Source organism: Streptomyces sp. CS113, from assembly GCF_002188365.1.
Classification (GTDB): domain Bacteria; phylum Actinomycetota; class Actinomycetes; order Streptomycetales; family Streptomycetaceae; genus Streptomyces; species Streptomyces tendae.
In genome coordinates this window covers 57,672-173,014 of the sequence record NZ_KZ195574.1, presented here as the reverse complement: position 1 = coordinate 173,014, position 115,343 = coordinate 57,672, and the positions used below count along the sequence as shown (strand labels likewise).

85 protein-coding genes and 5 pseudogenes (1 of these 90 only partly in view) are annotated in these 115,343 nt (G+C 70.0%); 52 read left to right on the top strand and 38 right to left on the bottom strand.

The features are described 5' to 3' along the window. Nucleotides 1–163: 163 nt before the first annotated feature. The 3 genes from B9W62_RS00540 (at nucleotide 164) to B9W62_RS00530 (ending at nucleotide 2,570) form a co-directional block, all read left to right on the top strand. Nucleotides 164–790, top strand: coding sequence for a sigma factor-like helix-turn-helix DNA-binding protein (locus B9W62_RS00540; RefSeq protein ID WP_306426445.1), 627 nt, complete (start codon nucleotides 164–166; stop codon nucleotides 788–790). 140 nt (nucleotides 791–930) lie between these two features. Next, the gene (locus B9W62_RS00535) at nucleotides 931–1,881 is read left to right on the top strand and encodes a Dyp-type peroxidase (RefSeq protein WP_087804080.1); all 951 of its coding nucleotides are present in this window, start codon (nucleotides 931–933) and stop codon (nucleotides 1,879–1,881) included. Nucleotides 1,882–2,075: 194 nt separating this feature from the next. Further along, nucleotides 2,076–2,570 carry a hypothetical protein gene (locus tag B9W62_RS00530; protein WP_087804078.1) on the top strand — a complete coding sequence of 165 codons (495 nt, stop codon included), beginning with the start codon at nucleotides 2,076–2,078 and terminating at the stop codon, nucleotides 2,568–2,570. Nucleotides 2,571–2,647: 77 nt separating this feature from the next. Here B9W62_RS00530 and B9W62_RS00525 read toward each other — a convergent pair whose 3' ends face one another. Beyond that, a complete protein-coding gene (locus B9W62_RS00525) occupies nucleotides 2,648–3,499 on the bottom strand; it encodes a fumarylacetoacetate hydrolase family protein (protein WP_087804076.1) in 852 nt (283 codons plus the stop codon). A gap of 516 nt (nucleotides 3,500–4,015) precedes the next feature. Here B9W62_RS00525 and B9W62_RS00520 point away from each other — a divergent pair. Genes B9W62_RS00520 through B9W62_RS00505 form a run of 4 tightly spaced genes read left to right on the top strand, consistent with a single transcriptional unit; the run spans nucleotide 4,016 to nucleotide 8,898 of the window. Beyond that, complete coding sequence (locus B9W62_RS00520) at nucleotides 4,016–4,378, top strand: WXG100 family type VII secretion target (RefSeq protein ID WP_087804074.1); 363 nt, start codon at nucleotides 4,016–4,018, stop codon at nucleotides 4,376–4,378. Nucleotides 4,379–4,433: 55 nt separating this feature from the next. Continuing rightward, nucleotides 4,434–4,760: a WXG100 family type VII secretion target gene (locus B9W62_RS00515; RefSeq protein ID WP_087804072.1), complete on the top strand. Its 327-nt coding sequence runs from the start codon at nucleotides 4,434–4,436 to the stop codon at nucleotides 4,758–4,760. A gap of 51 nt (nucleotides 4,761–4,811) precedes the next feature. Continuing rightward, nucleotides 4,812–6,170 (top strand): type VII secretion integral membrane protein EccD, encoded by a 1,359-nt coding sequence (eccD, locus tag B9W62_RS00510; RefSeq protein WP_087804070.1) that lies wholly within the window; start codon nucleotides 4,812–4,814, stop codon nucleotides 6,168–6,170. Nucleotides 6,171–6,198: 28 nt separating this feature from the next. Further along, nucleotides 6,199–8,898, top strand: coding sequence for a right-handed parallel beta-helix repeat-containing protein (locus tag B9W62_RS00505; RefSeq protein ID WP_087804068.1), 2,700 nt, complete (start codon nucleotides 6,199–6,201; stop codon nucleotides 8,896–8,898). A gap of 59 nt (nucleotides 8,899–8,957) precedes the next feature. On the opposite strand, the gene B9W62_RS00500 is transcribed toward B9W62_RS00505, so the two are convergent. After that, the gene (locus B9W62_RS00500) at nucleotides 8,958–9,581 is read right to left on the bottom strand and encodes a hypothetical protein (protein ID WP_087804066.1); all 624 of its coding nucleotides are present in this window, start codon (nucleotides 9,579–9,581) and stop codon (nucleotides 8,958–8,960) included. A gap of 180 nt (nucleotides 9,582–9,761) precedes the next feature. On the opposite strand from B9W62_RS00500, the gene B9W62_RS00495 reads away from it, so the two are divergent. The 4 genes from B9W62_RS00495 (at nucleotide 9,762) to B9W62_RS00480 (ending at nucleotide 33,903) form a co-directional block, all read left to right on the top strand. Continuing rightward, nucleotides 9,762–10,124: a WXG100 family type VII secretion target gene (locus B9W62_RS00495; protein WP_087804064.1), complete on the top strand. Its 363-nt coding sequence runs from the start codon at nucleotides 9,762–9,764 to the stop codon at nucleotides 10,122–10,124. Between the two features lie 2 nt (nucleotides 10,125–10,126). Next, nucleotides 10,127–10,555, top strand: a complete 429-nt coding sequence (locus tag B9W62_RS00490) for a hypothetical protein (protein WP_087804062.1) — start codon at nucleotides 10,127–10,129, stop codon at nucleotides 10,553–10,555. Then, the gene (gene eccCa, locus B9W62_RS00485) at nucleotides 10,556–14,617 is read left to right on the top strand and encodes a type VII secretion protein EccCa (RefSeq protein WP_087804060.1); all 4,062 of its coding nucleotides are present in this window, start codon (nucleotides 10,556–10,558) and stop codon (nucleotides 14,615–14,617) included. A 104-nt stretch (nucleotides 14,618–14,721) separates the two neighbouring features. Then, entirely contained in the window at nucleotides 14,722–33,903 is a 19,182-nt protein-coding gene (locus B9W62_RS00480) for a hypothetical protein (protein WP_087804058.1), read from the top strand. A gap of 103 nt (nucleotides 33,904–34,006) precedes the next feature. Here the strand turns inward: B9W62_RS00480 and B9W62_RS00475 are convergent, their stop codons facing one another. Both B9W62_RS00475 and B9W62_RS00470 read right to left on the bottom strand, forming a co-directional pair. Then, a complete protein-coding gene (locus B9W62_RS00475; RefSeq protein ID WP_179235283.1) occupies nucleotides 34,007–34,342 on the bottom strand; it encodes a YbaB/EbfC family nucleoid-associated protein in 336 nt (111 codons plus the stop codon). A gap of 59 nt (nucleotides 34,343–34,401) precedes the next feature. Then, complete coding sequence (locus tag B9W62_RS00470; protein ID WP_087804054.1) at nucleotides 34,402–35,346, bottom strand: RICIN domain-containing protein; 945 nt, start codon at nucleotides 35,344–35,346, stop codon at nucleotides 34,402–34,404. Nucleotides 35,347–35,912: 566 nt separating this feature from the next. Here B9W62_RS00470 and B9W62_RS00465 point away from each other — a divergent pair. Both B9W62_RS00465 and B9W62_RS00460 read left to right on the top strand, forming a co-directional pair. Further along, complete coding sequence (locus B9W62_RS00465; protein ID WP_087804052.1) at nucleotides 35,913–37,718, top strand: NHL domain-containing thioredoxin family protein; 1,806 nt, start codon at nucleotides 35,913–35,915, stop codon at nucleotides 37,716–37,718. 174 nt (nucleotides 37,719–37,892) lie between these two features. Beyond that, nucleotides 37,893–38,444 carry an EF-hand domain-containing protein gene (locus tag B9W62_RS00460; RefSeq protein ID WP_087811665.1) on the top strand — a complete coding sequence of 184 codons (552 nt, stop codon included), beginning with the start codon at nucleotides 37,893–37,895 and terminating at the stop codon, nucleotides 38,442–38,444. A gap of 59 nt (nucleotides 38,445–38,503) precedes the next feature. On the opposite strand, the gene B9W62_RS00455 is transcribed toward B9W62_RS00460, so the two are convergent. The 4 genes from B9W62_RS00455 to B9W62_RS00440 all read right to left on the bottom strand — a co-directional run bounded on the left by B9W62_RS00455 (nucleotide 38,504) and on the right by B9W62_RS00440 (nucleotide 41,621). Continuing rightward, nucleotides 38,504–39,331 (bottom strand): MerR family transcriptional regulator, encoded by an 828-nt coding sequence (locus B9W62_RS00455; protein WP_087804050.1) that lies wholly within the window; start codon nucleotides 39,329–39,331, stop codon nucleotides 38,504–38,506. A 45-nt stretch (nucleotides 39,332–39,376) separates the two neighbouring features. Beyond that, entirely contained in the window at nucleotides 39,377–39,697 is a 321-nt protein-coding gene (locus tag B9W62_RS00450; RefSeq protein ID WP_087804049.1) for a nuclear transport factor 2 family protein, read from the bottom strand. Nucleotides 39,698–39,727: 30 nt separating this feature from the next. After that, a complete protein-coding gene (locus B9W62_RS00445) occupies nucleotides 39,728–40,501 on the bottom strand; it encodes an SDR family oxidoreductase (protein ID WP_087804047.1) in 774 nt (257 codons plus the stop codon). A 103-nt stretch (nucleotides 40,502–40,604) separates the two neighbouring features. Continuing rightward, nucleotides 40,605–41,621 carry a serine hydrolase gene (locus tag B9W62_RS00440; protein ID WP_087811664.1) on the bottom strand — a complete coding sequence of 339 codons (1,017 nt, stop codon included), beginning with the start codon at nucleotides 41,619–41,621 and terminating at the stop codon, nucleotides 40,605–40,607. 223 nt (nucleotides 41,622–41,844) lie between these two features. On the opposite strand from B9W62_RS00440, the gene B9W62_RS00435 reads away from it, so the two are divergent. Continuing rightward, nucleotides 41,845–42,657 (top strand): PTS sugar transporter subunit IIA, encoded by an 813-nt coding sequence (locus B9W62_RS00435; protein WP_087804045.1) that lies wholly within the window; start codon nucleotides 41,845–41,847, stop codon nucleotides 42,655–42,657. Between the two features lie 16 nt (nucleotides 42,658–42,673). Further along, the gene (locus B9W62_RS00430) at nucleotides 42,674–44,224 is read left to right on the top strand and encodes a PTS ascorbate transporter subunit IIC (protein WP_087804043.1); all 1,551 of its coding nucleotides are present in this window, start codon (nucleotides 42,674–42,676) and stop codon (nucleotides 44,222–44,224) included. A gap of 258 nt (nucleotides 44,225–44,482) precedes the next feature. Here B9W62_RS00430 and B9W62_RS00425 read toward each other — a convergent pair whose 3' ends face one another. Continuing rightward, entirely contained in the window at nucleotides 44,483–45,202 is a 720-nt protein-coding gene (locus B9W62_RS00425; RefSeq protein ID WP_087804041.1) for an alpha/beta fold hydrolase, read from the bottom strand. A gap of 290 nt (nucleotides 45,203–45,492) precedes the next feature. Between B9W62_RS00425 and B9W62_RS00420 the strand changes: the two genes are divergently transcribed. Further along, nucleotides 45,493–45,798, top strand: a complete 306-nt coding sequence (locus B9W62_RS00420; protein ID WP_087804039.1) for a hypothetical protein — start codon at nucleotides 45,493–45,495, stop codon at nucleotides 45,796–45,798. A gap of 452 nt (nucleotides 45,799–46,250) precedes the next feature. Here B9W62_RS00420 and B9W62_RS00415 read toward each other — a convergent pair whose 3' ends face one another. Next, nucleotides 46,251–47,198 (bottom strand): alpha/beta fold hydrolase, encoded by a 948-nt coding sequence (locus tag B9W62_RS00415; protein ID WP_087804037.1) that lies wholly within the window; start codon nucleotides 47,196–47,198, stop codon nucleotides 46,251–46,253. A gap of 332 nt (nucleotides 47,199–47,530) precedes the next feature. On the opposite strand from B9W62_RS00415, the gene B9W62_RS00410 reads away from it, so the two are divergent. The 3 genes from B9W62_RS00410 to B9W62_RS00400 all read left to right on the top strand — a co-directional run bounded on the left by B9W62_RS00410 (nucleotide 47,531) and on the right by B9W62_RS00400 (nucleotide 51,871). After that, the gene (locus tag B9W62_RS00410; protein ID WP_143665448.1) at nucleotides 47,531–48,319 is read left to right on the top strand and encodes a sigma-70 family RNA polymerase sigma factor; all 789 of its coding nucleotides are present in this window, start codon (nucleotides 47,531–47,533) and stop codon (nucleotides 48,317–48,319) included. A 121-nt stretch (nucleotides 48,320–48,440) separates the two neighbouring features. Next, nucleotides 48,441–51,173, top strand: a complete 2,733-nt coding sequence (locus tag B9W62_RS00405; RefSeq protein ID WP_373433657.1) for a helix-turn-helix transcriptional regulator — start codon at nucleotides 48,441–48,443, stop codon at nucleotides 51,171–51,173. 317 nt (nucleotides 51,174–51,490) lie between these two features. Then, nucleotides 51,491–51,871 carry an SDR family oxidoreductase gene (locus B9W62_RS00400; protein WP_087804034.1) on the top strand — a complete coding sequence of 127 codons (381 nt, stop codon included), beginning with the start codon at nucleotides 51,491–51,493 and terminating at the stop codon, nucleotides 51,869–51,871. A gap of 104 nt (nucleotides 51,872–51,975) precedes the next feature. Here the strand turns inward: B9W62_RS00400 and B9W62_RS00395 are convergent, their stop codons facing one another. Further along, nucleotides 51,976–54,747 carry an ATP-binding protein gene (locus B9W62_RS00395; protein WP_087804032.1) on the bottom strand — a complete coding sequence of 924 codons (2,772 nt, stop codon included), beginning with the start codon at nucleotides 54,745–54,747 and terminating at the stop codon, nucleotides 51,976–51,978. Nucleotides 54,748–55,034: 287 nt separating this feature from the next. On the opposite strand from B9W62_RS00395, the gene B9W62_RS00390 reads away from it, so the two are divergent. Then, nucleotides 55,035–55,880, top strand: a complete 846-nt coding sequence (locus tag B9W62_RS00390) for an endonuclease/exonuclease/phosphatase family protein (RefSeq protein ID WP_087804030.1) — start codon at nucleotides 55,035–55,037, stop codon at nucleotides 55,878–55,880. Nucleotides 55,881–56,033: 153 nt separating this feature from the next. On the opposite strand, the gene B9W62_RS00385 is transcribed toward B9W62_RS00390, so the two are convergent. Both B9W62_RS00385 and B9W62_RS39425 read right to left on the bottom strand, forming a co-directional pair. After that, nucleotides 56,034–56,948, bottom strand: a complete 915-nt coding sequence (locus B9W62_RS00385) for an MBL fold metallo-hydrolase (RefSeq protein WP_087804028.1) — start codon at nucleotides 56,946–56,948, stop codon at nucleotides 56,034–56,036. A gap of 261 nt (nucleotides 56,949–57,209) precedes the next feature. Next, nucleotides 57,210–57,347: a hypothetical protein gene (locus B9W62_RS39425; protein ID WP_107424175.1), complete on the bottom strand. Its 138-nt coding sequence runs from the start codon at nucleotides 57,345–57,347 to the stop codon at nucleotides 57,210–57,212. 55 nt (nucleotides 57,348–57,402) lie between these two features. Here B9W62_RS39425 and B9W62_RS00380 point away from each other — a divergent pair, with 55 nt between their 5' ends. After that, nucleotides 57,403–58,473: a protein kinase family protein gene (locus B9W62_RS00380; RefSeq protein WP_087804026.1), complete on the top strand. Its 1,071-nt coding sequence runs from the start codon at nucleotides 57,403–57,405 to the stop codon at nucleotides 58,471–58,473. A gap of 104 nt (nucleotides 58,474–58,577) precedes the next feature. On the opposite strand, the gene B9W62_RS00375 is transcribed toward B9W62_RS00380, so the two are convergent. The 5 genes from B9W62_RS00375 to B9W62_RS00355 form a co-directional block, all read right to left on the bottom strand. Next, on the bottom strand, nucleotides 58,578–59,231 hold the full coding sequence (locus tag B9W62_RS00375) for a transposase (RefSeq protein ID WP_179235282.1): 654 nt from the start codon (nucleotides 59,229–59,231) through the stop codon (nucleotides 58,578–58,580). Nucleotides 59,232–59,324: 93 nt separating this feature from the next. Next, entirely contained in the window at nucleotides 59,325–60,077 is a 753-nt protein-coding gene (locus B9W62_RS40550) for an AraC family transcriptional regulator (protein WP_087811662.1), read from the bottom strand. A gap of 1 nt (nucleotide 60,078) precedes the next feature. Next, on the bottom strand, nucleotides 60,079–60,294 hold the full coding sequence (locus tag B9W62_RS40545; RefSeq protein ID WP_306426443.1) for an alpha-hydroxy-acid oxidizing protein: 216 nt from the start codon (nucleotides 60,292–60,294) through the stop codon (nucleotides 60,079–60,081). A gap of 237 nt (nucleotides 60,295–60,531) precedes the next feature. Continuing rightward, nucleotides 60,532–61,785 carry an NAD(P)/FAD-dependent oxidoreductase gene (locus B9W62_RS00360; RefSeq protein WP_087804023.1) on the bottom strand — a complete coding sequence of 418 codons (1,254 nt, stop codon included), beginning with the start codon at nucleotides 61,783–61,785 and terminating at the stop codon, nucleotides 60,532–60,534. 143 nt (nucleotides 61,786–61,928) lie between these two features. Beyond that, nucleotides 61,929–62,720, bottom strand: a complete 792-nt coding sequence (locus B9W62_RS00355; RefSeq protein WP_256976135.1) for a metal-dependent transcriptional regulator — start codon at nucleotides 62,718–62,720, stop codon at nucleotides 61,929–61,931. A 721-nt stretch (nucleotides 62,721–63,441) separates the two neighbouring features. Here B9W62_RS00355 and B9W62_RS00350 point away from each other — a divergent pair. The 12 genes from B9W62_RS00350 to B9W62_RS00295 all read left to right on the top strand — a co-directional run bounded on the left by B9W62_RS00350 (nucleotide 63,442) and on the right by B9W62_RS00295 (nucleotide 75,738). Further along, nucleotides 63,442–64,872 carry a catalase gene (locus B9W62_RS00350; protein ID WP_087811660.1) on the top strand — a complete coding sequence of 477 codons (1,431 nt, stop codon included), beginning with the start codon at nucleotides 63,442–63,444 and terminating at the stop codon, nucleotides 64,870–64,872. 91 nt (nucleotides 64,873–64,963) lie between these two features. Further along, on the top strand, nucleotides 64,964–66,391 hold the full coding sequence (gene sufB / locus B9W62_RS00345; protein WP_087804022.1) for a Fe-S cluster assembly protein SufB: 1,428 nt from the start codon (nucleotides 64,964–64,966) through the stop codon (nucleotides 66,389–66,391). Next, the gene (locus B9W62_RS00340) at nucleotides 66,388–67,563 is read left to right on the top strand and encodes a SufB/SufD family protein (protein WP_087804020.1); all 1,176 of its coding nucleotides are present in this window, start codon (nucleotides 66,388–66,390) and stop codon (nucleotides 67,561–67,563) included. Before sufB ends, B9W62_RS00340 begins: the two co-directional genes overlap by 4 nt. Further along, complete coding sequence (sufC, locus tag B9W62_RS00335) at nucleotides 67,560–68,333, top strand: Fe-S cluster assembly ATPase SufC (RefSeq protein WP_087804018.1); 774 nt, start codon at nucleotides 67,560–67,562, stop codon at nucleotides 68,331–68,333. The genes B9W62_RS00340 and sufC overlap by 4 nt, the downstream gene beginning before the upstream one ends. Continuing rightward, nucleotides 68,330–69,523 carry a 1-deoxy-D-xylulose-5-phosphate reductoisomerase gene (gene dxr / locus B9W62_RS00330; RefSeq protein ID WP_087804016.1) on the top strand — a complete coding sequence of 398 codons (1,194 nt, stop codon included), beginning with the start codon at nucleotides 68,330–68,332 and terminating at the stop codon, nucleotides 69,521–69,523. The genes sufC and dxr overlap by 4 nt, the downstream gene beginning before the upstream one ends. Before the next feature lie 130 nt (nucleotides 69,524–69,653). Further along, nucleotides 69,654–70,868, top strand: coding sequence for an NAD(P)/FAD-dependent oxidoreductase (locus B9W62_RS00325; RefSeq protein WP_087804014.1), 1,215 nt, complete (start codon nucleotides 69,654–69,656; stop codon nucleotides 70,866–70,868). Next, nucleotides 70,865–71,791 carry an RNA polymerase sigma-70 factor gene (locus tag B9W62_RS00320; protein ID WP_087804012.1) on the top strand — a complete coding sequence of 309 codons (927 nt, stop codon included), beginning with the start codon at nucleotides 70,865–70,867 and terminating at the stop codon, nucleotides 71,789–71,791. The genes B9W62_RS00325 and B9W62_RS00320 overlap by 4 nt, the downstream gene beginning before the upstream one ends. Before the next feature lie 7 nt (nucleotides 71,792–71,798). Next, a complete protein-coding gene (locus tag B9W62_RS00315; protein ID WP_087804010.1) occupies nucleotides 71,799–71,999 on the top strand; it encodes a hypothetical protein in 201 nt (66 codons plus the stop codon). Nucleotides 72,000–72,287: 288 nt separating this feature from the next. Beyond that, a complete protein-coding gene (locus tag B9W62_RS00310; protein ID WP_087804008.1) occupies nucleotides 72,288–72,749 on the top strand; it encodes an SRPBCC family protein in 462 nt (153 codons plus the stop codon). 570 nt (nucleotides 72,750–73,319) lie between these two features. After that, nucleotides 73,320–74,123 carry an alpha/beta fold hydrolase gene (locus tag B9W62_RS00305; protein WP_087804006.1) on the top strand — a complete coding sequence of 268 codons (804 nt, stop codon included), beginning with the start codon at nucleotides 73,320–73,322 and terminating at the stop codon, nucleotides 74,121–74,123. Next, entirely contained in the window at nucleotides 74,123–75,409 is a 1,287-nt protein-coding gene (locus tag B9W62_RS00300; protein ID WP_087804004.1) for a PP2C family protein-serine/threonine phosphatase, read from the top strand. The genes B9W62_RS00305 and B9W62_RS00300 overlap by 1 nt, the downstream gene beginning before the upstream one ends. Next, complete coding sequence (locus tag B9W62_RS00295; protein ID WP_087804002.1) at nucleotides 75,406–75,738, top strand: STAS domain-containing protein; 333 nt, start codon at nucleotides 75,406–75,408, stop codon at nucleotides 75,736–75,738. The genes B9W62_RS00300 and B9W62_RS00295 overlap by 4 nt, the downstream gene beginning before the upstream one ends. A 43-nt stretch (nucleotides 75,739–75,781) precedes the next feature. On the opposite strand, the gene B9W62_RS00290 is transcribed toward B9W62_RS00295, so the two are convergent. The 4 genes from B9W62_RS00290 to B9W62_RS00280 form a co-directional block, all read right to left on the bottom strand. Further along, complete coding sequence (locus tag B9W62_RS00290; RefSeq protein ID WP_256976134.1) at nucleotides 75,782–76,156, bottom strand: helix-turn-helix transcriptional regulator; 375 nt, start codon at nucleotides 76,154–76,156, stop codon at nucleotides 75,782–75,784. 75 nt (nucleotides 76,157–76,231) lie between these two features. After that, a complete protein-coding gene (locus tag B9W62_RS39900) occupies nucleotides 76,232–76,426 on the bottom strand; it encodes a hypothetical protein (protein ID WP_143665447.1) in 195 nt (64 codons plus the stop codon). A gap of 56 nt (nucleotides 76,427–76,482) precedes the next feature. Next, entirely contained in the window at nucleotides 76,483–77,037 is a 555-nt protein-coding gene (locus tag B9W62_RS00285; RefSeq protein ID WP_087804000.1) for a DUF6328 family protein, read from the bottom strand. A 93-nt stretch (nucleotides 77,038–77,130) separates the two neighbouring features. After that, nucleotides 77,131–77,496 carry a helix-turn-helix transcriptional regulator gene (locus B9W62_RS00280; protein WP_179235281.1) on the bottom strand — a complete coding sequence of 122 codons (366 nt, stop codon included), beginning with the start codon at nucleotides 77,494–77,496 and terminating at the stop codon, nucleotides 77,131–77,133. Nucleotides 77,497–77,597: 101 nt separating this feature from the next. On the opposite strand from B9W62_RS00280, the gene B9W62_RS00275 reads away from it, so the two are divergent. From B9W62_RS00275 to B9W62_RS40540, 3 genes and pseudogenes are all read left to right on the top strand, one after another. After that, nucleotides 77,598–77,981, top strand: a complete 384-nt coding sequence (locus tag B9W62_RS00275; protein WP_087803996.1) for an STAS domain-containing protein — start codon at nucleotides 77,598–77,600, stop codon at nucleotides 77,979–77,981. A 178-nt stretch (nucleotides 77,982–78,159) separates the two neighbouring features. Further along, nucleotides 78,160–78,402 (top strand): DUF5133 domain-containing protein, encoded by a 243-nt coding sequence (locus tag B9W62_RS00270; protein ID WP_087803994.1) that lies wholly within the window; start codon nucleotides 78,160–78,162, stop codon nucleotides 78,400–78,402. A 40-nt stretch (nucleotides 78,403–78,442) separates the two neighbouring features. Next, a pseudogene (locus B9W62_RS40540) lies at nucleotides 78,443–78,595 on the top strand (IS5/IS1182 family transposase); the annotation flags it as partial. A 710-nt stretch (nucleotides 78,596–79,305) separates the two neighbouring features. On the opposite strand, the gene B9W62_RS00260 reads toward B9W62_RS40540, so the two are convergent. Both B9W62_RS00260 and B9W62_RS00255 read right to left on the bottom strand, forming a co-directional pair. After that, complete coding sequence (locus tag B9W62_RS00260) at nucleotides 79,306–80,556, bottom strand: cytochrome P450 family protein (protein WP_087803992.1); 1,251 nt, start codon at nucleotides 80,554–80,556, stop codon at nucleotides 79,306–79,308. A 470-nt stretch (nucleotides 80,557–81,026) separates the two neighbouring features. After that, nucleotides 81,027–81,656 carry a cysteine hydrolase family protein gene (locus B9W62_RS00255; RefSeq protein ID WP_087803990.1) on the bottom strand — a complete coding sequence of 210 codons (630 nt, stop codon included), beginning with the start codon at nucleotides 81,654–81,656 and terminating at the stop codon, nucleotides 81,027–81,029. 408 nt (nucleotides 81,657–82,064) lie between these two features. Between B9W62_RS00255 and B9W62_RS00250 the strand changes: the two genes are divergently transcribed. From B9W62_RS00250 to B9W62_RS00240, 3 genes are all read left to right on the top strand, one after another. After that, nucleotides 82,065–83,165 (top strand): hypothetical protein, encoded by a 1,101-nt coding sequence (locus B9W62_RS00250; protein ID WP_087803988.1) that lies wholly within the window; start codon nucleotides 82,065–82,067, stop codon nucleotides 83,163–83,165. A gap of 220 nt (nucleotides 83,166–83,385) precedes the next feature. Beyond that, nucleotides 83,386–84,246 carry a DUF3592 domain-containing protein gene (locus tag B9W62_RS00245; RefSeq protein ID WP_087803986.1) on the top strand — a complete coding sequence of 287 codons (861 nt, stop codon included), beginning with the start codon at nucleotides 83,386–83,388 and terminating at the stop codon, nucleotides 84,244–84,246. Between the two features lie 406 nt (nucleotides 84,247–84,652). Next, nucleotides 84,653–85,390: an SDR family NAD(P)-dependent oxidoreductase gene (locus B9W62_RS00240; RefSeq protein ID WP_087803984.1), complete on the top strand. Its 738-nt coding sequence runs from the start codon at nucleotides 84,653–84,655 to the stop codon at nucleotides 85,388–85,390. Nucleotides 85,391–86,136: 746 nt separating this feature from the next. Here B9W62_RS00240 and B9W62_RS00235 read toward each other — a convergent pair. Beyond that, on the bottom strand, nucleotides 86,137–88,062 hold the full coding sequence (locus B9W62_RS00235) for an N-acetylmuramoyl-L-alanine amidase (protein WP_087803983.1): 1,926 nt from the start codon (nucleotides 88,060–88,062) through the stop codon (nucleotides 86,137–86,139). Between the two features lie 595 nt (nucleotides 88,063–88,657). Here B9W62_RS00235 and B9W62_RS00230 point away from each other — a divergent pair. Then, the gene (locus B9W62_RS00230; protein ID WP_087803981.1) at nucleotides 88,658–89,590 is read left to right on the top strand and encodes an SDR family oxidoreductase; all 933 of its coding nucleotides are present in this window, start codon (nucleotides 88,658–88,660) and stop codon (nucleotides 89,588–89,590) included. 251 nt (nucleotides 89,591–89,841) lie between these two features. Then, a pseudogene (locus B9W62_RS40535) lies at nucleotides 89,842–90,103 on the top strand (nuclear transport factor 2 family protein); the annotation flags it as partial. A 257-nt stretch (nucleotides 90,104–90,360) separates the two neighbouring features. Here the strand turns inward: B9W62_RS40535 and B9W62_RS00220 are convergent. Continuing rightward, on the bottom strand, nucleotides 90,361–90,942 hold the full coding sequence (locus tag B9W62_RS00220) for a TetR/AcrR family transcriptional regulator (RefSeq protein WP_087803979.1): 582 nt from the start codon (nucleotides 90,940–90,942) through the stop codon (nucleotides 90,361–90,363). A gap of 129 nt (nucleotides 90,943–91,071) precedes the next feature. On the opposite strand from B9W62_RS00220, the gene B9W62_RS00215 reads away from it, so the two are divergent. The 3 genes and pseudogenes from B9W62_RS00215 to B9W62_RS39415 form a co-directional block, all read left to right on the top strand. Continuing rightward, nucleotides 91,072–92,541 carry a DHA2 family efflux MFS transporter permease subunit gene (locus B9W62_RS00215; RefSeq protein WP_087803977.1) on the top strand — a complete coding sequence of 490 codons (1,470 nt, stop codon included), beginning with the start codon at nucleotides 91,072–91,074 and terminating at the stop codon, nucleotides 92,539–92,541. 46 nt (nucleotides 92,542–92,587) lie between these two features. Further along, nucleotides 92,588–93,241: a CatB-related O-acetyltransferase gene (locus B9W62_RS00210; protein ID WP_087803975.1), complete on the top strand. Its 654-nt coding sequence runs from the start codon at nucleotides 92,588–92,590 to the stop codon at nucleotides 93,239–93,241. A gap of 241 nt (nucleotides 93,242–93,482) precedes the next feature. After that, a pseudogene (locus B9W62_RS39415) lies at nucleotides 93,483–93,605 on the top strand (LacI family transcriptional regulator); the annotation flags it as partial. A gap of 11 nt (nucleotides 93,606–93,616) precedes the next feature. Here the strand turns inward: B9W62_RS39415 and B9W62_RS00200 are convergent. After that, nucleotides 93,617–94,465, bottom strand: coding sequence for a LysR family transcriptional regulator (locus B9W62_RS00200; RefSeq protein ID WP_087803972.1), 849 nt, complete (start codon nucleotides 94,463–94,465; stop codon nucleotides 93,617–93,619). A gap of 38 nt (nucleotides 94,466–94,503) precedes the next feature. On the opposite strand from B9W62_RS00200, the gene B9W62_RS00195 reads away from it, so the two are divergent. Continuing rightward, nucleotides 94,504–95,352, top strand: coding sequence for an NADPH-dependent F420 reductase (locus tag B9W62_RS00195; RefSeq protein ID WP_256976131.1), 849 nt, complete (start codon nucleotides 94,504–94,506; stop codon nucleotides 95,350–95,352). A gap of 91 nt (nucleotides 95,353–95,443) precedes the next feature. On the opposite strand, the gene B9W62_RS00190 is transcribed toward B9W62_RS00195, so the two are convergent. Continuing rightward, nucleotides 95,444–96,043 carry a TetR/AcrR family transcriptional regulator gene (locus tag B9W62_RS00190; RefSeq protein WP_087803971.1) on the bottom strand — a complete coding sequence of 200 codons (600 nt, stop codon included), beginning with the start codon at nucleotides 96,041–96,043 and terminating at the stop codon, nucleotides 95,444–95,446. Between the two features lie 90 nt (nucleotides 96,044–96,133). Between B9W62_RS00190 and B9W62_RS00185 the strand changes: the two genes are divergently transcribed. Further along, nucleotides 96,134–97,069, top strand: coding sequence for a zinc-binding dehydrogenase (locus tag B9W62_RS00185; protein WP_087803970.1), 936 nt, complete (start codon nucleotides 96,134–96,136; stop codon nucleotides 97,067–97,069). On the opposite strand, the gene B9W62_RS00180 is transcribed toward B9W62_RS00185, so the two are convergent. After that, the gene (locus B9W62_RS00180; protein WP_087803969.1) at nucleotides 97,059–97,589 is read right to left on the bottom strand and encodes a DinB family protein; all 531 of its coding nucleotides are present in this window, start codon (nucleotides 97,587–97,589) and stop codon (nucleotides 97,059–97,061) included. The two genes, B9W62_RS00185 and B9W62_RS00180, sit on opposite strands and share 11 nt — an antisense overlap. 45 nt (nucleotides 97,590–97,634) lie before the next feature. Further along, complete coding sequence (locus tag B9W62_RS00175) at nucleotides 97,635–98,603, bottom strand: AraC-like ligand-binding domain-containing protein (RefSeq protein ID WP_087803967.1); 969 nt, start codon at nucleotides 98,601–98,603, stop codon at nucleotides 97,635–97,637. A 271-nt stretch (nucleotides 98,604–98,874) separates the two neighbouring features. Between B9W62_RS00175 and B9W62_RS00170 the strand changes: the two genes are divergently transcribed. Continuing rightward, the gene (locus B9W62_RS00170; RefSeq protein ID WP_087803965.1) at nucleotides 98,875–99,381 is read left to right on the top strand and encodes a peptidoglycan-binding domain-containing protein; all 507 of its coding nucleotides are present in this window, start codon (nucleotides 98,875–98,877) and stop codon (nucleotides 99,379–99,381) included. Between the two features lie 92 nt (nucleotides 99,382–99,473). Here the strand turns inward: B9W62_RS00170 and B9W62_RS00165 are convergent, their stop codons facing one another. Beyond that, nucleotides 99,474–101,348: a Na+/H+ antiporter NhaA gene (locus B9W62_RS00165; protein ID WP_256976130.1), complete on the bottom strand. Its 1,875-nt coding sequence runs from the start codon at nucleotides 101,346–101,348 to the stop codon at nucleotides 99,474–99,476. A gap of 605 nt (nucleotides 101,349–101,953) precedes the next feature. Here B9W62_RS00165 and B9W62_RS00160 point away from each other — a divergent pair. Next, a complete protein-coding gene (locus B9W62_RS00160) occupies nucleotides 101,954–102,622 on the top strand; it encodes a peptidase E (RefSeq protein WP_087803962.1) in 669 nt (222 codons plus the stop codon). A 196-nt stretch (nucleotides 102,623–102,818) separates the two neighbouring features. On the opposite strand, the pseudogene B9W62_RS00155 reads toward B9W62_RS00160, so the two are convergent. After that, nucleotides 102,819–102,926: pseudogene (locus B9W62_RS00155) on the bottom strand (ATP/GTP-binding protein); the annotation flags it as partial. A 467-nt stretch (nucleotides 102,927–103,393) separates the two neighbouring features. Here B9W62_RS00155 and B9W62_RS00145 point away from each other — a divergent pair. Both B9W62_RS00145 and B9W62_RS00140 read left to right on the top strand, forming a co-directional pair. Next, complete coding sequence (locus B9W62_RS00145) at nucleotides 103,394–104,365, top strand: phosphotransferase family protein (protein ID WP_087803960.1); 972 nt, start codon at nucleotides 103,394–103,396, stop codon at nucleotides 104,363–104,365. 226 nt (nucleotides 104,366–104,591) lie between these two features. Next, nucleotides 104,592–105,005, top strand: a pseudogene (locus B9W62_RS00140) (leucine zipper domain-containing protein); the annotation flags it as partial. A gap of 1,446 nt (nucleotides 105,006–106,451) precedes the next feature. Here the strand turns inward: B9W62_RS00140 and B9W62_RS00135 are convergent. From B9W62_RS00135 to ccrA, 6 genes are all read right to left on the bottom strand, one after another. Further along, entirely contained in the window at nucleotides 106,452–107,069 is a 618-nt protein-coding gene (locus tag B9W62_RS00135) for an LmbU family transcriptional regulator (protein ID WP_256976129.1), read from the bottom strand. Nucleotides 107,070–107,601: 532 nt separating this feature from the next. Continuing rightward, nucleotides 107,602–110,310: a non-ribosomal peptide synthetase gene (locus B9W62_RS00130; RefSeq protein ID WP_256976128.1), complete on the bottom strand. Its 2,709-nt coding sequence runs from the start codon at nucleotides 110,308–110,310 to the stop codon at nucleotides 107,602–107,604. Then, the gene (locus B9W62_RS00125) at nucleotides 110,307–111,131 is read right to left on the bottom strand and encodes an SDR family oxidoreductase (RefSeq protein WP_087803958.1); all 825 of its coding nucleotides are present in this window, start codon (nucleotides 111,129–111,131) and stop codon (nucleotides 110,307–110,309) included. The genes B9W62_RS00130 and B9W62_RS00125 overlap by 4 nt, the downstream gene beginning before the upstream one ends. Before the next feature lie 79 nt (nucleotides 111,132–111,210). Beyond that, nucleotides 111,211–111,972, bottom strand: a complete 762-nt coding sequence (locus B9W62_RS00120) for an ABC transporter permease (protein WP_087803956.1) — start codon at nucleotides 111,970–111,972, stop codon at nucleotides 111,211–111,213. Further along, nucleotides 111,969–112,790 (bottom strand): ABC transporter ATP-binding protein, encoded by an 822-nt coding sequence (locus tag B9W62_RS00115; RefSeq protein ID WP_087803954.1) that lies wholly within the window; start codon nucleotides 112,788–112,790, stop codon nucleotides 111,969–111,971. Before B9W62_RS00115 ends, B9W62_RS00120 begins: the two co-directional genes overlap by 4 nt. Before the next feature lie 127 nt (nucleotides 112,791–112,917). Next, nucleotides 112,918–114,300: a crotonyl-CoA carboxylase/reductase gene (ccrA, locus tag B9W62_RS00110; RefSeq protein ID WP_087803952.1), complete on the bottom strand. Its 1,383-nt coding sequence runs from the start codon at nucleotides 114,298–114,300 to the stop codon at nucleotides 112,918–112,920. A gap of 489 nt (nucleotides 114,301–114,789) precedes the next feature. Here ccrA and B9W62_RS00105 point away from each other — a divergent pair, with 489 nt between their 5' ends. Together B9W62_RS00105 and B9W62_RS00100 are read left to right on the top strand one after the other, a co-directional pair. Beyond that, complete coding sequence (locus tag B9W62_RS00105; RefSeq protein ID WP_087803951.1) at nucleotides 114,790–115,008, top strand: MbtH family protein; 219 nt, start codon at nucleotides 114,790–114,792, stop codon at nucleotides 115,006–115,008. A gap of 143 nt (nucleotides 115,009–115,151) precedes the next feature. Further along, nucleotides 115,152–115,343: the 5' portion of an LmbU family transcriptional regulator gene (locus tag B9W62_RS00100; protein ID WP_256976125.1), read on the top strand. The gene runs 447 nt beyond the window's last position; only the first 192 of its 639 coding nucleotides appear in the window; it begins with the start codon at nucleotides 115,152–115,154; its stop codon lies beyond the right edge, outside the window.

Sequence of the window (115,343 nt, the reverse complement as noted above, 5' to 3'; positions counted from 1 at the left end):
CTCAGTGGTCCCGATCGCCTCCGGCAGCGGCGTAGGTTCGTTCCATGAAGTACCACGACGTCTGAACGAGGCCCCTGTTCGGCCACTCGTCTCGGGAAGGAAACGTGGAGTGATGGGCGCCAAGAGGGTTGGGGAACACAACGGTGGGGACGGGCGGGGACGTGTGCAGCCCTCGGTGTCAGACCGTGAGCCACCCACCGGACCACCCGGGCGGACGGAGGACGTCTTCGCCCGCCAAGGGCCACGACTGTTCAGTATCGCGTACGGCATGCTCGGCAGCGCCACGCAGGCGGAGGACGTCGTGCGGGACGTCCGGCTGCGCTGGCAGGCCACCGACCATGCGGTGGTGGCTGATCCACAGGCGTACCTGACCACGGCCACGACCCGGTTGTCGATCCACGCCGCGCACGCCGCCAGGATGCGGCGCGCGTCGTACATCGGCCCCTGGCTGCCCGAGCCCCTGGACACCGGCGACGGGGGCGGGACCGGCGCCGCGGGCACGGAGCCGGTCGAGTTCGACCTGCTGCTCATGCTCGAGCAGCTGGACCTCGCGGAACGGGCGGCCTTCGTGCTGCGGGAGACACTGTCCTCCCCCTACCCCGAGATCGCCGCCGTCCTCGGCGTCGACGAGGCCCAGGCCCGGCACCTGGTGCACCGAGCGCGACGGCACCTCGCCACGGATCTTGCCACGGACCGCGTCACGGACCGCGTCACGGACCGGCAAGGCCGCGAGGACACCGCCGGTCGGTCACGCCGGGGCGACGGGGCCGAGGACTACGAGGCCGCCTGACCGGGCCGGCGCTCACCGGCCCGGGTGCCGTCGGGGACCCGTGCGCACGGCATGGGGTACGTGATGCCCGGCATCACCCACCCACACTGATGTGACATGGTGTGTGGAGGTACGAGTCGGTTGTGGGAGGATGTTCGTTCATGGGCGGAGAAGTCGAGGAGCCGGAGCCGCAGATGGTTCTGTCCCCGCTGACCAGTGCGGCGATCTTCCTCGTCGTCACGATCGACGGCGGCGGGGAGGACACCGTCCGGGACCTGCTGTCGGATGTCGCCTCGCTGGAACGAGCCGTCGGGTTCCGCGCGCAGCCCGACGGCAGGCTGAGCTGCGTCACCGGCATCGGTTCCGCGGCCTGGGACCGTCTGTTCTCAGGGGCGCGTCCGGCCGGGCTGCATCCCTTCCGGGAGCTGGACGGCCCGGTGCACCGGGCGGTCGCCACCCCGGGTGACCTGCTCTTCCACATCCGGGCCTCACGGCTGGACCTGTGCTTCGCACTCGCCACCGAGATCATGGGCCGGCTGCGCGGAGCGGTCACCCCTCAGGACGAGGTGCACGGTTTCAAGTACTTCGACGAGCGCGACATGCTCGGTTTCGTCGACGGCACGGAGAACCCGACGGGAGCCGCCGCGCGCAGGGCCGTCCTCGTGGGTGACGAGGATCCGGCCTTCGCGGGCGGGAGCTACGTCGTCGTGCAGAAGTACCTGCACGACATCGACGCGTGGGAAGGGCTCTCCGTCGAGGCCCAGGAGCGGGTGATCGGCCGCCGCAAGATGACCGACGTGGAGCTGTCCGACGACGTCAAGCCGGCCGACTCGCACGTCGCCCTGACCAGTGTCACCGGTCCGGACGGCAGCGATCTGGAGATCCTGCGGGACAACATGCCCTTCGGGTCGGTGGGCCGCGAGGAGTTCGGCACGTACTTCATCGGCTACGCCCGCACCCCCGAGGTGACGGAGACGATGCTGGAGCGGATGTTCCTGGGCACCGCGTCGGCACCGCACGACCGCATCCTGGACTTCTCCACCCCCGTCACCGGCTCGCTGTTCTTCACACCGGCGGCGGACTTCCTGGAGGACCTTCCCGCTCGGCCCTGAGCACCGAGCACCCCGACCCGCGGCCCACCCTCACGGGCCCCTCACGGGAGCACCCTCACGCCGGCGGCAGTACGGGGGTGGCGGCTTCTGGTAGAACCGGGCCGTGGTTCCTCGGAGCCGGCCCAAAGACTGCCTCGTCCGAACCGCGGCCCGACCGCTGCCGCGCTTCACCCCGTCTCGCCCTGGAGCCCGCCTTGTCCTTACGAACGACCCGCACCCGACCTGTATCGCTCCTCCTGGCGACCCTGCTCGTGACCTCGGCCCTCACCGGCTGCACGCTGACGGACCTCGCCCAGGACTGCGAGGGGACCGACGCCCGGGTCGAGGAGCTGGCGGCGCTCCGCATCCTCGACTCCCGGCCCGACGAGGCCACCGTCGCCCGGGGCTTCGAGGAGGTCGACGCCGGCTGCTGGTCCGACAGCGGCGAGGTCGCGGTGTACGCCGAGCGGACCTACGCCTTCCCCGGCACACGGGCCGACGTGGCGGCGCATTACCGGACAGCGGCGCGACAGGACGGATGGAGCCCAGACCCCGATGCCGCGCCCGACGACCTGAGCTTCGTCAAGAAGACCATGAACGTGCGGATCGTCTTCCTCACCGCCGAACGGCTCGCGGAAGAGGGCCATGGCAGCCGCCCCGACCTCAGCGCCGGTGCCGGTTACTCGATCCACGTCGACTCGTACGCCTGACGGAGCCGAGGCGGGCTGCTGGACATCCGCGTCGAAGAGGGGGCTGCCGTCGGCGATCCCCGGTAGCTCCGGCGCGGTCAGACGGAGCGGAGCGTCTGGCGCTGCCGCCCCAGTCCTTCGATCTCGATCTCCATCAGGTCGCCGGCCTTGAGGTAGGGGTAGCGGCCGGACAGGGCGACGCCCTGCGGGGTGCCGGTGTTGATGATGTCTCCGGGGTCCAGGACCATGTACTGGCTGAGGTCGTGGACGAGTTGGGCGACGGAGAAGATCATGTCCGCGGTGCTGGAGTCCTGTCGCGGCTCGCCGTTGACGTAGGAGCGCAGTCGCAGGTTCTGGGCGTCGGGGACTTCGTCGGCCGGGACGAGGTAGGGGCCGAGTGGGTTGAAGGTGGCGCAGGACTTGCCCTTGGACCACTGACCGCCGGAGTGCTCGAGCTGGAAGTCGCGTTCGGAGACGTCGTTGGAGACGGCGTAGCCGGCCACGTGGGCCAGGGCGTGCTCGGGGGAGTCCAGGTAGCGTGCCGTGCGGCCGATGACGACGGCGAGTTCGACCTCCCAGTCGGTCTTGGTGGAGTTGCGGGGGATCTCCACATTGTCGTGCGGGCCGATCACGGTGTTCGGGGGCTTGAGGAAGATGATCGGGCGGGTGGGCGGCTCGCTGCCGGACTCCGCCGCGTGGGCCGCGTAGTTCTGCCCGATGCAGACGACTGCTCCGGGCCGGGCGACGGGCGGCCCGAAGCGCAGCCCCTCGGCCTCCAGTACGGGCAGGGCGTCCTCGGCCAGGGCCTGGCGGGTGCGGGCGATGCCGTCGGCGGCGAGGAAGGCGCCGTCGATGTCGGGGGTGAGGGGGGAGAGGTCCCGGGTGGTGCCCCGGTCGTCGATGACGGCGGGGCGTTCCCGCCCGGGGTCTCCGAGCCGTACGAGTTTCATGTGCCGCATTCCTTGGTCGAGGGCCGGGTCGGGGAGTGGCCGCCGGTCGCGTCCGTCGCCGACCGGGCATGGAGGGGCGTGGGCGGGCGCGCCGTCGCTTCGGTGCTTGCCGGTTCAGTATCGGTGTACGGCACCACTTCTTGTCAATGGACTACCTGTATTGTCAACCCATTGACAATCATGGAGTGGGGTGAAGCGGCCTCACCCGGCCCGGCTGCGTCGATGTACGTGCCTGGCGCGTCCCCAGTTGCCCGACGGTCCCCTCGCCCATTGTCCGAAGGGTGTGTCCGTGTGTGACAGTGAGCCAAGCCAGTGTGAACTTGGCGATCCGCTGTCAGGCATGCCGTTGTTTTCCCCTAACATTGGTACCCCGATGGGTCGTTCGTGTGCCGGTCGGGTGGATTCCGCCTGTCCGACGGACAGTTCCGCCGACGGCTGTCGGTTCCGCGACCTCTCCCACTTGCCCGGCGCGCCGAGCGCCGGGCCATCGAATCGAGTTCAGGAAGGCGGGGCGTCATGGCGACACCCGACGGCGGGCAGGGCGGTTTCAGAGGCTCGGACGGTGTCCTGTACAAAACGACACCTGAGGATCTGAAGGCCAAGGCCCTGGACATCCGCACGACCGAACAGATCGTGCAGGCAGAACTCGACGCCCTCAAAAGCTACGTCGTCGCGATGGAGGCGAACTGGCAGGGCGTCGCCTCGAACACCTTCCAAGAACTGATGAGGGAGTGGGACGGGTACGCGGCACAGCTCCAGAACGCACTGCTCGCCATCGCGGGCGGCCTGGACTCCAGCGCCGACAACTACCTCGGCTCCGAGCACTCGAACCTGGCGAACCTCAACAACGTGTCACTTCCGAAGGCCAACCTGTCCTGATCCCGGCCTGCGTCCGCTCATCCGCTCGCTGCTCACACCCTCCGAAGGAATCGCGATGCCCGATATCGAAAGCGTGCCGATCTATGTCGGCCAGGGCCTGGAGACCGCCGGCCAGGACATCAACGCCGCGGCCCAGCACATCATGGGCGAGCTGCACGCCTTGAAGAGCCGGATCCAGTCGCTGATCGACACGTGGAACGCCCAGTCGGCGACCGACTACCAACTGCGCATGCACGAGTGGGACATGGCCGCCGTGGGTCTCTTCGGCAGCGAGGAGGACGACGGCGTGCTCGGCGAAATCGCCCGTGTCATGCGGGTGAACTGGGGCAACTACGTCGGTGCCGAGGAGGCCAACATCAGGACCTGGAACTCGGTGCACTGACCCCGCCGCCCCGCGACAGGCCCCGGCTACGTGTGACAAGGAAGACACCCAGTGGAGAATGAACGCTGTCATGTGACCGTGGTCGGAGCACGGCGGCGGGTCGATCTCGCGGTGCCCGCGGACGCGGCCATCGCCGAATACGCCCCTGCCCTGCTCACGCTCGTGGGGCAGGTGGAGCTGGACGAGACGTTCCCCCCGGTGTGGTCGCTGGCCCTGCCCGGCGCCCCGCCCCTCGCGCCCGAAGCCTCGCTGCGGGCGGCAGGCGTCGCGGACGGCGCCACGCTCTACCTCCGGGACGTGGCCGCGAGCGAGTTCGACGAGCCCGTGGTCACCGACCTGGAGGAGTCCGTCGAGAAGACCCGCGACGGTGTCACCGCCTGGGGCCGACGGGCCCGCGCCTACACCACACTGGTCCTGGCCGTCCTGGGCCTCGTCGCGGCCTTCGTGGTACTGGCGTGGTCGGGTTCCGCGGACTCCTACCGCCCCGGCACCGGGGTCGGCGCGATGGTCGTGGCCTTCGCCCTGACCCTGCTGGCCTGGCACTCCACCCGCCAGGGCTGGTCGCTGTCACTGGGCCTGAGGCTGATCATGGCGTGCGCGGCCGTCCCCCTGCTCGCCACGTCCGCGGCCTGCCTGCCGGTGGCGAACGCGAGCATCCCCGGCCTGCTCCTGGCCCTGAGCGTGGGTGCCCTGGTCGGGGCCCTGGCCGGGCTGCTGGCGATCCGGCACGTCACGACGCTGATGGCCGCGGCGATCACCGGTATCACCCTGGTGCTGACCGCCGCCCTCACCCTCGGTCGTACCTCGCTGCTGGAGTCGGCGGCCGCGGTGTCCGTCACCACCATGGGCGTACTCGCCGCCGCACCCAAGGCGGCCGGGCACTTCGCGGTGCTGGCTGGCTCGCGGGCGGACGGCACCGACCCCTACGCCGACGAGGCGGACGTCCTGCGGCTGGTGAAGCGGGGGCAGCGCGTGCTCATCGGCACGAACGTCCTCGGCTCGGCCGTCGCGGCCGCGTGCCTGGTGGTCCTGGGTGCGGCGGACGACGCCTTCGCGGTCGCGCTCACCGCCTGCCTCGGACTCGCGCTGATCCTGCGGGCGGGGCGGCTGACGATGGCGCCCGCCGTCGTCCCGATGGTGGCCGCCGGGACGCTCGGCCTGGCCGTGGCACTGGTCCGGGCTCCGGGCAACTTCGGCGCACCGGCGTGGTCCGGGCCCGTCGCCCTGCTGGCCGCGGCCGTGCCGGCGCTGGCGTTCGGCCTCGGCCGCGCCTTCCGCGCCGACTCCGACGACGAGCGGCCCACCTGGATCGACACACTCGCCGGGTTCTTCCTGCTGGCCTCCGTACCGGTCGCGGTCGGCGTCTTCGGCGTCTACACCTCGCTGATGCAGTCGGGGCAGACGCCGTGAGGGGCCCCGAGGACGGAGCGGTACGGCGGTGAAACGCAACGCCCTCAGGGTGGCGGACCGGGGCTGGGGCACACATCGCACCGTCACGGCCGCCGTTCGCGCGGCCGACGAGGGCGCGGTCATCCACGTCCAGCCCGGGGACTACCGCGAATCGGTGGTGCTGGACCGCGACATCACCCTGATCGCCGAGAAGGGCCCGGGGACGGTGCGCGTCGTCGCCGCCCACGGACCCGCGATCACGGTGCGGGGCGGCACCTGCGAACTGCGTGACCTGACGGCCGAGGGCACAGCCGGCCGCGAGCCCGCCGTGCTCGTTCGCGGCGGCCGGGCCGTCCTCGACCACTGCGCCGTCTCCGGCGGGCGCGTCGAGATCGGCCGCGGTACCGCCGAACTGCGCACCTGCACCGTCGAGAACGCCGAGGGCTCGGGTGTCCTCGTCACCGGCACGGCCCAAGTCGTCGTGGAGGACTGCGTGATCCGCTCCACGGCGGGGCACGGCCTGACACTCACCGATGCCGCCCGCGCGGAGGTACGGCACACCACGGTCGAACGCGCCACCGGCTGCGGCATCGTGCTGACCGGCGAGTCGCAGGGCACCTTCGACGCCTGCACCGTCCGCCATGTCGGCGACGCCGGTCTGCTGGCTCAGCCCCGCTCGCGCCCGCTCCTGCGGGACTGCCGGCTGCACGACATCGGCACGCAAGGCGTACGCTCCGCCGACGGCGCCAGCGCCGCGGCCGTCACCCCCGCGGCCGAGGAGGGGGAGCACGCCGCGGCGGCCGAGCGCGGGGCGCCCCGCACCAGGCTGGAGACGTGCGAGATCTTCCGCACCGGCGGCGAGGGCGTCCTGGCGGGCGACGCGGCCCGGCTCCGGATGGACGACTGCCAGATACGGGAGACCGGCGGCGCCGGCGTCATCGCCGCGGGCACCGGACACGTCGAGATGGAACGCGTCCGCGTCGTCGACGTACCCGGCACCGGTCTGGCCGTTCTGGAAGACGCGGAACTGCGGGTGCGCGGCGGCACGGTGGCCCGGACCGGGGCCAACGGCCTGCACGCCACGGACCGGTGCACCGTACGCCTCACCGAGTGCGAGATCGCCACCACGGCCTACACGGCACTGCACGTCGCCGGCAGCGTCCGCGCCGAACTGCGCTCCTGCACCGTCCGGGACAGCGCCCAGCACGCCGTGCACGTCGAGGGGGCGGCCGACTTCACCGCCGAGGACACCCGTATCGAACGGGCCCGGATGGCGGGCGTGGACGTCAAGGACGCCGACGCCGTACTGCGCGGGCTCGTCGTCGCCGACACGGAGACCGGCATCCGGCTGGACAGCCGGCACCGGCCGCTGCTGGCCGACTGCGAGGTGCTGCGGCCCGCCAGGACCGGCGTCGAGATCGCGGCGGGCACCAGCGCCCTGCTGGTGGGCGGCCGGATCGAGGGATCGGGGTCGGCCGGCGTCTTCCTCGACGAACGCAGTGAGGCCTGGATCGAGGACCTCACCGTCTCGGACTCCCAGGGCAGTGGCCTGGTGATCTGGGCCGGAGCCCGGCCCCGGGTCCGCTCGGTCACGATCGCGGGCACCACCAAGAACGGTGTGTACGCGGGCGATGGATCCGGGGGCCTGCTGGAGGACTGCACGATCTCCGCCACCGGCTATCCGGCGGTGTACGTGGGATCCAAGGCGTCCCCCCTCCTGCGCCGCTGCCTGGTGCGGGACACGGACGAGGACCTGTCCCAGGCCGACGACGCGGCGGCCCGGTTCGAGCAGTGCCGCACCAGCGGTGTCACGGCCTCCACCCTGCCCACGGCGGACGCGGGAGCCGCCGCCGGACCGCTCCACGCGGCGGGCACCGCGGGCGCACCGGCGACCGGCCCCGGCACGGCGGTCGCCGTCCGGGAGGGAACGGGCGAGGACCGGCTGCCCGAGCTGCTGGCCGAACTGGGCGACCTGGTGGGCCTGGAGAGCGTCAAGCGCGAGGTGGAGTCCATGGCCAAGCTGATGCAGCTGGTCAAACGGCGTCAGGAGGCGGGTCTACAGCCGCCGCCGCTCAGCCGCCACCTGGTCTTCGCGGGCAACCCGGGCACGGGGAAGACAACCGTGGCGCGACTCTACGGCCGGCTGCTGGCCGCTCTCGGACTGCTCACCGACGGGCACCTGGTGGAGGCCGACCGCGGCGCGCTGGTGGGGGAGTACGTCGGCCACACCGCGCCCCGCACCACCGCCGTCTTCAAGCGGGCGCTGGGCGGCGTGCTCTTCATCGACGAGGCCTACTCCCTGGTGCCGGCCGGGCAGAGCACGGACTTCGGACAGGAAGCGATCTCCACCCTGGTGAAGCTGATGGAGGACCATCGCGACGACGTGGTGGTGATCGCGGCCGGATACCCGCAGGACATGGAACGCCTCATCGACTCCAACCCGGGCCTGGCCTCGCGCTTCACCCGGACCCTGCGCTTCGACGACTACTCGTCGCAGGACCTCGTGCGGATCGTTGAGCACCAGGCGGCCCGGCACGAGTACCGGATCGGTGACGACACGGCCGCGGCGCTGCTGGACCACTTCGGCTCGATCGCCCGGACCGAGCGCTTCGGCAACGGACGCACCGCCCGCCAGGTCTTCCAGCAGATGACCGAACAGCACGCCATGCGGGTGGCCGACCTGTCCGACCCGGACGCCGACGACCTCACGGTGCTGCTGCCGGTCGACGTCCCCGCGGCGGTGTCCTGATGGCGGGCCCCGGCGTGTCCGCCCGGCACACCGGTGCCGGGCGGCACACGGTGTGCTGCTCAGCTCGTCACGGGACCCGGGGGCTCCGGGAAGTGCGAGGCGCGGTCGAGACGGGAGTAGGACTGGCCCGAGCTGTTGATGAGCGCGATGTAGTTGCCCAGCAGCGCGAGGGCGTTGGCCTGCAAGGACAGTGCCTTCTGCATGGCCGGGTTGATGTGGGCGGCGAACTCCTCACCGATCTCGGCGATGATGCGCGCGTCGTTGTCGTCGGTCTCCTGCACCGTCGGGCTCCAGCCGGTGCCCCCGGGCGTCGTGGGGCCGTACGAACCCGAGGAGATGGCGGGCTTCGGCTTGGCCAGCGCCCAGAACTGCGAGTGCACGGCGGTGTCGACCCTGGCCCGCAGGGTCTCGTAGTTGCCGACCGCGTTGCGCCCCTGGGCCAGCAGGGTGGTCTCGGTCGCCCGGACGGTGGTCGCGTCGAACATGATCGGGCCGCTGTCGGCCACTTCGGTCGCCGATTCGCCGCCCGACCCGCCGCTCGGGTCCTGGTTGAAGCTGGGCGGGGTCTCCCAGCCCACCGACATGCCGGGGACGAGGTGACCGAACTCCTTCCCCTTGTCGGGGTCTTCGACGGCTCCGCCGCCCTCGCCGCCCGGGGCGGGCTGATTCTGGGGATTGGGCATTCTCTGCTCCCGTGTGAGCGTCCGCCGGCGACGGACGGCCGGCGTTCCGGTCGGACGACGCCGACTCTCGCAATGTTGTCACACCGAGTTCCGGCGGTGAAAGCGCCGGGCCCCATGTCCGGGAGGCCGTCCGGCTTCCGTGTGCCGCGGACCGCGGTCGAGGATCAAGGAGTGTCACTCATGTCAACACCGGCCGGAAACAACGGCGGTTCGGGCGGCGGGGGTTCGAGCGGCCACGGCGGCGGCATGTCTCCGCAGGAGTTCCGGGTCGCACTCGGCGAACTCCGGCGGGCGATCGGCGCGGTGCGCGGCGAGAGCGAGCACATCGCGGGACTGATCGGCCAGGTGGAGGCCCGCTTCCAGGCGGCCCAGACCCACTGGCAGAGCCCCGCGGCCTCGACCGCCGAGGTGATGACCAGTTGGTTCGCCAGGGCCTCGCACGATCTGGAGGAACTGTTGCGCGAGATGGCGCACCGCATGCAGACCGCCTACGACAACTACGCCTCCGCCGAGCAGGCCAACACCACCAACTCCGGAGGCTGACGATGCCCGAGAACGCGAACTACGACGCCGTCACGATAAAGATCGATCCGCCGGCCCTCGGCACGGAGGGCACCACACTCGTGTCGCTCGCCGGCGAGATCGGTGAGTCGATCATGCGTGTCAACAACATCGCCGCCGGGCTGAGACTCGGCTGGGTCGCCCCGAGCGCCACGGAGGCCCAGGAATTCGGCGACCGGTGGACGCGCGTGATGACGGAGATGTTCGGCCAGGAGGGCGGCCGACTCGGCGTCCTTCCCGCCATCGCCGGAGGAATACTCGGCGCCGCCGTCGGCTTCAGCCATCTGGAGAACGAACTGTGGTGGGCCTTCACCAACTTCTCCAACGAGATGGCTGTCCCCACCGGCGACGGCGGCGGGCCCTCGGACCACCTCGGACCCGAATTCCCCTTCACCCAGGACTTCCCGAACTAAATGACCAGGACAAGCTTCCACCGCCCGGCCAGGACGTTCCCGCCCTCGGTCCCGGAGCAGCAGGTCTCGCTGGCGGCGCCTCCGCAGAAGGCCGCGCAGAACCAGGCGCAGACCTGGCTCTACATGCTGCTTCCGCTGCTCAGCAGCATCAGCATGGCCGCCTACATGGTCACGTTCGGGCGACCCTGGATGATCATGCTGGGCATCGGTTTCGTCGTCGTCTCCATCGGTGTGACGGTCGTCGTCAGGACCCAGACCAAGAACGCCGGCCGACGCACCCAGCACCGGCAGCGCGACCGGTACGTCGAGTACCTCGGGGACATCCGCAACCAGGCCCGCGAGTCGGCGGCGGCGCAGCGCGCGGTCAGCGCCTTCGTCCACCCGAGCCCGCAGCGCCTGTGGGCGATCGCCACCACCGGCCCGCGGCGGGTGTGGGAACGCAGGCCCGCCGACGCCGACTTCATGAAGCTCCGGCTCGGCATCGGCCGAGGCGCCCCCGCGATGCGCATCACACTCAGCCGGCACAGCGACCCCACGACGGAACACGACCAGGACGCCCGCCGCCGGGCCGAGAAGCTGTCCCGCGACTTCGAGACCGTCGGACTCCAGCCCGCCTGGGTCGACCTCGCGGGCACCGGCGTCCTGAGCCTGCTCGGCCCCGGGGAGCGCACCGCCGAGCTGACCGGATCGCTGCTGCTGCAACTCGCCGTGCTGCACGCCCCCGACGACGTGCAGATCGCGGCCCTTGTCCAGGACGAGGACCGCTCCTGGGCCTGGGCGAAGTGGCTGCCGCACGCCCGCCGGCCCGGCCGGGGCGACTCGGCGCCCATGATCGCGCTGACCATGGACGGCCTCGCCGACATCCTCCAGTCCCACGTCGACCGGGTACGTGAAGAGCGCGCCGAGCGCGCCGGCTCGCTCGGGATACGCCGCGAGGCCAGGACCGTACGGCATCTGGTGGTCGTCCTCGACGGCTTCCGGCCCGACGCGGACTGGGCCGGGCTGCCCCTGGTGTCCGACCTGCTGGCGGAGGCCGGCCCGGACAGCGGCCTGCACGTGGTGTGCGTGGTCGCCAAGGAGAGCGAGGAGCCCAGCCGGGTCGACGCCCGCGCCCGGGTGGACGCCGAGGGCGCTCTCACCCTGGAGACACGCCACCCCGCGCTGGTCCAGACCGCCCAGGACGCGGTCGCCGACGTCTGCCCGCCGCCGCTCGGCGAGCAGACGGCCCGCGCGCTGGCCCCGCTGCGGCTGTCCGGCGAACACGAACAGGTTCTCGCGCGTACCGTCGCCCTGCCCGAGATGCTGGGCGTGTCGGATCTCGGCGCGTTCGACCCCACCGCGCTGTGGCGCGAGCCCGACGACGAGGCGCTGCTGCGGCTGCCGATCGGCTTCACCGGCGACGGCTCCCCACTGGTGCTGGACCTCAAGGAGTCCGCGCAGGGCGGCATCGGCCCGCACGGCCTGGTCGTCGGCGCCACCGGCTCCGGCAAGAGCGAACTGCTGCGCACCCTGGTGACGGGCCTGACCATGACCCACGCGCCGGAACACCTGAGCTTCGTCCTGGTCGACTTCAAGGGCGGCGCCACCTTCGCCGGCGTGACCGAACTCCCGCACGTGGCAGGCCTGATCACCAACCTCGCCGACGACCTGGCCATGGTCGACCGGGTCCGCACCGCCCTCCAGGGCGAGCAGCAGCGGCGCCAGCGGATGCTGCGGGCGGCCGGCAACGTGGACTCGGTGCGCGAGTACCAGATCCTCCGGGCGAACGGCGGCACCGACGAGGACGGCAGGCCGCTGGAGCCGATGCCGTACCTGATGATCGTCGTCGACGAGTTCGGTGAACTCCTCACCCAGCGCCCCGACTTCATCGAACTGTTCGTGCAGATCGGACGGGTCGGCCGAAGTCTCGGCATGCACCTGCTGCTGGCCACCCAGCGGCTGGACGAGGGAAGGCTGCGCGGGCTGGAGTCACATCTGTCGTACCGCGTGTGCCTGCGCACCTTCAGCGCCCAGGAGAGCCGGGCCGTGATCGGGACCACCGACGCCTACCGGCTGCCCTCCATCCCGGGCTCCGCCTACCTCAAGGTCGACGAGTCCGTCTACGAACGCTTCCGCGTCGCCCACATATCAGGTGCGTACGAGGAGGCCGACGAACACGTGACGCAGACCGGACCGCCGGCGGTGCCCGTCCCCTTCGGGCTGCGTACCGCCGAGGACGCCCAGGAGGAGGACGGCGAGGAGACCGAGCCCTCGGCCTCCCTGCCCCACACGCTGCCCGGCCGGCGCACCGAGATGCAGGTCGTCGTCGAGCAGGTGAAGGCGCACGGCAGCCCCGTGCACCAGGTGTGGCTGCCGCCCCTGCCCCCGGTGATCGAACTCGAATCGGTACTCGCGCCGCTGGAGACCGACGACGAGCGGGGACACCACTCCCTGCTGTGGCCCCAGGGCGGCGGACTCACCTTCCCGGTCGGCGTCGTGGACCTCCCCGCCCGCCAGGAACAGCGTGCCCTGCTCCTCGACCTGTCCGGCCAGCAGGGGCACCTCATCCTGGTGGGCGCGCCCCAGTCCGGCAAGAGCACCCTGCTGCGCTCCCTCATGCTCAGCGCCATGCTCACCCATACCCCGGACGAACTCCAGTTCACGGGTATCGACTTCGGCGGTGGCAGCCTCATCGGCCTGGAGGACGCACCGCACGTGTCGGGCATCACCACCCGGCACGACGAGGCGCGCACCCGGCGCGCCCTCGCGGTGGTGCGCCGGCTGGTCGACGAACGGGAACGGCTCTTCCAGCAACTGCGCGTCGACTCCGCGGCGGACTTCCGCCGGCTCCGCGACGAGAAGGCCCTGCCGCCCGGGGTCAACGCCGCCGACATCGTCCTCGTCGTGGACAACTGGAGCGCGCTGCGCGCCACCGTGGAGGAGGCCGAGGCGATCGTCCCCGACATCGCCGTACGCGGCCTCAACGTGGGCGTGCACCTGGTCCTCACCGCCAACCGCTGGGCGGAACTGCGGGCCAACCTGCGCGACACCATCACCGGACGCCTCGAGCTGCGGCTGGCCGAGCCCGCGGAGTCGGAGATCTCCCGGCCGCTGGCCAAGCAGGTGCGCGCCTTCGTCCCGGGGCGCGGACTCGCGGCACCGGGCAGCTTCTTCCAGGCGGCGCTGCCCCGCCTGGACGGCGCCGCGACCGTCGACAATCTGACCAAGGCACAGGAGACCGCGGTCGCGGATCTCACCCGGGCCTGGAAGGGGGCCGTGGCCCCACCGCTGCGTGTGCTGGCCGACGTGGTGACGCCGAAGGATCTGGCGCAGGCCGTGGAAGCCCTCCCCGGAGGTGTCGAGGCACTGCCCGCGGGCGCCGTGCCGATCGGCATCGGGGAACTCGACCTGGCCCCGGCGGTCATCGACCTGGAAACGGACGGACCTCACTTCCTGGTCTACGGCGACTCCGGATCGGGCAAGACGTCGTTCCTCCGGTCCTGGATGCGGCAGACGGCCGCCCGCCGGTCGCCCTGGGACGTGCGGTTCGTCGTCGTCGACTACCGGCGCCGACTGCTGGGCGCCGTTCCCGACGACTACATGGGCGCGGTCGCCGGCGACCCGGACACCGCCACCGCGTACCTCGGGCAGGTCGTGGAGAAGCTGAAGGAGCGCATGCCGCCCCCCGGCATCACCCCGCGCGAGCTCAAGGAACGCGACTGGTGGGCCGGGCCCGAGCTGTACCTGGTCGTGGACGACTACGACCTCGTCGCCCCCGCCGGGGCGGGCGGACGCGGGCCGCTGGCCGCCATCGGCGACTACGTGACCCAGGCCGCCGAGATCGGCTTCCACGTGGTGCTGGCCCGCCGCAGCGGCGGGCTGTCCCGCTCCCTCTCCGACCCGGTCGGCGGACGCATCCGTGAACTGGGAGCCGACGGGCTGCTGCTGTCGGGCGACCCCCGCGAGGGATCGGTTCTGCACGACCAGCGGGCCCGGCGCCTCCCACCAGGCCGCGGCCTCCTCGTCTCCCGCCGCACCGGCGCCTCGCTGCTGCAGACCGTCTACGACCCGGCCGACGACTAGCCGGTGCGCGGGCCGACGGCTCCGCGCACCACCGAGACCGACACGCGAACCTCTTGACCGGACCGCGGTTCCCCCGCCCCGGCCCCCGCTTGTGAGGACACACCATGCCAGTCCACTACGACGACGCGCACATCCGAGAACTCGGCCAACTGTGGATCTCCACCGGCGAGATGCTGCAGGAAGCCGTCGGGGTCATGGACGGCGCCGTGAGTTCCATGGCCGGAGGCTGGACGGGCAAGGCGGGCCATGCCGCGGAACTCGTCTGGAACGGCGTCGCCGACCACAACATCCGGCACGCCCTGCTGGAGGCGGGCACCGTGGCGGTCGAGATCGGTCAGGCGATCATCAACTACGCCGACGAGTTGCAGAAGGCCATCGACGAGATCAACCGCGCGGCTCTCATCGGCGCGCTGACCACGATCTTCGGCATGGTCCTCGGCGTCGCCTCCTTCGGCATCGGCGCCGTCCTGGCCCGGCTGACCTCGCTCGTGGGCCAACTGGTGCAGAGCATCGCCTCCAGCATCTCCCGGATCGCGGCCGCGGCCGCGAACGTCGGACGGGCGGCGGCGTTCACCGCGGACTCGGTGCTCAACGCCGGTGTGACCCTCGGCACCGACCTGTTCGCTGGATGGCTGGGCGCCAAGGCGGGGCACGGGCCCATGCACATCGACTGGGAGTCCGAGGGCGTCAACATGGGCCTGGGCGTGTGGAGCGGCTGGGGGATGGGGGGAGTCGACATCCTCAAGGGCCCGAACACCGCCGCGGGCGGCAGGGGCCTGCCGAACGTCGCCACCCCCGGTCCCGCCCCCAGCCCCAGCAAGGCGTCCAGCCTCTCCGTGCCGCACGCGGGCAACAACATCCCGAACGTCGGGCTGCCGCACGTGGGAGACCTCGCCCCCTTCCCGAACTCGGTCGTCCAGACCAACCACGCACCGCCCACCGGAGCCGGCGTCACCAACCCCGTGACCGCCGCGCCCCGACCCAACGCCGGGGCCCCGGGCAACGCCACCCCGCTGCCGGGCGCCGTGCGCCCCGGGCAGGAGCGGCCGGGTACTCAGGCACCCGGCACAGTCCGGCCGGACTCCCCGGTGCCCCACCCCCTCCCGACCTCCGCGGCGGGCCAGACCGCGGGCGGAGGGCAGCCGCCCCACACCGTCCGGCCCGGTCAGGTCCAACCCGAGGGGACGTCCCCGGCGGTGTCGGGTCCTGCGGCGCCGGTCACCCCGCGGCCGGGCGAGATCCGTACCGGCGGGAGCACACCCGCCGCCACGCCACCGAACACGCCCATACCCTCTCGGCCGGGCAACCAGATCCCCCACACCGCAGGCAACGACCTCGCCACCGGCAACGGCACACCGCCCGCCGCCGTACGCGGCGGTCCCTCCACTCCCCGGACACCGCACGCCTTCCTGGACGGTCCGCGCAGCGCCGGCCTCCCGGACGCCCCGGCGGTCCCACCGAGCCCGCACGGCGGAGCCGGAGCGGTGCGCGAGACCGCCCCCGCCGGCCCCGGCGGCGTGCCGCGCACGAACAGTCCCCAGGGCGAACAGAACACCCCCACCGCGACGTCGCACGCCCCGGGCCCGGGAGAGACGACCCCGCGCAACACCGTCACCTCGCACGCGGGCAACCCCCGGGCCCCCCTCACCGAGGGTGCCGGTGCCGCGGGCGCCGGACGGGCCACGGCGCCGACCCCGCACGGCACGCCCGCCGAGGGAGCCCGCGGCACCCAGCCCCCCGCCCGCGGCTCCGGCACGCCCGAACCCACCCCCGTACGCCCGGGCACGCCCGAGACCCCGGCGGCCGCCCACCACGAAGCGGGATCGGGCACCACGGCCCACGACGGACCCCAGGGAGCCCCGCACCGCGGCGCGCGTCCCGTCGAGCCCGGCCGCGAGACCGCCGCCGTACCCGCCCGCCCCGACCGTGCCGCGCAGGACACGCGCGGCCCCCAGAGCCCGCACATCCCCGCCCCCGACGGCGGCGCGACGCCCGAGCAGCGGTGGCACACCTACCGGCAGGAGCAGAACGAGCGAACCCTGCCCGTCGTCGAGGCCGAGGCCCGGCTGGAGTTCCGCGGGGAAGAACTCACCGCCTCGTGGAACAGGGCGTACGACACGTTCGCCGAGAACAACGTGTTCGGCGGCACGCGTATCGCCCGGGACGGGCACCAGATGCGCAACGCCCACTGGCAGTGGCGCCACGACATCACCCAGCAGTTCCGGGCCGAGGCCGAGAGCACGGGACGCGTCTCCGCCGAGGCGTTCGACCGCATCGTCCACGACGCCAAGGCGAGCGCCCACAAGTACGTCGTACGCGCCGACCAGAAGGAGAGGTTCGCCGCCGTCGTCAAGGAACGGATCGACGCCTACAAGGCGAACCGGTTCGGTGACGGGGAGCTGCTGCCGGACTTTCAGCACGCGCCCACGAGATCCGTCTTCGACAAGGACCTCAACCGGTTCGTCAAGGACGACACCAAGCTGTACGGCCACCCCGACGACGGCACCGCCACGCCCGCCGACCCCTTCCGTGACCGGTCGCACGACTACAACGTGCTGGAGCAGTACTACCTGGCCAAGCAGGCCCAGCTCGACGGGATCCTCGACCGGTACCTCCAGCACGGGGACACCGGCGGGGGGCTGCCCGCCCGCACCGGCCGCCAGATCGACGCCCTCGTGGAGGGGGTGTCCGACGACCTCGGGGCCCTCGCGTCCCGGGAGCGTGACATCCGCACCGCGACCGGCGAGCAGTTCGACGACGTCGTCCGGTGGAACTCGCGGGGCCGCGACGCGCTGTCCGAGGACTTCGTGGCCAAGGTGCGCCAGGACTTCGAGTACGACCTGCGCACCGACCACGACCTCGTCTTCCGCCACGGCGACGGAGACGGGCCCCGCGCGCTGTGGGACCTGAGGACGAGCCGGGCGATCGACGAACTCCCCGCCCGTATCGCCAAGGAGCACTTCGTCCGGGGCCGGGTGGCCGAGGAGACCGCCTTCGCGCAGAACCACCTGTCCCAGTCGGGCGAGGACTTCCTCGGCCGCTTCGGCGAGGGCGGCCGCGAGCGCGTGGTCGCCGAGTACCTCGACGCCGTACGGGCCACCGCCCAGCGGCACTTCGACCAGCGGCTGGACAGCCCGACGCAGGCCGGGGAGACCGCTGCGGAGTGGTCCGGCGCCCGCGACGGCCTGCGTAGGTCGCTGCCCGACCGCATCCGGCACGAGGGCGACCTCCAGGCCGTCGTCGGCGAGGCCGCCCACGCCTTCCACGAGATCGCGGGTCACCCCGGCAGCACCGAGGCCCTCGCCTTGCACGAGGACACCCTCAGCAGACTCGGCAACGACTTCCGCACCGAGCGCGTCACCCGGTACGACGAACTGTTCGCCCCCGAGGGGCACCGGACCTCGGCCTGGCTGTCGCACGAGTCGCGCGGCGAGGACGGCTTCCAGGCCCGCCTCGACGACCTGCGCGACGGTGACTTCGTGCCCGAACTGCCGAGCTGGTCCTACCCGGCCTTCCGGGACTGGCGCGCGGACCCGGCCCCACCCGCCGAAGGCCACCCGGCCGCCCGCCCGGGCACCCCGGACCGGCCCGTCTCCGGGGACGGCCACGCCGCCCCCGGGCACCGGACACCCACCCCCGCACACGACGCGGCCGCCGGCGCACCGGCTCCCTCGCGGACGGACTCAGCCGCGCACACCCAGGAGTCCGCACAGCCACAGCCACAGCCGCAGACACAGGCATCCGCAGCCGCACCCGTACGCACGCAGGTCACCCTGGACCGGGACGCGGCCGGCGCACCGGGGACCACGGCCCGCACAGCCGAGGCGAGCGCCCACACGCCGGAGCGACAGCACCGGGCCCAGCAGACCGCGCAGGCACTTGGCCAGGACGACGCACAGATGCTCGACCTCCCCGCCGAGGTGAGCCGCATCGTCCGGCGGTCCTCGGAGTTCACCGGCACCCGGGCCCAGGCGGAGCACGCCCACCGGCGCCTGCTGGAGCAGCGTCCCGACGTCGCGAAGCTCCCGGCGACGACGCAGGCGACGCTGGTCGCCGACGAGATGCTGCGCTCCCAGGAGCAGATGCGGAAGGCCGCGAGCCGAACGCTGCTGCGGTACACGGACCGCTATCCCGACAACCAGCGGATCCACCAGGTGCACCAGGAACTGTCCGAGCAGTTCGGCACCGAGTTCCAGGACCTCGCGCCCGCCCAGCGGGCGGACCTCGTCGTCGCACGGACGCTGGACGAGAACTTCGGCAGGCCGACGGCCGCCCCCCGCCCCCCGGTCCCGTCCGTCGACCCGGCCCAGCAGGCCGAGCTGGCGGAGACCGTCCGGGGCATCCTCGCGGAGCGCGGCATCGAGGGCATCCCCGCCGCCCGGCTCGACCGGGCCCACCAGGACCTGCTGAACGTCGGCATCCTCACCCCGCGGTCGGCACTCGCCGAACGCGCCGCGGTCGTCGCGGACTTCGTGACCGAGAGCGAGCGTCTGACCGAAGCGGTCAACGACGAGCTGGGTGCGAGGGCCGGCCGGCCCGTGTCCTACGAGGAGGTCGGAGACGCGGCGTGGCACCTGGCGTCGGAGACCGGCGAGGCGTTCACGTCCCTGCCGGTCTCCGCGCAGGTGGAGGCCATCGCCGACCACATGGCGGGGGCGGCCCGGCAGGACCGGCACGAGAGCACGGCAGTGCGCACGGCGGACAAGGGCAAAGCCGTGGACCGCGGCCGGGTCTCCGGCGTGCAGGAGCGCACCGAGGGTCCAAAGGACGGCTTCGACCAGGAACGGGCCCTTCGCGAGCTGAAGACGCGGGACCCTCTGCTGCGCGACCTGACCCCGGGCGAACTGCGCGACGCCTTCCGCATCCAGGAGCACACCGATCCCGCCGTCGCCGGCACGGAGCGGACCACCCGTCTGCACCATCTGGGCCGGATCGGCCGCGAGCTGCACCTGCACGGTGCCGAAGCCGCCTGGGACCTGGCCGGAAGGCTGTCCGAACACGGCGACCGAACGGGCCTGTTCGGCGGCAGTCCCGAGCGGGCGGCGGCCTCGGCCGCCGGGCGGTCCGCAGACCCGTCGGGCGCGACGCAGACCGCTGCGCAGACGCACTTCGCACATCCGGAGGCGCACCTGAGCGCCGACCCCAAGTCGTTCCTCGCCACGCACGTGCTGTCCCTGGACATGAAGACCGGTCTCGAGACCCATGCCCCGGGTCTGGGACCGAAGGACCTGGACGACTTCGTCAACGCCCTGTCGATCCTGCCGGGTCACGCGGGGCACCTGTCCGAGCACCGCTTCGTACTGTCGCGGCGGGGCGTGGACACCGCGGGCAAGGCGGTGTTCGCGCTGGCCCCGGCGGTCGAGTGGTACGTCGGGCACTACGGCGCCGGCCGCTTCTCCTTCCACGAGGACACGGTCCTGCCCGCCCCGAGATCCGAGGGCGAGTACGTGAACGCCGTCTTCGTGCCCTACCTGACGCGCGGCTCGGAGGACTACGCGGACAACGTCGGTCACGCGGACGTGCTGGCACACCCCGGACTGTCGGACCCCCGCCTGGTGCTGACGCCGACGATGAACGGCTGCGCCTACGCCGTCACGCCCTCGGCGCGCGAGGGCCGGATCACGGTGTGGCACTACCAGTCGCCGGACACCAAGATGCCGGCCCCGGTGGTGTTCCGCAGGGAGCAGCGGCCGACGGACTGGTACGGCGCGGGCGAGTACTTCGGCGGCGTCGCGGAAGGGCAGCTCTTCGAGGTCGCCAACATGATGGCGTACGGCAGGGACGGCTGGGAGTTCGTCAGCCAGGAGACCCACACGGGGGCGACGGACACCACGACGACCCTGGCCCGCGTCCGCAGCCGCGCGGTGCACACCGAACCGGGCCACGAGCTGACGTACACGAAGACCGCCTACCAGAGCCTGGTCCACAGCGAACTGCACGACTGGGACCTGCCGCAGGCGCTGCGCAACATCGAGGGCGTGCGGCCCGAGGGCCCGGACACCGGGTTGCTGCGCGCACTGCACGACCGCATCGCCGCGCACATCCAGGGCGAGATCGACCGGCTCGGTACGCCCACGACGTTCGACGAACTGCGCGGCCTCGCGGACACGTTCTCGAGCGGGCGGGCCGCGCTGAGGACCGAGCTGGAGGAGCAGGTCGCGCGTGCCGCCGCCGAGGCCGCCTCGTGGGCCACCACGGAGAGGGCCAAGGCGGCGGTCACGACGCGGCGCGACCACGCCGAGCGAATGGTCGACCAGTTCGTCAACCGGCCCGGCCAGGACTGGATCGAACAGTTGCGCGGCGAGGCGGCCCCGGAGAACCCGCGGACGACGGCCGCGTCGTACCGGCGCAAGGCGCGCACAGAGCTGAACAGCGTCCTGTCCACCGTGAACATCGAGATCAACCGCGCCCTGGGTGCAAAGCCGAAGGGCACGGTGGCGAAGGCCGTCTCCCACGTCGCGGCCTCGGTACGCGGGCAGATCGAGCGCGAGATCGACCGGTTGGGCCGCGCGCAGGACTTCACCGTCCTGCGGAGTCTGGCCGACCGGTTCGCCGGGGAACGCCACGACCTGTCCGTCACCGGGGAGGCGGAGTACTTCGCCAGGACTCGCCTGGAGAAGGACCGCAAACAGGTCGACAGGTTCCTCCCGATGGTCCGGAGCATCCTCGACGCTCTGATCACCCCCCGGCTGGAGGACTGGATCACAGGCTTGCGTGAGGAGACCGCTGCCGTGACCGGCGCCAGCGCCTGGCAACGGCTGTCGCACGCCGAGCAGACGGAACTGGGCGGGCAGGTCCAGAACCGGCTGCCCCGGGGCGCCAGGGAGGACGCGCTCTTCGACCTCAGGGTCCGCGACGCCTACGACGCACTGGACGACGCCGTACGCAACGGGCCGCCGGCCGACCGGGCGGACCGGATCGCCGACACCCTCTACGGAGGGCCCCGCAACCCCGACGTGGACGATCTCTTCGTCCAGTCCGTCAACGACCTGCTCACCGGCATGGGCAGGGAAAGGGTGTCGGCCTGGCGGGTGCACCAGACCCACCGGAGCCTGGCCATCACGCGAGGAACGGCCTTCTCGCGGGGCAACAGCGTCTTCCGCGCGGAAGCCGTGGCCACCCGTCTCGCGGGGCTGTCCCACACCGCTCGGCCGGGAGGGGCACGCGACGACTTCGAGCAGCGGCCCCCGCGGACCCGGGCGGACGACACCACGGTCGTCGGCACGGGCAAGGGGAAGGGCAAGGACGTCGCAGGGGACCAGGTGGACGAAGCCCCGGAGTTCGTCCAGGGTTCGGCGAGTTCTGGCCGCGTACTGGATCCCGACCGGGAACGGGTGACCCTCGATCAGGCCCTGCTGGAGGCCTACGAGGACGAGCCCCTGCTGCACGGACTGCCGCTGGACGCGACGCGCGAGGCCTTCCGCATCGGGCAGTCCGAGGGATTCTGGGTCCCCGGCATGCGGCAGCGGGAGCGGCTTCGTGAGCTGGCCGACATCGGCTGGGAGTTGCACCGCAACGGTCCCGAGGCCGCCCGGGAACTGACCGCCCGGCTGGCCCAGGACAGCCGCCGGGGCGGCGACAGGGACGGGCGGGCCCCGGCATCGCGGCAGTCCCCGCAGGCCGTCGGCCCGACGGGCACCGACGATTTCCATGTCCCGGTCACCGTGTGGAGGTACGACCGTACGGCCTTGCCGCACACCCACACCGGGCAGCAGGGCGGTGGTCTGTGGCGGGACGTCCGCAATCCGTCCCGTACCGCCACCTCGGATCAACTGGGGCTCGGGCCCGGCCACCGGGAGCACGGCGACCAGTTCGACGAGGTGACGGACCGCGCCTACGGCAGCGGAAACGTCAAGATCTCGACGCTCGGCGAGATCGCGACGCCCGACCGCTGGGTCAACACGGTGCGCCGGGTGCTGCCCGACGCCAAGCGGCGGGTCGAACTGGCCCTGCGCGAGCTGCGCGCCGCTGACGGCGCTCCCCAGGGGGCGCTGCTCGACGCGCTGACGAACAGCTTCCCGCTGTTCCAGCGGACGACACCGCAGGAGGCCGTCCCCTTCCTCGCCCACCTCACCGAGGTGCTGGAGCGCGTGGTCGCCGGACTCGACTCCGGCACGGCGGCCGTCACCCTGGTGGGCAGGACCTCGTACCACCTGGCGGCGGCACTGGCGGAGAAGGCCGGTGCGGTGGGCTGGGTCGATCCCATCGCCCGGGACGTGGCCGGCCGTCTCCTGGACCCCCACCGGATGAAACGCGACGAGATCGCACCGGTCTTCGCACGCAAGGGCCCCATTCACCTCACCAAGGCGAACGACAAGGACTGGGACCTGGCGTGGACCCTCGTCCACGAGGCCACGCACCGGTACGCCGGAACGGACGACTACCAGTACAGCAGCTACGAGATGGAGCGGGTCGAGGACGCTCTGGGCACCCCCAGGCTGGAGAACCGGCAGGCCCGCGACCCGATGACCTACACCGGGGCGGACGAGTCGGTCCTCCCGGCGAAGCAGCACAACTGGTACGCCATGGGCAGACGTTCGCTGATGAACGCCGACTCCTTCGCGCAGTTCGTCATGACCCTCACCGGGGAGCGGCACGCCGGACTCGGCCGGTGGTACGCCGGACCCGGCGTCTCCCGCGTGCTGGTTCTGGACGCGGACCTGACCCAGCGGGTCAACCGGAGGCTGACGAGGCTCGGGCACGAACCCGTCGACGCCGAGCGGGCGATCGAGGCCTATCGGGAGCTGGGATCGGTCGGGGACGCCTTCGCGCACCTGGACCTCCGGGCGCGGGTGGAGAGGACCGCGCGGCACATCGCGGGACTGGGGAGCGACCTCAGGCCAGGGGGCGCCAGGACGGACGGGCACGGCGCGGCGGCAGGGCAGGAGGCGCCCGCCCACCCGCCCGAGCGGGCGGTGTCGATCCTGCCGACCACCGAGGGCATCCCCGGCCGCCCCCTGCACCACGGCACCGCCACCGACGTCACCGCCCCGGCCGGAGCCCCGGAACGCCTGCTCGGCTCCGCCCGGCTGGAGACCGTCCCCGAGGCGGAGGAAACCGAGGGGGCCGTCCCCGAGACCCCCACCGCCACGACCCGGCCCGCGACGATCGGCGTGGACCTGGAAGAACGCCGGCCGCCGCGACTCGACCGCGAACTGCCGCCCGCGCCGACGACCACGGGCCCGGTGAAGTTCAGTGACGGCACCCGGCTGCCCGTGCAGATGGCCGAGGGCGTCGGCACCCGGCTGACCGAACTGCCGCCGGACGTCGTACGCCGCTCCTTCGCCTTCGGCCAGAGCAACCCCCGCCTGCGCGGCATCGACCAGGTCGTGGGCGAGCTGGGCCGGGAACTGGCGACGCGGGAGAGCACCCGTCCCGTGCTGCCCAAGGGACAGAAGCAGGGCACTCCCGTCCTGCTGGAACAGGTGAGCCGCGCCCTGCGCGACGACACACGGGGATTTTTCGGCGACGGCAGGACGTTCGGCTACCGGACGGCCAACGGCAGCACCCGCGTCCTGCGGGTCACCGCCCGGCCCTACGGCACCTGGGAACGGTTCACCTTCGGCTACGCGAACCCGGTCAAGAACGACGTCATGCGCCGCTCGACCACGACCGGTGGACAGGTCAAGGCCAACGGCACCTCCTTCGGTCTGTCCCCGAGTGCGCCCCTCGGCCCTCTCAAGTCGTTCCTTTCACCGTGGGCCCGGCTGCACGCGCAGGTCAACTTCGGCAAGCAGGTGAAGTACAACCAGCAGCGTCAGGTGATCAACCAGACCGAGTCCCGCGCCACCGACGCCTCGCACCTCCATGTCGACGACGTCTGGTACGAGTTCTCGGTCCACGACCGGCGCGGCCGGCCCGTCGACCTGACCGGAAAGGCGATCACCGACGGCGACACGGCCCGGCAGGCGGCCGGGTTCGGCTTCGCCGTGCGCGACGGCCTCACGGTGCGCATCCCCGACTCGATGACCGACGGCGCCCCGCCCGCGGGGCAACTGCCGGAACGCATGACCATGACGGGCGACGCCCGCTACCGGCTGGTGAGCACCGAGGACTTCGGTCCCGTCGGCCACATCCACGACTGGGTGGTCGAGCAGGCCGGTGTGGGCCCAGGCACCGTGGCCGCGGAGCGTATCGGCGAGTTCTTCTCCACCGGCGGCTTCCACGCGATGTCCCGCGCGCTGAACTCCGGCCCCGTGTTCACCCCGCCGCTCCTCGGCGGCACGCACGGCGCCGACCCGCTCGGCGTGTTCTCCGTGCGGGTCGAGTCCGGCGAAGCGGTCCTGATCAGCGAGACGAAGGCAGCGGAGCTGCGCGACATCACACAGAGCACCTCGCGCAACGAACGGCAGGTCGGCAAGGCGCGGGCCGTCGACGTCGGCGCCGTGCTCGGTCCCGCCTTCCAGCTGTTCGAGTTGGACGGCGGGGCGCTCAACCTGCGGGCGCAGGCGGGACTGACCGCCCGCTACGCCACCGTGCGCAACCGCGGCACCGTCTCGGGCGGGACGGCCGCCCTGAAGATCGCCGGGCAGGCCAAGACCACCGACACCGGCCTGTACCTGGTGCACAAGAAGATCACGGTGACCGCCCCGCCGAACAAGCAGGCCGCGCCGCTCAGGTCCGGGCCGGGCGAGGGGGGCCGTCCCGGCAGGCTGCGCAAGCACTCGCCCCAGAACTGGAGCGAGGAACCGGCCACCCGCGTCTTCGACACGTACGCCATCGAGCGGATCACCCGCACCGAGGCCCGCCGGCTGGCGGGGCTGGACAAGAGGCCCGAACGTACGACGCCGGAACCACGGGCGCCGCGCTATCTGACGGAGAACGATCCGACGACGCTCGGCATGAGCCGGGTCGAGGAGTTCACGTTCACCGACGGAACCGTCAGCAAGGTCGTCGACGGGAGAACGGTGACGTTCCCCGAACGCTTCGCCGACGCCGTGCTCAAAGAGGTCGGCAGGGCCTATCCGGACCTGGTCGCCCCCCTGCGCGAGCTGAACCCGGACAACCCCCGCTGGCGCGGCGCCGACCACTTCACGACGGTGCTGAACAACACCCTGGAGATCTACAACCAGCTCGCCCACCACAGCCTGGCGACGAACGTCGAGACGATGCTGACCACCGGGCTCCGCATCGACCTGGTGGAGTCGGCCACGCTCTCCCGCGGCCACCGCTACGTATGGATCGACGCCAAGCTGACCGGACGGCGCTACGAGGGGGACCAGCAGGACCTGCGAGTGCGCTTCAGCGCCCCCGGCACCGAGGTGGTCGGCGGTCAGCGCAGCGGCGCCCGCGGCGGCCAGGTGGGGGTGGAGGGCATGCTCTCGCTGGGCGACACCACCCCCAGCGACGTGGGCGGAGTGCTCCAGACGGGCACCCTCTCGGCCGGTGTCCGCGCAGGTGGCCGCTCCGACTCCGAGAGCGGCTACGGCATGTCCGCGGCCAACGAGCAGATGTCGTACAACACCGGCGGCTCCCACCTCTACAGCTACGACCTGCGCCTCGACGCCAAGCGCGGTGGATATTCCCGTCCCCGCCGGTGGATGCGGGGCCTAGTGCTCCTGAACGTGCTGGGCACCCAGCCGTTCGTGCTCGGCGAGTCGGAGAGTCCCCTGTTCACCCCCCGGCCGGGCACGCAGGAGTCGGCGGGTCTGGGCCGGGTGCTGCTGAGCGTGCCGGTCGAGCACACTCCGGCCGTCACGCCGGCCACCACAGCACGGACCGAATCCGGCCCGGGGACGCAGAACGTCCCCGAGACGGTGCCGGAGATGACCCGGCAGGAGGCCCTCGACCTGGCGTTGGGGACGGGCAAGGCGTTGCAGGACGCGGCCGGCCGGGAGGCCTCCGTGCTGGCATCGCATCCGCACCAGACGGTCTCCGTCACGTCCGGGCCCGAGATGACGCGGGCACTGGAGGCGACGCTCGACAAGGCCACCGGGCGTTCCTGGACGGCCGGCCGCAAGGGCGCCCCGGTCCACGACGCGGCGATCCAGCTCACCGACAGCAAGACGCTGCGGGCCAACCACGACCAGGCCGCCACCCCCATGGGCTGGCGGGCACCGGAGCTGTGGGCGGCGGCCCCGTATCTGAACCGTGCGACGTGGCTCGCTCACCGTACGACCGTCCTGCCGGGCCTGACCGCACTGACCCGGGCGGAGACGATCAACTCCGACTCCGTCGTCGGCGGCACCCTTCAGGCGTCCGGCCGCAGCGCCCGCACCAGCACCCTGTTCTTCGGCGGCCAGCTGGGCTTCCGCAGGGCCCACGACGCGGGAACGGGCGTGACCGGCAACTACGGTCTGGTCCTCAGCCCCTACCGGCGGGACCTGTCCACGTCGGTCACGGTGCAGCGCTCCGCGGTGTCCGAGGTCACCCGCAGGGACGGCGGCCGCCACGCCCTGGTGGCCGCCTCGCTCCTGCACGAGTTCGCGGTCGCCTCCGACCGGCTGGGCACCTGGGCGCTCAGCGTTCCCCACCTGCCGGCATCCCTGGCCTCGGCCGCGGGGAGCAGGGTCGTGGTCCCCGACGGCCTCCTGGTCCATGTCCCCGAGAAGAACGCCCACCGGCTCGGAGCCCTCAAGGACGCCTTCGGCGAAGTACCCCTCTACAAGCAGCGTTCGTGGTCGCCGTTCCCTTGGCTGCGCGGGGCATTCGGCGGCTGGCCGGTCAACCCGCTCAACACGGCGGCGGCGCTGAAGCGGTTCGAGGAGCAACTGGCGCCGCTCGGGCTCACCACACAGGACCGGGAGCAACTGCGCCGGCTCGTCTCCGGACGCGTGATGCGGGCCATGGGCAAGGAGATGAGCGGCGGTACCGGTGCCTCCGTGCCCGCCCGCATCGGCCGCTGGGGGGCGGAGTGGGCCGAGACCTGGGTCGGCCACCGCCAGGTGCGGTTGCGGGCCCGGCTCGTCCCTCTGCCCGCCACCCGCGAGGACTTCGGCGGCCTCGGCCACAGTGTGGAGCTGGAAGAGGCCCGCCACGCTGTGGAGTCCGTCCAGCGCGCCGAGGGGCGCAGCACGGGCCGGATGATCGGCATGGCCGTGAGCGAGGGCGCCCGCACCGGCGACACCTCGGTCCCCATGGCGGGGCCCTCGTACACCCAGACCGGCTCCTCGACGCAGACTCGCGCGCAGACGCGGAGCGAAGGCACCGTCGACATCTCGACGGTCGCGATCTCGCAGGCCCACGGCGAGTACGCCACGCAGTACGAGCTGAGGCTCGACCTGGAGATCACGGACTCCGAAGCCGCCACCCCTCGACCGGCCCGACGCGGCGGCGCGGAGCGGGCACTGGAGGCGGCGGACGACTGGTGGCGGGCGTGGGTGGGACGGCGCAGGCACCGCATCTCCGTCCAGCAGAACGTCGGACGGCTCATCGAGCACCTGCCGATGAGCCTGATGCGCCCCGATCCGCAGCTCACCGAGGAGGACGGCGCCGCAGCGGCGACGGCCGACCGTCCCGATCCGCTGGCGCCGCCGGAGCTGGACGAGCAGGTGCCACCCCACCGGGCCGAGCTGCCGAGGGCGTTCGGCGCCGGCGGCTGGCACGACGTCGCGCACCCGGGCAGCGACTCGCGGACCAGTCCGTTCGAGATGCCCGAACAAGGCTTCTCCGTACGCGGCATCGTCGGACTGGAGGGGCTTCACGCCGCCAACACGCTGGCGCTGGGCGCCGCCTACGACGCCTCCCTGCCGGTACCCGAACACGGCCCGGTCGGCCCCGACCTGCTGGCGCGGGCAGGGAACACGCCCCTGACCCGGGCCGGGTCCGGACCGGCCCAGAGCCTGGAGGACGGCACGTCCAACGGTGCGCTGGCCGCGTTCTACGGGCACACGCTGACGCCGGACGGCTACCAGGTCGCCGGGCTCACCGACCGCGGCTTCTGGGGCGGCGCGGACGGCAGCCTCACCCTGTACTCCAAGCCGTTCCTGTCCGGGGCGCGGCTGCTGACCGTCACGGACGGCGCGAAGTTCGAGCACGCCCACCGCAGCACGCACGGCGCGGGAGCGTCCGCCGACCGGGCGGGCGCGGCCGAGCACGTCCTGCACGCCGGTCCGACGACCACCTCCCCGGCGCTCGGCACCAACCAGATGGGCAGCGGTTCGGGGGCGCAGGGGCTCGACTCGGCGACCTCGGGCCAGACCGGCGAACAGCTCGCGTCCGTGAACACCAAGCCGGACAAGGCCCGGACGTTCCTGTTCGCCATCCCCACCACGTGGATGTCCGTCGCCCATGTGCGGCACCACGTCAAGGACAGCACCCCGGCCCGATTCGTCCGCAGTGCCTTCGGCAACCCGCAGCGGCTGCCGCAGGCCGTGGAGACCGAGGTCAAGGTGCTTGCCTGGGTGCGCGAGGACGTCGCCCGGCAACTCGGCCTGATCGACGACACGCTCTTCCCGGCCGAGGTGTCCGCCTCCTGGGACGCGGTGGCCGACGCGGAGAAGGCCTGGATCACCGCCGACGAGAACTACTGGGAGCTGCGCCGCGGCGACGGCTTCGAGTCCGAGAAGGCACTGGCCGCAGCCGAACGCACGGTGTCCGAACTCAACGGCGGCGAGCCGCTGCCCGCTCTGTCCGTCGAGGACGCCCGCGCGGCCCTCGACGTCGCGGAACGGGAGGACGCGTTCGCCGAACCCGCCCACGACGGCTGGGCCGAGGTGCGCGACGGGCGGATCGGGCTGGCCCGGGCGCAGCTGGACAGGGCGGTGGCGCAGCGGCGGCTCAACGAGGTCACGAAGGACCTGGACGCCCTGCGGGCCCACGCCGACGCTGTCGCCGGCAGCTACGCCAAGGTACGCGAGGCCACCGACCGTCTGACGAACTGGCACCAGCTCAACGCCACCCCGCAGGGGCGCGTCCAGCTCCAGGACACCCCGGCACCGCCCCGGGCGGTCTTCACAAGACACGCGGCCCCGGAACCGGCGAGCCGCAAGCCCCCGGCAGCGGTGCCGCAGGCCCCGGACACGCAGTCCCCGCAGGTGCGGGCGCCGGAGAAGGCCCCGTCCTCGGCGGCGACCGGCGAACAGGAGGGCGAGACGCGGCCCGCGTACTCCGACGCGCCCTGGCAGCGCGGGCAGGACGACGAAGGGGCGCTCCAGGAACGGCACTTCGACGCCGCGTCCGATCATCGCGGTCTCACGGCCACCGGGCCCGACGGCCGACGCGTGTTCTTCGACCTGCACCGGCCCGAGGGCGACGGCAACGGGTTCTACGCGGCAGTCCTCGCGGCCAGAGGAAGCCGGACCGGCGACCCCGCGCGCCTGGCCGCGCAGGTGGCCCGCGGTCCGCACATCCCGGACGGACTCGGCCTCGACCCGCGGGCCGTCTTCCACACCAGGGAGGTGGCCGCCGCACTGGACCGGGCCTTTGGGGACGAGCCGGGCCTGCGGGAGCGGATCCGTGAGCGGATGTCGGCCGACGGCGGACGACTGCCACGGGCGCTGCGCTCGCGGCTGACCCCGCAGGAGATCCGGGGACTGGTCCGCCGGAACCTGCTCACGGCGCGGAACTGGGACGCGGAGACGGCGGCCGCGGCCGCGGGGGCGACCGCGCGGACCCTGGCCGTCGACCTGACCGTCGTCGAAGAGAACGGCACCCACACGTCGTATCCCGGAGCCGTCGACGACACCGCCGGCCCCCTCCCCGAGGTGACCGTCTACCGAAGGGGCGACGCCTACCTCGCGGCAGTGCCGCGCACCGCCCCGGCCGCCGTCACGGAGGCCACGGCCGCACGGCGGGCGCTCCGGCAGGCGCGCCTCGCGCGGGCCGCCGCCGTACGCGACACGCTCGCCCGCAGCGCACCGGCCGAACGGCTCGACGCCATGGCGGAGTTCGCCACGGCGGCGCAGGGTCTGGCCGAGGCGTTCACTCGCAAGGCCGCCTTCCAGGAGCGGATCGACGGCGCCGGCTCGTCGGCGGACACGCGCTCCGCCGCCGCGCACGCACAGGTGCTGGACAGCGCTCTGTCCCGGTTCGACGCGGCTGAGCGCCGCATGGCGGAGATCGGGCTGGGAGACCTTTCCGGCCGGGACGACCCCCTGCTCCCGGCAGAACTGAGCGAGCTGCCGGCGCCGCGGTTCCTGGCCCTCATGGAGCGGGCCGGGCAGCTGCTGGGGTCGCCGGCCGTGGTGGTCGGTGCCGAGCGGGAGGTGCGGGAGGCGGCGGACATGTACCGCGCGGCGACCATTGCCGTCGCCGCCGGGCTGCTGCGGGGCGACGAGTCCTCGGCCCGCGCCCTCGCGGAGGACCTCTCCGAACAGCTGGGCACCAGTCGCGAGAGACTTCCCGGCGGTGCGGTCGTCGTCGGCGGCCACGACTTGACCGTGGAGTTCTGGGAGACGGCGCGAGACCTGGAGGAGGGCCTCGAACGGGACCTGGAGCAGCTCCGTGCCCGGCTCGACCGGCGGATCCAGGAGGCGAACGCCCCGAAGAAGGCGCGATCCATCCGAAGCCGGGTCTCGGGCTGGTTCGGCAAGCGCTCCCGCCCCGTGGGGCCGGTCCTCGACGAGGCCGAGGAGATCGAGGAGATCCGCGACGAGATTGCCACGCTCCCCGCGGACGTGCTGCGCGAGCAGCGCAAGCACCTCGCCGACGTCATCAGGCACATCGAGCGACGCCTGGAGAACGAGTACCGCCAACAGCTGTTCGACGAGCGGGAATGGCAGCAGTTCCGGGCCGACCGGGACCGGATCGGCAGGAGGCTGACGCGCCTGATCGTGGAGCCCACCGGGCACCGGGGCCACCATGATCTGCTGGACAGGAAGGTCGGCAGGCACCCGGACTTCGGTGCGAAGCGGCAGGACATCAAGGTCGACACCTACGCCGACCTGATCCGTGGGGTGATGGGGTGGATCGAGGCGAAGCCCAACCGCCACGCGGAGAAGGAACTCGCCCTGCGGGTGCAGTCCGAGGGGCGGGTCGAACCCCTCCTGGACGTATTGCTGACCCGCATCCACACGCACGTCCGTGGACTTCCCGACGGCCCGCGGATGCTCGCCGAGATGGAAGCGGGCGTCTCGCACGCCGACGGCACGCCACTGGGCGCCTACCTCAGGTACTTCAACAGGCGGAACCTGCCGCAGGAGCTGGCGCACCTGGCGACGACGGTGGGGGACCGCGGTGGCATGGCGGGCGTTCTGCGCGACCCCGCGACGTTCGGCTTCCGCGACAAGATGATGGTCCTGCACGACCTCATGGAGTACTTCAAGGCCAGTTCCCACTACCCGAAGACGTACGGCAGCGGCCTGCTGCCCGAGGACACCCTGCATGACCAGCAGGCCACGATCCTCGTCGACGCGGCCGGTCGACGCACCCATTCCTCGGCGCACCGCGCGCAGAACGTCCTGCGGGACGGCACGTGGCATCCCTCGACGCGGGACGAGCACGCTCCGTCCACGCTCCTGGCGCGCGAGCTGCGCATTCCGGTGTGGGCGGGCCAGTCCAACACCGCCATGCGGATGTTCAAGCTGGCCCGATGGGCGGGGGCGTCCCGGCACGAGATCGCCGCGGAGGCGTGGGGCATCTTCGCCTTCTGGCGCCTGCACTACGACCACCGGGAGACTCTGGCCTATCACACGCTCCACGAGACGATGGACGTCGCCTCGAACTTCGAGGTTCCCTACTCGCTGACCGACCGTGCGGCCGGGCTCGCCGACGTGAGCGTCGAGGCGGCCCTGACGGAGATGGAGACCAAGGCCGCGGAACTGGGGTTGCTGGCCACACAGGTGGGCAGGGCCCTCCGCATCCTCTTTGGCCGAGAGGTGTCGCAGCGGGTCGAGGAAGCGCTGGACGAAGTGGATCCCGCCATACGGACCATGTCCACCAGCGCCGCGGCGATCGAGCGGGGCGTGCGCACGCTGCGGCCGCGCGCGGCCGAGCGGCTGACCGGGCCCGATATCAGGACCTTGACGGAGCTGCTGGACCACGAACGCAAGGGTCTCGCCGCACTCGGAACCGTCGCGCAGCACGCCCCGGTCGTCACCGCCGCCCTGCAAGGCGGTTCTCGTGAGCACGGCCTGGATCCGCGGGTCGAGGGCTGGGAGACCGGGCGTGGCATCACGCTCATGGCGCCGCGATTCGGGCTGCTGGAGCGGGAGCAGGAGCAGCTGCTCACCGGGCCCGCGCCACGCGGCGGCAAGGCGGCGGAGGAGTTCCGTTCCTTCAGCCGTCAGTATCCGTACGCCTCACGGTCGTACCAGTACGAAGTGGGCACCGCGGGCACGCTGGTGCTGCCGGACGGTTCCGTACTCACCGGTGACTGGACGCGGTTCGGAGACGACTTCCTGCACGAGCAGGGGTTCGTGCTGCGGGGCGACCACGGCTGGATCGGCCGGATCCTGAACTGGGACGAACTGCGGGCCGTGCTGCCGGCCGACCCGGCTCGGTACAGCCTGACGGCAGACGCTTCGCGAATGTATCTCGCCCCCGTCGGGCAGATGGGCCGCGTGGTCGTCCTTCCGTTGGCCGAGGAACACACCGCGACCGACATACCGGTGGCTGAGGAGGGGACCGAACTCGCCGAGGCACCGGCACTCACCCCGGTAGCGGCGCTCACCCCGGCAGCGGCGCTCACCGAGGAGGCGGAGAGCGGCGATCGGGCCGATCTCCTCGACCCGGAGCGGTTCCGTCGGCAGACCACGGATCCGGCGGCGTCCGGCCTGCGGACGCTGTCGCGGGTGGCGGATCTCGACCGGTTGCTGACCGAGTACGGGCGGATCGACGCCGACGACCACGCGCTTCGCGCGCAGGTACTCGATCGGCTGGCGGACCGGGCCCGCGCCTACGCGACCACCACGAAGGACGAGACGCGCCGCCGGGTCGTCGGCCGACTCGCCGAGCAGGCGGAGTCCCGGGCCACCCGGCACCGGCGGCAGGCCGAACAGGCGTCCCTCGACCCCATGGGCACGGCGTCCACCGGACCGCTCGGCTACCGCCGGCGCATCGCGCTGGCCAAACGGACGTGGCAGGAGCCGGTGACCGAGGAGGTGGCACGACTGGAACGACTGCTGCTGGAGGCGGGCCCCGGCGCCCGCTCGCTCGTCCTGGGCGCGGTCCCCGGCGACCAGGTGTGGGCGATGAACATCATGGGCGAGATCCGCTGGTTGGAGCAGTCCACGGCTCGGGTGACCCGGGCGCCGCAGACCGCTCAGGGCGTCGTCACGTCGATCGACCTCGATCCGCAGGCGCGGGTGATCAAGCCGGATCCGCGGCTGCTGGCCGCCGAGGCAGGCGGCGGAGCGGCCCGCTTCTGCGAACTGGTGCTGGGCGGCAACCTGAAACACGTCGTCTGAGGAAGGGCCCCTGGCGCGAAAACGCCGGGGCCGCCCGGACCGTGGGAGGTCCAGGGCGGCCCCGGCGACGTGATGTCGCGCTGCCGTGCGAGGTCGCGGCCGATCAGCCGGGGAAGTTCCCGAGCTGGGAGTCGAGTGACTTCAGCAGCGGCACGAAGTGCTCCTCGTGCCGCACCGCCAGCGCCCGCTGGGCCTCCCGCACGGCGGCAAGGACCAGGTCGGCCAGGCCCTGGGCGTTGTCCGGGGCGGCCACGGCCGGGGTGATCCGCAGGTCGGTGAGTACGCCGTTGCTGTCGACCGTGGCCTTGACCGCGCCACCCCCTGCCGTGCCCTGCACGGTCAGCGCGCTGAACTCCTCCTGGGCACGGGCCAGGTCCTGCTGGAGCCGCCGGGTGTGGTCGAGGAGCTGCTGAAGGCCGGGGCCGCCGTCGAGGTTCACGTCTGGGTTCCGATCGTGTGAAGGCAGGGTAGGGGGCTGGGCGCCGGCCCGACGCCGGGTCAGCGCTTGCTCCACTTCTGGTTGTCGGTGCCGTAGCAGGTCCAGAGCTGGAGTTTCGTGCCGTTGGCCGTGTGCTTGTCGGTGATGTCCACGCACTTGCCGATCGCGGTGTTCACCAGGTCGTGGGCCTTGTTCACCTTGAACTTCTGGGCCCAGCCGCCGTTGCACCGGGCGAGCTGGACAGGGGTGCCGCTGCCGTCGGAGGCACCCGCCAGGTCCATGCAGAGGCCGTACATCCGCGCCGTGCCGTCGGAACGAAAGTCGATCTTCTGCGAGGAGCTGCCGTCGCAGTCCCAGATCTGCAGGCGGGTGCCGTCCTTGGCGGCCGGCGCGGAGATGCAGCGACCGCTGTCGTGGCTGTAGACGGAGACGCCCGGTGCCACGTCCGACTGATCCCTCCGGGGGCTGTCCTGCGAAGTCGTGTCGGTCGAATCCCCCGAGGACGAACCACCGTCGGAGCCGCCCGAGGCCGCGCCCGATCCGGAGGAGGGACCGGTGCCGGACGGGGCCGACGGCGGGGCCGCGGCTTTCGGCGAGTCCGCGACGGGGCCACCGGTGCCACCGGATCCCTTCGTGACCGGCAGGCCGTAGGAGCCGCCGCCGCCCGAACCGCCGGCGCCGGGCGCGGCAGCCCTGCCACCGTCCGACGCGCCCGGCGTGGACGCGGTGTTGTGCGGTGCGGGAGTCGAGGCGGCCGGTGAGACGACGTCGGACGCGGTGGTCGTCTTCTTGTCGGCCGAGTCGGACGGGAGGTTGGCGACGGCGAAGACGACCAGGACCGCTACCGCGGTGAGGGCGCCGGCGGCGACCAGCCACTTCCACGGCCGGGGGCGGGGGTTGGTGCCTTGTGAGGATTTCGTCGTGCGCCGGACGAACGCATCGGCGAAGCGCGAGGAGGCCCCGTCCAGGAGCGAGGGGTCCTGCGGCTTGGGCTGGGGAGGCACTCAGTCTCCTGTGAACTCGGAAACCACGGAGCGGTCTTGGAAAGATGATGAGCCGACTGTCGCAGCGTAGCTTAGCGTTCGAGAGCCGTGTGACGCACACGGTGTGAAGCTGTCTTCAGCCCCTGCGTGATCGTGCGATCACAACAGTGTTCACTCGGTGCGGTGCCGTGAGCGGGGGTCCCGTCGGTCCGTCCGACCGCAGCGGAAATGCGCCCGAGGGCGACTCCCCGTGGCCCTCACCGTCCCCCCGCCGCGCTCTAGCGCAGCTCGTTGCGGAGGCCGTCCGTCTCCGCGTCGGGCACCCCGCGCGGGGCGGGCACCCGCGGACGCCGACCCGCCGCCTTCGGCACCTTCCGCAGCGCCCGCTGCATCAGGGAGTGGGCCGGCAGGACGCGGCGATGCCGGCCGGCAGAGCCGGCAGCACCGGATAGGCGAGGTGCACTAGGGAGCCGTACTGCTCCACCGGCACGGCTTCCGTCCGCTGGACCCGGGGGCCGGACGCGCCGACCGTGCTGCGGTACCCGACTGAGTGCCGTCGGGGGCGGGCGGTGTGATTGGCTCGAACCATGGTGAAGCACGCACGGGTCCGCGCCCCCGAGCTGGTGGGCAGGGGCGGCTGGATCAACACCGGGGACCGGGAGCTGAGTCTCGCGGCGCTGCGCGGACGGATCGTAATCCTCGACTTCTGGACGTTCTGCTGCGTCAACTGCCTGCACGCCCTGGACGAACTGCGCGAGCTGGAGGAGAGGCACAGGGACACCGTGGTGATCGTGGGTGTGCACTCGCCCAAGTTCACGCACGAGGCCGAACACCGCGCCGTCCTGGACGCCGTCGAGCGCTACGGCGTGGAGCATCCCGTCCTGGACGACCCGGAGCGGGTCACATGGAGGCAGTACGCCGTACGGGCCTGGCCCACCCTCGCCGTGATCGACCCCGAGGGTTACATCGTCGCCCAGTACGCGGGCGAGGGACACGCGCACGCCATCCAGCGGCTGGTCGAGGAACTGGAGGCCCAGCACGCGGCCAAGGGCACCCTGCGGCGCGGCGACGCCCCGTACGTGACGCCGGAACGGGAGCCGACGACCCTGCGCTTCCCCGGCAAGGCGGTGCCACTGACCGCCGGCACCTTCCTGGTCAGCGACACCACCCGGCACCAGCTGGTGGAGCTCGCCGAGGACGGGGAGAGCCCCGTGCGGCGGATCGGCAGCGGGCGACGGGGCTTCACGGACGGCCCGGCTGACAGGGCCGAGTTCAGCGAGCCGCAGGGACTCGCCCTGCTCGGCGACGGCTCGGTCGTCGTCGCGGACACCGTGAACCACGCGCTGCGCCGGTACGAGCCCGGCACCGGCGAGGTCACCACCCTGGCCGGGACCGGCAGGCAGCACAGACCGGGCGAGCCCACCCGCGGAGCCGCCCGTGCGGTGAACCTCTCCTCGCCCTGGGACGTCGCCGTGTGGAACGAGCGGGTGTGGATCGCGATGGCCGGGGTGCACCAGCTCTGGGCCTACGATCCGCGGGACGGGAGTGTCACCGTCACCGCCGGGACCGGCAACGAGGGGCTGGTCGACGGGCCCGGCCCCGAGGCCTGGTTCGCGCAGCCGTCGGGGCTGTCCGCGACGGAGGACCGGCTCTGGGTGGCCGACTCGGAGACATCCGCCCTGCGCTGGATGGACCTCGACGGCACGGTCCGCACGGCGGTGGGCACCGGACTCTTCGACTTCGGGCACCGCGACGGCCCCGCTGCCCGGGCACTGCTCCAGCATCCCCTGGGCGTCGCGGCCCTGCCGGACGGCTCGGTGGTCGTCGCCGACACCTACAACCACGCCCTCCGCCGCTACGCACCGCCCACCGGTGAGGTGAGCACGCTGGCGACCGACCTGCGCGAGCCCAGTGACGCCCTGGTCGTCGGCGACGACATCCTGGTCGTCGAGTCGGCCCGGCACCGGCTGACCCGGCTACGGCTGCCGCACGACGCCCTGGGCACCGGGGCCGGCGAGGGCGTACGGCGGGAGGCGACCGAGGCGGCGCCGGGCACCCTGCGCCTGGAAGTGGCCTTCCGGGCGCCCGCCGGTCAGAAGCTGGACCTGCGCTACGGGCCCGCGACCCGGCTCCTGGTCTCCGCCACCCCGCCCGAACTGCTGCGTGCGGGCGAGGGCGTCGGCACCGACCTGTCCCGCTCCCTCGATCTCGACCCGTCGGTGCCCGGGGGCGTGCTGCACGTCTCCGCGACGGCCGCGTCCTGCGACGACGACCCGGACGTCCCGTACCCGGCATGCCACGTCCACCAGAAGGACTGGGAGATCCCGGTCCGTCTGGTCGAGGGAGCGAGCGACCGGCTTCCGCTCGTCCTGACCGACGCCGACACCGCCTGACGGGTCGGTGTCCGGCGGCCCGGCGGAGCGGCGCGCCACGCGTTCAAACCGGCGCTCGGCGCACGGGCAGGGCGCTCGGCGGTGCCGCTGCGACACCTCGTGCTCTCACACGCTGTTGGGGGACCGGCGCGCGCGGACAGCATCTCTCCAGCACCGCGAGAGAAGGGGCTTGTGATGGCCAGTGAGTTTCAGCGGACCAAGCTGCGGGACATGTTCAACGCCTTCGACGTGAACGGCGACGGCTGCCTGGAGGAGGCGGACTTCGAGGCCCTGACGACCCGGTGGAGCCGGCTGCCCCGGGTGCGGGCGGACGGCGAACTGGCCGCGCGGGTGGAGGAGGTGCTGCTGGGATGGTGGCAGCATCTCTCGGAGGCCGTCGACACGGACAACGACGGCAGGATCGACATGGACGACCTCCTCGCCATGGTCGACCGGCTGCCCACCATGCGGGACGCGGTGGTCGCCACCGCCGACACGGTCTTCGACGCGGTGGACGAGAACGGTGACGGCCGCATCTCGAGGAACGAGCACCAGCGGCTGATCGACCTGTGGCACGGGCAGGGGATCGCGACCGGTGACGTGTTCGACCGTCTCGACCAGGATGCCGACGGCCACCTCAGCCGGTCCGAGTTCGCCGCGCTGTGGACCCAGTTCTGGATCAGTGACGACCCCGCCGAGCCGGGCAACTACGTGTGCGGACCCGTCGCGGGTCACTCCATGCGCTGACCCGCGCCCCCGGTCGGCCGACCGGACGGCGGACGGTGGACGGCACCGTCCACCGCGGATCAGCCGTTCTCCGGAGCGATCAGCCACGCCACGAGGGTGCGCCACCGCTCCGGCCGGTCGGTGTCGCGCGGCCCCACGAGGTAGACCTCCTCGACCAGGTCCTGCGAGCGCAGGTCGTTGCGCGCGGCGAAGGAACCCACGGCGCCGTAGGTCAGGTCGAGGTCGTCGTGCCGTCCCTGATGGGTGGCGACCGCGGCCGTACGCCGCGGCAGGTGCAGCTCGCGCACCCTGCCCGGCACCTCCGGCGGCAGCGGTGCTTCGAAGGGAACGTACACGGTGGCGCGGCCATGGCCCTCGGTGAACAGGGTGTGCTCGTACCGACCCCCGGGTGGGAGGACGGAGCGCTCTCCGGTTGCCGCGTCCAGGTCACGCATGGCTTCGTCGTACCAGTCGAGGCCCGCTCCCTCCGGTACGTCGAGGGTCACCGCCAGGACGTGCCGAGCGGGGAGTTCCTCCAGCGTCACCGCCCGCTCCGCCCCCGGGTCGAGGAGCTCCCGGAGCGCTTCGACGGCCCGCTGGGTGCGGCCGAGCCGGTCCTCGAGCCTGCGGAGGTGGGCCGCGACGACCTGCTGCGCGGTGCCGTCGTCCGGCCCGCCCGCGGACTCGGCGGCGAGGAACCGCCGCAGATCCGCCAGCGGGAGGTCCAGGTCACGGAAGCGCCTGACGGTCAGCGCCGGCCGGATCTGCGCGGGGGAGTAGTAGCGGTAGCCGGTGTCCGGATCGACCTCGGCGGGGACCAGCAGGTCCTGCTCGTGGTACCGGCGGAGCATGCGGATGCTCAGGTGCGTGACGCGGGAGAACTCCCCGATCGTCAGTCTGTCCGCCATGGAGTGCTCCTCCTCGTGGGCGGCCCGTCGTCCGGCCGCGCGTGGTCAGGGGGTGATGGTCAGCACGGTGATCTTCCCCCGTGTGTCGCGCTCGAAGGCGAAGCGGAGGGTGACCGGGCTGCCGGGGAAGTCCCCGGAGACCCGCGCGACGGCTCGGCAGGCGCCAGGGGTGCCGGCCACCTCCAGCAAGTCGTACTCGACGTTCGGCGTCTCCTCGCGCCACCGGCGTACTTCCGCGAGCCCTCTCAGGGCGCGCCCGTCGTCGTGCACGGCGGCGTCGTCGTGGAACAGAGCGAGGTAGTCCTCGTGGTCGGGGCCCGTCGCCGCGGCGAGGTACTCCTCGGCGAAGGTACGGATGTTGGGCACGGCTGTCTCCCATGTCGTGACGGTGAAGGTTCACACGGTGCGGATGGTGCCGCCGTCGACCACGAGCTCGGATCCGGTGATGCCACTGGCCCGGTCCGAGACCAGGAACGCGATCGTCTCGGCCACCTCTTCGGGCTCCGCGGGCCGTCCCAGCGGGATGCCGCCCAGGACCCGCATCAACTCGCCGAGCGCGGCCTCGCGAGTGATGCCGCCCTCGCTCATCCGGCGTGCCAGCAGACCCTCTGCGCCGTCGGTGCGGATGAAGCCGGGAGCGACCGAGTTGACCCGGACACCTGCCGGGGCCACCTCGTTGGCGAGACCCTTGCTGTACGTGGTCAGAGCACTCTTGGCCGCGGCGTAGGCCAGGGTCGAGTCGTGCAGCGGCATCCGGCGCTGGATGGAGGTCACGTGCACGACCGCGCCCGAACCACGGGCCACCATGCCGGGGACGATCGCGCGGTCGAGCCGGACCGCGGGCAGAAGGTTGAGTGACAGTTCCTGCGCCCACCGCTCGTCGTCGAGCGCCGCGAATCCCCCGGCCGGAGAGCGGGAGCCGCCCACGACATGCACCAGGATGTCCGGCACGCCGACCAGCTCGGCCACGGCCTCGGACGACGTCCTGACGCCCTCGGGTGTGCTCAGGTCGGCGGGCACGAAGGCCACGTCGGCCGTCTCCGGAGCCGTGCGGGCGATGGAGACGACCCGCGCTCCCGCCTCCCGGAGCAGCCGTGCCGTCGCCAGCCCGGCTCCCTTGCTGCCACCCGCCACCACGGCGACGCGTTCGTCGAGATCATTGCTGTTCATGTCCGCCAGCGTGGGCCCTCTCCCGGGGGGAGACTCAAGCCCGCAGCGGCGTGGCTCCGATCCCGCCGAGGCGTCGACACGGTCCCGGGTTCCGGTCGGGGCCTCAGGTAGGGGACTTCTCTCCGAGTTTCCGGGAGAACGCCGTAGCGGAGGCGCGCGACGCCTGCTCCACGATGCTGATGCCGACCTCCTGGGTGCTGCAACCGTTGAGAAGCACCGCCATCAGATAGACGCGGCCCTCATGCTCTATCCGGCCGATGCTGTTGACGTCCCACTTCTTGGTCTGGGTCCGCTTGAGCCACCCGTTCTTCAGTGCGGTCGTGCCCGAGTCGGCCGCCGCGGACACGCCCCAGGTCTGGCTTCCCACGACGTGCAGCATCAAGTCCTGGATGTAGGCCCGCGACGCCTCGCTCAGGGGCGACTTGTCACCGAACACGGACTGGAGCAGGCGTATCTGGTCTTCCGCCGTGGTCTGGGTGATGCCCCACACGGTCCCCGAACCGCCCTGTGTCTGGAACAGGCCGAGCCGTTCGTTGGCCGCGTCGAGACCCGAGGCGCTGCCTATCCGGGTCCACAGCGCACTGGTGGATTCGTTGTCGCTCTTCTGGATCATGGCAGCGGACTGGGCGCGCTCCTCCGTGCTCAACCTCCGCCCCTGGTCCTGCGCTTGAAGCAGCAGGGTCGCCAGGATGTCCACCTTCACGATGCTGGCGGTGTCGAAGGCGTCGTGTCCGTACGTCGCCATGGCACCGCTCTCGACATCCAGCATCGCCACGGACATCCGGTTGTCGCCGAAGAGCGCGGTCACGGGCGCCAGAGCCGGTCCCAGATCGAACGGTTTCTCGGTCGAAGTGGGCGACGGCGACGGTTCCGGTGCGTCCGCAGGCGCCTTGCCCGCCTTCGCCCGGGCCGAGACGGCCGATGGGGACGGAGCCTTCGCCCGGCCGGACGCGGACGACTCACCGGAGTCGCTCCCGGTGATGGCATAGGTGGTGGCACCGCCGATCACGATCACGACCGACGTGACGGTCCACGTGATGCGGCGTCGCCTGGCCCTGCGGCGACGCCGTTGCTCCCGGCGAGAGCGGCCGCGTCGCCGAACAGGTGGGGTCTCATGCACGGGTGAGATGGTAATCGAATCAAAGTTCGAGATCACTAGGTATCTCGACGGCGCGCCGCCCCTTCCCGGTCGTCGACCGTTCCCTTGTTCCGGGTGACGAGACGCACCTCACACCTTACCGGCGTCACATATCAGGTCACGGATGGTCAAGTAGGGGTGTAACGGCGGAACAGTTATGAGCTGGGACCGACCGACTTACGCCCACGAAGGAGGTTCCACTGTCATGAGCGCACTCACCGATCTTCTGTCGGTCGACGGCATCCGGCTCGATGTCGAAGCGGAGGACTGGAGGTCCGCCGTTCGCGCGTCCGGGCAGGTGCTGGTCGACGAGGGCATCAGTACGGCCGAGTACACCGAGGCGATGGTACGTAACGTCGAGGAGAACGGCCCGTACATCGTCATCGCCCCGGGTTTCGCCCTGGCCCACACCCGCCCCTTCGAGGCGGTACTGAAGACCGGCATGTCCTGGGTGAGACTGGCCTCCCCCGTGGCCTTCGGTCACGAGAGCAATGATCCGGTGCAGCTCGTCGTGGCGCTGGCCGCCGTCGACTCGACAGCGCACACGGCGGCGCTGGCGGCGCTGGCGAAGGTACTCGCCGACGGCGACAACGTCCGCGCCCTTCAGCAGGCGACGAGCCCCGAGGAAGTACTGCGGGTACTCAAGGGTGAGCCGACCGGCGCCGACGGCCAGGGCGGCTCGCGGGCCGCCTCGGCCAAGGACGCCGCTCCGGACGCCGCTCCGGCCCTGTCGGAGCAGAAGATCCTCACCGTCTGCGGCAACGGCGTGGGAACCAGCCTGTTCCTGAAGAACACCCTGGAGCAGGTCCTCGACCGCTGGGGCTGGTCGCGTCAGGTGTCGGTGGAGGCCACCGACACCATCTCCGCCAAGGGGAAGGCGTCGGAAGCCGTCGCCATCCTCACCTCTCAGGAGATAGCCAGCACGCTGGGTGACGTCGGCATCCCTGTGAAGGTCGTCCGCGACTTCAGCAGCACCACCGAGGTCGACGCGGTCCTGCGCGACACCTACGACGTGTGACGAGGAGGAACCTGTCATGGACTGGGTCATAGACACAGCGAAGTTTCTCGTCAACGAGATCCTCAGCCAGCCTGCCTACCTGATCGGCATCATCACCGCGGTGGGCCTGGCAGCGCTGAAGAGGTCCGTCGGGCAGACGGTCGGCGGCGCCATCAAGGCGACCCTGGGGCTGCTGCTGGTCGGAGCAGGCGCGGGACTGGTCAGCTCGTCCCTGGATCCGCTGGGCCGGATGATCCAGGGCACCACCGGCACTCACGGCGTGATTCCGACCAACGAGGCCATTGTCGGCATCGCACAGAGCGAGTTCGGTGCCCGGGTCGCCTGGCTGATGATCCTCGGGTTCCTGGTCAGCCTGGCGCTGGCCCGGTTCACGCCGCTGCGCTACGTGTTCCTCACCGGCCACCACATGCTGTTCATGGCGACGCTGCTGACCATCGTCATGGCCACCGCCGGACAGGGCTCGGTCGCGGTGGTACTCGGCGGCGGTGTGCTGCTCGGCATCCTGCTGGTCGCCCTTCCGGCCTTCGCGCATCCCTGGACGAAGAAGGTCACTGGCAACGACACTCTGGCCATCGGCCACTTCGGCACGGCCGGCTACATCGTGTCCGGCGCCACGGGGCAGCTCGTGGGCAAGAACAGCCGCAGCACGGAGGAGATGAAGCTCCCCGAGGGGCTGCGCTTCCTGCGTGACTCCATGGTCGCCACCGCCCTGTCGATGGTCCTCATCTACCTGGTGATGTCCCTGCTGTTCCTGGCCAAGGTCGGCCAGGACGCGGCGTTCAAGGCGTTCGCCGGCAGTGGCGGTGACCCGGCGGCCAACGTGGGCAACTACCTCATGCAGTCGGTGATGCAGGGCCTGCAGTTCGGAATCGGGGTCGCGGTCATCCTCTTCGGTGTCCGCACCATCCTCGGCGAACTGGTGCCCGCCTTCCAGGGCATCGCCAGCCGTGTGGTGCCCGGTGCCAAGCCGGCCCTGGACGCCCCGATCGTCTTCCCGTACGCGCAGAACGCCGTACTGATCGGGTTCATCTTCAGCTTCCTGGGCGGCCTGACGGGTCTGGCGGCGCTCATCTGGGTGTTCAACCCGGCCTTCGGGCTGGCCCTGGTGCTGCCCGGCCTGGTGCCGCACTTCTTCACCGGCGGCGCGGCCGGCGTCTACGGCAACGCCACCGGCGGACGCCGCGGCGCTGCGGTGGGCTCCTTCCTCAACGGTCTGCTGATCACGTTCCTGCCGGCGATCCTGCTCAAGGCGCTCGGCTCGTTCGGAGAGGCCAACACGACCTTCGGCGACGCAGACTTCGGCTGGTTCGGTGCCGTGCTCGGCAGCATCGGCAAGCTCGACGGCACCGTCGGTCTGATCGGCATGCTGATCTTCGGTCTGCTCATCCTGGCCGGTGCCTGGATCATGCAGACGAAGGTCGTCGACCGTGGCTGGATCCCGGGCGGTGGCATCACCGCCGCCTCCGCGGAAACGGCCGCCGTCGTTCCCGCGCAGGCCGCGGGGACGGCGACGTACGCGAAGATCGCCCCACCGCGCGGCGCTCCCACACCGCCGCCCGTTCCCTGAGCGGCCGTTGACGGACAGCCGGCTCCTGTCGACTCCGGGAACGCGGGACGGCCGGCCGCTAGTCAGCGGCCGGCCGTCGAGGAGTGCGATGAGGTGGGATGTATCCGGCACCCTTCGGACCGCGAGCGACACCTCGGACCCGTCGAGCGGATGGTCTCAACTCGCCGAGCAGCCCCATCACTCGCCGTTTCGCCCGTCGGGCGGCCGGGGGCTTTCCCGGCCGACCGCCCGACGGTGCTCTGGGTGAGCGTCGGACACTCAGGCGGTGGCCTGTGCCGCCTCGTTGATGAGGCGCGCGACATCGCCGGGACGCGAGACGCTGACCGCGTGCGAGGAGGTCAGGCTCATGACCGTTGCCTCCGCGCGTTCGGCCATGAAGATCTGTGTCTGCGCCGGGATGTTGCGGTCCTCGGTGGCCACGAGCACCCACGAGGGGATGTCCTTCCAGGCCGCGGCCGAGGCGCCCTCCGCCAGCGCGGCATCGGTCACGGGCCGCTGGATGGCCGCCATGACCGCGGTGGTCTCCGCGGGAACGTCGGCGGCGAACTGCTGATGGAACGCGCTCTGCTCGATGTAGAGGTCCGCGGCCCGGCTTCCGTCGAGCAGCGTGACGGGCACCGGGCGGAGCACGTCTGCGAGTGTGCTGCCGGGGAACTTGCCGGACAGTGTGAGGGCACTCTCGCCCACTTCGGGCAGGAAGGCCGCGGCGAACACGAGCGCCTTGACGTTGCCCAGTCCCTTCGCGGCGACGCTCATGACCGAGCCGCCGTAGGAGTGGCCCGCCAGGACCACGGGGCCGTCCACGGCGGCCACGAGTTCCCTCACGTACGCGGCGTCGCTGCTCAGGCCGCGCAGCGGATTGCTCGCGGACACCACGTTGTAGTCACGGGACTGGAGCCTTTCCACCACGCCGTTCCAGCTGGACGAGTCCGCGAAGGCGCCGTGGACGAGTACGACGGTGGGCTTCCCTGATGTCATCGGGTTGACCTTTCCCTTGTCCGCGCGAGGACGATGTCACTCATGGCGCGCCCCCTCGGGTGAATGTTCCGGAACATCCTTTTCACCCCAGGAGACCGCACGAGGGCTTGATGTGTGACGCCGCGCCTGCCGCGCCTGCCTCGACCGGAGGCCCGGAGGGACCTTGTCACAGACGGCGTCCATGATCGGTCCGTACAGTGACTCCGAGTGGGACAGGTGACACTGTGCGTTTGGCTTTTTTGGTTTCCCGTGCGTCAAGGATGGCGCGCGCGGCACACCGAGCTGCTGCGATGGCTGTCGACGCGACGGTGGGGGACCGGGCGCCGCGCCCGGAAGCCCGGGCCGACAGCATCACACCGGGACCGGGCTGGCAGCACGTGGGCGGTCCCTTCCTCAGCCGGGCCCACTGCCTCACCGCGCTGGCGGCCTACCGGGCCCACGACCCGGGCCGCGAGTACCGGTACGGCACAGACGGCGCGGGCACCTGGAACGTGTACCTCGAGGCTCTTGCGACGTACGGGCCGGACGGCAGCGGCACCACGTCCGACGGGCGGGGCCGCCCGGCCCTCCGGATCGTCCGTCCCGAAGAGCACTGACCGACGGCCGCGACGACGGTCCGGCCCGCGGCCCACTCCCTCCGGCCAAGCCGCCCCGAGGGCTACGGAACCGCCACGGTCGGCCCGCCCCGGGGCCACGGATCCGCCAGGGGCCCTCACGTTTCGGGCCACGGCATTCCAAGGGCGCCGCGGGAGGACGCAGGGTGTGCACTGGGAGAAAGAAAGGGCGGAGGCCGGACTCTCACCCACCCTCCGAGCGACCGCTTCGCCCGCACGGCAGGACGAGTGAGGCGATCCGCCGGTCGGCACTGCAAACGCCCCGTGTCTCTCAAAAGGGACGGTAACCAATCCAAGGGGTAGACCAGAAACGGCACCGTCGGATCAGCCTACGGACTCCCGCCCCACCAGAAGCGTGGACTCAGGCTTCGCCCCACCACACGCCGGTCACGGAGGGTACGGGCGCGTACTCGCTCGGTATGTCGGTGCTGACGTCACCCGGCGGTCCGGTCCGCACCGGTGTTTTCCTGCCGCAGTACGCGCACGTCGCACACGGCCGCCGCGAACGCCTCGGGACGTTCCTGCGGGAGGTTGTGACCGGCGCCGGCCACCTTGCGGTGCAGCCGGGGCCCGGTGAAGTGCCGGGCCGCCGCGGAACCGTCCGTGGCGGGGAAGTTGCCGTCCGCCAAGCCGTCGAGGGTCACCGTCGGCACTGGAACCGGCGGGAGACCGGCGAGACGTGCCTCGAGTTCCGCGTACGCGTCGGCGCCGGGCGCGAAGCCCAGTCGGTGCCGGTAGGAGTGGACGACGACGTCGGTGTAGTCGGGGTTGGCGAAGGCCCTCGCGGTCCGATCCAGGTCGCGCGCGTGGAAGGCCCACTCGGGGGAGTTGCGTTCCCAGATGACCCGAGCGACCTCCCGGGGGTCGGCGGCCAGACCGGCACGGCCCCGTTCGGTGAGGAAGTAGTAGAAGTACCAGAAGCCCGCCTCGCGTTCGGGCGGGAGGGGCCGCGTCGCGGCGCCGATGTCCTGGATGAGATAGCCGTTCACCGAGACCAGGCCGAGGACGCGTTCGGGCCACAGGGCCGCGGCGACGCACGCGGCGCGCCCTCCCCAGTCGTAGCCCGCGAGATAGGCCCGCTCGACGCCCAGCGCGTCCATGAGGGCGAGGACGTCGGCACCGAGCGCTGCCTGTTGACCGGAGCGGGGAGTCGACGGCGACAGGAAGGCCGTGGGTCCGTGGCCCCGCAGATAGGGGACCACGACGTGGAAACCGTGGCCGGCCAGCAGCGGGACCACGTCCTCGTAGCTGTGCACGTCGTAGGGGAAGCCGTGCAGGAGGAAGACGGTGTCACCCTCCTCCGGGCCCGCCTCGTGGTAGGCGACGTCCAGGACGTCCGTCCGCACGCGCCGGAGGGGGGTCAGTGTCTCGCGTTCTCGCATGGTGATCCTCTGTGCTCCGCGTCAGGGGGGGGCGGACGGGCTGGAAACCTCACCGAACAGGTCCTCGGGACCGGGGAGGCTACGGATCACAGACCGCATACCTGTCAGAAGTGTGACAAGGGGGCCGGTACCAGGATCAGGAGAGGGACATCGAGCGGGCGAAGTCCGCGCTCTTCGCCGCCGTCGGCCATCACAACGCATTCCCTACGGACCCACCGGGGGGCCACCACTCAATCACCACGGACTTTCCCTGGCGCGGTGCACCGGGTCGGCGCGCGAGGTTGGTTGCAGCGGCCGACTGGGGCCGTTGACCCACCGAGCGGAGGACGACGGTGAACACGAACACGAGGGAAGCCGGACACCGCGCGGTGCCGGACGGTCGGGCGGCATCCCCGGCCATGGACGACCTGGCGGACGCCGCGTCGGTGTTCCTGCGTGCTCGGCCCGCTCTCCTCAGGGTCGCCCATCAGATCCTCGGCAATGCCGGCGAGGCGGAGGACGTACTCCAAGAGGTGTGGCTGCGCCTGCAACGCACCGACCGCCGGGCCGTGCACAGCCCGACGGCCCTGCTACGGACGATCACCGTCCGGTTGGCCGTCAACGTCCTCCACTCCGCTCGCCGGCGCCGGGAGTACTGCGCCACCCCCTTCCTGCCGGAACCGGCGGACGACCACGACACCGAGCCGGACGCGGTGGTCGAGCGGCAGGACGCGGTGGAGTGGGCGGTCGCGCGGTTGCTGGCGACACTGACGCCGCGGCAGCGGGCGGCCTTCGTCCTCCGCGAGGGGTTCGGCTACCCGTACGCCCGGATCGCGGCTCTCCTCGACCTCAGCGTCGTCAACGCCCGACAGCAGGTGTCGCGCGCCCAGCAGCGTCTCGACACCTCACGGCGGCGGCAGGCCGTCGACGCCGCCACGCACCGCCGGTTCGTGCGGGCGTTCCTCGGCGCCGCGCGAGGCGGCGACCTGGAGACTCTGGAGCGGACCCTGCTGCGCGACGCGGTCCCCGACCCCGCCCAACAGGCACCCGCAGGGGCGCACCACGCCGTACGGGGAGCGCACCCGCGCACAGCTCACGTCCGAAGCGGAGCGGGAAATCCGCTGGTGGCGGCTCTCGGGTGACGCGTGCCGGCGTCCGCAGCGCGGGACGCGCGACACCGGCTGGAGTAGGCTCGTCGATGTCACTGCCTTCTGGCCCAGTGCGGGGTGTGTGGTGCTCGGTCGCAGCCGTGATCGTCAGACCGTGGAACAACTGGCGGCGCAAGTGCGGGCCGGCCGCAGCGCCGCCCTCGTGGTGCGGGGAGAGGCCGGCATCGGCAAGACCGCACTCCTCGACCACCTGGCGGCCCACGCACAGGGCTGCCGGACGGTTCGTGCCGCGGGCAGCGAGGCCGAGATGGAGCTGCCGTTCGCCGGACTCCACCAGCTCTGCGGCCCCCTGCTCGACGACGCCGACCACCTCTCCACCCCCCAGCGCGAAGCACTCGACGTGGCGTTCGGCCTCGCCGCCGGGCCCGCCCCGAACGCGTTCCTCCTTGGTCTGGCGACGCTGAACACGGTCGCGGAGGCGGCCCGGGACAGACCGCTGATCTGCCTGGTGGACGACGCCCAGTGGCTCGACCGCGCGTCCGTGCAGGTGCTCGGATTCGTCGCACGGCGCCTGCAAGCGGAATCGGTCGGTCTCGTCTTCGCCGTGCGGGAGCCCGACACCGAGCGGCTGCTCGAGGGCCTGCCGGCGCTGACGCTCGAAGGGCTGCCGGAGGACGAAGCCCTGGCCCTGCTGCGTTCGGTGATACCCGGACCGATCGACGCGCACGTCCGCAGCCGCATCCTTGCCGAAGCCCGGGGCAATCCGCTCGCCCTGATGGAACTGCCGCGCGGCATCACCATGGCCGATCTGGGCGGCGGCTTCCCCCGCAGGGCGGCGTCGCAACCTTCGGCGAGCCGCATCGAAGAGAGCTTCCGGGACCGGATCGGGTCCCTGCCGCCCGCCACCCGGCACCTGCTGCTCCTCGCGGCGGCCGAACCGCTCGGCGACGTCACCCTGCTGCGCCGGGGAGCGGAGCGGCTCGGCATCTCGATGGACGCGGCGTCACCGGCCCTGGCACTCGGACTGATCGAGATCGGCGGCCGGGTCCGCTTCCGTCATCCGCTCGTGCGCTCGGCCTGCTACGACCACGCGAACGAGTACGAGCGCACCGAGGCCCACCGCGCCCTGGCCGAGGCCACCGACCCGGTGCGGGACGCGGACCGCCGGGCCTGGCACCGCGCCCTGGCCACCGTGCTCCCCGACGAGGATGTGGCCGCCGAACTGGTGAGGTGCGCCGACCGGGCGCGCGCGAGGGGCGGGCTCGCCGCGGCGGCGGCCTTCTTCGAACGCGCCACGGAGCTCACCCCGGACCGTACGACGCGGTGCGCGCGTGCCCTGACGGCCGCCGAGGCGGCATTCGACGCGGCATCGGTCGACTCCGCCTATCACCTGGCCAGAGCGGCGGAGGCCGGCCCCCTCGACCCTCTTCAGGTCGCCCGGGTGCGGCGCTTGCACGCGCGGATCGTCTTCGTCCGCAGCCGCGGCAGCGAGGCCGCCCCGCTCTTCCTGGAGGCAGCCGACCGCCTGGCACCGCTCGATGCGGCGCTGGCCCGCGAGACGTGTCTCGAAGCCCTGGCGGCGGCCATCTTCGCCGGGCGACTGGGCGGCCGGACGACCGTACGGGAGGCGGCGGAGTTCGCCCGGGCCGCTCCTCGCGCGCCCGGCCCGCCCAGCCGCGTGGACCACATCCTGGAAGGGGTCTCGACGCGGTTCACGGCCGGTTACGCCGCCGCCGTGGAACCGCTCAGGGGGGCTCTGCGGGCCTTCCAGCGGGAAGCGGGAGGCGGACACGTGGACACCGCCCGCTGGCTGTGGCTGGCCTGCCCCGTGGCTCCCGAACCCATCGCGCCGGAGCTGTGGGACGACGAGGCGTGGCACGACCTGGCGGACAGTGCGGTCAGGCTGGCCCGCGGCGCCGGCGCGCTCGCGTCGCTCCCCGTCGCGCTCACCTACCGGGCCGGCGTGCACTTGCAGGCCGGTGAGTTCGCCGAGGCGTCCGCCCTGATCGACGAGGCGGACGCGCTGAGCACGGCCACCGGCACCACCCCGCCGGACTACACGTCCCTGTTGCTGGTCGCCTGGCGCGACGACGAGCACCGAGCGAAGCAGGCGATCGACGAGGCGGTTCGGACGGCAACCGAAACGGGCCAAGGACGGGCCCTCGGGCTGGCGCACCATGTGACCGCCGTCCTGTACAACGGCCTGTCCCGGTACAACGCCGCGCTCGCCGGCGCCCAGCGGGCCTGCGAGTACGAGGACTTGGGCTTCCTCGGCTGGTACCTCGCAGAGCTGGTGGAGGCGGGAGCGCGCAGCGGTGCGCGGGACGCCGCGCACGACGCGCTGGCCCGGCTGACCGAGACGACCGAGGCCGCCGGGACGAACTGGGCGCTCGGGGTGCAGGCGCGTTCGCGTGCGTTGCTGGAGAAGGAGGGAAACGCCGAGAAGTCCTATCGGGAGGCCGTCGACCGGCTGGGCCGCACCCGGCTACGGGTGGAACTGGCCCGCGCGCACCTCGTGTACGGGGAGTGGCTGCGGCGGGAGAACCGAAAGGGCGACGCCCGGGAACAGCTACGGACGGCCCACGGCATGTTCACCGACTTCGGCGCGAGCGGGTACGCGGCCCGGGCCGCCGGCGAGTTGCAGGCCACCGGGGAGACGGTGGCGCGGCGCGGCACCGCGGCCGGGGCGGCCCTGACCCCGCAGGAGGCGCACATCGCGGGGCTCGCCCGGGACGGGCTGACCAATCCGGAGATCGGTGCGCAACTGTTCCTCAGCCCGCACACGGTCGAGTGGCACCTGCGCAAGGTGTTCGCCAAGCTCGGGATCAGTTCCAGACGGCAACTGCGCACGGTCCTCGCCGAACGGCCGACGACGACACCCGGCTGAACGGGAAACACGCACGGTTGCACACGCCAGCGCGACCGCCACCGACATGCCGCGCTCAGCCTCGCCCGAGTCACGGCTCTCCGGACGACACGAACGCGTGCTGAACGCATGCCGCACTGGCGGTGCACCCCAGTGGCTCCCGTCCGCCTCCGCGGCATCCGGGACCGGATCACCGCCGCGGCAACCAGCCCACCGCGGGGTCGTCACAAAACGAGGGGCCGTCCAGTCAAACAGGGTGAAGAGACTACGGACCACGTGCGTCGCTGATCCCACGCCGGGACCTCCCGGCTCACGCCGCAGCCGGAACGGAGACGATCATGCTGCTCGAGATGGACCCTCCGGGTCTTGAGACCCTTCCCGGTGCCGAGCTCGCGGACCGGACCGGCCCGACGGACGACGGCGCCCGGCAGATGGTGAACGGGCCGACGACGGGCAGTCGTGCTGATGGCGCCCAGTCGATGACGTGGCTGATCGGAGTGCCGTTCCGTGCTCAGGGTTCCCGCCTCGTCTGGATGTACTACGTGGTGGACGGGGCCCGCGACGAGCCGCACGCGGTGCACGCCGCGATGAAACGTGCCCACAGCGCGAAGGAGAGGCGGGCCCGCGGAGATCTGGGCCCGGCGACGGAACCCCTCAAGATCCAGCGGCTCCTGCGGGACGCCATAGGCCGGATCACTCTGGACGCCGGTCAGCAGTGAACCGCGACTGGCGTAATCGGTCCGACGGGCGCTGGTCACCATGCCCCTCGTGCGCCATCGCGGTGAGCTCGCTCCCCGCACCGCGGCGGTCGTACGTCGACGGCCTAGGCCGGGGCAGGCGCCAAGGGGCGGTCACCCAGGGAGGATCGAAGCTGCCTGCGTGAGGTGATGCCGAGTTTGGCGAACACCTTGCGCAGATGCCATTCCACGGTGTGCGGGCTGATGAACAGCTCTGCGCCTATCTCGGCGTTGGTGAGCCCGTCCCGGGCGAGCTGGGCTATCTGCGTCTCCTGGGCGGTGAGCGCGGTCGGGGCGGTGGCAGACCGGCCGGCCGTCCTCTCACCGAGGGCGTGCAGCTCCCGGCCGCTGCGCTGGGCGAACGCACCGGCGCCGAAGCCGGTGAACATGGCGTGCGCCGTCCGCAACTGGGCGCGAGCGTCCTCGCGCCGGTTCTCCCTGCGCAGCCACTCGCCGTAGAGCAGGTGTGCCCGGGCCAGCTCCGTCCTGACGCGGGTGCGGGCGAGCCGCTCGACGGCCTCCCGGTAGAGGGTCTCCGCCGCCGTGCCCGTGCCGAGCAGGGCCCGCGCACGTGCCCGGACGCCCAGAGCCCACTCCGTGCCGGCCCCGCCGGTGGCCTCGTCGAGCCGGTCGAGGGCGTCGACGGCCGTGTCGCGCTCCCCGCTGCGGACCGCGGCCTCCACCAGCTCGCAGAGCCCCCAGTTGGGGGCCGCCAGATCCTGGGCGTGGGCGGCCGCCTGATCAGCGGCCTGGCGTGCTCGCTCGTACTTGCCCGCGCCGTTGCAGAGCACCGCCCGCGCCCACTGCGCGATGCTCACACCGATCCCCTCGCCGCGTGCTGCGGAGTCCTCCAGACTGCTCCGGATCAGCTGCTCGGCATGGGGCTCGTCGCCCTTCAGAGCCGCCAGGGTCAGGGCGCCGTACGGTGCCAGGTCGCCGCCGACCGCCTCCAGCACCGTCGGTATCTCGGCGGTCAGCAACGACGCCGCGTCGAGTGCACCGGCGAAGAGGTCGACGAGGACCTGCGAGTTCAGGGCGAGCGGAAGCTCGCTCAGCGCTCCGGTGGCCCGGGCGGTCCGTACGTGTCGTGCCGCCAGTGCCGCCCAGCCCTCGTCGTCCCACATGTCGGCGGCGACGGCCGAGGTGAGCCAGGACCAGCGCAGTACCTCACCCGCGTCCGGTTCCACCAGCAATCGGCCCACAGCCCGCTTCGCGAGCGGCAGGGCATCGCGGTACCCCGTCCCGAACCGTGCCGCCAGAGTTCTCAGGAGCAGGTCCGCGGTTCGGGGCCCCTCCGTTTCGGGCAGCGCTTCCCGCGCGGCTCGGGCCACCGCGCCGACATCGGCGTCGGCGGACAGCCGGCCAGCGAACATCGCGGCCGAGATGGCGTCGAGGAAGGTCTCGCGGGCGAGTGCCGCGTCCAGGGGGACCAGGTCACGGGCAGCGGACAGCAGGGGAGCGGTTTGACTGACCCGACTCGAGGCGAAGGCGATCTGGGCGCGCAACAGGTGTACGCGGGCCTGGTCGAACTCGTCCAGAGTCCCCTCTTCCGCCATGGTCAGCAGCTTGCGCGCGGCGTCGGGCGCGCCCGCCCGGAGTTTGGCCGACGCGGCGGCCACCGCCCGTGCCGCCCGGACCCTCGGCTCCGGCGTCAACGTGGCCGCGTACGCCAGGAGGGTCGCCGCCGCGGCGACGCCCCCGCGCGACTGCGCCCGGGCAGCCGAGGTCCGCAACTCCGCGGCGACGGCCTCGTCGGGGGCCAGGGTGGCCCATGCCAGGTGCCAGGCCCGGCGGTCCGGGTCGAGGGCCCGGTCGGTCACATCCGCGAGGGCGCGATGCGTCTCCTGTCTCTCCAGCAGCCCGGCCGACCGGTAGACGGCCGAGCGCAGGAGCGGGTGCCGGAAGCGCACCAGAGCACCGATGTCGATCATGCCCGCCTCCTCCGCGGGAGCCGCCGCACCGGGTTCGATGCCCAGCTGCCGTGCCGCCCGCCTGAGCAGCACGGCGTCCCCGATGGGCTCGGCGGCGGCAACCAGCAGCAGTCTGCGCGTGGCGACGGGAAGCGAGCTCACCTGCCGCCGGAAGCTCTGCTCGATGCGGTCGGCCGTCGGCGCCGGGGCCGGGGCCGGGACCGGTGGGCCGAAGCCCTCGGCCGTCTCCGTCGCCGTCAGGCCGCGCGGCAGCTCCAGCAGGGCGAGCGGGTTGCCGCGCGCTTCGTCCAGGATGCGGTCGCGGATGCGGTCGTCGAGCTCGCCGCGCAATGCGCCGTCCAGCAGGGCGCGGGCCTCGGCGTCCTCCAGGCCCTTCAGCACGAGCTCCGGCAGACCGGCCAGCGGCGCCTGCCCCGGCGGTTCGCGCGTGGCCAGGACGAGGGCGACCGGCTCGGCCAGCAGCCGCCGCGCGACGAAGCCCAGGGTCTGCGCGGAGATCTCGTCGAACCATTGCGCGTCGTCCACCAGGCAGAACAGGGGGTCCTCGGTGGCCGCATCGCTCAGCAGACTGAGTACCGCCAGACCGACCAGGAAGCGGTCCGGCGGGGGGCCCGAACTCAATCCGAAGGCCGTGGCCAGGGCCTCGCTCTGGGGAGCGGGGAGTCTGTCGAGATGTCCGAGGAAGGGGGCGCACAGCTGATGCAGGCCCGCGAAGGGCAGCTCCATCTCGGACTCCACCCCGGCCACCCGCACGACCCGGTGCCGGGAGATGCGCTCGGCGTAGTCATCCAGCAGGGCGGATTTCCCGATGCCCGGCTCACCGCGTACGACCAGGACGGCGCTGCGTCCGGACGTCACCGTGCCGGTCAACCGGTCGAGCGCGCCGCGCTCACCGAGACGGCCGCGCAACCGCAACTTCCTCACCATACGCATCGCCCCTTGCGCGATTTTAGTCAAAACCGGCAGAAAGTGACAACGAGGCACCGTGGACGAAAGTTCCGCCAGCGACAGAAGAGGACGCCTGCTGACCCGAAAGACGTGACAGCGGCCGACACAGCCAGGGTGATCATGGGGCGGAAGGCCGGCACCCACCGGCGTGAGCAGCGGAAGACCGTTGCCGGCGAAGCCACTGATCTTCACGCTGCGGTCGATGGCACGTCAACGGGCGGATTCATGATCCCCGTGGTCAGTGAACCCGCACCAGGAGGCCTTCCATGTTCCGCCGGACCCTGCCCGTCCTCGCCGCCGCCGTCGCGCTCGCCGCCGCAGCCGCCGGTCCCGCCACTGCTGCCGCGGTTTCCGCCGACCGGCTGCCCGGTCCCCGTGTCCTGGACGTCATGACGTTCAACATCCACCACGCCCAGGGCACCGATGACGTCCTGGACCTGCGGCGCGTGGCGAACGTCATCCGGAGAAGCGGCGCAGACGTGGTCGGCCTCCAGGAGGTCGACAATCACTACTCGGAACGCAGCGACTGGGCCGACCAACCAGCAGAGTTGGCGAAGTTGCTGGGTTACCACGTGGTCTTCGGCGCCAACATCGACAACAGCCCGCCCGCACCCGGCGGCCACCGCGTGCAGTACGGCACCGCGATCCTTTCGCGCTACCCCATCACCGCCTCGGACAACACGTGGCTGTACAAGTCGCCGGGTCAGGAACAGCGCGGTCTGCTGCATGCCACGCTCGACGTCCACGGCAAGAAGGTGGAGTTCTACAACACGCATCTGGCCGCCGGCTCGCAGGCCGACCGCCTGCAGCAGACGGCTCAGGTGGTGGATCTGATCGGCACGACGAAGCCGGGGATCCTCGTGGGCGATTTCAACGCCCTGCCGACCGCTCCCGAATTACAGCCGTTGCAGAAGGCGTACACCGACGCGTGGGCCGAGTCCCTGCACGCGCGCGGGGACGGGGCGACCTACCCCGCTCAGTCCCCGACGGAGCGCATCGATCTCATCTACGCGACCCGCAAGGTGACGCCCCTGGTCACGGAGGTGCTCAAGGACGACCCGACGGCCTCGGACCACCGCCCGCTCCTCAGCAAGGTGCTCGTCAAGCCGTAGGGGCGATTCGCCGAGGAACCGTCCGGTGCACGGCACGACCACCGGGCACCGGACGAAGGCAGCCGCGCGGGCAGGCTGCGGCGCTCGCCGCGGCCTGCCCGCATCCGCCCACCCAGACCCTCGGGCTGACGGAACCGGCAGTGACGCCGAGGCTCAGTAGTCCCAGACCGTCGGCACGAAACGGAAGGCGTTGCCGGCGGTCGCCACGTGGCAGACGGACGGGAACGGCAGGTGGCTGGCCATCAGGTGCTCACCGCTCGCCGCCATCTCCTTCAGCAGAGCCATCCGGACCCGCGCCGATTCCTCGGGGTCGTGTTCGAAGCCGTTGTACCAGCCGGGCTGGTCGAACCCACACTGGAACACCGCGTCACCGGCGAAGGTCAGCCGCTCGCCACCCGACTCCAGCCGGACGATGCTGTGACCGGGGGTGTGACCGCCGGTGCGCTCGATCCGTACGCCGGGCGCCACCTCGAACTCGGTCTCGAAGGGGTGCAACTGGCCGCGGTAGACATCCAGGAACCGCGCGGCGGTCGTGACGAGCGTCTCGGGCACCGGCGCCGGCATGGCGGTGCGGGAGAAGTCCGGCGCCTGCCAGAACTCGGCTTCGGCGGCGGCCAGATGGACCCGGAGGTCCTTGCGCAGCCGGCCCCTCAGGCCCTCGACGAGCAGTCCCCCGATGTGGTCCATGTGCAGGTGGGTGAGCACCACGTCGGTCACGGACGCGGGGTCGATCCCGGCGGCGTCCAGCCGCATGGCCAGCTGCCCGGCCCGGGGAAAGCCCGGGAACTCCGTACCCAGCCCGGAGTCGATGAGGATGGTCCGGTCCCCACTCCGGACCACGGACACGTTCAGCGGGTAGTCGATCACCTCGGGCGGCAGGAAGTTGTCACGGAGCCAGGCCGACAGCTCGGCCTTGTCGGCATTGGTGGCCAGCGTCGCGGGGTTGATCGCCAGCACCCCGTCGCTGATCACTGTGACATCGATGTCGCCGACCTTCAGCGCGTAGCGGGACGGAACTGCCTCGTCCCTCAACGGTGCGTCCGGGTGTGCGACGTTGATCTGGTTCATGTGGTCGTCCTCTGGAAAGCGTCGACAGAAGTCATCGACGAAGTGACGAGGTCACTCCGTCCTACTCTCTGCATGACAAGTCAAGTTCAACGCTTGTGACGACCCGTCACATGACTCACACGAACGTGTGAAACTCACCGCGACGACTTCACATCATGATCACGTATGCATTGTGAGTGGACGTCAGGAAAGGCACCGCCGCCCCGCCCCGCCCCGACCCGACCCGTCCCGTCCCGTCCCGTACGACCCTGCGGTTCGCCCTCAGCCGGTCGGCAGGACCGCCTCCTCGTGCACCAGGTCGTCCGACACCTGGCGGTCGCGTAGATCTCGCCCGCCAAGGGTGAGCGGTGGTTCCATGGCGACCAGGCACAGCGGTTGCGGCAGGTGGCTGCGCACCATGTCCTGTTCTCGTCACACAGTCCCAACGGCACGTGGAACACGGTAGGAGGCATGAGTGAAGGGTCCTGACCTGTCCCGCGGTGCTCGCTTGGCCGCCCATGGCACGGTTTCCACATCGCTGGCGCTGCGCAGCGACCGGAGTCTGCGCGAGTTCGTGGACGTCGGCGCACCGGTGGGGTCGGGAATCGGCGGGAGAACGGTCCTGCTGGAAGTCGAAGGAACCCGGGTCTTCGCCAAGCAGGTGCGGCTGACCGATCTGGAGCGGCGGCTGGAGCATGTTCACTCCACCGCGAATCTGTTCGGACTGCCGGCCTTCTGTCACTACGGCATCGGTACCATCGGCGGCCCGGGCTTCGGGGCCTGGCGGGAGCTGGCCGCGCACACCATGACGACGAACTGGGTGGTCGCGGGAGACTACGAGGGTTTCCCCCTGATGTACCACTGGCGGGTGATCCCGGACTCTGGCCAGTCGCTGCCCGAGGAACTGGCCGATGTGGACCGAGCTGTCGCCTACTGGGGAGGCGGATCGGCGGTACGCCGGCGGATCGAAGCTCTTCAGGATTCCACAGCAAGCCTTGTGTTGTTCCTGGAGTACATCCCGCAAAATCTGCACGACTGGCTGGGCGTCCAGATCGGGGCCGGCGACGAGGCAGCCGAGCGGGCCTGCTCGATGGTCGACGACGAGCTGAACGCCGGCATCGCGTTCATGAACGCTGGCGGGCTTCTGCACTTCGACGCCCACTTCGAGAACATCCTCACCGACGGCAAGCGGCTCTTCTTCACCGACTACGGCCTCGCGATTTCCTCACGCTTCGACCTCACACGAGACGAAATCGACTTCTTCGACCAGCACCGCACCTACGACCAGCACTACGCCGTCACCCACCTGGTGAACTGGCTTGCCTTCGCTCTCTACCGACACACGCCGGAAGAACGCAGGACGTTCGTGCATGCGTGCGCCCAAGGGGTGCCCCCGGAGGGTGTTCCCGCGTCGGTCGGGGCGCTCCTTCTCCGTTACGCACCCGTCGCCGCAGTGATGGGCGACTTCTATCGCGAGTTTCAGCAGGAGAGCCGAGAAGCTCCCCATCCGCTGGCGACAATCTGTCGGATGGGGCGAAGCGCGTGATCAGCAGCCGCCGGTCACAGGCGGGCGGGGGACCGGCCATCGGCTAAGGGTGTTGCAGAAGGCCGTGATCACGCAGGCTGAAGCGGGCGGCTGACCTGCTGGGTTCACGCGGCGAGGGCGAGGTTGTGCATGCGCGCGACGGCCTGGACGGCGTGGTGGAGGCCGTCGCCACGTTGCCGGCAGTCGCGGAGGATCTTGTAGTTCTTCATGCGGGAGAAGGTGTGCTCGACGCGGGCGTGAACCTTGCGATGCTGCGCGTTGTCCTCCTCCTTGCCCTTCAGTAGCGGTCGTCCGGGGCGTTTGCGGTGCGGGACGATCAGACCGGTGTTGATGTAGGCGCCGTCACCGAGGACCGTCACGCCCTCGCAGTGCGCGGCCAGGCCGGAGTCCCGCCAGGCTTTCGCGTCCGCCGTGTTACCGGGCACCAGGCGGGCCGCAGCCACCACCAGACGCGTCTCCGCGTCCACGATGACCTGCACCTTCGCCGGGAACCGGTAGTTGCGCGAGGACGCTCCGACCGTGCGGTCGCGGACCGGGACGAGGGCGCCGTCCACGATCCACAGCCGCTCGACGACGTCTTGGGAGGTGCGGACCGGCTCGAGCGCGAGCAGCACCCGCTCGGCCACCGGAAGGCGCCACGGACGACCCCAACCACAGCCCTCGCCACCACGTTCCCGGACCGCCCGCAGCAGCCGGCCGAACTGATCGACCCGCAACCCCGTGAACGTCTCCCCCCACACCCGCTCGGCCCTCAACACCTTCCACCGCTGTCCTCCTGTACGCGCGCCACCAGGTGGGCGGCGGGTGTATGAGGGGCATCAGTGCAGGGCGCTTATCTGTGCCCTGCACCCCTATTGACTGGACCGTCGGCCTCCGGGTGTGTAGCCGAATGTACTGCGGAAGACAGCCACGAAGGAGCTCGGGGATTTCCAGCCACATCGGTGCGCCACCGCGCCGACCGGCATTCCGTCGGCCAGCATGCGCGTGGCGTGATAGAGGCGTAGTTGGGTACGCCATTGTACGTAGCTCATCGCCATTTCCTCCTTGAAAAGGCGCGTCAGTGTCCGTGCGCTCGTTCCGGAGATTCGTGCAAGGTCCTGGATGTCGATCGCTGTGGCAAGTTCGGCCTCCACGCGCGCGCAGGCGTCTGCGAGACGTGAATCCACCGGAGCAGGCAGCCTGATCGGCTGCTGGGGGGAGAAGAAGACCTCATCGAGGAGTACGGCCAGCAGACGCTTTCGTCTGGCGGAGTCCTGCATGGCCGTCGATGCTTCGGTGTAGCGGACGATCAGTTCCCGCAACAGTGGACTGACACTGACGACTGCCGGCGTCGGCATTCCCCAGGGGTTGGCCTCCGGAGGAAGGCCTACTCCGTGAAGCCTGGTGGGTCCGTGGACGCGGTGCTGGTGGCTGGAGCCGGCCGGAATCCATATGCCACGATTGGACGGTGCGACCCAAGTGCCGGCCGCGGTGGTCACTGAGATCACGCCCTGGCTCGCATAGACCAGTTGATGTTCGTCGTGAACATGGTGAGCGATGACAGATCGCGACGGCAGGGCGAGAACGAGAGTCGCCGTCTCCCAGTAGTGGTCGGCGTGGGACATTTCAGAGCTCAATCTGTACAGAGGATCTGACAACTGAGGAACGGCGCCGTGCATGATGCCGGTGTCGATGGCGACTTCCAGATCCGGTAACGACCTCCCTGACGAACTCTGGCAGCAGATGCAAGGAAGCAGGAGCGCGATCGAGTTGGCGTCCGCCGTGATGGGAGACGACGATTCCGTCGACACCGTGATCGGCGAGGCTGATGGTCGGGTCCATCGCCGAGTCCAGGAGTTCCGCCTGGTGAGAGCCGCGTTCAACCTCCGGTCTCGGGCACGTACCTCGGACCTCGGACCTCTTGAAGTGTCCCAACTCGAACACCCGCGCACGTGCGTAAAACTGACGCTTCGGCATATCTGTCCGATCCCGAGCCGTGGAGGGCAGTCGTGCGGGACAGGGGCGCGGCAGTCTCAGCGAGGGGAGACTGCCGCGTCGGAGTCGTCCGATGCCGAGCGCCTATGCGTTGAGAGCGGCCGCCTCGTGGGTGCCGGCCTTGCTGCTGGCTTCCGCGTTGCTGAACCGGCCCGCGTGGGCGAGGATCGCCTCGGCGTCGTCCAGTGAGGGATAGATCCAGCGGGCGTTGATGTTCTGCTTGAGAGTCTTCGCCTCCTCTCCGGTGACATGGATTGTGCGATCCCAACCCTTGGTCTCGATGGCGTTGTCGGGCCCGAGGTCGAGGCACGTGTTGTAAATGTCGGTCCGGAAGGGCAGAGCCGGTGTCTCTGTCAGGTCGGCTACAACGTTGTGTCCTGCGAACTTGCCCATCGGCTGCGCGTGCTGACAGCTCTGCATGGTGAAGTGATCGCCGTCGACGAGGGCCGCTGCCGTGTCGCCGGCGGCATAGACGTCTGATACGCCGCTGACACGCATGTAGGGATCGACGTTCAGGCGGCCGAGCCTGTCACGGTCCGCCGGGATCTGGGCCGTCAGAGGGCTGGCGACCATACCGGCCGTCCACACGACAGTGGCAGCGGGAATGACTTCCCCGTCGGAGAGCTCGATCGCGTCGGGGGAGACCGAGGCGACAGTCTTCGCCAGACGGCACTCGATCTTCAACTGGTCGATCGAGGCCTCGATGTATGGGCGCGGGACCGGGCCGAGTTCCGGACCCAGAACATCGGCCCGGTCGACGAGGACGACTCGCACCCTCTCACCGGCGTCGTGAGGGTCGGCGACGGCACGCAGCCGATCGACCAACGCGGTGGCTATTTCCAGGCCGGTGAAGCCGGCCCCGATGACGACGGCCGTGTACCGGCCCGTTTGTTCGGTGCGTCGAGACAGGGACCGGATGTGATGGTCAAGGGCCGACGCCGAGGTCAGTGTGTCGATGTCGAACATGTGGTGAGCACCCGGAAACCCGGGGCGCACCAGCTGGCTACCGGTGGCGAGAACGAGCTTGTCGTAACCGAGCTGGATCTCCTCACCGCTTCTCTCCACAGCCTTGATCTTGCGTGCGTCCACGTCGATGCCGGTGACGGTCGCCGTGACACGACGAACTCCGATCGGACCGAGAATCCGGTCCAGTGCGACACGCTTGCTCTGCGGATCGTCTTCGTAGAGCCGGGGCCGGAGTACGAGGTCGTCCCCGCCACTGATCAACGTGACGTGAATGTGCTCGCCCGCCTGCCCTGCGGCACGCGCTGCCCGTATGGCCCCTGCGGCGCTCCATACGCCGGCGAAACCGCCACCGATCACCATGATGTGCGTCATTCTTGCGTGTCCTTGCGTAGAGGTTGAGCTATCGCTGGGCAAAACATCCGTCACCTGTTTTGGGAGAGGGTATGAAGCCGCTGCGAGGCGAAAAAGTAGTTGGCATTCCGATGAGGGGCCACCGCGGAGGAGCGGGCACAACCTCACCGTATACTGGACATTACATATCCAGGATCTGTGGTGTCAAGGTCCTCTGTGAAATGGCTGGCAACCGTCGCGCTGTCCGGCACACGACTCACGAGGATGTGCCTCGCCGATGTGTCACGCAGATTGAGCTGCCCGTTCGCGGAAAGGATCACCACCTCCGGCGCCTCCGACGTGATGGTGACGAACGCACCGGGGAGGACCGAGGCTCGCTCCAGCATGCGCATCAGACACGGCTCCCCCTGCAATGCTTCTCCGATGCGTTCAATGCGGACGACCGAGGGGGTTCCGGCGGCAGTCGGCAAAGGAAGCAACGTGGTTTCGTGGAGGAGGCCAGAGTCGGACGCGAAAATGCTTTCCGTGACACCCAGAGCCTCCAGGCCTGGGATCGGAGCACCGTGGGGGCAGCGGAAGGGCGGCCGCAACCGGCCGGCAATCAGCCGCTCGACCTCGTCACTGATCACATGCTGCCATCGGCTTGCCTCCGGATGTAGCTGATCCCAGGCCAGTCCGATGACGTCGGCCAAGAAGCGCTCGACGACACGGTGCTTGCGCATGACGGAAACGGCCTTTCCGCGTCCCACCTCGGTGAAGCGCAACTCCCGAGTGTCGGTGAGGATGATCAGTCCGTCACGGACCATACGTGCCACGGTCTCACTCACTGTCGGGGGCCGATGACCGAGCCGTTCACCGATGCGTGCCCGAAGAGCGGCAAGCCCCTCCTCCTCGCACTCGTAAACGATACGCAAGTACATCTCGACCGTGTTCGTCGCCTCCTGTGGGGACCTCAACGGAATTCTCCTCGAGTTACCAGGGCCTGCGGTGCAAGCGGCTGTGGATCAACTGGTCGATGGCCGTGAACGACGCCACCGAACGCGGGATTCCCCATGCTGTCGGTGTGACGGGGTTCGTTGGTTGCGGCAAGGTGAGCGAGACACAATGCTTCGTGTGAGTGCGTGTCCGAATCCTGAGAGTCGCCTCTCAAGTACGACCGATTGACCTCTGACCACAGAGCCGACCGAGTGGGCGATCGGTCGCGGCGTCCCTCTCAGTATGCACACTGCCGTTGCCCGAAGAGGGGCCCAGTTGCGGTATTCGGGACCCGTATGTCGAAAGCCTGCCGAGTGGTGCACGAAGTCGGCCATCGCTCGAAGAACAGGGCATTCGGTCTGCGAGAGTGCACGTGTGGCAAGCCGTCTTCCCCGACTTCGAGGGGCCGGTGACGACAGGAGGACTCCTGTCGCGTGGATGGTTCCGTCGATGCCCTGGACATCCACGCGCCACCGCCGCGGCGCCCTGGTCCGCGGTGTTCCACAGGGCCCCCGGAGCCGCCCCGTGCACCGCTGGTTGCGCGCTGCGCCTCGGGGCCGCCCGCCGGCGTCCCGGCCCGGCTCTGGACAGCGCATTCGCCGGACCGGGACGCCGGAAGCACACGTCTCGAAACATCGCAAGGAGAGTGGCATCGTGCACAGAACCAACTACTCGGATGCCGGTACGGCGGCACACCACTCACTGACCACAGCCGTCGGCGCGCCGGTCGCCGGTAACCAAGATTCGCTCACGGCCGGCCCCCGCGGGCCGATGCTGCTACAGGATGTGTGGTTTCTCGAGAAGCTCGCACACTTCGACCGTGAGGTGATTCCCGAACGGCGCATGCACGCCAAGGGATCTGGTGCCCATGGCACCTTCACCGTGACGCACGACATCACCCGTTACACGAAGGCCAAGATCTTCTCCGAGATCGGAAAGAGAACTCCGCTCTTCGCAAGGTTCTCGACTGTCGCCGGCGAGCGGGGTGCTGCCGACGCCGAACGCGACATCCGAGGATTCGCGCTCAAGTTCTACACGGAGGAGGGCAACTGGGATCTCGTCGGCAACAACACTCCGGTCTTTTTCTTCCGCGACCCGCTGAAGTTCCCCGACCTCAACCACGCCGTCAAGCGCGATCCTCGCACCAACATGCGCAGCGCAGAGAGTAACTGGGACTTCTGGACGATGCTGCCCGAAGCCCTCCACCAGATAACGATCCTCATGAGCGACCGCGGTATCCCGGCGTCGTACCGACACATGCACGGCTTCGGCTCGCACACGTTCAGTTTCATCAACGCCGACGGTGAACGATTCTGGGTGAAATTCCACCATCGGACACAACAAGGCATCATGATCCTCACCGACGCCGAGGCCGCCGCCGTGATCGCCGAGGACCGGGAGAGCCACCAGAGAGATCTGTACCGGTCCATTGAGCGAGGCGACCATCCCAAATGGACGCTCTACGTGCAGATCATGCCGGAGGCCGATGCGGACAGTTACCGCTTCCACCCCTTCGACCTGACCAAGGTCTGGTCCAAGAAGGACTACCCCCTGATCGAGGTCGGCGAGTGGGAACTCAACCGTAACCCGGACAACTACTTCGCCGAGGTCGAACAGGCGGCCTTCACACCTGCCAACGTCGTGCCTGGTATCTCCTTCAGCCCCGACAGGATGCTGCAGGGAAGGCTGTTCTCCTACGGTGACGCCCAGCGCTACCGCCTGGGCGTCAACCACCATCAGATTCCGGTGAACGCCGCCCGCTGCCCCGTCAACTCCTTCCACCGTGACGGGTCGATGCGGGTGGACGGCAATCACGGCAGCACACCGGCCTACGAGCCCAACGGCTCCGGTCATTGGGTCGAGCAGCCCGAGTACCACGAGCCGCCGCTGTCCGCGGGATCCGAGGCTGATCGCTTTGACTACCGCAGCCTCGACGACGACTACTTCACCCAGCCCGGTGATCTGTTCGCCTCGATGACCCGGGAGCAGCGCGAGACGCTCTGCGCCAACACCGCACGGGCTCTCGCCGACGTCAGTGAAGGCATCCGCCGCCGGCACGTGGAGCACTGCAAACTCGCCGATCCCGCCTACGGACGCGGCGTGCAGGAGGCACTGGACGCCCTCGGAGACTGAACCGACGACCACAACGACACCACCCGACGCCCGGCTCCCGGCGTGCGACGGAACGCACGCGGGCCGGGCGCCCACGGAAGGAATCCAGGCAATGGCGACACCGCACCCCGTCCGCACACAGGACGAAGAGATCGAGGCGCTGGGGCACTATGCCTATGGCTGGTCCGACGAGGACGAAGCCGGTGCCAACGCCCGCCGCGGACTGTCGGAGGCGGTGGTCCGGGAGATTTCGGCAAAGAAGTCTGAGCCCGCCTGGATGCTGAACAGGAGGCTGCGTGCCCTGGCTCTGTTCGACAGGAAGCCCCTGCCCAGCTGGGGCGCGGATCTGAGCGGAATCGACTTCGACGCCATCAAGTACTTCGTCCGTTCGACCGAGGGCCAGGCGTCGTCCTGGGACGACCTGCCGGAAGACATCAAGAAGACCTACGACCGCCTCGGAATCCCGGAGGCCGAGCGTCAGCGCTTGGTCGCCGGTGTCGCGGCCCAGTACGAGAGCGAGGTCGTCTATCACAAGATCAATGAAGAGTTGCAACGGCAGGGGGTCGTCTTTCTGGACACCGACACCGCCCTCAGGGAACAGCCGGAACTCTTCAAGGAGTACTTCGGAACGGTCATCCCCGCAGGGGACAACAAGTTCGCCGCGCTGAACACCGCGGTGTGGTCCGGCGGCTCGTTCATCTACGTGCCCAAGGGAGTGCGTGTGGACATCCCGCTGCAGGCATACTTCCGAATCAACACGGAGAACATGGGCCAGTTCGAACGGACACTGATCGTCGTCGACGAGGACGCTTACGTCCACTACGTCGAAGGATGCACCGCCCCGGTCTACTCTACCGACTCCCTGCACTCGGCTGTTGTCGAGATCATCGTCAAGCGTGGCGCCCGTTGTCGATACACCACGATCCAGAATTGGTCGACCAACGTGTACAACCTGGTCACCAAGCGCGCTCGCGCGGAGGCCGGAGCGACGATGGAGTGGATCGACGGGAACATCGGGGCCAAGGTGACCATGAAGTACCCGTCGATCTACCTGATGGGCGAGCACGCCAAGGGCGAGGTTCTCTCCGTGGCGTTCGCGGAAGAGGGCCAGCACCAGGACAACGGAGCCAAGGCCGTACACCTGGCCCCCCACACCTCGTCCAACATCGTGTCCAAGTCCGTCTCACGCGGTGGTGGCCGCACGTCCTACCGAGGGCTGGTGCGGATCGACGAAGGGGCCCACCACAGCGCCTCCACAGTCAAGTGCGACGCGCTGCTCGTCGACGACCACAGCCGCTCCGACACCTATCCCTTTGCTGACATCCGCGAGGACGACGTCGCCATGGGACACGAGGCGAAAGTCTCCCGGGTCAGCGAGGAACAACTCTTCTACCTCATGAGCCGCGGTATGTCGGAGGACGAGTCCATGGCCATGGTCGTACGAGGCTTCATCGAGCCCATCGCCCGTGAACTGCCCATGGAGTACGCCGTGGAACTCAACCGGCTGATCGAACTGCAGATGGAAGGAGCGGTTGGATGACGAAGGTCTCAGCCAGCGCGGGGGGTCCCGGTCTCAAGCCGTCGGGATCACCCGCCGAACGTTTCACGTCACAGGACTGGACCGACTTCCCGACCCCGGTAGCGACCGACGAGAGCTGGCAGTTCGCCCCCCTGTCCCGCGTCCGGCCCCTCCTCGACCGTGCAACCACCACGGGCACCATCGCCCTGCGGGCGGACCAGCGGGATCCCGTCCGATGGTCGTCCGTCATCGCTCGGCACCCCGCTACGGGCCGCGTCCTGCAACCCGCAGACCGCGTGAGTGCCCTGGCATGGGCGCAGGCCGACCGGGCATGGATTCTCGACATACCGGCCCGGCACACCTCCGACCGGCCGATCACCATCGAGCTGCATGCCGAGCCCGGCATCGCCTATCACCACCTGGTCATCAATCTGGCCAGGGACAGCAGCGCAGTAGTCGTTTTGGATCACCATGGCCACACCACCTCCTCCGGGAACGTCGAGGTCAGTCTGTCTCAGGGAGCCCGTCTGACACTGGTGGACCTGCACCAGTGGCAGGACGACGCAGTGCACCTCAGCACACATGCATGCGCCGTGGGCCCGTCAGCCACGCTGCACCACGTCTCGGTCAACCTCGGTGGTGGAGTAGTGCGCACGGCGCCCTCCGTGCACTTTCTCGGGCCGGGTGGAACCGCACACCTGATCGGCGCGGGAATCGCCGGGCGCGGTCAGCATCTCGAGACGCGCCTGTACATCGACCATGCTCATCCGGACTGCGTCTCCGACGTGCTGTACAAGAACGTGCTGGGCGCGGCGGACGCGCGTACCGCCTGGACCGGCGACGTGCGCATCCGACCGCGTGCCCGCCAGACGTCCACCTATGAGATGAACCGCAACCTGATCCTGAGCGCCGGCGCACGCGCCGACTCCGTCCCGAACCTGGAGATCGAGACCGGCGACGTACGGGAAGCCGGCCATGCCAGCGCCACGGGCCGCTTCGACGACGAGCAACTCTTCTACCTGCAGGCTCGCGGGATCCCGCACGATCAGGCCCAGCGGCTCGTCGTGCGGGGCTTCCTCGGCGACGTCGTGCACCGCATCGGGGCACCCGCGGTCCGTGACAGCGTCACGGCGGCGATCGACGCCAGGCTCGACAGGGACCTCCTTCCGAAAGGCAGTGTGACGTTTTCATGAGCACCCTGGAAATCCGCGGACTCCACGCGGCCGTCGTCGAGGACGAGACGGCCACCCCCATCCTCAACGGTGTGGACCTGACGATGCGCTCAGGGGAGATCCACGCTGTCATGGGCCCCAACGGGTCCGGCAAGTCCACGCTCGCAAGTTGCATCGCCGGGCACCCGAAGTACCGCATCACCGCGGGCAGCGTCACTCTCGACGGCCAGGACCTCCTGGCCATGACGGTCGACGAGCGGGCGCGCGCGGGCATCTTCCTCGCCATGCAGTATCCGACAGAGATTCCCGGCGTCTCGGCTGCCAACTTCCTGCGCTCGGCCGCCGGCGCCCTCCGGGGAGAACAGCCGCGGCTGCGTGCCTGGGTCAAGGAGGTCAGCGAGGCGATGGCGTTGCTGGAGATGGACTCCTCCTTCGGTGAGCGAAACGTCAACGAAGGCTGGTCCGGGGGTGAGAAGAAGCGACACGAGATCCTTCAGATGGAGCTTCTCCGGCCCAAGATCGCCCTCCTCGACGAAACCGACTCCGGGCTCGACGTGGATGCCCTGCGGATAGCGAGCGCGGGCATCAACCGCTCGGTACGGTCCGGCGTGGGCGCTTTGCTCATCACCCATTACACGCGCATTCTGCGCTACGTCCGCCCCGACTTCGTCCATGTCTTCTACCAGGGGCGCGTCGTGGAATCAGGCGACGCGACACTGGCGGACACGCTTGAGGGTGACGGATACGCCCGCTTCGGTGTCCACAGCGGAGCAGTCGGCGGCTGCCAGTGAGCAGTGCGAGCCGCGACCGACGCCGGGTCGTCCTGCTCGGATCCACCGGGTCCGTCGGACGGCAAGCCGTCGATCTGATCGATGCCCACCCGGACCGCTTCGAAGTCGTCGCTCTGGCCTCGGCGGGGCAGAGACTTGAAGTCCTGGTCCGGCAGGCGGCCCGCCTGCGCGTCGACTACATCGGCATCACCGATCCGGCACAGGCGATGGACCTCGACACTCTCTGCCGAGCCTTGTATCCCCCGGACGCCGCGCTACCGGAGATCCTCGTGGGGCGCGGCGCGGCAGCCGAGCTGGCCGGCGTGGACAGCGACGTGGTCCTCAACGCCATCGATGGATCAGCGGGACTGCGTCCCTCGCTGGCGGCCCTGGACGCGGGGAGCATCCTGGCCTTGGCCAACAAGGAGTCACTCATCACCGGCGGCCTGCTCCTCACCAGCCGCGCCGCTCCCGGCCAGATCATCCCCGTGGATTCCGAGCACTCGGCCCTCGCTCAGTGTCTGCGAGGAGCCGATGCACGAGAGGTCGAGCGGCTGGTGCTGACCGCCAGCGGCGGACTCTTCCGAGGGCGCCGGAGAGCAGACCTGGCGGCCGTCACCGCGCAGCAGGCGCTGGCCCATCCGAAGTGGAGCATGGGCCCCGTCATCACAACGAACTCTGCGACTCTGATGAACAAGGGTCTGGAGATCATCGAGGCCAACCTGCTGTTCGGAGTGCCGTATGAACGCATCGATGCCGTGGTCCATCCCCAGGCCGCCGTGCACTCCATGGTCGAGTTCGTCGACGGGTCAGTCCTCGCTCAGTGCTCGACGGCCGACATGCGCCTCCCTATTGCGGCAGCGTTGGACTGGCCGCACAGGGTGCCGGGCGTGGTGGCCTCGCTGGACTGGTCAGCCCACCACGACTGGCACTTCGAACCTGTTGACCACGCCACGTTCCCCGCGATCGCCCTCGCCCGCACCGCAGGCGCTGCGGGGGAGTGCGTGCCCGCTGTCCTCAACACTGCCAACGAAATCATGGTCGCGGCCTTCCTCGCAGGCGCGATCGGCTTTCTGGACATCGTGGACCGTGTCGGCATGACAGTGCGCGACTGGCTGGAGTCGCACCATGACGACACGCCGGCTGACGGTCTCCAGGCCATCGAACATGCCCAGAAGTGGGCCGCACATCATGCCAGGCACCTGCTGTAACACGGAGAGTCGGTGACCGTCTCGATACCGACTACGCGTGCGTCAATCTGGGGCTGTGATCTGCGGCACATACTGTCACGGCAGGAGTCTCGAGCGGTGTCTCCATGGTGACTCGGAAAGAGGAGCAACCATGACTAGCAACACTGGTGTAGTCGTCATCGGCGGCGGATACGCCGGCGTGATGGCCGCCAACCGTCTGGCTCAGCGCAACGACGCGGCGGTCACATTGATCAACTCCAGCTCCACCTTCGTGGAACGAATCCGCCTGCATCAGTTCGTCGGAGGGTCTGACGACGCGGTCGTTGACTACAGCGACATACTGGCCGAGGGCGTCCAGTTGCAGGTCGACACCGTGGCGCGGATCGAAGCGACCGAGCGTCGCGTCACACTGCAGTCGGGAGCTTTGGTCGGCTACGACTATCTGGTGTACGCGGCAGGCAGCGGCAGTGCCGCGCCAGTCGTTCCCGGTGCCGCCGAGTTCGCCCACCCGATCGCGAGCCTGGAGGAGGCGCAGCGACTGCGTCCGATAGTTGACGCCGCGTCGGCGATCTTGCCAGTGACCGTGATCGGGTCGGGTCCAACCGGTATCGAGATCGCCTCAGAGCTGGCCGAAGCGGGTCGCAAGGTGACGATTGTTTGTGGCGGGTTGCTCGGTCCGTATCTGCATCCCAGGGCCCGGCGCTCATTGGCCAAGCGGTTCGCCAGGCTGGGTGTCACTGTGGTGGACGGGCCGGGGAGCAAGGTGACGAGCGTGGCTCGTGATGCCGTACAGCTCAGTGACGGGCGCGAACTGCCCAGTGAGGTGACCATCTGGGCCGTCGGGTTCACGGTGCCGGACCTGGCCGCGCGCAGCGGGTTGACCACCGACCCCCAAGGGCGTGTCGTCACCGACGAGACCCTGACGAGCGTGGACGATGAGCGGATCGTTGCGGCCGGGGACTCGGCCTCCCCTTCGAATCTGCCACTGCGGATGAGCTGCCAGGCCGCCATTCCCCTGGGAGCAAGGGCTGCCGACACGCTGCTCAGCCGGATGGCGGGTGAGCAGCCGGCACCCCTCAACCAACTTGTCGCTGGACAATGCATCAGTCTGGGCCGAGGTGACGGAATTTTTCAGCTCGCCAACAGGTCGGATCAGGCGACGTGGTTCCACATGGGGGGTCGTCTCGCCGCGACGATCAAGGAACGGGTCTGTGTGGACACCATCAAGACACTGACTGGCGAAGCCCACAAGCCGGGCTCCTACGGATTTCACCGTATCTCCGGTGGCCCCGCGAGGAAGCGACTGCTAGAGGCCAAGCGTCGGGAGGCATCCGGCACCGTGGTTGAGCACCCGGGCCGGCCATGACAGAGGAGGAACGGGCGGCCTCGGGCAACGGTGAGCGTACTGCCGACGCGGCAACCGAAGCGTTCGTCATTCACCGAAATCTGCTCTTCACTGTCGCGTACGAGATGCTCGGATCAGCGGCTGACGCCGAGGACGTCCTACAGGAGTGCTGGCTGCGATGGGTCAGGGTCGACCGAAGTCAAGTGCGGGATGATCGCGCCTACCTTGTCCGGATCACGAGCCGCCAGTCACTCAACCGTCTGCGCACCATGAGACGCCGAAAGGAGGATTACGTCGGTGCATGGCTGCCCGAGCCGCTTCTCACCACTCCGGACGTGGCCGAGGATGGCGAATTCGCCGAGAGCATGTCCATGGCCCTCATGCTCGTCCTCGAGACACTGTCGCCGACCGAGCGGGCTGTCTTCGTCTTGCATGAGGCCTTCGGCATGGGATACGACGACATCGCAGCCGCCGTCGATAAGAGGCCTGACACCGTGCGCCAGATCGCGCATCGCGCACGTCGCCATGTGAACGCCCGCCGTCCCCGGGCCTCAGCGTCCCCAAGCCAGACCCAGGCCGCCCTGGCTGCCTTCCAGCAGGCGCTCGCCACCGGCGAGTTGCAGGAACTGCTCGAGGTACTCGCACCCGAGGTCGTACTGGTCAGTGACGGCGGAGGGATCAGGCAAGCGGCGAAACGACCTGTGGTCGGTGCCACCCAAGTGGCGCGCTTCATACTCAGCCAGGCTGCGAGATCCCAGGGACTGCTCACCGGCGAACCAACGTCAGTCAATGGAAGTCCGGGTCTGATTCTCCGTTTGGACGGAGAGATCGACGGAGTCATGGCCATCCGTGTGGAGCATCTCCGTATCACCGGTCTCTACTATGTCCGCAATCCGGAGAAGCTGTCCCGCTTGGATTCCGAGACTCCTCTGTCCCGTCAGTGAAGAGTGGTTGAACGAGCATCGGCGGATCGACTACGCGACGTCGCGCGCCGCGTGGACGCGCTCGGCCTACTCCTTGGCCGGCGAGCTGATGAACCATGATGCCTACTTCGCGGTCACGCGTCTGCTCGTGGGCCCGCGCGTCACACCCGAGAACATTGAATCCGCTGTCTCGGCACCCGCGGAGAAGCGCTACGTCGATCGCGAATAGGCACCACGCAGGAGCCACGCACCGTGACCTGCGCTGCTTCGACGCTCGATACGGAGCTGTGCCGGTCGTGCGCTGGCCAGAGCGCCAGCGGTCGCGGTTGCGACGCCGACAGCTTCGCGCCCGGTGCGGCGGCCCCGTTGGGTGCCAGGGGACCGCCAATGCTCCGAAAGCATCGCCGGTTCGACGTTTTCCGCGTGGTCCGCGGGTACTCGCCTCATCGTGCCGAGGGCGCTGGCTGGACGTCAGCCCCTTGGCGGCAATGATTGCGACGGAGAGGGAAGTTCTCAGATGAGCACGGTCAAGGAAGCGGTGGACGTCGAGGTTCCGGTGCACACCGCCTACAACCAGTGGACCCAGTTCGAGGAGTTCCCGCGTTTCATGGAGGGGGTCGAGGAGGTCAGGCAACTCGACGAGCGGCACAGTCACTGGGTCACTCAGGTCAGTGGTGTGAAGCGCGAGTTCGACACCGAGATTGTCGATCAGCTCCCTGACGAGCGCATCACGTGGCGTACCACCACGGGTGACACCAGCCAGAAGGGCACGGTCCGCTTCCAGCGTTTGGACGACACGCACACCCGGGTCGAACTCGTCATGGACGTCGAACCGACCGGTGTCGCGGAGAAGACCGGCGACATGCTGGGAGTGATCGACCGGCGGGTGAAGGGCGACATGCGGCGCTTCAAGGAGTACATCGAGAAGCGCGGCGACGAGTCCGGAGCCTGGCGCGGTCGTATCAGGCCGGGTGAGTGACCCCGCCACCGTCGTCCCGCGCTGACCTGCCGAGCGGCCGCACAACGGGGGTGGGTCCGCCCCTCAGCAAGAGGGGGCGGACCCACCCCCGTCTCCGGGCAGCCGCCACCACATGCGCCGGGGCCGCGCGAGCCGGCGCCCCTCCGGGACGCCCCGGACACGGCGCCCCCGGCCGCTCGTGCACCGTACCCTCGGGTCGCGCTCGCTCGGCGGGCGTCACTCCCGGGGTCGGTCCGGCGTGCGCAAGGTGAGCATGGCGACGTCGTCGTTGTCGTCCGGTCGCACTCCGTGCAGCAGAGAGTCGCAGCATCGGGGGACTCGACCAGCCCGTCGGTGTAGAGCAGCAGCGTCGCGCGGGGCGGCTGGACGGTGACGGTGTCGGAGCAACAGGTGCCGGGGAGCGAGTCGCCCTGCAGGTACCTTCCCTTCGCCGCGAGGCATGCCGGAACACCGTTCCGCCGTCGTTGTCGGTACTTCCCTCCATATGCGCCCGGTCTGAAGGAGGCAACGGGATGGGAAGTGATCCGCCCTCCGTCGTGTGCGGTCGCCGGGACCTGCGAGAGTGGAGTGATGAACGTCGAGCGCAGGAACAACGTCAAGGTCACGGGCAATCCGCTCGGGCGCACGGTGGTGCTGGCACACGGATTCGGCTGCGATCAGAACATGTGGCGGTTGACGGTGCCCGCCCTTGAGGAGGACTACCGGGTGGTCCTCTTCGACTACGTGGGTTCGGGCCGCTCGGACCCGTCCGCGTTCTCGGCCGAGCGCTACGCGTCCCTGGAGGGGTACGCCCGCGACGTGGTGGAGGTCTGCGAAGCGCTCGATCTGCGCGACGCGGTCTTCGTGGGACACTCGGTGAGCGCGATGATCGGCGTGGTGGCGGCCGGGCTGGCCCCCTCACGGATCGGTGCTCTGATCATGGTCGCGCCGTCCCCGCGGTACATCGACGACGAGGGTTACCGGGGCGGATTCAGCGCCGAGGACATCGAGGAGCTGCTGGCGTCCCTGGAGTCGAACTACCTGGGGTGGTCGGCGACGATGGCGCCCGTCATCATGGGCAACGCCGACCGTCCCGAACTGGGCGAGGAGCTGAAGAACAGCTTCTGCGCCACCGACCCGGACATGGCGCGCGTCTTCGCCCGGACCACGTTCATGTCGGATTCGCGGGACGACCTGAAGGGTGTGAGCGTGCCGACGCTGGTGCTGGAGTGCACACAGGACGTCATCGCTCCGCGGGAGGTGGGTGCCTTCGTACACGGTGCCGTCCGGGACTCGACCCTGGTCACGCTGGATGCCACGGGACACTGCCCCCAGCTGTCAGCCCCGGAGGCCACCAACGCCGCGATCGTTGAGTTCCTGGCGCGTGCGAAGTGATGTGCCGCACGGGGCAGCAGCCCGATCCCTTCGAGTCCGACAGCGGAGGGGCACCGGGCCAGGTCTTCGCCTCGCTGCTGGAGGACAGTGCCGAGGACCTCTACGAGAGCGCGCCCTGTGGGTACCTGTCCACGCTGATGGACGGCACGATCGCCAAGATCAACACCACTCTGCTGGACTGGCTGGGCCTGGAGCGGCAGAACGTGGTGGGACGCATGCGCTTCACCGACCTGCTGACCGTGGGCGGCAAGCTCTACCACGAGACGCACTTCGCGCCGCTGCTGCGGATGCAGGGAGAGGTCGGCGGTATCGCGCTGGACGTGAAGGGGGCCGGCGGCAGCCGCATACCGGTGCTCGTCTCCTCCGTCGTCAAGCGCGGCACCACGGGAGAGCCCCTGCTCGTCCGGACCACCGTGTTCGACGCGCGGGACCGCCGGGCCTATGAAGTGGAGCTGCTCCGGGCCCGGAAGGCGGCGGAAGAGGCACGCGAACAGGCCGAGGCGGACCGGGCCCGGCTTCAGGACGCCCTGGCCGTACTCCAGCAGTCGCTGCTGCCCGCAAGCCTGCCCTCCGTGCCCGGGATGGAGTCGGCGGTGCACTACCGCACGGCTTCTCCCGATCGGCTCGGAGGCGACTTCTACGACCTCTTCCCGAGTGACGGCGGACGCTTCGCCTTCTTCCTCGGCGACGTGTGCGGAAAAGGACCGGAGGCCGCGGCGGTCACCTCGCTGACCCGCTACACCCTGCGTGCGGCCGCCCTGCACGATCCGGACCCCGTTGCCGCCCTGACCACCCTCAACAAGGTACTCAATGAGCGCTACAACGGCGGCGACCCGCGCTACTGCACGGTCATCTTCGGTCTCCTGGAGCCGGACCAGCAGGCCGGCACGGTCGCCGTCCACCTCGCCTCCGGCGGACACCCCTCCGCCCTGGTCCTCCGCGCCGGGGGCACGGCCGAGTTCCTGCCGACGCCGGGCGGGCTGCTCGTCGGCGTCCTGCCCACCGCTCCCTTCACCGCCGGTACGTGTGTCCTCGGTCCCGGGGACACGCTCCTGCTGTACACGGACGGCCTGACCGAAGCGCGCACCGGTGAAGACCGCACCAGCCTGTACGGGGAGGAGGCTCTCCTCGACTTCGCGGTCGACCATGCCGGCGAGTCGCCGGACGCCGTGATGAAGGCCCTGACCGATCTGCTGGACGGCTTCGGAGACGGCCTCGACGACGACACGGCCCTGCTCGTCCTCGGTGTTCCCGCCGCCGATCACGAGGGTGACGTCACCGAATGAGCCAGTTGGAGATCATCACGCGAGAGGCCGCCGCCGGGCCCGTTCTGGAACTCCTCGGCGACCTCGACTACGCAACGGCCGGCCGACTGCGCGAACTGCTCACGACCCTTGCCCTGCGGCAGGGAGGCTGCCTCGTCCTGGATCTGGCGGGAGTGACCTTCTGCGACTCCAGTGGCATCACCGCGCTGATCGTCGCCCGCAACCACGCGCTGGCCGCCCAGGCAGACGTCGTGCTCGCCTCCGTGCCTGACCACATGATGCGCGTCCTGCGGATCGTCGGCCTGGATCAGATCTTTCCCATCGATCCCGGTAGTGCCGCCGCCGTGTGACCCCGCGTGTCAGGTGGGAAACCGCCCGTCAGCGCGCGGTGCCTCACGGCCGGACCGTGACACCGCTCCTGTCGCGCACCGCTCCGGCGGGCAGGGTGGCGGTCGGCCGTCCGCGGTCGGTCTCGTCCTGTACGAGCAGGGACAGGAGGGAGGCGACGGTGAGGCCTGCTTCGGCGGGGTGGCGCAGCACCTTGTCCGGCTGGATGCGGTAGGTGTTGGTGCGTCCGTCGCGGGTGTGGGAGAGGTATCCGTCGTGTTCGAGGTCGGAGATGATCCGCTGGACGGCGCGTTCGGTGAGCCGGCAGTGGGCGGCGATGTCGCGGATCCGGATGTTCGGATTGTCGGCGATGGCCGCCAGCACGCGGGCGTGGTTGGTGACGAACGTCCATCCGAAGTGAGCTTCAGGTACCTCTGCCATGCACGGCATCCTACTGATCTTCCTCGCGGGAAAGTAGCCGGTCCGTCGCGGTGGCGGACGGACCGGCTCCGAGTTTCAGGCGGCCCGGATGTGCCCGCGACCACCGCGTCGCTGCCGTGGACGCCGGGGGCGCAGTGCTTCGCCGTGTGCGAGGTCGTGATTCGTTTCGCGGCCGTAGGCGGGGGCCTGGAAGAGGTTCTGCCATTGCGGCTTGGCGGGTGGCGTCCGGTCGTCGGTCTGCTCGCCACGGTGAATCTGCGGGTCTGACATTCCTCGTTCCTTACTTCGGTGCTTCTTTTCGCTTCTGCTGCGGGCCGTGGCCGCTGTCAACGGGCCGCACGGCGGGCGGACCGGTGGCGAAGCCACAGGGGCAGGGCGTACCACGACAGCCCGAACCAGACCATCACGCCGCCGACGAGCAGTTTCGCCATGAGTCCCGGCACCACGACGTGCAGGATCAGCAGCAGGGTGCACCCGATGGTCACGGCCATCAGGAGCATGCCGCACATCATCAGCCGGTGCGCCACTTCGACCATCTCGTCCTTCATCCGCTGCCCCGAGAGGAAGCGGTGGATGGAGACCGGCGCGATCAGGCACGCGGTGGCCGTGGCGCCCGAGATGACGGTGGTGACGTAGACGGCGTGGTCGAAGGTGTCCAGGTCGTGGAAGAGCGGGGTGAACGCGACGCTGAGCAGGAAGCCGAAAAGGATCTGAACCCCTGTCTGAGCGACGCGCGTCTCCTGCATGATCTCGTTCCAGCGGCGGTTGACCCGCTCACGGGGCGTCTCCGGTGTTTCGTCCGCGGCGGCACCGCCGTGACCCGCACACGTACAGCATCCGTCGGTCCCCGTTTCCGACCGCTCGATCGACTCCGTCGTCATGTCCGTGTCTCCCCCTCCCTTTGCGGACCGTTCATCTGCCCGTTGAAGCCGGTCGCATGCCGGTCACAGTGATGACCGGCCGGGAAGCGGCGTCTACTGCCCGTCCGCCGCCCGGCGGCGGGCCCTGGACGTCGGGCGCCCTCCGGACTCACCGCGGTCGGTCTCGTCCTCTACGAGCAGGGACAGGAGGGAGGCGACGGTGAGGCCTGCTTCGGCGGGGTGGCGCAGCACCTTGTCCGGCTGGATGCGGTAGGTGTTGGTGCGTCCGTCGCGGGTGTGGGAGAGGTATTCGTCGTGTTCGAGGTCGGAGATGATCCGCTGGACGGCGCGTTCGGTGAGCCGGCAGTGGGCGGCGATGTCGCGGATCCGGATGTTCGGATTGTCGGCGATGGCCGCCAGCACGCGGGCGTGGTTGGTGACGAACGTCCATCCGGGGCGCGCTTCGGGGACTTCAGCCATGCAGGGCATCCTACTGACCGTCTTTGCGTGAAGCCGACTACATGACATACTTTTCGTGTAATGGATGACAGGGCTTGTGTGAGTGCGGGAGGGACCCGAAGGTGTCTTTGCATAAGGCGGTCACTGGGTGCACGGACCCTGCCGAAGCGGGCCGGACACAGGACCTCGGTCAGGCCGCGGTGGTGCGGTACGAGTGGTGCGGCGTCTGCGTCGTCGGTGCGAGCGGCTCGTACGACATGTCCTCGATCACCCCGCTGTCGGAGGCATTGGGCGAGGCGGCGAGAGAGCATCCGAAGGTGGTGCTCGACGCCTCCCGCATCGCCTTCGCCGACTCGTCCCTCTTGAACCTGCTGATCCTCACCCAGCGAGCCGTCGACCTCCGAGTGGCCGCGCCGACGCAGCAGTTGCGCCGGCTTCTCGACATCACCGGGGTCGACGCGCTCCTCAAGGTGCGGGCGACGGTGGAGGAGGCCGCCACCTGCTAGGTCCGGCGGCGATGGCCCGGGGTCGGAGTGGATTGTTCGACACGGGGCATCCGGGATTCTGTTTGACGCGGCCCGGCCCGAGTTGCGGGAGCCGTGGAATTGATGGAGACAGTCATCGCCTCGCGGTGCGGCGGTAGGCCGCCCCGCGGGCGGGATTCACCAGGGGAGAGGTAACGCGATGATCCTTCCGGCGGAGAAGGAACTGCGTGCGGTGCTGGCCCGGTTCGCCCACGCGCGCATGGAGCACGACGTGTGTCCCACCGGTCACACCAGCCGGGCACTCGAGGACGCCACCTACACACTGTGCGTGATCACCGGAGCCCGAACCGCCGAGGACGCCCTGGCCACGGCGGACGCCCTGCTCGAGCGGTACACCGTCCGCCGGAGTGTCTCCCAGGACGACGAGACGCTCGCCGCCTAAAGGGTGTTGCAGAAGGCCGTGATCTGGGCATATCCGGTGTATGGCTGGGGTGTTAAGGGCCGAGCGGGTATGGGTGGAGAGGTTCACGGGGTTGCGGGTCGATCGGTTCGGCCGGCTGCTGCGGGCGGTCCGGGAGCGTGGCGGCGAGGGCTGTGGTTGGGGTCGTCCGTGGCGGCTTCCGTTGGCCGAGCGGGGATCACGCGGATCCGGCACCTGAGCCAACCGCTCCAGCAGGCCAGGCACCTCTCCACGCCCGACGTCGGACTGCTCGCGGAGCCGGTCAAGGGCAGGCGGAATCACAGATGAGGCGTCGGCAGACACGGTCTTCCAGGCAGGTCACGGACGTGGAGCACTCCATGGTCACGGGCACCTTCTCCGCATCGCCTGCTCACAACAACGCTGCGGCCTCGCCCGCAACCCAGGTCTGCTAGACACGACGGGTGTTCGGCAGGTCTGGGCGGTCAAGGAGCCAGAGCACGTACCCGGCATGGCACCGGGCCCACGGACGGTGCGAGGGAGACGCAAGGGCTCCAGAGCACGGTGAACGAGAGCAGGAACAGCACGCTCACTCTTCGTCTCAAATGATCATGAAAAGGGCAGCCGCTGACTACGCCGAAGCCCTGGGGACTCAGGACTTGAACGAGTCACCCGTTGCCCCGACCCTGCCAGGAGCCGGACCACGGCTGACTTGGCCGCCAGGCGGGCCCCGGCCGGGAGAACGCCTGCCCCGGGGTGGGGGCGCGGTACCAGATCTGGACCCTCACAGCAGGCTCACGCCGGTGCCGAAAACGGGCTGTGCCGCCGTTCGGGTTGTCCTCGCCCATGACGCGGAGGCCGTCGCGCGCGGACGCGCTGTTCCGTACGGAACAGCGCGTCCGCACTGCCTGCCCTGGTTCGGACGGGTCAGCGGGCGGGCTGACCGATCGTACGTCGGAGGCGAACCGGCAGGGTCCGGTGGCCGTTGCCGATCGCGGTCGGGAGGGTGCGCAACTCGCCAGCAAGAACGGCCAGTTCGATGTCCGGGAAGCGGGTGAAGAGCAGGCGGAGCGCCGTGGCCACCTCCATCCGGGCCAGCGGGGCGCCCAGGCAGAAGTGGACGCCGTGGCCGAACGCCAGGTGGTCCTTGTTCAGGCGGGTGACGTCGAAGCGGTCGGCGGTGGGGCCGTGCCAGTCGGGGTGGCGGTTGGCGGCTGCGTAGGAGGCGAGGATCGCCTCGCCGCGGGGAATCGTCCGGCCGTCGGGCAGAGCGATGTCTGTGAGGGCGTAGCGCAGCGGGAGGTGCTTGAGGGCGGGTTCGTGGCGCAGGGTCTCCTCCACGACGTCGTCCCAGGTCGCCCGGCCCGCGCGGAGGTGGCTGAGTTGTTCGGGGTCGGTGAGCAGAGCGGTGACCGCCTGGTCGATGACGTTCACCGTGGTCTCGTATCCGGCGCTGATCATCAGCAGGAGCGTGTCGCGCAGTTCGCCGTCGGTGAAACCGCCGCCGTCGCCCTCGTGGTCGCGGGCGGCGATGAGAAGGGAGGTCATGTCGTCGGCGGGTTCGGCGCGTTTGGCGGCGATCAGGTCATCGAGGGCCTTATAGAGGGACGCCGTGTTCTCGGCGGCCTGCACGGCGGTGGCCGTGGTGTCAAAAACGCCGTCCACCACTTTGCGAAAGCCCTGGAGTTGGCTGTCGGGGATACCCATGAGGCGGCCCAGTACCGCGATGGGCAACGGGTACGCGAAGTGTTCGCGCAGGTCAACGCTCTCCCCGGCAGGCCGCGCCTCGAGGTCGTCGAGGAGCGTCGTGACGATGGTCTCCACGGTCGGCCGCAGGTCCTGGACGCGGCGGGCGCTGAGGGCCGGCGCGACCATCCGGCGCAGCCTGCGGTGGTCGCCGCCGTACGCCGTGAACATGCTCTCTACAGCGATCCACAGGGCCAGCGGCCACGTGGACACGGTGTCGGCGTAGGCGGGCCAGTGGGCGCGGCCGTCCTTGGAGACCTGCGTGCTGGTGAGCAGTTGCTTGAGGAGGGCGGGGTCCGTCACCGACCAGACGGTCAGACCCAGGAGGTCCACGCGAGTGGCCGGGCCACGGTCGCGCAACGCCTGGTGCTCGGCGTGGTGGTCGGAGGCTGCGGGGTCCAGGACGAGGGGTGTCGACGACTGTTCGGGCATGGAGGCTCCAAGGCGGACGGCAGGGGTGGCGGCAGCAGCTCGAGTCGTCCGAGCGGTGAGCCGACGGGCCGGGTGTCGGTGTGGGTGACGGTTGGTGTCGGTCACGTACAACTGACCGTGGTGTCCACCGACTTGTGACACCCGACCGGATCCGCGCTCAGCGTCACACCCGCTTCAGCAGATCGAAGAACAAGCTGCCACGCATCACTCGTCGAGAGCGACTACGCGCTCTACGCCCAGGTCTTCCTCGACGTCGACCGGCGAGGTAGGTGTCGTGAGTGGGATGTCAGACAACGCCGCGGCACTCGGGCGTGATACGGACCGGCCGCCGCCGTCCGACCTCGCGGATCAGGGTCGACCCGCCGTTGCGGCAGCTCCGGCTCGGCGATCCGTGGTTTCGTCAGGCTCACGCACGTCATACAGGTCGAAATGCGTCCCGGAACCGATCCGGCCGCGGGGGTGCCGACGGCTCAGGTGAGTGCGGCGCGGACCGCCTTGAGGTACGCATCGACGTCGTACACGGCGTGCGAGATGGCCGGATAGCGCTTGATCATCGCGTCGTAGGCCTCGGGCCCCGAGTCCGATGCGGTGGCGTCGGTGAAGACGGTGACGTGGTAACCGCGTTCCATGCAGCTACGGGCCGTGGACTCGACGCACATGGTGCCGATCATCCCGGCGATGGCGATGTATTCCACCCCGTGCTGACGGAGCTGCACGTCGAGGTCGGTCGTGGCCAGGACGTCGATGTTCTTGTGCGGCGCGATGACGATCTCGCCCCGGGCGGGAGAGAGGTCCGGGTGGAACTGCGCGCCCCAGCTGCCCGCCTCAAACATGCGGTTCTCGAACATCACCTTGTGGATGCCGGCCGGGCGCTTCCAGGTGGTGTAGTCCTCCTCGGTGTATGACATGGGGGCGAAGAACACCGGGAGGCCCAGTCCGCGCGCCCCGGCCAGCAGCCGCTTCAGGTTGTGGATGGTGCCGATCCTGTCGAACTCCGCCTGGTAGAACGGGTACCCCTTCCCGTCCTCGTGGAATACCTCGTTCGTCGTGTCGATGAGGAGCAGCCCGATCCGGCCTGCTCCGTACGGTGTGCTGGTCATGGCGAGGCGCTTTCGACGTTGTTGTGACGCTTTTACCCAATGACCGACGGGACGTCCGGAGCGTTACACACAGGGGTGCCGGAAGCACGCTCCCCGCACACTGCGACATCCGCCGACGAGGTCCATCGCGTGTCTGGACCGTGCACCCGGAGGGACGCCCCTACGAGCCGCTCTTCACGGTCTGAGGCTCAGACCGCTCCGCCCCTTTGCGGTCGTAGAAAGCCTTCGAGGTATTTCGTCAAAGTCGAAGAACCCCCGGCAACACCGGTCAGCGGCTCGTAAAACGGTTCTCGATGGACAGATCGATCCGGCTCCGGGCGAAGTGGTACAGCCTTGGCGGGTGTTCAACCCTGGAGTCAGACACGGTGACATCTACCGGCCGTCATCCGATTACGACACAATCAACTCATGGCGATCACCACCGTCGTGCCCCCGACCCGGAACACACTGTTTACTCTCGTCCGAGGGGCCATGACAGGCGGTGTGATCGGGGCGTCACTGGCCGCTCTCGTCGTCGGCGCCGTCATCAGGAGCGTGCCGCTTTTCGTCACCGGACTGGGAGTGCCCGCGGTCTATGCCCTGCTCGTCTTCCTCGCCGGTGCACCGCGACGAGCCCGGGAGGCGGCGATCGCACCGCGAACGGCGCTTGCGATGACCGAGAGTGTGGAGGCCGCTGGGGGCGAGGCGACCAGCGACGTGGCGGTGCGGTTCGTGTCGACGGTTGTGCCGGACGAGGCACCGGCGTACCGCGTCGCGTTCACGCAGCACGTCCACCTCGCCGACCTGCCCGACTACCGGGTGGGCGGCGTTGTGGTGGTCCAGTACCCGCCGGGCAGGCCGTGGCGGGTCAGGATCGTGAAGCGGCCGACACCTGAGTGGGAGGAGCGGGCGGCCGGCGCCCGCATCGACCCCGCGCCGGGGCCGATCCTTACCAGCGAGAACCTCGAGAGCTCCGCCGTCGGCTTCGTCAGGCTGCTCGCCATGCTGCTCGCCGCGGCCGGTGTGTTCCTGTTGTTACGCGCCGACCTGTTCAACGAGGACATCTCCGCGGGGTCGCCGTCCTCCACCCGGCCCTCGGTCTCCACCTCTGGCTCCTCGTCGACCACGGTAGTTACGTCGGCCTCCGGCACGGTCACTCTCGGACCGCACCAGTCATTCCTCGACCAGGGCGAGCTGCGTGAGGCTGTCACCGCACTCACCCAGGACACGGACGCGCACATGGGACTCACTGTCGTCGTACAGGACCGGATGCTGTCCGTCGTGTACGCGCCCACCGGCTCGCAGACCCCGACATTCGACCTGCACTCCCTGCCGTACGAACGCTTTCCCGCCCTGGTCAAGGAGGCGGGAAGCAGCCTCGGGGCCGAGTCGCCGCAGACCTGGGAGCTCACCGTCGAGCGCCTCACCGGCTCCCTCGCCATCAGGGTCGGTGTCACAGGCGCCGGGGGGACCGCATGGCTGGAGGCGGACGGGGACGCCAACGTTGTCCGGCGCACACCGGCGCGCTGACGGATGCCGCGCCAACCGGTTCTCACCGGGAAAGGGGAACCCACCGATGAGAGGAAGTCGTCACAGGTGAAGTCCAGCCGTCGTGGTGACGGGAGGCGTGTTCTGGCAGCACCGCCGGCCACGGACCAGGGCCCGCAAGACGGTGACCCCTAGCCTACGAATGGCCGGGGCAGCCCTAGTAAGAAGCCAGAACCAGAACCCAGTAAGAAGGTAGAGCCGCATGAGCCTTGAAGGGGATCTGGCACTGTGGTGCGCGGTGTTCGGCACCGTCGCGCTTGTCGGCTACACCCGGTCGCTGACTGGGCTTACCGCAGCGCAACGGTCGGCGCGGGTGATGGGGCGAATCGAACGGGTCCGCGAGCCCCGGCACGGAAGCTCGCAGCGCGATGGAATATCCGTGGTCGTTTCCTTCCAGGACCCCCACAGCGGTCAGCAATTCACCGTGACGAACGACAGCGGCCACGGGGAGAGGGTCACAGCAGCCTGGACGGGACGGGAGATCGGAGTCCGCTATCCACGGGGAAGACCGCACGCGTACCAGTTCACCAGCGACCCCTGGGCAAGCCGGCACGGACTTGGATGGCCGAACTTCGCCCTCTTCCTCATCTACGTCGGACTGGTCGTCTTCGCCGCGATCGACTGGAGCTGGCCGTGGGCACTGATCGGATTCGGCGTGCCCTGGACCCTGTCCGGCGTGTGGTACGTGCCCCAGAGCGCACGCGCGGTGAGACGTCGTATCGCCGTGCTGAACTCCTGCCCCCCTGTTCAGGGCCGTGTCATCGCCGTGCTCACCGACACCGACACCGACAGCGAGGGCGGCACCTTCACCAGCCACACGCCGGTCGTGGCCTTCACCACCCACGAGGGAACAGCCGTCACCGCCTATTGCCCCGACGGCCTGCCCGACGCCCCCGCCGGCCACGGAGGCGAGGTCACTATCCACTACGACCCCGACGACCCCGCCGTCTTCACCCCGAACCTCGCGTCCGAGGACCGCTCCCGCCTGCTCGACATCACCTGCGGCACCGTCGCACTGACCCTCGGAGTGGCTGCGGTCGTCGTCGGAGCAGCGCTGCTGTGACACCGAAGAGCGACGGTCCGCACCGGAGGACGCCTTCGCACCTGACCGTTTTCAATGTCGGCCGATTCGAAACCGAAGCCGAGCTGGCCGAAGGCTTTCATGAGGGACGACATGGACTCGCTCACTGTCACGCCCCTCCCGACCCAGGTCAAGGAATCTCACCTGCGGTCACATCGCCGAGAGGTCTCCGGTCTCACTGGACATGAGCGTGAAGCGTTCCCTCGAACCGGCGGGCCGGTGTCACGGCCCCGTCTGTCATCACTCCCGTGCGTGCCGGACGGGCGTCCAGGAGAGCGGGGACGACTCGTGAACGCCTGCACCCCGCAGGGACAGCGATGTCACACGGCGGGGGCCAATCATCAAGCACGCGGCCTGTCGCCGCATGGCACACCCTTTCGGAGAAGATATGCGCACCACCCTCGACACCAAGGTCGCCCTCGTCACAGGCGCCTCCTCCGGAATCGGCCGCGCGACCGCGCTCGCCCTGTCCGAGGCGGGAGCCAAGGTTGCCGTCGGCGGCCGCCGGGCCGGCCGCATCGCCGGCCTGGTCGAGGAAGCGCCCGGCGAGATGCTGGCTCTCGACATGGACGTCACCGACCCCCAATCCGTGCGAGACGCCGTCGAGGCGACCGTGGACCGTTTCGGCGCCCTGGACATCGTGGTGAACAACGCGGGCCTCATGCTGAACGGCCTGGTCCTGGGCGCGGACACGACGCAGTGGACCCGCATGATCGAGACCAACCTGCTCGGCTCGATGTACACAGTCCACGCCTCCCTGCCCCACCTGCTGGAGTCGAAGGGCACCGTCGTGCAGATATCCTCCACGTCCGGGCGTACGTCGTCGGCCGGGACCGGCGCCTACTCGGCGACCAAGTTCGGCATCACCGCGTTCTCGGAAGCGCTGCGTCAGGAGGTCACCGAGCAGGGCGTGCGCGTCGTCGTGATCGAGCCCGGCTTCGTCTCCACCGAGTTGATCAGCCACTCCACCAACCCCGCCAGCAGGGCCATGGCCAAGAAGCTGGCCGAGTCCATGCGCACCCTTCGGGCCGACGACATCGCGGCCGCCGTGCTGTACGCGGTCACCCAGCCTCACCACGTCGCCGTCAACGAGATCCTCGTCCGCCCGACGGACCAGGCCCGCTGATCGACCGGCTGTCACGAAGTCACTTGGTGGTCCTCACCTTGTACTTGCCCAGGCTCGGGCACCGCCCGGTACGGGACCCGGAGAGGTTCGAGGGCGATGCCTTCAAGTCCGGCTGGTGTCCAGGTCAGCCTGCGGCACCACGTGGTGAGGTCCGTGTACTGCCCAGGCGCATCAGGCGAAGATGACCTGGCGCGCAGGCCAGGCCCGAGAGGCCACTGAGGGAGATTGCCGGAATGCGGCACGAGTTGATCGGTTGGACCGCCCTGCACAGCGCCCGGAGCACCGCCTGCTTGACCGAGCGCCCTGTCTATCTCCTCCCTCACCACCGGCGGTGAGGGGAGGGGCCGCGGACGCTCAGACAGCGGACACCAGACGTCGGTCCCACGGATCGGAAGGTTGACGTGGGCACAGTGGACGAAGTCCTCGGTGGTCGTGGCCTCGTGGTCCTGATCCAGCATCGACGCCATGACCTATTCGCGCAGGGGCTCTCGTTCCACGGGGCTCGGCAGTGCCACGAAATCCTCCAAGCCCAGGGGGACCTGAGATTCAGCCGTCGCCTCGGTTCCCGCGCTCGTGATGAACGAACCTGCTGCGTGGCGTTGCCATGCTCTGTCCCGCTCTGACCACGCTGCCGGAACGGACGGCCCACCCGCGCTCCCGTGCTGACGCGGGTGAGCGGGTGGGCCGGTGGGGAGTGCTCGGTTCAGGTGCCGCGAGCGCTCAGGATCCGTCTGGACCGGCGGGAACTACCGACGCCTGGTGTTGACCTCGTCCGCGTGTATCAGCGCTGTCTTGTGGCTGTACTGGATCGTGTACATCTTCTTCGCGCCGAAGACGACCTTGCCGCTGGAGGGGAAGAAGTCGTCGGTGAGCGCCGGTGCCGCCGTTGCCACGTAGGCCTGCCCGGCGGGCACGCCGTACATGCTCAGCGGGGCCTGCGTCGAGGGCGAGAGGCCCTCGGGGTACTCGTTCGCGTCCGGGTAGCTGGTCCCGAAGACCTTCAAGGCCTCGGTGCCGGCCGGCCGGACGACGGTGACGCCGCGGGCGGGGATGGTGACGCTGCCGCGCGGGTTGTGGAACCACACCTTACTGCCGCTGTACCAGATGGCGGTCCAGTCGCGCTTCTTGTCGGCGACGACGAACTGCTGGCCGGCCTGGGCGGCGGCTCCCCAGTCGCTGATCCGGTCGGTGCCGGGCTCGTCAGGGTGGATCGACTGCTCGCCGAACAGCGGGGCGTCGGCGCGCGGTTCGGTGCGCAGGCGCACGAAGTTCGCCGGCTGGCTCACCGGCGAGCACTCGTCGGTGGCGCCGCTGCCGTCGTCCTGCGGGCACAGCTCCATGGTCTGCTCGTTGTCGGAGAAGCCAGGCGCGATGGTCACGGCCGAACCCACCGGTCCGACCCCGTGCCGCCCCCGCAGCGGCGCCCCGACCAGGGACATGAAGCGCTCCCAGTCCCAGGAGGGTCCCGGGTCCCAGTGCTGGTCGTTGGTGAACCGGTCGGCCGGAGCCAGGACGTTGTCGTGGCCGACGATGTGCTGCCGGTCCAGCGGGATGTCGAACCGCTTGGCCAGGTACTTCACCAACTCAGCGGTGGCGCGGTACTGCGACTCGGTGTACCAGGTCGCGCCGAGCGCGGCGTAGCCCTCGTGCTCGATGCCGATCGAGTGCAGGTTGGTGGAGTAGTTGCCCGCGTGGAAGCCCAGGTTCTTGGTGGGCACCATCTGGGTCACCGCGCCGTCAGAGGATCGCACCACGTAGTGCGCCGACGTGGAGCTGGCCGGGTCCTGGAACGTGGCGATGGCCGACTCGTAGGGCGACTCGGTGTCGTGGATCACGATCTGGTCGATCCGGACGCCGTTCGCCGGCCGGTTCGAGGCCTGCCCGTTGCCCGGGGCCGCCGGGACGAAGGTGCAGTCCAGGGTCGGCGGGCACTCGGGGTCCGTGGACGCCGGGGCGCTGGGCAGCTTCAGCGAGGTCACCTGGGAGGTGGCCGGGTCGACCTGCTTGTCAGCGCTGAGCCGCACGGTCTCGCCCGCGTCCGTCTTGCGGGCGGCACCCTTCTTCATGGTCTCGAAGACCCGGTCCGCGAACGCCGAGGCGCCCTGGCGCACCGTGGCCTGGCTGTACCGGGCGACCGCGCCGTACCAGTCGTCCGGGTTCTCGGAGGTCTTGCCGTTCAGCTCCTTCTGGTACGAGGCCAGCAGGGCGGCGCCCGCCCGGATGTTGGACGAGGGATCGGTGCGCACCTTGTCGGGGGACAGGCCGGACAGCTTCGCGCCCCGCTGGAGGGTGTGCTTCGCCTCACCCTTGGCGAGGTGCGCGGCCTCGGCGCGGCCGGCCATGCCCGCCGAGCCGCCGGCGATCATCTCGGGGGTGACATCGGTCAGATGCATGGGGCCGTAGCCGCCCGAGGCGCTGTGCCGCCCCTTGTGGGTGTCCCAGGCCGACTGCTCGTAGGCCACCGCGAGCAGCACCTGCTGGGGGACGTCGTACTCGGCCGCGGCGGCGGCGAAGTCCTTCTGGAGGGCGGGGTCGTCGGCTGGATTGCCCTGTGTGGCCTGAGCCACTACCGGAACGGCGATGGCTCCCGCCACGGCCACGGCTGCCGCGCCGAGCGCGACGGGGCGCCGCCGGAGGGCATGCTTTCGACGGGAGTTCGTCTCTCTTGGCATCAACTTCCCAATTCTGGGCAGAGGTGGGGGGCGCATCGACCGTCGGCGGGTCAGACAAGCATGCCGCCCCGGGGTCGATGCCCCTCGAACGTAGCAGACGATATACGCATCAGATCACAACGTTGTGTTCGGGAGCGTCCGCACAAACGGACGTCTCGGGGCAGGTGTGGCGTACTGAACTCCCGCTCGAATCGGCCCAGATGCCACGCCTCGGATGGTTGCCATCCCGCGTTCGATGCTTTCCGAAACGTAGCAGGCGATGTACACGTCGGATCACAACGTTGTGCTCGGCAAGGCCCTCGGTACCGCTGATCCACTCCCGGGTGACGATGAGCATCGTGACCCACGCGAGCCCTGCCTGTTGCACACCCTGAACCTCACAACGTTGTTCACCCACATCGCCGTCACTCCTGCGCGGGCGACCCCCGTGATCAGAGGGAGAACTTGCCCACCGCAACGGGGACGCAAGGACCTCAGAGACAGCGTGTCGTGTGGAGCGACGGCGCGGATCCATGGTCTGACAGGGCATGGATCCGCGCGCCGGGGGTGGCGACCCTTGAGTTCGCACAGTCCACCGCAGAACAGGGAGCCCGTGATGAAGGAAGTGACCGTGACCGGCGTGCGAGGCAAACGCGTCGTCGTGACCGGGGCGAGTGACGGCGTCGGTCTCGGCCTGGCCCTGCGGCTGGCAGCCGCCGGCGCGGAGCTGGTCCTGCCGGTGCGCAACGAGGCCAAGGGCGCCAGCGCCCTGGAGCGGATCCGGGCGGCGGAGCCGGATGTCAAGGTGTCGACCCGTGCCCTGGATCTGGCCTCGCTGGCCTCGGTCCAGAAGCTCGCCGCCACCCTGGAGGCGGAGGGCCGGCCCATTCACCTGCTGATCAACAACGCGGGGGTGATGGCACCGCCGACCCGGCACACCACCGAGGACGGCTTCGAGCTTCAGTTCGGCACCAACCACCTTGGGCACATGGCGCTCACCGGTCGGCTGCTGCCGCTGCTGCGGGAGGGCCGGGCACGGGTGACCACGGTGACCAGTAGCGCCGCGCGCAGTGGCAAGCCGGACTGGGAGGACCTCCAGGCCGAAGGGGGGTACGCGCCGGTACGGGCGTACAACCTGTCGAAGCTGGCCAACCTCCTGTTCGCGCTGGAGTTGAACCGTCGCAGTACGGCGGGTGGATGGGGCATCGTCAGCAACGCCGCGCACCCTGGTACGACCCTCACCAACCTGTACGCGTCCGGGCCCAACCTGGGCCGGTCCCGGCCCTCGCCGCACGAGGCTATCGTGCGGCGGCTGGCCCGCTGGGGTCTGCTGGTGCAGTCCGTGGACGCGGGGCTGCTGCCACTGCTGTACGCGGCCACCAGCCCGGAGGCGGACGGCGGGCAACTCTACGGCCCCGACGGCCTTGGGCAGTTCACTGGCGGGCCTACCCGGCTTGCGGTCTACAAGTCGGCGCGCGACGAGGCGACGGCGGCCCGGATGTGGCGGGTGAGCGAGGAGCTGACCGGCGTGAGGTTCCCCGCCGTATGAGGCACCCGGCGGCCGATGCGAGCACCGTCCGCGCAGGCCAGCGCATATGAGGGAAGCAAAACAGGGGGTGTGGCCGCTGCCGGGGTGGGTGAGGGGTTCGCAGCTGGCGGTTGGCTGCGCAGGTGCTGGCGTCGGTGGTGAGGGTGGAGGGTTGTGGGGGTGACATGGGCTGTGGTGCGGACGTGTTCCTGGATGACGGGGAAGTGGTCGCCGGGGGCGTCCGTGCCGTGAGTGAACGTTGGCCTTGGGGCTGGGGGCCGTTGGGCCGGCGCGAGGAATCGCGCCGGTCGAGCAGTTCGTGCTGGACCTCCGGCGTCACCCGGCGGGGACGGGGACGACGGTGCGCTGTTCGTCGGTGGACATGCCCCACGAGTGGGCCAGGTCCCAGTGTGGGTGTTCACCACGCCGGACCCAGGCCCGCGCCTGTCGGGAACGGACGTCGTCCATCTGCGGCGGAGTCTCATCGACCAGGTCATAGTCTCTGCGGGGGAGATCGAGGCGCCCGTATCCTGAGCGGTTCTTCTACCACGCCGGGGAGCGCATCGCTGCTGGCCCCGCCGCCGTGGCGGTCACCGCCATGAGTGATCTGCCGATGCGACTGACGGGTCCTGTGGAGCGCATCGTTGCCTGTTCCCCCCTGGTCGAGTCGGTTCGGTCGGGGTGAATGTATCGGCCGCACGGGTTGGTGGTGTGAGGCCCGAACTAGCCACAAATGATCACGGAGGGGTCTGTTCCGCCCCTGCCGCGGACCACCGCCGGGGGCGCACGGACTAGGTTTCCGTGTCCCTCAACAGCCGGTCGACGAGCCCGTCGATGTAGTCGGGGGCGAGTGGCACCACGCCGAACAGGACGCGGATGTACATCGGGGCCAGGACGTGGTCCAGCACGTCGAGCGCGTCGGGTGCGGGCTCGCCGCGGTCGCGGGCGCGATCGAGCATGGACTGCAGTTGCCGGGTGCGTTCGGCCCGCAGATCGGCCCCCGCCTGCCGGCCCTGCCGTCCGCTGCTGGACAGGGCGACCGCCAGATGCAGCACCGCCGGACCGTCGGGCCCGGTGATCTCCCGGGCCACTTGGGCCGCGTACGTACGCAGGTCGCCGGCGAGGCTCCCGGTGTCCGGCATCGGGGACTGCGCATCGAGGCGGGTGAGCGCCACGTCGGTGAGCAGGGTCTCGAGGCTGCCCCACCGGCGGTAGACGCTGCTGTCGGCCACGCCTGCGCGGTCGGCGACGTCGCCGACGGTGAACTTGCCGTAGCCGCGCTCACTGATCAGATCGGTGACGGCCTGGTGTACCTGCGCGCCGACACGGGCACTGCGCCCGCCGGGTCGCCGGGCTCGCTGTTGCTCGTTCATGCCCTCCAGCTTAACGCAGTCGGGGCTTGCGTTTGCGAGAGGAGCCTCTCTATAGTCACCTAACGCAGTCATTGACTGCTTTAGGAATGCTCGGATGTCCGGGCGCAGCCAACGACGGAGGGGGATCCCATGGCCGCACCGCATGCGACCGCGGGCAGTCGGTCGGACCGGGCCGTGCTGCTCGCGGTGACCTGCCTGGGGCAGTTCATGGTGCTGCTCGACAACACGATCGTCGGAGCGGCACTGCCCGACATGCAGGAGAGCCTGCACACGCAGTTGACCGGACTGCAATGGATCGTGGACGCGTACGTATTGCTGGTCGCCATGCTGCTGCTGTCCGGCGGGGTCTTCGCCGACCGGTTCGGCCGCAAGCGGGTGTACCTGACCGGTGTGGCCGTGTTCACCGTCGCGTCGTTGCTGTGCAGCCTCGCGCCTTCGCTGGGCTGGCTGGTCGCCGGCCGGGTGTTGCAGGGCATCGGGGCCGCGGCGCTGAGCCCGGCCTCGCTGGCCCTGCTCGCCGCCGCCCACCCGGTGCCGCAGGAACGGATCCGGGTGATCGGGTTGTGGGCCGGAATCAGCGGAGTCGGTCTGGCCGCAGGGCCCGTGGCCGGGGGCGTACTGACGGACGCCTTCGGCTGGCCCGCCATCTTCCTCGTCAATCTGCCCATCGGCGTGGTCCTGGTGCTGGTCGGCCTGCGTCACCTCGGCGAGTCCCGCAACCCCGGCGCACCCGCGATCGACGTCCCGGGCACGGCGCTGTCCGTTCTGGCAGTGGGGGTACTGACCTACGGGCTGATCGAGGGAGGCGCCCGCGGCTGGACCTCACCGGTCATCGTGGGCAGCTTCGCCACCGCGGTGATCCTCCTCGCCGCCTTCGTCGCCGTCGAAGCCCGTCGCGACGCTCCGATGCTGCCGCTGCGGCTGTTGCGGCAGCGCATGTTCACCGTGTCCAACACCGCCATGGTCGTGGTGGGGTTCGCGCTCATGGGTTCGTCGTTCTTCTTCTCCCAGTTCTTCGTGTACGTCCAGGGCAGCTCGATCCTGCGCGCCGGCCTCCAGACCCTGCCGGTGTCCGTGGCCATGGTGATCGTCAGCCCGTACGCGGGCCGGCTCGCGGCCCGGTACGGCTTCCGCATCGTGGTCACCGCCGGCCTCGCCCTGGCCGCCCTGGGACTGCTGGCCCTCGGTATGGTGCACGCCGACACCGGCTACGCACACGTGTGGTGGCGGCTGGGACTCGCCGGCGCCGGCTTCGCCCTGGCCATGTCCCCGCTGACGGGCGCCGCCATCCAAGCGGTCAGCCCGCAGGAGGGCGGCCTCGCGTCGGGCATCAGCAGCACCACCCGGCAGATCGGCGCGGTGCTCGGTGTCGCGGTGCTCGGAGCCGTCGTCCGCACCCGGCAGTCGGGCGGCGGCTCCTTCGAGGCCGGCCTCAACAGCGCCTTCCTCGTGGCCGGCACCGTCACCGCGGCCACCGCCGTCTTCACCGGCCTGTGGCTGACGAGGTCCAGGCCCGCGAAGGACTCCACGACCCCCGCACCCTCCACCGGCGCCGAACCGGTCGCCTCCCCGAACGCGGCTTCCACGCACAGCGGTTGACCACGGACGGGAGCCCCGTTCGACGACTACGCAAAGGACCCCGATCTTGTCCCCCGACCCGGCCACCCCACACCCGCTGCCCGCCCACGACCGCGTGGTGTTCCTCAACCCACTGGTCACCTCTCCGAACATCACCGTGGGCGAGTACACCTACTACGACGACCCCGACGGCGCCACGGACTTCGAGCACCGCAACGTCCTCTACGCCTACGGGCCGGAGCGCCTCACCATCGGCAAGTACTGCGCGATCGCCACCGGCACCACCTTCCTGATGGCCGGCGCCGAGCACCCGACGATGGGGGTGTCGACGTACCCGTTCACCATGTTCGGCGGCCGGTGGGCCGAGCAGACGCTGGACATCGTCACCGCCATGCCCAGCCGCGGCGACACCGTCGTCGGCAACGACGTCTGGTTCGGCCACCGGGCGACCGTCATGCCGGGCGTACGGATCGGCGACGGCGCCATCATCGCGGCCGGCGCCGTAGTGACCGCCGACGTCCCGCCCTACACGGTCGTCGGCGGCAACCCGGCCAGACCGATCAGGCAGCGCTTCGCCGACGCCGACGTCGAGCGGCTGCGGCACGCGGCTTGGTGGGACTGGCCCGCCGACCTCGTCACCGCACACGCGCGCACCATCATGGCCGGAACCCCGGCCGACATCGCGCGCATCGCCGCCGAGCTCGGACGGACGGCCCCTTGAACCGCGCGTGGGGAACCGCGTGTGAGCCGATGGCCGGCCGGCAGCTCGACCACGCGTGGCTCGCCCCCACCACCCCCGGCGCCGCGACCGAGCGCCGGGGCGTTCCGGCTCGTTCGGCTCGGGCCCGGGCAGCCGGCTCCTGCTCGACCACGGAGCGCAGGCGCCGGGTGTGGTCCACAAGGCGTTCGACTCCGGTCAGCGTGACCCTGGCGGTCAGGTGTGGGTCCGCGCCGGAGGCGGCCGGCCTCAGCTCCGACTCGCCAACGGCGAGAAGGTCGAGTCCCACCCCATCGAGCTCGCCACCGACCTTGTGGTACGCGCCTCGGCGGTGCCGCCACCCGAGGAGTCCGCGGAGCACAGGTGACTGCGGACGGGTCAGTCCGCGAAAGCGGCGACGTACGACGCCACGCACGACTCGGGTGTCGCCAGTGAGGTGACGACGTGGCTGTCGACGGTCGCCGGCGGATCGAACGGCACATGGAGCAACCGCTCGGAACGGAACCCGGCGAGTTGCTCGGCCGGCATCAGGGTCCAGGCCTCGGGATCGCGGCCGACCTCGAACAGCACGTTGGACAGGTCTCCGGCGGGTCGGCGGACTGGGGCCACGGGCGCGGCGGCGAGGAGCGCGTCGTGCAGCGGCGGGTCGCTCTCCCGCGCGGGAAGCCTCAGTCCCCGTGGATCAAGATGACGCAGGCCGACCGCCGGCTCACCGGCAGCCGCGTGGTCGCGCGCGAGCACGGCGTGTACCGGCTCGGACCACGCACGCGCCACCGTCACCGCCGACGAGGCGATCACTCCTCGTACCAGCGCCACATCCAGCTCGCCGTCCCGGACGGCGGCCAGTCGTGCGGCCACCGGGAGGTCGACCAGCTCCGGTTCGGCAGGGCGCTCGCTCACGCGCAGGCGCTCCAGTGCGCGGTCGAGCCGCCACATGGCACACGACGCCGTGCCGATCCGCAGCGCCGCGGCCGGTTCCCCGGCGACCACCCGGACCCTCGCCGCCGTGGCAAGGGTCTCGCGGGCCGCGTCGAGGACCCTCGCACCCGCCGGAGTGAGACGCACCCGCCGTGAGGTGCGTTGCAGCAACTGCACTCCGAGTTCGCGTTCGAGTCGGCTGATCTGCTGGCTCACCGCCGACTGCACGATGTTCAGCCGTTGCGCCGCCCGCCCGAAGTGCAGTTCCTCGGCGACAGTCACGAAGTAGTGCAGCGCTCTGAGCTCCATCTCTCTGATCTATCACATGATGTGATCGCTACTGGAGGGTGCTGGTTCTTGTTCGCCCGGGACGTCGCCGCTGTGATGGCTCCGAGGCCGCCGCAGAGGCCGAGGAGTCGGCTGCGGCAAGGCGGCAAGATCCTGAACGGAGAACGCAAGTGAGCGGAACGACCTTGGGAATCATCGGCACCGGCATGGTCGGCGTCGCAGTGGCCCGCCGCGCAGCCAACGCGGGTGTGTGCGTCGTCCTGAGCAATTCCCGTGGCCCCGAGACGCTGGCCGAACTGGTCGCGGAAATCGGTCCCCGTGCCCGCGCGGCCACCCCTGCCGAAGCCGCGGCGGCCGGTGATCTGGTCCTGGCCGCCGTACCGCTGGCGGCGCGCGAGCGGCTGCCCCGAGCGGCGCTGGCCGGCAAGACCGTCATTGACCCGATGAACTACGCGTTGTATCCGGGCTTCTCGCTTCCGCAGCTCGACGGCAACGAGCTGACCTCCAGCGAGCTGGTGCAGAGCCACCTCGCGGACAGCAGCGTGGTCAAGGCCCTGCACAGCATCGGCCCCAAGCAACTGCTGGAACTCTTCCGCCCTGCCGGAGCGGACGACCGCACAGCGATACCGCTCTCCGGGGACGACGAGACCGCCAAGAAGGAGGTGGCCGGCCTGCTGGACGTCCTCGGCTTCGACACCGTGGACCTCGGCACGCTGGCGGAAAGCTGGCGCAGCGAACCCAATACGCCGCTGTACGCCCTGCCGTACGTCGGGCAGCCGCCGGCCGGCCTCAGCCCCGAAGAGTTCGTGGCCTGGGTCCAGCGAGCCGCCGGCATCCCCGCTTCCGCCGCCCGGATAAGGGATCTTGCTGCTGCCGCAGTGCGCGGTCCCGCCGGATTCCGCATGTAGTGCTTCTGCCCAGCGGGGGGGGGTACGCCCGGCCGGGTGGCGGCCGTCACCCGGCTGCCACCCGGCCGCCATGCCGGAGCCTGCATCGCCCTCAGGCCGTGAATGACAGGCTGAGGGCGGAGGCCATGGATGAGCAGGACCGGCGCAGGAGCCCGGGCAGTTCGGCCGGCGTGCAGTCGGGCAGCCATTCGTCCAGAGTGCAGCGCCAGGATGCCACGAAGAACTCGATGAGGAGCCGCAGTTCGAGGCCGTCGTGGGCGAGCCTGTGGGCGATCTCGGCCTGGACCTCGGCGCAGTGCCGCAGCGTGTGCCCGTCGAGTGCGGGCGAGTCGGCGATCAGCCTCAGCGTGAGCGGGAATCGCCGGTACCAGTCCTCATCCATGCGTTCGAGGGTGGTCAGCATGGCGCCGAGGAAGACGTCGGCCAGCGGGCCGGACTTCTCGATGTCGTCCAGGACGTCCAGGTAGACGTCCCAGAGCTGTTTGACGGCGGTGAGTGCGACGTCCTCCTTGGAGCGGTAGTTGCGGAAGAAGGTGCGCCGGGACACCTCCACCCGCTCCAGCAGCGCGTCCAGCGGAGTGCTGTCGAATCCGCGTTCGCCGAAGAGCGTGACGGCGGTATCGGCCAGAGCCTGGCGGGTGCGGAGCTTCTTCCGTTCGCGCAAGGAGGCGGGCTGTTCGGAGCTGGTCATCGCGAGCACTCTACCAACCGCGCCGATATCGCGCATATGCTCTACTGGAGCAAACGCCACACTGTGGCACTTCATGAACGGAGTCTTCACGTGCGTGCACTCGTCGTCGACCACACCTCGCCCGGACACCTGTCACTGGCGGATGTCCCCGAACCGCGACCGGACGCCCATGAGGCGCTCGTGCAGGTCGAGGCGCTGTCGCTGAACTCGGGTGAAGTCCATGAGGCGACACGAGCGCAGACACCGGGAGGCACCGTCCTCGGCTGGGACGCGGCCGGGGTGGTCGTCCAAGCGGCTGCCGACGGCTCCGGGCCGGCCGAGGGGGAGAGGGTCGTCACGCTCGGCGAAGCCGGCTGGGCCGAACTGCGAGCCGTACCCGCCAGCCGGATCGGAACCGCACCGTACGACGCCGATTCCGGCGCACTGAGTACGGTGCCCGTCGCCGGGCTGAGCGCCCTGCACGTGCTGCGCCGGATGGGACCGGTGCTCGGTCGCCGCGTGATGGTGACCGGTGCGTCCGGCGGCGTCGGCCGCTACGCCGTCCAGTTGGCCGCCCTCGCGGGCGCCCACGTCGTGGCGATCAGCCGGAATCCCGACCAGGCGGACGGGCTGCGCGCCCTGGGCGCCCACGAAGTCCTCCCCGAGCCGGCCGCCGCGCGCCGGCCCGTGTCCGCCGTTCTCGACAACGTCGGCGGACAGTACCTCGTAGACGCCTTCGCCGCCCTGTCGGCCGGCGGTGTCCTCTACAGCGTGGGCCGTTCCTCCGGGGCCGACGTGGTGCTGTCACCGGAGGCCCTGCTGGGCGACGGAGGACGGCATGACCGCTCGATCCGCACCTTCTTCCTCCTCGGTGACCCCACTGCCGACTTCTCCGGTGATCTGACCTGGCTGGCTGGAGAGGTCGCCGCAGGCCGCCTCGATCCGGGCATCAGCTGGCGCGGTCCCTGGACGCGTCACTCCGAGGCGGTACAGGCTCTGCTCGACCGGCGCCTCCACGGCAAGGCCGTCCTCGATCTCACGAGGTAAGGACCAGCCACCGGCGTCCGTCGATCAGCTCTCGGGCAGCGTCGAGGTGGCCGGCGTGGCACGCGGTCTCGGTGATGACATGCAGCAGGACGTCGCGCAGGGTGTGCAGGTGCGGTGCACCGAACAGGTCGTGGGGCCACCAGGCCAGCGGGGCGTCGGCGGGCGTGGCGGTGATGACGGCATCGGCGAGTTCCGCCTCCCGCCGATATCGGTCGAGCACGTCGATGGCCGGCGTCTCCGTAGCCACCCGCCAGGCTTCGTCGCCGCTCGTCAGACCGTGGATGACCTCCTCGTTCCCCGCGACGACCGCTCGGAACCAGAACCGCTCCACATCGAGCGCCAAGTGCTGGACCAGCCCCAGGCAGTGCCATCCGGAAGGCAGTACGGGTCGTCGAAGATCCTTCGCGTCGAGCCCGTCGAGGATGCCGAGAACATGCCGTCGCTGTCCGTCCAGCACCCGGAGGAGCGCTTTTGTCTCACTGCCCGAAGTGGTACCGCTCAAAGGTTCTGTCACGGTCACCCAGGATTCCTGAATCTCACCGGCCGCGCAGCGAGTTGTCGTCCCTCACCCGGAGGGGCGGGAGCGGTTCTGATCGCGCCAGGCCCGCGGCGAGAGCCCGTATGCCTGTTTGAACACCTTGCTGAAGTGGGTCGCGTTCACGAAGCCCCACCTTCGTCCGATCGCCGCGATGGTCCGCAGCCGGCTGTCCGGCCCGGACAGCTCTCGCCTGCACTCCGCCAAGCGGTGTGCACGGATCCAGTCTCCGAGGCTGATGCCCAACCCGGACAGCACTGCGTAGAGATGACGCACGGAGATGTCGTGGGCGGCGGCGATGCGTGCCGCCGACAGATCGGGGTCGGACAGGTGCGCCCGGATGTACTGAGTGATCCGCAGGCCGAGCGTTGATTCCAACGGGCCTTTGGCGAGGCCCGAGTTGCCGTGCTGGGTCGTCAGGACGGCGCGGAGGAGTTCGACGCTGGGCTCCACGACGGCGTCGGCGTGCACACCCTGGTGCAACTCGTTGCCGGCGGCCAGTTGGGAGAAGTAGGTGAAGGCGAGACGCGCAGTGGGGTTGCCGGGCCCGAGGGTGACCGAGCTGGTGTCTCGCAGGAGCCGGTCGGGGAGGGCGAGTGCCGAGCGGGGGAAGCGCAGGAAGTGGTGGTCGACTCCCTCGTCGAAGAGAAGCGTGTAGGGAGCGATCGATTCATAGACGGCGAATTGCCCCGGTCCCAGTACACACTCGCGTCCGTTCTGCGCCACGAGGCTGGTGCCGGTCACCTGGAGACCGAGGAAGACGGCGGGTTCCTCGTCCTCCCGGGCCAGGCGTTCCGTGCGACGGATCGTGACCGCGGTCGCCCGTGCCGAACAGATTCTGAGCGGTCCGACGGTGCCGAGGCCGATACGAACGGACAGGTCCTCAGCGGGAGGACGGTGATCGATGTCGACCGCCACCACGGATTCCCACACGGCGTTGCGGACCACTTCCTCGCGGTCGCGCGGCGGTATGAACGCCGTGTCCAGAACCGGGCTCATGAGCCAGACCTTCGTCTGCGCCGCTCGTACAGCCGGCCCGACCGTGACTCGGCCCGTATCTTCACCAGCGCCCTCCCCGACAAGGACAGTTCCCGCCGTCAGCTTGTCAGGACTCGATCTCGCCGCGCAACGGCCTGACACGGCGTCAGCGAGTGGCGGTGCGCCACTGACACAGTTCCCTGCACGCACGACAAAGTCCGAGGCCCACGGTGAATCTAAGGTCCATGGAGGCCGTCACCGAGACGCCATCACCGAACGGGAGGACTGCATCGTGCAACGAGTACCGACGACGCTCCGCACGCGGACCGGAGTGCTGGGGGCTTTGGCTCTCCTCTGCGCCGCCGGCCTGACGGCCAGCCCGATGATGACCGCGCCCGCCCATGCCGCCTACGGCCCGTGCAACACGACGGTGAAGCGCACGGATGGGCTGGGAAGCGGCGGCGTCCCCGGCAACCATTACAAGATCCCCGCCCGTACCGGTAACGGCCTGAGCTGCTACATGGAGTATGGGACGGGCAGTGACAACGCTGTAACGGCACTGCAGCGAGCCATCGTTTTGTGCTACGACGAAACCTACGCCGCCAGGCGGATCATCGGCACCGGCGGGGCGGACGGGTCCTACGGAACCGGCACGGAGGACGCCGTACGGTGGCTTCAGGCCAACCGGCTCGGCGTGAGCGCCGACGGCGACTACGGGCCGGCGACTCGAGAAAAGATGCGGTGGCCGCTGTTTACCGCGGGCGGCGCGTACATCTCCTGCCTCAACCCTCCTTTCTAGTCACCACGGCGTCTGCCGACGCCGGCCTCTGTTCCTGAGGCCGGCGTCCGGCGTCCGGCGTCCCGGGGCCGACCCACCCGGCCCGCACCGGGTCACCCGGTCAGCGCGCGCTGCCGGGCCAGCTCCACCGCCCGGGTGAGCGCGGCGATGTCATAGGCGCCGTGATGGCGGCGTCCGTTGATGAAGAACGTGGGCGTCCCGGACACCCTGCTCAGATCCGCCGAGTCGACGTCCTCCGCCACCCGCCGGGCACCGAGATGGTCCCCGAGGTCCTGCCGGAATCGCTCGACGTCCAGACCGAGCTCACCGGCGTAGCGCAGCAGGTCCGGCGCGGCGAGGGCGTCCTGCCGTTCCAGCAGCAGGTCGTGCATCTCCCAGAAGCGGCCCTGCCGGGCAGCCGCCTCGGACGCCTCCGCGGCCAGTTGGGCCCTGGGATGAACGTCCCGCAGCGGCAAGTGCCGCCACACATAGCGGACGTCGCTCTCCTGGCCGAGGAGGTCCCGCACCACGGGTTCGGCCTGTCCACAGTACGGACACTCGAAGTCCCCGTACTCCACCACCGTCACCACCGCGCTCTCGGGCCCGCGGATGCGGTCGTGCCGCCTGTCGACGGGCACGGCCAGGTCCGTCAGCGGGTCGACGTCGCCCAGCAGCGCCCGCGCCCTGCGTCTGTCCGGCAGCAGACCGATCACCGCGGTCACCGTCCAACTGGTCAGGAACGCGCCGAGCAGCGTGACCAGGATGCCGATCCGCGCCTCTTCGAGTTCCTCACCGTCGAACGCCAGGGACGCGATGAGCAACGACACGGTGAACGCCGACCCGGCGATCGCGCCGCCGACGGTCACCGATCCCCAGCCCACGTTCGGCCGCAGCCGCCCGCCCGAGAGCAGGCGCGCGGCCGCCATGGACCCGACCGTCCCGATCACCTTGCCCACCACGCAGCCGAAGACGATGCCCAGGGTGATGGGCGAGGCGAAGGCGTCGGCGAGGGCGGAGCCGGAGAGTTCGATACCGGCGTTGGCCAGGGCGAACAGCGGGACGATGCCGAAACTCACCCACGGCAGGAACCGCTGCTCCAGCCGCTCGTTCGGCGAGATCGCCGCATCCAGCCCCTGGACGGCGCTGCGGTGCAGCTCGGGCGTCGGCTGCTCGCGAAAGAGCCGGAACAGCCGGCTCGCCTGCTCCAGATCGCCGCGAGGCGCGGGGTAGGCAGCGACCAGGGCGCCCACGGCCAGACCCGCGACGACCGGGTCCACCCCGGCCTCGTACAGCGCCACCCACACCACCACCGACAGCACCGCGCAGTACAGGGCCCTGCGGACGCCGGCCAGGCGCAGCAGGGCGATCGCCAGCAGCGTGCAGACGGCGACCACCAGGGCGGGCAGACGGATCTCGGCGCTGTAGAAGACGGCGATCACCAGCAGTGCGACCAGATCGTCGACGACGGAGACCGAGAGCAGGAAGGCGCGCAACGACGCGGGCAGCCGGGACCCGAACACCGCCAGGACGCCCAGCGCGAACGCGGTGTCGGTGGACATGGCGGTGCCCCAGCCGTGCACCGATTCCCGCCCCGCGTTGACAGCGACGAAGATCAGGGCCGGGACGATCATGCTGCCCAGACCGGCGATCGTGCTGAGCAGCAGCCAGCGGCGGTCGCGCAGCTCTCCCATGTCGAAGTCCCGCCGCGCCTCCAGGCCCACCACGAAGAAGAAGAGGCTCATCAGCCCCGAGTTGATCCACTCGTGCACGGTGAGAGAAAGATGGCGCGTGTCGAATCCCACGGTGAACCTGGCCTGCCACACCGCCTCGTAGGAGTGCGGACCCACGTTGGCCCAGACCAGCGCGGCAGCGACCGCGGCCAGCAGGAACACCGCGCTGCTCGTCTCGGTCCGTACGAAGGTCCGCCATCGCGCCGTGCTCCGAGCAGAGAGACTCGGCGTCGCCTCCTCGGCTTCCTGACCACTCACGACGCCGATTATCACTGCTCGGGCCCCATTCGCCCGGAGCCCTCTCCCGCCTGGCGCGGAAGACCGCTGAGTGGCACCAACCGGAACGGTCCGACCGTGCGACTTCCTGCTCGGGGCGAGGGCGAGGGCGAGGGCAAGGGCGACCCGAGCGGCGCGCCATGTGATCGGATTGCCGTCGCCGGCGTCGAGCTCGCCCACGCTCTGGTCCCGTTCGACGGGGCCCCAGCCGTTGGTGGAGCTCAGCGGATCGGCGTCCGACAGAGCGGACTCACCCGCGGGCAGGGGGACGCCGACGCGCACGGTGACCCGCCGTCGCGGCCACGCGCCTCCTCCGGCCCGCCGACGGGATCAGTACCGGCCCGATTGCCCTCACCGCCGCGACGAGCGGACAGCGGCCTGCTCTCCGGGCCGGGACCGAAGGCGCGGCCGTCCGCTCCGTGCCTCGACGGTGCCCGCCGGGGGAGCGCGGACGCGATGGGGCAGCCATCCGGATCGGCCGCCGGGTCACCCCCTGTCGGGACGCCTCGGCCATGACGGGCGGGGCCGAGTCGGCCCGGCCCGGGGCCGGTTTGCGTGCCGCCCGTCAGCCGTGCTTGGCTCGGCCGATGAACTTCCTGTTGACGGCGAGTGGCCTGCGCAACGAGACACTGCGCGATGCGCTGCGGGACATGCTGGGCAAACCGTTCGGATCGGCGAACGTCGTGTTCGTTCCTACGGCATCCGTCGCGGACTCCGGGGACCACGGGTGGGTCGTCGCGGACATGAACCGCCTGCACGGCCTCGGCTGGCGGGAGTTCGACATCCTCGAGCTGAACGGCCTGCCGCAGCAGATGGTGCTCGACCGGTTGCTCCACGCCGACGTCGTCTACGTCGAAGGCGGCAACCATTATCACCTCGCGCGCAGCATCACCGGCAACGGCCTGGCCGACGGCTTCCTGGAGGCGCTGGAGAGCCGTGTCTACGTGGGGGTGAGCGCCGGCTCGATGATCTTCAGCCGCAATCTCACCGGACACTCCGCCGACGTCATCGGGGACGCCGCGGACCTCCACGTACTCGGTGCGACGAGCGTCGAGCCGCCGTTCGGTCTCTTCGACTGGTACCTCAAGCCCCACCTGTACTCGCCGGACTTCCCCGAGCGGGACGACGCCTGGGCTGATCGGATCACCGCGCGGGCGGACTTTCCGATCTACTTCATCGACGACGAGACGGCGGTGCGTGTCAGGGACGGCAAGCCGGATGTCGTTTCCGAAGGCCGGTGGCGCTTCCACCCGTGACCCGGCCCGATCGAGCCGCCGACGCCCGCCGACCCGGTGCCTGGACGACGGCGGCCGATCCCGCCGCACGCTGGATGTCCCTCCCTTCTTCTCCGCACTCGGCCGCTCCGCAGCCGTCGGAGCCTCCACGCCTCGGCGTTCGGTCGCGTTCACGCCGACACCTTCACGGTGTTGCGGCCCGCTCCGCTGGAGCTGCGGGGTTGAGCCGGTGGATCTCGTCGATCATCGCCAGCTGGACTCCGGCCGCGGTGTAGGTGTGGCAGACGGCGGTCGTGATCTGCGCGGTGGTCATACGGGTGGTGACGTGGTGGCCGACCACCACCAGCCCGGCCCCCACCTGCGCTCGGGGACCACCGGGAAGGCCGCCACCGGCTTCAGCTGCTCGAACCGAACGGCCACCGCGGCCTCGACCCAGCGGCGTTGCACGAGCGGTGCCGTCCCCGGTCGGTGAACTCCGCCGCCACCGTGCCCGCTTCCGGCACGCGGCAGGCCTTGCCCGCGACGGCAGGTAAGCCGTCCTGGTTGCTGTCGATGATCACGTGCTCCACACAACGTCATACCTGCCCTGGCATGCAGGAGAACCGGACAGTAAAAACAACTACCGTGCCGCAACAGCCGGTTGGTCCGCGCGGGGGACAGGATGCCGCCCGGGGTGCGCCGGTGCCAGTGCGCATCTCTGCACTTTCCCGTCCGGGCCGCCAGGCGGGCAGGCGCCGGGTCGGCTTGGCGAAGGGCTCGTGCGTGCCGCCGTCCGCATGATGAGGTGGCACGGTGACCAACCACGATGAGACGGCGACCGTCCGACCGTTGACACTGGCCTGGGTGCACCGACACCTAGAGGTCGGCGAGAGGATCGTCGGAGCCGAAACGCTGCACGGCGGCGCCACCGCCGAGATGCGGAGGCTGACCATCGGCACGCGGGACGAAAGCACCCGGCACCTGGTACTGCGCTCCTTCGTCGGCCCGACTCGGCAGGGGCCGGCCGAGGACCTTCTGCTCAGGGAGGCCGACGCCCTGACCACGCTCACCGGCACCGGCGTGCCGGCTCCCGGACTTGTCGCCGTCGACCCGACCGCCGCGCACTGCGAGTACCCCTCGCTCCTCATGACGCACATGCCGGGCCGGACGGTCCTCGACGACGAGGGGCTGGAGACGCGCCTGCCCCTGCTGGCCCGTCAACTCGTGGCGGTCCACTCGGTGCGGCCGGCCGACCGGCCCCGGGAGTACGTGGCACTGACGACCGCCGACACGGTCGTGCCACCCGAGGGCGCCGACGCCGCGGTCTGGTCCGCCGCCATCGACGTAATCCGCAAGCCCGCGCCGCGCTACGAAGGGCGCTTCCTGCACCGGGACTTCCAGCCCGCCAACGTGCTGTTTCACCTGCCGCCCGAGACCTCGGAGGGGGCCGGCGAGGTTGGCATCACCGGCGTCGTCGACTGGGCGGCGGCCTCCTGGGGTCCGGCGGACCTCGACGTGGCGCACTGTTGCACCAATCTCGCGCTGCTGCACGGCCCGGAGTGGGGCCTGCGTTTCACCGAGGCGTACCAGGAGGCCGGCGGGAGGCTGGCTGCGGCCGTGGACGAGCGGCTGTACTGGCAGGTGCGGGAGCCACTGGCGTTCTCGGAAGAAGTGCAGTGGGCGGCGCGGCCGTGGCGAGAGGCGGGACGGACCGAGTTGACGACACGAGCCGTGGAGGAGCGGCTGGATACCTATGTCACCTCCCTGATGGACGCGCTGGGCTGATCCAAGACGGTCCGGGGCACAGCCTCGCACTCACCCTTCCCCGCTCAACCAAGCGGGAAGCGAGCAGGCCTTGGGGACATGGCACCGGACGGCAACGCCGCACGACGCGCGAGCGTGTGGGCAAAGGCGTTTGTGAACGTGACACGCGTGCTGGGTTCTTGAAATGGGTGAGGGCCTCCGGCTTCGGTGTGGATTGCGACATCTCCACCGAGTTCAGGAGGCCCTCGTGGTCCACCGTAATGCCCCGCTGACCGAGACCGGGAGACTCCGCCTGGCCCGCTGTGTCGTTGAGGACGGATGGGCCGTGCGACGGGCGGCCGAGCGTTTCCAGGCCAGCCACACCACCGCCTGCCGCTGGGCCCGCCGCTACCGGCAGCTCGGCGTCATCGGAACGAGCGACCGCTCCAGCCGCCCACACCACCAGCTCCGTAGGACCGCGGCTGCCGTCGAGGAGCAAGTTGTCCGGCCGCGACGCGCGCACCGGATCGGGACGCTGCTGCTGGCCGTCCGATGCGGCATCGCCGCTTCGACCGCCCACCGCATCCCGGTCCGGCATGGCCTGCCGCCACTGGCCGCCCTGGACCGGGCCACCGGCGAGCCCGTCCGCCGCTACGAACGCGCCCGACCCGGCGAACTGGTCCTCCCGAGCGGCTGACGGGCCCTCCGCGGTGTGGGCGAGCCGGGGGCGGTTGCGGTGCCGTGGGCCCGGGCCGGCAGCAGGGGCCGGTAGTCGTCGAGACCTCGCGCGACGGCTACTACGTCCAGACCAGGAAGCAACTCTGCGGCGACTACGCAACATGGTTTCGCGCCAGAAAGAACGTAACCTCGTCGACGCCTGCGTACGTTCCGCGCATCCTCCAGGAGGAACGTCTGACCAGCACCGTGGCGGCATGGTCCCGTTGCGTGAAAGCAGCCGGCCGACCATTCCAGAGCCTCGACGCCATCCGTCGCGAGAGAGAGCCTGATTCACGGGATGACCGAGTGGCTGGCCCTGCGATCTGAATCCGCCCTCGGCGTGACGGAGGCCGAGTGCGTCCAACGGGCATCCCTCGGGAAAACCGCGCGTGTCCTGGACGCAGGATACCGAGACAAGGCGGCACGCGACCAAGCCGAGGAATGCACCGACTACCGGTAGATGAGACTCTCTGTCCTTGCCCGGTGCATAGCCTCTGAAGCCGACTTGCACCCCCTCCCCGCAAATCCGTGACCGGCTGGACACAGGAAGAATCTCTACCGCGCACGCCGCCGCGGACTGCGACGATGCGTGGCGCGGTGCGACGCCCGGCCATATGTACGCCTGTGGCGGCACCAACTGCACGGGGTTGCTCGGAAGGTACGCAGGCTGGCGCTTCAACTGGGGTGACCGTATAGGGAATTATCAGGCATCAGTCACCAATTGAGCCTCGTCGATCCTCAACAGGGACACGACGCAAGAATTCCAGCTCTTCTCCAGCGGTGCCACGGTGAACAACGCCATCGGCTCGCACCGCTGGGTCGTCTACATCGCCGGCGACAGCAACTGGGCCGAATGGCGCCGAATATCTGACCCGCACGGCACGTGGGGGCGTCGATCTCGGCCCTCACGTAGGAAGGCTTTCGGCCACCAGGCGGGTTGAGGGTCGTGCCGGGTCGAGGCCCGGTGGGTACTCGGCCGGGCTGACCCGGGATGCGGTCACGGTCCAGGAGCGCCGTCGAGAGGGCTGCCGCACTCGGCAGGACGAGCCCGCAGCACCAACTCGTCGGCGCCGCGATCGACCTCATCCGTAGCAACGCCCCGCTCAGCGACAAGCCGTCTGTCGGCACCCAGATCGTCCCCCGACAGCACTTCGCCCCGTCGCACAACGGCGGGGTGAAGTGCTGTCGAGATTGGGAAGCGTTCGGCGTGCCGTGGACAACCGGTTGATCGGCGAGCCGGTCGGCCGAGTCCAGGCCGGAGTCAGTCGGCTGACCGGCGTACGGGCGACTCCAGCAGCGCCAGGTCAGCAGCTGTAGCAGCCACATGACGCTGTGCAGCGGGCCCGACGGAAGGGCCTGAACGAAGCGGGCACAGCAGTCGTCCGGTCGTCACGCCGGCCCGTGATCCACATCAAAGAGACGCCGGGCGCGCGCGTAGCCCGGACGGCGTCGGACCAGGAGAGTTCGGCTCGTCGTTTGCGCTCAGGCTGGTCTCCTCCGCCAGGATCTGCTCGGCCGCCTGGTCCAGGGTGATCAGCACCCACTTCTCCAGGTCGATTCCCGATCGCTCCGCGGCCTTGTGCCACCACTGGAAATGGTTGTCCGGTACCGCGAGGCGACGTGCTGTGGAGCGGGCATGCATCTTCTGGCAGTCGCTGTCCCGCGTCTGCTGGATCGAGTTGCGTAACTGTTTCGTGGTCCAGCCCATCTTCTCGGCCCGGTCCAGCCAGTGTTCCTGCTCCTCCTGCGGCAGTGAAGCGACCTCGGCGTGGTGCTGGAAGGTCAGCCGATGGCGCCGCCGGACGAGCTTGAAGCGCCGGGAAACCCACGCGTAGTTGCGCAGCGTCTGATATTTCAGTCCGGCCGCACGGATTCCCAACTGGTACCGGTCGGCGTAGTTGTCCTTTCCGTACACGAGCCAATCCCCGAGCCACCACGCGGACGAGTCGACGATTCCGGCCAGCTGGGATCCGGCCCGTTCCCAGGTCTCGAAACTCAGTCCCACGGGGATCTGTAAACCGACGCGCATGGTCAGTACTTCACCGCTGACTCGTGGAGATTCGCGGTTCAGACGTCTGTTCTCTCTGTGAGTGGGAGACGTCGACCGACTGTGGGAAACCGATCGGCTCGAATGCGCTTCGCTCATGCTCATGCTTTCCCCCATGTCACCTCAGCTGGAACCGAAGAATGAACAAGTGGCGAGCTGTGCCGGCCAGGATTATTCGGTCGATCGTCGCGCCACCCCGTTGACGGACCGAGATCGACTGGCCAGATACAGTCAAACCCAGCGGACATCGAAGTGGCAAGAGTGCCGGGAGGTTCCAACTCCGGTTGGTGATGCGGTTTTTCATGCTCCATGGGGATTCAGGCGGTCACGAACAGGCAAGGCACTACAAGGCGGTCGCCCGGTGTCTTCCGACTGATCACCTTGTAGTCCCGTGGTCCTGCCGTTCCTTGCTCACCGCCGCTTCTGGGCACGTCGGCGCCCCGTCCCGCTCCATCCTTGCCACGGCTGCACACCGCCTCGCCCTGGTGATCCCGGCGCCGTGGGCGGTGCGGGCTCAGTCCTGCTTCGACGCCGCCGCACGGGCGGCCGAGGCCAGTCGGCGGATGGTGCGGTGGTGATAGAGCATCCGGATGGACGTCCTCGGAAGCGGGAGCCGGCTCGTTCCGGCAGCGATGCGGACCGCGAGCAAGGAGTTTCCCCCCAGGTCGAAGAAGTCGTCGTCCGGGCCCACCTGGACGCCGAGGACGGTGCTCCACACCTTCTGCAACTCTCGGACGAGGTCGTCGTCGGAGTCCTCGACATCCCCGGCGTCGTGTGCCGCGAGCGGCACGGCCGGCGCCGGGAGCCGCGACACGTCGAGCTTGCCGTTCGTGGTCAGGGGAATGCTCGGGACAGCGGTCACGCTGGTCGGGACCATGTAGCCGGGCAGGATCCGAGCGGCTCGTCCGCGGACCTCCGCGGCCGACGAGCCGTCGAGCACGACATAGGCGTCGATGCCCACAGTGGCGGCGTCGCCGCCGCGGAGCACCACGGCCGCCGCGACCACCGCTCGGTCCTCCAGCAGCACCGTCCGGATCTCGTCCAGCTCGATCCGGTAGCCCCGGACCTTCACCTGGCTGTCGATCCGGCCGAGGTGTTCGAGCCGGCCGTCCGGATGGAAGCGGCCCTCGTCCCCGCTGCGGTAGAGCCGCCCGCTGCCGAACGGGTTGTCGATGAACCGTTCCGCCTGGAGTTCCGGCCGGTTGAGGTAGCCGAGCGCCAGCCCGACACCGCCGACGTGGATCTCGCCCCGTACCCCGGGCGGCAGCCGCGTCCCGTCGGGGCCCAGAACGTATACCTGCCAGCCGGGCAGCGCCCGCCCCACGGAACGCGATCCGGCGAGCGCCGAGCCGCGCGTCACCGTCTCGGCCGTGACGTGCACCGTGGTCTCGGTTATCCCGAACATGTTGACCACACGGCAGCGGGTCTCTGGATACCGGTCGAACCACGGCAGCAGCATCCTGGAGTCCAGCGGCTCTCCTCCGAAGACCACGAGCCGGACCGCCAGTGATCGCTCCCGAGCCCGGTCCACCGCGAGCAGTTGGGAGAAGGCCGACGGTGTCTGGTTGAGTACGGTCACCTTCTCGTCGACGAGGAGATCGTGGAACTCCGCCGGTGAACGTGACGCCCAGAAGGGCACCACGACGAGCCGCCCTCCGGTGAGCAGGCAGCCCCAGATCTCCCACACCGAGAAATCGAAGGCACTGGAGTGGAACAGGGTCCACACGTCGGCGCGATCGAGGCCCAGGTCGTCCCGGGTGGCGCTGAGCAGTGCGATGACATTGGTGTGCGGGACCACGACTCCCTTGGGACGCCCGGTGGAACCGGACGTGTAGATGAGGTAGGCGGGGTCAGTGGGTGCGGTCGCAGGATCGTGGTGCGCCGCCTCACCGCCCTGCTCGGCCAGCTCGTCCGGGTGCACGAGCCGGAGCCCCGCCTTCTCGGGGAACTCGTCGTGCGTGGTGACGACCACGTCAAGTCCGGCGTCCGTGGCGACGTAGGAGAGGCGCTCGGCCGGATAGGACGGGTCCATCGGAACGAAGGCACAGCCCGCTTTGAGTATCGCGAGCATGGTCGTCACCAGGGCCGTCGACCGTTCGAGGCAGATTCCGACCCGGTCGCCCGCGCGGACACCGATCCGCCGCAGCCCCTCGGCCAGGGAAGCGGAGGCGGCGTCCAACTGCCGGTAGGTGACCCGCTCCTGCTGGTAGCACAGCGCGACCGCGTCCGGCTGCTCGGCAACCCGGGCCGCGAAGGCGTCCTCGATGCGCACCGCGCTGTCGACGGCGCTCTGAACGGCGAGATCGCGCGGCGCGAGGGCATGGCTCTGTTCGGCTTCGCCGAACGGGTCGACGTCGTTGGCCCGGAGCCGGGGTGACGCGACGACCTGCTGGTGCGCCTGGGCGAGGTGCCGCACGAACTGGGCCGCCATCTGCGCGCTGATGCCCGCCCCGTGCTCGTAGACCAGCCGCGCCCGTCCCACCCCGACGGTGAGCGGGAAGGGGGGCGAGAGCCAGGGGCGGTACGCGCCCGCCGCCGGCGGGTCGGTGGCGATCACGAGTCCCACCGAGACCGGCTTGTCCGTCGGAGCCGTCGGAGCCGTCGGAGCCGTCGGCGACCGGAACCGGTCCACCAACTCCTTGACGGTGATGGGTCCTTCGACCGGACGAGCCACCTGGACGGCCCCGGTGTCGAGCACGGCGGCCATGGCGTTGTCGTCCCGGTAGCGGGCCTGGACGATGGCGAGTGCGGCCAGCCAGGTGGCCGGATCGGCATCCGCGGCCCATGGGCCAAGTTCGAACGCCCCGGTCCCCCCGGCCGTCCCGCCCAGACCCCAGTCCGGCTCGGTGGTGGCGGGGCGCACGGCCGGGCGGCGGCCGAAGTCCGGTTCCGGACCGGCGCCTTCGGACACGGCCGAGGCGAGCAGGTCGAGATCACGCCGGCCGGCGACCGCCCGATCCGCCGCGAGCACCAGGTCGCACCCGTCGTCCGAGACCAGGAGGGCCGCCCGCAGCCCCTGGGGCACCGGCAGGGCGAGCTCCGCGGCCAGCCTGCGGTGCCTCGCGTCGGCCGGCACGCGATCGATCCACAGTGTCTCCGGCGCGTCGAGGCCGTCGTGCCGCCGGACGATCGCCGCGTACCTCGCGGCCAGCACCTCCGGGGCGGCGGTGCCGGTGAGGGGGAAGCTGCCGGCGTGGATCCACGTCGGGTCGGCCGCGCTCATCGGGCCGTGAACCCGCCGTCGACGGACATCACGGAACCAGTGATCTGGCGTGACTCGTCCGAGGCGAGGAAGACCGCCGCGGCAGCGACGTCCTCCGGTTCGATGAGCGCGTTCATCGGCTGCGCCTCGAGGAACGTGGGCTCGTGCTCGCCGACCGGGACGTCGAGAGCCTTGGCGATCTCGGAGAGCATTCGCCCCTCCACCCATGCCGTGTCCCGCACCGATCCCGGACACACCGCGTTGACCCGCACGTGCATGGGGGCGTAGTCAAGAGCGGTGGCCCTGGTCAGCCCGATCAGGCCGTGCTTGGCCACCACGTATCCGGCGAAATGGCGGTACCCCACGAGGCCGGCCGTGGACGACACGTTGATGATGCTGCCGGAACGCCTGCTGGTCATCGCGGTCGCGACGGATCTCGTCATCCGCCAGGCACCGGAGAGGTCGATGTCTATCATCAACTGCCACTCGTCCTCGGTTATCTCGTGGGCCGGTTTTCCCGACGGTGCAGCTATCCCGGCGTTGTTCACCAGGATGTCGATCCCGCCGAACCGCTCCATCGCCAGTTCGGCCACCGCGGTCACGTCGTCCGGTTCGCGGATGTCGGCCTGGGCGGTCAGCACGATCGCGCCACCCTTGTGGCACAGGTCGGCGGTGTACGCGAGCTGGCTGGCCGAGCCGAGCGAGTAGGGGACATCCGGCAGGTCGGCGGCGAGATCGACCAGCACCAGGCCGGCGCCCTCCCGCGCGAACGCGACCGCGCAGGCCCGGCCAATGCCCCGGGCCGCACCGGTGATGATGGCGGTTTTGCCGCTAAGCCGCACGTTCGACTCCTGTGATCGCTCGGGTGAGAAGGTCTGGGCCGCGCCTGATCGGCACGATCGGACGCGGCCGTCGGACACGTCAGCTGATCTTGCGCCGGTAGATGGCCATCGCCAGGACGTAGGTGAGCACGAGGATGCCTACGCACCAGGCGAGAGCGACCCAGATGTCGGAGTCCACCGGCCGCTGGGCGAACAGGTCCTGGATCGTGTTGACGATCGATGTGACGGGCTGGTTCTCGGCGAAGGCGCGCACGCCGCTCGGCATGGTGCTGGTGGGGACGAAAGCCGAGCTGATGAACGGCAGGAAGATCAAGGGGAAGGAGAAACCGGCGGAGCCCTCCACCGACTTCGCCGTCAGACCGGCGATGACGGCGAGCCAGGTCAGGGCCAGGGTGAACAGGCCGAGGATTCCGATGACGGCGAGCCAGGCCGGCACCCCCGCCGAGGTGCGGAACCCGACCAGCAGACCCACCAGCACGATGATCAGCACCGAGAGCCCGTTGGCGACGAGTGAGGTCAGGACATGGGCCCACAGCACGGCCGAACGCGCGATCGGCATGGAGTGGAACCGTTCGAAGATTCCGCTCTTCATGTCCGTGAAGAGCCTGGCGGCGGTGTAGGCGACACCGGTCGCGATCGCGATGAGGAGCACGCCGGGCAGCATGTAGTTGACGTAGTTGTCGGAGCCGGTTTCGATGGCCCCGCCCAGCACGTAGACCATGAGAAGCATGATGGCGACCGGAGTGATGGCGGTCGTCACGATCGTGTCCGCGCTGCGGACGATGTGCCGCATGGAGCGGCCGAGGAGGACGCGGGCGTCTCCCAGGAAATGTGTGCTCACGGTCGGGCTCCGCTCGTCGTCTCGCCGCTGGTGTCTTCTCCTACGAGCGCGAGGAAGATCTCTTCGAGGCTCGGCTGCTTTTTGACGTACTCGACGGTCGCCGGCGGGAGCAGCTCCTTCAGCTCGGCGAGAGTGCCGTTCGCGATGATGCGTCCCTGATGGAGAATGGCGATGCGATCCGCGAGATACTCGGCCTCCTCGAGGTACTGCGTGGTGAGCAACACGGTGGTCCCCGCGGCGGTCAGTTCCGAGACGACCTTCCACACGTCCAGGCGCGCCTTCGGGTCGAGACCGGTGGTCGGCTCGTCGAGGAAGATCACCTCCGGCTGCCCGATCAGGCTCATGGCAATGTCCAGGCGGCGTCGCATGCCTCCCGAGTACGTCGCCACCCGTCGCGAACCCGCGTCGGTCAGGTTGAAGCGTTCCAGGAGTTCGTCCGCCACCTGGCCGGGCTGCCGGATGTGCCGCAGGCCGGCGACCAGGATCAGGTTCTCCCGGCCGGACAGGATCTCGTCGACCGCGGCGAACTGCCCGGTGAGGCTGATGGATTCCCGGACCCGCAGGGGGTCTGTCCGCACGTCGAACCCGTTGACGATCGCCGTGCCGGCGTCGGCCCTCAGCAGAGTGGACAGGATCTTGATGAGGGTGGTCTTGCCCGCTCCGTTCGAACCGAGGAGGGCGAACACGCTGCCGGGGCTGACCTCGAAGTCGACGCCGCGCAGGACATGCAGTTGCTTGTAGGACTTCTCTATGTTGTGCACCTGAATCGCCGGCTGCCGAGTGGCGGGTTCCGGCACCACTGTTGCTGATTCCTTCATGGGCTCACCGTCGCCGTCGGGTCTGTCACGTCGCTGTCACACCTCTGTCACCACCACCGGCGACGTCCGGGGCCGCCGGGCCCACCCGGTCGCCGCGCGGACCGGGTGGCCCAAGGGGGCTCGCGCCTCAGCCGACCGGGCTCTCGGCCGCCAGGGGCCGGCCCGACGCCGGTGTCGCCGCGGAGGAATCCAGGAGCGGGGTGATCCGGTCCACGCCGATCCGCTCGCGCAACGCCGAGTCGGTGACGCCGAGCCCGCTCTTCGGGGCCATGCAGAGGACACCGACCTTTCCCGTGTGCTGGTTCTTCTGCACCAGCCGGACGGCCTCGCCGACCTCGTCCAGGGGATACGCGGTGGACAGCGCCGGCATCAGCATGCCGAGCTGCACCAGTCGGTTGCACTCCGTCTGCTCCTGGAGGCTGGCGCCGTGGCTGCCGATGATCCGCTTGAGGTTCATCCACAGGTAGCGGTTGTCGTAGGAGTGCTGGTACCCGCTGCTGGAACCGCAGGTGACGACGGAGCCGCCCCGGCGCACCGCGAACACCGAGATCCCGAAGGTGGCCGCGCCGACGTAGTCGAACGCCACATGAGGGTCCTCGCCCACCTCGGCCCTGATCCGCCGGCCGAGCCGCTTGCCCATCTCGACGGTCTGTTCGGGACTCTCGGGAGGAACGTCCAGGCCGATCTCGGTGCGGTTGATGACCACGTCGCAGCCCAGTCGGCGTACCAGATCCGCCTTCTCGTCGGAGCTGACCACGCCGACCGGCACGCCGCCACCGTTCTTCACCAGCTGCACCGCGTAGGAGCCGAGGCCTCCGCTCGCGCCCCAGATCAGCACGATGTCGCCCTGCTTGAAGGGCGCGCCCCGACCGCTGACCAGCATCCGGTACGCGGTGCCGCCGCACAGCGGCACCGACGCGGCCTCCTCCCACGTCAGGTGTGTGGGCTTGGGTATCAGCTGGTTCACGCGTACCACCGCGTAGTGGGCCAGGCCGCCGAAGTTGGTTTCGTAACCCCAAGCGCGCGTCTCGCCGCTGAGCATCGAGTCGGCGTGCGTCGCCGCGTCCTGGTCGTCCGCGTACGCCGTCCCGACGACCACGTGATCGCCGATCCGCACGTGCCGCACGCCCGAGCCGACCCGGACCACCACGCCCGCGGCGTCGGAGCCGAGCACGTGGTAGGGCTGGTCGTGCCGGGTGGCGAAGCCGCCCTGACGGGCGAAGCGGCGCAGGAAGCCGAAGGTGGGCAGCGGTTCGAACATGGCCGACCAGACCGTGTTGTAGTTGATGGAGCTGGCCATGACCGCCACCAGGGCCTCGTCCGGCGCCAGTTCCGGCATCGGCACCCGGCCGACGCGCAGCGAGCGACGCACGTCCTTGTCCTCGACGCCGGCGAACATGCCTACGTCCTCTTGGTGCAGGTACGAGGCCAAGTATTCGCCCGGCAGCTCCTCCTGGGCCAGTTTTTCGGGCGAGGCGCCCGCGAGTACGGCTTCGGCCAGTCCGTCCATGAAGAATTCCTTTGCCCTCGTCGCGCCGCAAGCGCTATCACCGCTGTGCGACTGTGTCCGGTTATTGCGAATTATCCGACGTCGCCATAACTCGTGATCAGGCCCTGGTGGGTCATCCGACCAGACCGCCGGACGTGCTTCATGATCGCCATGTTCGAAGTCCGGTCCAAGCCGGATACGGTCGAACCCGACTCGGGTCGAGAGTGCGGCCATGATTACACAGGACGCCAGTCCAAGAAATGTCCTCCGCTGACGAAGTGACCGCTGATCTCGCAGCCCTTGCGGTGTCAACGAGCGTAATTCTATGGTTGCTTCGCCTCTCCAGGGGGCGCTGCGGATCTCACCGGTGTCCTGTCGACAGGACACCGCCGGTCGGACATTGCTCCGGGTTCGGGCCGTTACCGGACCAGCCCAGGAGCATTGATTCCGGGGCAGGCCCGGACCTGGAGCATCGATCCCGCTTTTCGTTACGGTGAAGGACGGTGGCAGTTGAGCACGAACCCTTTCGATGATGAGGAAGGCCGTTTCTACGTCGTTGTCAACGACGAGGACCAGCATTCCCTCTGGCCGGTATTCGCCGACGTTCCCGAGGGTTGGCGGGTGGTATTCGGCGAAGCGGGCAGGGCCGAATGCCTGGAGTATGTCGAGCAGAACTGGACCGATATGCGTCCGGCGAGCCTGCGGAGGGCCATGGCGGCGGCCGACTGAGATTCCCGCCGGTTGCGGGAGGGCGGACCGCCGGGAAGGTCCTTGATCGGGAGATTAGGCTGTGGAGGGCGTCGTTGAGAACCGCGAGCCGATACCAGATGGAGCCGGTGGGTGTAGGTGGCAGACCCGCCCAGGAGAACACGGTGCTGCCCTTTCTGGGCAGACAAGCGACCGTGCGCAAGGCCGGGATGGTCTTCTCCCAGGACATCTCGGAGCAGTCCTGGGAGCGGATCGGGAGTGGTCTGCGCGAGCTGACCAATTCGTCGGCATGGTGGCTCGCCGACTGGTTGATCTTCGGAGAGGCCGCCTACAGTTGCCGGCGGTACCGGGAGGCG

Excerpts from the sequence above, each read along its gene's own strand:
- B9W62_RS00535 (WP_087804080.1), top strand. The coding sequence starts at position 931 with ATGGGCGGAGAAGTCGAGGAGCCGGAGCCGCAGATGGTTCTGTCCCCG.
- B9W62_RS00525 (WP_087804076.1), bottom strand. The coding sequence starts at position 3,499 with ATGAAACTCGTACGGCTCGGAGACCCCGGGCGGGAACGCCCCGCCGTC.
- B9W62_RS00520 (WP_087804074.1), top strand. The coding sequence starts at position 4,016 with ATGGCGACACCCGACGGCGGGCAGGGCGGTTTCAGAGGCTCGGACGGT.
- B9W62_RS00515 (WP_087804072.1), top strand. The coding sequence starts at position 4,434 with ATGCCCGATATCGAAAGCGTGCCGATCTATGTCGGCCAGGGCCTGGAG.
- B9W62_RS00500 (WP_087804066.1), bottom strand. The coding sequence starts at position 9,581 with ATGCCCAATCCCCAGAATCAGCCCGCCCCGGGCGGCGAGGGCGGCGGA.
- B9W62_RS00495 (WP_087804064.1), top strand. The coding sequence starts at position 9,762 with ATGTCAACACCGGCCGGAAACAACGGCGGTTCGGGCGGCGGGGGTTCG.
- B9W62_RS00490 (WP_087804062.1), top strand. The coding sequence starts at position 10,127 with ATGCCCGAGAACGCGAACTACGACGCCGTCACGATAAAGATCGATCCG.
- eccCa (WP_087804060.1), top strand. The coding sequence starts at position 10,556 with ATGACCAGGACAAGCTTCCACCGCCCGGCCAGGACGTTCCCGCCCTCG.
- B9W62_RS00480 (WP_087804058.1), top strand. The coding sequence starts at position 14,722 with ATGCCAGTCCACTACGACGACGCGCACATCCGAGAACTCGGCCAACTG.
- B9W62_RS00465 (WP_087804052.1), top strand. The coding sequence starts at position 35,913 with ATGGTGAAGCACGCACGGGTCCGCGCCCCCGAGCTGGTGGGCAGGGGC.
- B9W62_RS00460 (WP_087811665.1), top strand. The coding sequence starts at position 37,893 with ATGGCCAGTGAGTTTCAGCGGACCAAGCTGCGGGACATGTTCAACGCC.
- B9W62_RS00455 (WP_087804050.1), bottom strand. The coding sequence starts at position 39,331 with ATGGCGGACAGACTGACGATCGGGGAGTTCTCCCGCGTCACGCACCTG.
- B9W62_RS00445 (WP_087804047.1), bottom strand. The coding sequence starts at position 40,501 with ATGAACAGCAATGATCTCGACGAACGCGTCGCCGTGGTGGCGGGTGGC.
- B9W62_RS00435 (WP_087804045.1), top strand. The coding sequence starts at position 41,845 with ATGAGCGCACTCACCGATCTTCTGTCGGTCGACGGCATCCGGCTCGAT.
- B9W62_RS00430 (WP_087804043.1), top strand. The coding sequence starts at position 42,674 with ATGGACTGGGTCATAGACACAGCGAAGTTTCTCGTCAACGAGATCCTC.
- B9W62_RS00425 (WP_087804041.1), bottom strand. The coding sequence starts at position 45,202 with ATGACATCAGGGAAGCCCACCGTCGTACTCGTCCACGGCGCCTTCGCG.
- B9W62_RS00420 (WP_087804039.1), top strand. The coding sequence starts at position 45,493 with ATGGCTGTCGACGCGACGGTGGGGGACCGGGCGCCGCGCCCGGAAGCC.
- B9W62_RS00415 (WP_087804037.1), bottom strand. The coding sequence starts at position 47,198 with ATGCGAGAACGCGAGACACTGACCCCCCTCCGGCGCGTGCGGACGGAC.
- B9W62_RS00400 (WP_087804034.1), top strand. The coding sequence starts at position 51,491 with ATGCTGCTCGAGATGGACCCTCCGGGTCTTGAGACCCTTCCCGGTGCC.
- B9W62_RS00395 (WP_087804032.1), bottom strand. The coding sequence starts at position 54,747 with ATGGTGAGGAAGTTGCGGTTGCGCGGCCGTCTCGGTGAGCGCGGCGCG.
- B9W62_RS00390 (WP_087804030.1), top strand. The coding sequence starts at position 55,035 with ATGTTCCGCCGGACCCTGCCCGTCCTCGCCGCCGCCGTCGCGCTCGCC.
- B9W62_RS00385 (WP_087804028.1), bottom strand. The coding sequence starts at position 56,948 with ATGAACCAGATCAACGTCGCACACCCGGACGCACCGTTGAGGGACGAG.
- B9W62_RS39425 (WP_107424175.1), bottom strand. The coding sequence starts at position 57,347 with ATGGTGCGCAGCCACCTGCCGCAACCGCTGTGCCTGGTCGCCATGGAA.
- B9W62_RS40550 (WP_087811662.1), bottom strand. The coding sequence starts at position 60,077 with ATGTCCCACGCCGACCACTACTGGGAGACGGCGACTCTCGTTCTCGCC.
- B9W62_RS40545 (WP_306426443.1), bottom strand. The coding sequence starts at position 60,294 with ATGGACCCGACCATCAGCCTCGCCGATCACGGTGTCGACGGAATCGTC.
- B9W62_RS00360 (WP_087804023.1), bottom strand. The coding sequence starts at position 61,785 with ATGACGCACATCATGGTGATCGGTGGCGGTTTCGCCGGCGTATGGAGC.
- sufB (WP_087804022.1), top strand. The coding sequence starts at position 64,964 with ATGGCGACACCGCACCCCGTCCGCACACAGGACGAAGAGATCGAGGCG.
- B9W62_RS00340 (WP_087804020.1), top strand. The coding sequence starts at position 66,388 with ATGACGAAGGTCTCAGCCAGCGCGGGGGGTCCCGGTCTCAAGCCGTCG.
- sufC (WP_087804018.1), top strand. The coding sequence starts at position 67,560 with ATGAGCACCCTGGAAATCCGCGGACTCCACGCGGCCGTCGTCGAGGAC.
- B9W62_RS00325 (WP_087804014.1), top strand. The coding sequence starts at position 69,654 with ATGACTAGCAACACTGGTGTAGTCGTCATCGGCGGCGGATACGCCGGC.
- B9W62_RS00320 (WP_087804012.1), top strand. The coding sequence starts at position 70,865 with ATGACAGAGGAGGAACGGGCGGCCTCGGGCAACGGTGAGCGTACTGCC.
- B9W62_RS00310 (WP_087804008.1), top strand. The coding sequence starts at position 72,288 with ATGAGCACGGTCAAGGAAGCGGTGGACGTCGAGGTTCCGGTGCACACC.
- B9W62_RS00305 (WP_087804006.1), top strand. The coding sequence starts at position 73,320 with ATGAACGTCGAGCGCAGGAACAACGTCAAGGTCACGGGCAATCCGCTC.
- B9W62_RS00300 (WP_087804004.1), top strand. The coding sequence starts at position 74,123 with ATGTGCCGCACGGGGCAGCAGCCCGATCCCTTCGAGTCCGACAGCGGA.
- B9W62_RS00295 (WP_087804002.1), top strand. The coding sequence starts at position 75,406 with ATGAGCCAGTTGGAGATCATCACGCGAGAGGCCGCCGCCGGGCCCGTT.
- B9W62_RS00290 (WP_256976134.1), bottom strand. The coding sequence starts at position 76,156 with ATGGCAGAGGTACCTGAAGCTCACTTCGGATGGACGTTCGTCACCAAC.
- B9W62_RS39900 (WP_143665447.1), bottom strand. The coding sequence starts at position 76,426 with ATGTCAGACCCGCAGATTCACCGTGGCGAGCAGACCGACGACCGGACG.
- B9W62_RS00285 (WP_087804000.1), bottom strand. The coding sequence starts at position 77,037 with ATGACGACGGAGTCGATCGAGCGGTCGGAAACGGGGACCGACGGATGC.
- B9W62_RS00280 (WP_179235281.1), bottom strand. The coding sequence starts at position 77,496 with ATGGCTGAAGTCCCCGAAGCGCGCCCCGGATGGACGTTCGTCACCAAC.
- B9W62_RS00270 (WP_087803994.1), top strand. The coding sequence starts at position 78,160 with ATGATCCTTCCGGCGGAGAAGGAACTGCGTGCGGTGCTGGCCCGGTTC.
- B9W62_RS00260 (WP_087803992.1), bottom strand. The coding sequence starts at position 80,556 with ATGCCCGAACAGTCGTCGACACCCCTCGTCCTGGACCCCGCAGCCTCC.
- B9W62_RS00255 (WP_087803990.1), bottom strand. The coding sequence starts at position 81,656 with ATGACCAGCACACCGTACGGAGCAGGCCGGATCGGGCTGCTCCTCATC.
- B9W62_RS00250 (WP_087803988.1), top strand. The coding sequence starts at position 82,065 with ATGGCGATCACCACCGTCGTGCCCCCGACCCGGAACACACTGTTTACT.
- B9W62_RS00245 (WP_087803986.1), top strand. The coding sequence starts at position 83,386 with ATGAGCCTTGAAGGGGATCTGGCACTGTGGTGCGCGGTGTTCGGCACC.
- B9W62_RS00240 (WP_087803984.1), top strand. The coding sequence starts at position 84,653 with ATGCGCACCACCCTCGACACCAAGGTCGCCCTCGTCACAGGCGCCTCC.
- B9W62_RS00235 (WP_087803983.1), bottom strand. The coding sequence starts at position 88,062 with ATGCCAAGAGAGACGAACTCCCGTCGAAAGCATGCCCTCCGGCGGCGC.
- B9W62_RS00230 (WP_087803981.1), top strand. The coding sequence starts at position 88,658 with ATGAAGGAAGTGACCGTGACCGGCGTGCGAGGCAAACGCGTCGTCGTG.
- B9W62_RS00220 (WP_087803979.1), bottom strand. The coding sequence starts at position 90,942 with ATGAACGAGCAACAGCGAGCCCGGCGACCCGGCGGGCGCAGTGCCCGT.
- B9W62_RS00215 (WP_087803977.1), top strand. The coding sequence starts at position 91,072 with ATGGCCGCACCGCATGCGACCGCGGGCAGTCGGTCGGACCGGGCCGTG.
- B9W62_RS00200 (WP_087803972.1), bottom strand. The coding sequence starts at position 94,465 with ATGGAGCTCAGAGCGCTGCACTACTTCGTGACTGTCGCCGAGGAACTG.
- B9W62_RS00190 (WP_087803971.1), bottom strand. The coding sequence starts at position 96,043 with ATGACCAGCTCCGAACAGCCCGCCTCCTTGCGCGAACGGAAGAAGCTC.
- B9W62_RS00175 (WP_087803967.1), bottom strand. The coding sequence starts at position 98,603 with ATGAGCCCGGTTCTGGACACGGCGTTCATACCGCCGCGCGACCGCGAG.
- B9W62_RS00160 (WP_087803962.1), top strand. The coding sequence starts at position 101,954 with ATGAACTTCCTGTTGACGGCGAGTGGCCTGCGCAACGAGACACTGCGC.
- B9W62_RS00135 (WP_256976129.1), bottom strand. The coding sequence starts at position 107,069 with ATGCGCGTCGGTTTACAGATCCCCGTGGGACTGAGTTTCGAGACCTGG.
- B9W62_RS00130 (WP_256976128.1), bottom strand. The coding sequence starts at position 110,310 with ATGAGCGCGGCCGACCCGACGTGGATCCACGCCGGCAGCTTCCCCCTC.
- B9W62_RS00115 (WP_087803954.1), bottom strand. The coding sequence starts at position 112,790 with ATGAAGGAATCAGCAACAGTGGTGCCGGAACCCGCCACTCGGCAGCCG.
- ccrA (WP_087803952.1), bottom strand. The coding sequence starts at position 114,300 with ATGGACGGACTGGCCGAAGCCGTACTCGCGGGCGCCTCGCCCGAAAAA.